The organism is Vibrio sp. Vb1729, assembly GCF_033338655.1.
Taxonomy (GTDB): Bacteria; Pseudomonadota; Gammaproteobacteria; order Enterobacterales; family Vibrionaceae; genus Vibrio; species Vibrio alginolyticus.
The window spans coordinates 57,672-173,014 of sequence record NZ_JAWOTB010000044.1 but is presented as its reverse complement, the minus strand read 5'-3'; the positions used below and the strand labels follow the sequence as shown (position 1 = coordinate 173,014).

Here is a 115,343-nt window from a genome sequence, read left to right as displayed (position 1 = left end):
CTGCCATAATCACAATGTTATCGAGCTCGTATCTTAACCCTAGAGAGAACAGATCGATCGTGTTGTTTTTTTCTGTTTCAACTAGACGGTCAATGATTGTGGTTCCGCCACCGGGAGTGGACTGCTCAATGTTAGAGAGCGTCGTTGTTTGATCATAATCGCCGTGGAGGTAGGAAAAATTCCAACGATAGCTCTCTCCGCTTAGCGTTAAGTTCATCCCTGCAGTATTGTTTGACTCAATTTCCAATTCAGTACGTTCATTGATGGTTACGTCACTATTGTCTTTAAACCCGACAAACGGCATGGCAGTAAGTACGACTTGCTCATTGAGGTCATGAATCCAGCGTGCAGATAGGCCGTTATAAGCCGTGATACCTAGAATGCTGTCATATACCTCATTCGGTGGGCGGGCTTGGGTAAAAGCGTGGCCGACATAGTTGTACTCAGACATCAAAAACAGTGGCAGTCTTAAGCGTCCTCCTCGTATTTCTATGTTTTGATAGGTATAAGCCAAATACGCCCACTCGAGCTGAGGCGAGCTCCAATGGTCTTGCGGGCGCTTTACGACTTGTGCGGATGCCCGAAATGCCTTGTGAAAATAATCGAGCTGCATGCCGAAAGTGGTATCGCAATCGAAACAAGATTCATCGCCAATAAAGCGGTTAACTAGTAACGTAGTTGGGTTATCGGATTTTGCCCACGAAGTAGAGCCAAAACCACTTAAAGAAAGTTGTTCTGTTAGTTCAATCGTGGCTGAGCTCGGAAAGGTCGCGATACTCAGCGATAACATGGTTAAATATTTTTTCATATCAATTCTCCGAGCTAACCACACATAAAACATGAGCATTACTAGGGACGCTCGATGTTGGGGCATAACCAATTCTATTGGGCTTCTCTTGCATCCATGCTATGAGGTCATCAATGCTGGAGCGTGCAATCACTTTTGGCGGTCTAGCTTTACCTGAAAAAGACAAGCTTGCCCAATGCGCGTTCATTTGCGCTAAATTTTTGTTGAGAAGATAACGATAGAACTCAGCTCTTTCTGTTGATGTCGCAGGCCAGTCAGAGAGTTCAATTCGCTGGCCTTGTAAAAGTTGCGTCTTCCCTCTGTACAACTTTCGCGCTTTATTGACAGTGAGCGGAGAGAATTCGTCATTAAATGAGAAAACGGCGTAGCTCTCTGCAGCGAGAGCTTGGCAATTTAATGAAAGAAGGGCAATCAGAATAAACAGATAGCGTTTTATGTAACGCAAAGGAAAAGCAACGCGAGAATGATTTCTACTCATAGAATCCACCTACATTGCTTGTTCAATTTGATACAACAGTTTTTCTTTGCGCACAGGCTTTGGTACGTAGGCATCCATTCCTGAATCAAAGCAGCGTTGAATATCATCATCAACGACGCTTGCTGTTAATGCGATAATGGGCGTCTTAGCTAATCCTTTACTCGCTTCATAAGCTCTAATTTGCCTAGAAGCTTCAAACCCATCCATTATGGGCATCATGCAATCCATCAAAATAACATCAAACTTTCCATCTTTTTGGAACATTTCGACTGCAATTTGTCCGTTTTCTGCGACTTCGAATTGATAGCCTGCTTTAGATAGCAATAGAGAAGCCACTTTCTGGTTCACTCTATTGTCTTCGACAAGCAAGATACGTTCGGAGCGAATAGGCGTTACCGTTGCTTCTGGTTGCTCTGAACTCGCAGGTAGTTTATGAGTTGTATCGAGAGTAGTGTTCTCTTGGTGTGGTTCAGCAGGCGTCGTGTTGGAAACACGTAACCCAATTGCCTTATCTAACTTCTCTTTAAGCAACCCTGCTTTAAACGGTTTGGGCACATAGTCATCCATTCCAACGTCAAAGCATTTTTGTATATCGTCATCGACCACACTTGCCGTTAGAGCAATAATCGGAATTCTGAAAGCGCGTTTTTCTTTTACTTCTATTTGACGAATTATTTGGGTGGCTTCAAATCCATCCATTACGGGCATCATGCAGTCCATTAAAATTAGGCTGTATTGATTCTGTTGAAATTTCTCAACCGCTTCTTGTCCGTTTACTGCGACATCAAAGTCGAAGCCAGCTTTTGTGACGTGTAGCCCCGCGATTTTTTGATTGACCGTATTGTCATCAACGACCAAAATTTTCGGCAAAGATTTAACATGTTGCGCTGAAATGCTCTCTTGTTGTGCGTGCGAGAAATTTGCCGCACAACTTTCAAGTGCTTTAATTAAGCGCTGCCCTAGTAGTGGCTGAGTGACCAAGGCGCTGATACTGCTTCTAAAGTCGAATTGTGGGCTATGAAGGTGCTTGATGAGGCAGACACGAATGTTTCGTTTACAAAGGCTTTCTATCTCATCGATATGCATCGCCGCTGCATTTGGTGATCCTTCTACATGAATAACGATAACGCGCTCGTTATCAATCCACGTTGGCAACGCACTTAAGGTATCTACTGACTGCGTTATATTGATGTTGAAAAAACTTAACTCGTTACGCAGTTTTTGTTCTAGTTGAGTACTGCTGCATACAATCCATATGTCGTTGTGATTCAGAGCGTGATAAGCGTTAAACTCTTGCGTCACAACAGGAGCAGTTAGTTCAAAGAAGAAGCGACTGCCTTTACCTTTCTCGGATTCAAGTTGAATTTCTCCACCCATTAGCTCAACTAATTGCGTGCTAATGGCAAGCCCAAGTCCAGTTCCCCCAAATTGTCGGGTAGTAGAGTTATCCTCTTGGGCAAATGGAGCAAATATTTTCTTTTGCTGCTGGGCATCAATACCAATCCCAGAATCTTTAACGGAAAACTCGATGACCGCTTCACCATTTTTTATTTCGCGGGTGATGACCGATAGCTCTACACTGCCTTGTTCGGTAAATTTTACCGCGTTAGACATGAAGTTCATGACAACTTGGCGTATACGATGGTCATCCAACATTACGTGGTAAGGCGTGTTACGGCTAATGTTGACTTGCACATCGATGCCTTTTTCCTTTGCTTTCGGTGAAATGATAGAAGCAATGTCATAGATAGACTCTCGAACACAAGTTGAATGTGGGCTAATGAGCAACATCCCAGATTCAATTTTTGAGAAGTCTAGAACGTCATTAATTAAACTCAAAAGCAGTTGGGAGGAGGTTTCAATCGTATCGACGTAATCGCGTTGTGTGGCAGTCAGGGAAGTATCGGATAAGACTTCAGAGATACCAATAACGCCATTTAGCGGCGTGCGGATCTCGTGGGACATGTTGGCCAAAAAGCTACTTTTGGCTTTACTCGCCTTAATTGCATCATCTTTTGCTTGTTCTGCATCTTCTTTAGCTTGTGTGAGCTTTAGTCTGGACAACATCCGCTCATCACTAAGCTTTTTTACCTCTCGAGCAAACTTACTCAGCTCGTCTTTACCCTTTATTAGTTGAGCAAGAGGTGAATTTTCAGTGTTACTTTGTTCATTGCTTTCGTTACTGAGAAATTTGAGGACTAGATTCAAGTTTCCAGTAACTTTTCGCACCAATCTTAGCGTTAAACTTACGACCAACAGCGTTAAAAGGCTCATCATTGCGATAAAGGTAAAGCGGTGCTGTGTCGTCGTGTTGATTGTCTTTGATATATCATCACTCAGCTGCTGTTCCATTTTGTCGTCAACACTTTGTAATAACGATAAGCGTTTGTTGAGTGCAGATAACCCCGCATCAATCTCATCCGGGGTTAATGATTTGAGTTGAGCTGGTTGCAATAAATAAGCACGAAACTCTTGGCTTTTGATAAAGACTTCACCCGTAAACGTCTCAATGAGCAGATCTACTTGTTGTTGATTGGCATTTAGCGTCACAAAACGCTCTAGAAATAGTTGTTGGTTCTGGATTAAAGATTGGATAGAAGCCTGTGTTGTGAGGTCATACTCGTTATTTTCCTCTGAAGATCGAATCAAATATTCGCTTAATCTATGCTCTTCAGTGGACCAAAACATCAACCATTCAAGTTGCATCAAAGAAGAAAGGTGAGTGTTTGTTTCATAACTCACATTTCTAAAATAGACTTTGTCTAAGCTCATGAGGATTTCTTTGAACGTATCAGCGCGCCACTCTGCCGCATCTAACTTTTCTTCTTGATTTTGCGAAGAGAGCATCGAGAGGGTTGCTTCCTCAAAGCTTGTCAACTGGTTTAGTATCTCAGCGTTTTCACCGAATACTGGTGCTGCAGTGTCGCGTAACAATTGAGATATCTGCTGAGTTTTTAGTTGCTTATCTATTACATCAGGGTTATTCGGTAGGTGATAAAGCGAAGATACGCGGTCTATGTAGACAGAGAATAACTGTGCTTTTTGTAGTTCCTGAGCCTGGATAGAAAGGCTTTGTACATGTTTACCCGCGAGGACAAGCAACAATAAAATTGGCAGCAAAACCAACCCAAATAGCTTTTGTTTTACCGACAGGTTGTTCCAAGAAAAGATTCCTACCACGCGCATTTCCATATCCAAGAAGTTGATATGAAAAGTGTAGTTTATTTATCTCAGATGTTAGATTTTAAGAGAAAATTCATATTAATGAGGTGGGGGAAGTGTGACCGATATTGCATTACGAGTACTAACGCGCTAAGCGGCAATAGTTAACAAAACGGCGTTCTAAGCAAAGTGATTGACGCTTTGAGCGCCACTCCCTCGTTGGTATTCAAATGCAATCAATTCCTCGGCAGGTACAGGTCTACCTAAGAAAAAACCTTGTACGACGTCACAGTGGAGAGACTCCATTCGTGTGAGTTGAGTTTGAGTTTCTACGCCTTCGGCTACTACTTTCATTCTTAGGTTGTGAGCCATGGATACAATCGCGCGAACTAATGAATCGTCTTGATCGCTTTTTCGGATTTGAGCGATAAATGAACGATCAATCTTGAGCCCGTTAAAAGCCATATGTTGTAGGTAGGCAAGGGCTGAATACCCCGTACCAAAGTCATCTAGCCAAACTTCCACTCCGATACTTTGTAGTTTTTTAAGCACATATTGAGCTTTCTCTGTATCATCAATAAAAAGTGACTCTGTCACTTCAACATGAATGGTTTGAGGGGCGACATCATGTCGTCGTAAATACTTAGAAAATAATTGACTTAAATCTTGGCGATAGATTTGTCTTGGGGACAAGTTTAATGCGATGTGAAAATCCGTACCGAAATGTTCTGCCCACATTGCCCGCTGAGCAATTGCCGTCTCAATGATATGTTCTCCAAGCTCCAATATTAAATCACTTTGCTCTGCGATCGGGATAAACGATTCTGGACTGATATAGCCTTTCTCGGGATGATTCCACCTAACCAATGCTTCGACCCCAATTAGGCGATAGGTTTTTAGATCAAATTGTGGTTGATACCACAGCTCGAATTGAGACAAGTCACGTACTGAACGACGCAGTTCTCGTTCTATGTATAAACGTTGTTTAATCGTTTCATCAAACGTGGAATCGTATATCGTCATAATGTCTTTACCGCGTCTTTTAGATTCCTGCGCCGCAAGAGAGGAAAGCTGTAAAAGAGACTCAGCGTTTGAACCAAATTCTGGATACACAGCAATTCCGAGGCTTGCCGTAATTTGAATATCGTTCTCTTCCAAACTAAAGGGAGAGAGTAGTTGGCGATGAATATCGTTCGCTTTTTCTCTAGCTTCATGATTGTCCGAGCACGGAAAGGCCAGTACAAATTCATCCGCACCTACTCGACTTACGATGGTAGAAAGGCGGTAAAGCGGCTTAAAATAACTCGGCAAACGGCCTTGAAGCTCTGAGGCAAGATGGCCTAGCAATTTATCCCCAATGTTATGTCCATAGTTATCGTTAATGTGCTTAAAGTCATCCAAGTCAATAAACACAACCGCGAGTGAGGGGGATTTGTGGTCAGTTATTTGCGTTTGAATATCAATGAGTAACTTTTCTCGGTTTGGCAGGGAAGTCAGAATATCGTGGTATGCCATGAACTCAACTCGGCTGGTGTATCGGTTCACTTTGTTTGACATTTTGTTGTACGCCGAAATAAGTTCTCCCACTTCATCTTTGCTTTGTATGTCGGTGACTGGCAGCGCTTGGGTATTTGACTCTGAAAATTGATCTTTTAGTTGCTTGAGTGGCTTAGTTAACGACCGCCCCAAAGCATAAGCGATGATGCTACCGAATAGAACGGATATCCCACTGATCGTTAGCAGCAAGTTAAACATCTTCTGTTTATCGTTTGAGGTAATCGCTTGGACTTGTTCAATGTTCTGTTCTTTCTCTTCCAGTAGATGTATCAAGTTAAGCTCAAGATATACCGCCCCAAGAGTAATATTTGATTGCTGAATCGGCGCTGCGATCTCCAACTGATGCTTGGAAAAGGAAACGAGAGTTCTGGATTCTTCTATTGCTTTCAAAATAAAAGGAGAGCGGTAATGGGGTTGGGCAAACATCCTTAGCTGAGTAGTGCCGTCGTGAAAGATTAGCCCTTCATTGTCAACAACATGTATTTTCGAGACATCTGGCTGGCTCAATGTTGCCTTAATTTGCTCATACGCTTGACTGATATTGTCTGTATAGAGTGGATCAAAAAGCTGTTTTGATAATAGCTCTGCATAAACCAACCCTTTTTGCTTAACGTAAGATTCGGTTTTTTCTTGAGAGTTGTTCGTGATTTGTTGAGTTAAGCTATTTGAATACGCATCGTAACCGTGCATGTATAACGCAAGATTTATCACCACAACAAACAAGACAACGAACATTGTCGAGCAAATGTATTTGGTTTCGAGTGAGAGCTTTTGAAACATCAATCCACCTTCGGTAACAAGTGAACTGACTTGCGCACTGTACTTAAGGAGGCTCGCATTTCTGGAGTAAGTGCGCTGAATTTTTTGGTGTTCTGAAACTTTTTAAGTGCGAGAGAGCCTTCGTGAGTTGTATCCATATCAAGCAGTATGGACGTGATTTTACGCTGTTGCTCTAGGCTCATGCTTGGAGAAGCGAGAATCAAATCCCTGGGTATTTCAACAGAACGAGAAAAAATCGCTAGTTTGTCTTTCATGTTCTCTGGCAAATCTTTGGGATTGTTCCAGTTGAAGTTACTGAATGCTCCTGCCGCAACTCTCTGTTTATATACCCATACAGATAGGTTGATTTCATTTGACTGAGCGAGTTGCTCATCAAGGAATAAATAACCAATACTGTCTTTGGCCGGTTTGTCATCAGGAGAGGGAAGGTATTGCAGTTTTTCTCCGTGATTCAGCAATGTAATCGCAGGTAGGTAATAGCTGCTGGTAGACGTGCGCTTTTCAAAAACAAGCGTTTTTCCGCGCAGGTCAGAAAGTGACTCAATCCCACTCTCTTTATTAGTAAAGAACACAGTATGATATTTTTGCAGGCCTTTTTTCCATCGTATAGCAAGAACTTGGCTATTAGACTCCTTTTCTAAGGTCATCGCATTAAAGGGGGTCGCCGTTGCAATTTGAACGGTGCCATTTTCAAGCGCAACCGCGAGCTGACGATAATTTTTAAATACCTTTACTGCCCCTTTTGCGTAACCATATTCAGCCATATTTTCAGTTACATACTGAGTAAGGGGCGTCGCTTTTTTGATTTTGCTTTGGGCTTTATTGGACACAATGCCAAACGTGAATGTTTTCTCAATATTTTCTTGTGCACTGACAACAAAAGGTGAACTCAGCAAAGTGAGTAATAACAGAGTGCAGGCAGGTTTCATCCGGCTTCAACTTCCTTCTGGTGCATGTCAGTAATATTTAGTATTTATCAATGTGCCGAAATCAATCTTAAAAACAGTATGATGTACAAATTTCGTTGTGTGCGCACTTTTTATAATGTGACTTGGTCACTTATTCCGTTCAAATAGTACCGAATTTGACGTTTATGTACAGGATGAATGTATCACCGTGAGTCTGAATTCACTGGATTCTTGGTCAAGCGCTGTATTGGCTGTGAGCTAATGCGCCTTATGTATCGCTATTTTGTACTAAGAAAATTTTTCCAATTGTTTTTGATACTTTTTCTCGAGAGCTTCATTGCCTGCTGCACGTTCAAGTTGAATCATGAGTTGCAAAGAGGGCTTCTTCACGCCATACATTTGATTGAATCTCATTAATCGAATTCTAGCTTCAGTATAATCACCGCTATCAATTTCTATTTTAGCGAGTTGCAAAATCGATTTTGGTCTATGAGGGTCATGATCGATAGCTCTAGTAAAGTAGTATCTCGCTTTGTCTTTATCTTGTGATTTTAGCGCACAAAAAGCTGCATTCTCATAGCTTGCTGGAATAAGGTAGTAATAAGGCTGCTCAATGGCTCGATTAAACATCTGATCGGCTTTTTCGAAGTCACCTCGCTTGCAAAGAAAAGTACCGTAGTTATTGAGCACATTTCCGTTTTTAGTGTGTTGGCGTAGAGAGCGTTTATACATCTGTTCGGCTTTAATATCTTCACCAACCGTTTCGTAGTAGTGAGCCATAGATAATTGCGCGCGATAGTATTGAGGTGCGTGGTTTAAGGCTTGTTGTAAGTTATCATGCGCGCGAATCATGTTACCGCCGTTTAAATAACCTAAGCCAAGTGCGATACGTGATTCTGCCATTGCCACAGGATCGGCTTTAACGACAGGGCTTCCATCTTCTTTCACCGTCACGCAACCCACGAGTGCAAACTGAGACAATAATATTAGTGCACCGAGCTTTGCTGTTTTCATTCTTTATCCCTACATCCCTGAATCTTTCTGCATGATATGAATTACTTAGCAAAAGCCTATTGAGGAAAAAACACTATGCGATCAGGTTTGCAAACTGTTATGAAAAAGCCGCCATATGGCGGCTTGGTTCACATATTACATTTCGGTAATGATGAGTGCTTTGTTTGCTTATTTTGAAGCTAATCGTCTTTAGTGAAAGCATCTTCACTGAAGTGATCGAGATCGTACGGTGTTTGCTGATAAACACAGTAGTTCAGCCAGTTTAAAAAGAGGAGGTGTCCATGGCTTCTCCAGCTTGCAATTGGTGGGTTATCTGGGTTGTTGTTTGGGTAATAGTTGACAGGAATAGCGGGCTCCATACCTTCGCTTAAATCTCGGATATATTCATTATGTAAGGTGTGAGAATCATACTCAGGGTGTCCTGTGACAAAGACATTGCGTTTGTCTTTTGTGGTGGCCAAGTACACACCTGCGACATCCGATGTCGCTAAAATGTCTAAGTCAGTATGCTCTTCTAGAAAGTGAGGCGAAAAATCTGCGTAACGCGAGTGAGGAGCCAAAAACGTGTCATCAAATCCGCGTAAGATAGGGTGAAACTGATGATGGATTTGATGATGATACACGCCTGAAAGTTTTTCTTTACGCGTTTTTTTAGGTAGATCGTAGAGTAGCTTTAACCCTGCTTGCGCAGCCCAGCAAACATAAAGAGTGGATGTCACATGATCTTTTGCCCACTCCATGATGGTTTTGAGATGATCCCAATAAATGACATCTTCAAATTGCACCAAACCTAATGGAGCCCCAGTAATGATCATGCCATCGAAGTTTTTATCTCGCACCATTTCAAATTGGCGATAAAACGTGTCTAAATGTTCAGTTGGCGTATTTTTACTCGGGCGGTTATCAATGCGCAGTAATTCGACGTTAACCTGTAGTGGGCTGTTTGAGAGTAGACGCAGAAACTGAGTTTCAGTCTCTATTTTTTTTGGCATCAGATTAAGGATCAGCACTCTTAAAGGACGTATTTCCTGACTCGCTGCACGCGTTTCACTCATCACGAAGATGTTTTCTGTCCTTAATACATCGGTAGCTGGTAATTGATCTGGAATTCTAATTGGCACGACTTTCTCTCCCTAAGTATAGTCAATCTAGACGTCTATACTTCTAAAGCTAACTTAATTAAGTTTAGATGTCGATACGAAATCCGACTTTTCAATCTACTCTTTACATTATGGTAAACCGTACTCGGGGTTGTCACACAATTGTGACTAAAGCAGAGTTTCTGATGAGATAGGTTTGAAACGCAGTGTGTACTATTTGCTGGTAATTATGCGATCACGTTAATATGTGAAGGTGACTTCGTATTAAGGAAGTCTCAAATTAATGAGCCATACTAAAAACAATCAGCTCACCATTTTGCATTAATGTGCATATTTGGAAACATCGTCAGTGGAGGACATTATGTTCGGTATTTTCAAGAGAAAGACAAAGATTCAGAGCATAGCTCAAGAAGTTCCTTGCGTGCTACTGCATTCGTTTGGTGATAAAGACATTTATACGCCGGAAGAGATTGATCAAGCTCTTCAAAAGCTGGGTTATGATAAGAGCAAGGATATCAGTCATTATCAGTATGCGTATGGAATGTTTGCCGATGAAGCCTCTTACGAGCTCCTAGAACTAACGAATGAGCTAGGTAATTATGGTCATTTCCAACGTGAAGTAGGTAAGATGCTACTCAATACACCTGAGCCGATTGATATGCATATCTACTTTGAAATTTCTCGTCAGCACCAAAACGTCAGCCTTTCACCTGGTCATCAAAAAGTAAGCGAAAGTGATGGTGTGTAAACATCGTTAGTGGTATTCCATCGTGAGATGAGTTGGGTATAATGCGCGGCCTAATTATCCGGACATGTTGTCGGTTACATTTCTGTTGAGCGTTAATGCCTTATGTTCAAAATGCTTGTCTCTATGCCACCAATGTTGGCGCTGTCGATAGCGATTGTATGTGAAGTGATTGCCACTTCTTATATTCCCAAAACAGAGCAATTTACGAAAGTAATGCCGAGCACAGTCGTTTTGATTGGTTACGGCATCGCTTTCTTCTTGCTTTCCGTCACAGTGCAAACAATGCCTGTCGGGGTTGTTTATGCCATATGGAGTGGTGCTGGGATCGTTTTGGTTGCGACGGTTGGTTACTTTGTTTACGGACAGCGTCTAGACTTACCAGCCCTAGTTGGTATTGGGTTTATCATCGCTGGTGTGTTGATCGTAAATTTATTATCCAAAACAGTAGGGCACGAATAACGCCACTCTACTTGTTAAGTGAATAAGAAGCCGCAGCGAGAAATTGCTGCGGCTTTTTAGTACAAATTCAATCGCTAATGGCGAGTATTGATATGACGTCTTATTGTTGTATTCATCACGGTCGCATTATGTGATTGAAAAACAGGCATTATTTAGCGCATTGAAAATACAAAGTTATGTTTCTTCAAACTTTAGGAAAGGGCAGTAGATAAATCACTCCGATAGATGTTAACGTGGCGACTCATCTTTACTGCTTTTTCATTCCCTACATATTTCTGCAAAGTTCTTATTGTGTAGTGTGTCGAAGAACCATAGAATCCGCGCGCTTTAATTTATGTTATTAGCGTTATCAATGATAAAAGTGCAGTCCATTATCATTGTTTTTATCACTTATAGATGGGCACATCTGACAATACTTACATGAACAAATACAAAAAGCCTGCATTCAAGGCCGAATTTCTTTTGCCTCGTTACTGGGGAACGTTAATTATCATTAGCGTGATGTACTTACTTAGCCTCCTTCCTTTTAAAGTTCAACTAGCTTTGGGACGCAACATTGGTCGTTTAGCTATGCGAATCATGAGAAAACGTCAAGTTACTATCAGACGCAATCTTGAGCTTTGCTTCCCTCATATGGAAGAATGCCAACGCGAAGCAATTCTAAAAGACAACATCGACAATACTGGCATCGCACTTTTTGAGACCGCAATGGCATGGTTTTGGTCAGATAAACGGGTAAACAAACACGTCACGATAAAAGGCATGGAGCATCTAGAGGCTTTAGAGAAGTCAGGCAAAGGTGCATTAATGTTGGCCGTACACTCAATGAATCTAGAGTTAGGTGCTCGAGCTTTTGGCATTAAAAAGTCTGGAACCGGTGTTTATCGCCCAAACAATAATCCGTGCTTTGATTATTTTCAGTATAAGGGACGCTCTCGCTCTAATCGTACACTGATTGATCGTAAAAACGTCAAAGCCATGCTTGAAGCACTTAAAACGGGTGAGCGGGTTTGGTATGCACCGGACCATGATTATGGTAACCGACGCTCGACATTTGCACCGTTATTTGCCGTTAAAAATGCTTGTACTACGACAGGTACAAGTTTGTTGGTTGATTCTACAGATTGCGCCATTGTGCCTTTTACGATGGTAAGAGGAAAAGACGGACACTATACCCTAACCATTAGTGCGCCCGTCGAAGGTTTCCCGAAAGAGGATCATCAACGTGCCGCCGCATTCGTGAATCAAATAGTTGAAACATCAATCATGGCAAGTCCGAGCCAGTATATGTGGCTTCATCGTCGGTTTAAAACTAGACCAGAGGGTGAGGACTGTTTGTACAAGCCTAGGCTCATCCCTAGCTTGGCATAACACATAGAGAGCCTACAAAAAGCCCAAGGAACATACGAACCTTGGGCTTTTACTTTCTATTCTTTTCGCTTTATAAGTAGCGATCTTTTAGGTGAGCTTGAAAGTGTTTAGCATTCAGTGTTTCACCCGTGGCTTGTTTTACCAACTCATCAGTGGTGAATAAGCTACCTTTACTCCAGATGTTTTCCGAGAGCCAATTGAATATCGGAGCTAAGTCGCCAGAACGAATAACCGCATCTACATCGACGGTTTGTTTCATTGCTGCCATAAATTGTGCAGCGTACATCGCACCGAGCGTGTAGGACGGGAAATAGCCAAAACTTCCGTCTGTCCAATGGATATCTTGCATACAGCCATTTTTGAAGTTTCCTTCGGTTGATAGCCCCAAGTACGCTTTCATCTTTTCGTTCCAGAGTTCTGGTACATCTGTATGTTTGATGACGCCGTTCATGAGATCTCGCTCAATTTCATATCGAAGGATAACGTGAGCAGGATATGTTAGTTCGTCAGCATCTACGCGAATAAAGCCTTTTTCTACGCGAGTGTAAATTTTGGCTAAATTGTCTTTTTCGAATTCACTACCAGAAAAATGGTTAGAAGCCAGTCGAGCGAGGTGATCGATAAACGCGCTGCTTCGTCCTATTTGCATTTCAAAGAAGAGTGATTGTGATTCATGAATACCCATAGAGCGAGCTTCTCCCGCGGGTGTTCCTGATAAATCTTTTGGTAGCCCTTGCTCGTATCGAGCATGGCCAGTTTCGTGGACAATCCCCATCAATGATTGGACAAACTCGTTTTCATTATAACGTGTCGTAATACGCACATCTGTCGGTACACCGCCACAAAATGGGTGGGTACTCTCATCAAGTCGACCGTGTTCAAAATCGAATTGAAGTAGCTTCATGACTTCCAAACCGAGCGCTTTTTGCTTTTCCGCAGGGTAGTGTGCAGTTGGCAATAAGATGTTGTCTGATTGTTGTTTTTCAAGCGCTTCATCGATCAAAGTAGGAAGCCAGGTTTTCACGTCAGCAAAAAGAATGTCTAACGACGCAGACGTTGTGCCAGGTTCATAAACATCGAGCATGGCATCATAAGGAGTCGTGCCATTTGCTTCGGCTCTAATTTGCGCTTCTTCCTGCGATAGCTTTACGACTTCAGCCCAGTTCTTTTCAAAACCAGCCCAGTCATTTTCTCCACGTTGCGTACGCCATGCATGTTCACATTTGGAGCCAGCAAGAGATTGAGCTTGAACTAATGATTCTGGTAGTAAGTTAGCTTGCTGCCACCCACGCTTCATTTCTCTTAGGATAGATTTTTCTTTTGTAGACAGCGTCTCTTCTTCTGCCTGAGCGAAAAGCTCTCCCAAGTGCGGTTGAGTCATTAAAGAATGGATATGTACATCGAGCTCTGCCGTGGCATTCGAGCGTGCTTCAGCGCCACCAGGTGGCATGACCGCCGCTTGATCCCAATCTATGATGGCTGATAGATGCTCAAAATTTGCCACTTTTTTGGAATGTTCAACGAGTTTTGTAAATGCGTTCATGTGACTACTCTTATTCTTTTGTTCTTTCCCTAAACACCCGATAACGGGTCCTTCATATGGTGTTGCACTAAGCAACCTGCGTTAATTTACTAATAATTAACAATTAACTCCAACCCATTGTCCATAAACTCACCCAGTTGTATAGCTCTCTTAAAAAAGAAGCTTGCGAATCTTGTGGATTGGCGGTATTGATGAAGGATTGACAATTAATTATCACGATAATATGGATATTTTGAATTTCGAGGCATTTATTATTGCCATTACGATTTTAACGTTAACGCCAGGTTTAGATACTGCACTTGTTATCCGTAACACTAGCCGATCGGGCCTAAAAGATGGATGTACAACCAGTCTAGGGATTTGCTTTGGCTTATTCGTACATGCTTTTTTTTCTGCGGTTGGTATCTCGGCGATTCTTGCGCAATCAGCAGAGTTGTTCCAAATCGTAAAAATGATTGGCGCAGCTTATCTTATCTGGCTTGGTTTGAGCAGTTTAAAAGCGCTAATGTCGTCGAAAGATGGATTGACCGTGACCGAGCAGATTCACGAAGTGTTTAATGGTAAGCGCTCTTTTAGAGAGGGCTTTCTTTCTAACGTCTTGAACCCGAAAACGGCGGTCTTCTATTTGGCTTTCTTGCCACAGTTTGTGAATCCAGAAGGTTCACCCTTGCTTCAATCAATGATGATGGCATCTGTACACTTTGCTATTGCGATGGTTTGGCAGTGTGGTTTAGCTGGCGCGCTTAACTCGGCTAAAAATCTACTAAAGAATGCAAGCTTTATGAAGTGGATGGAAGGCGCGACGGGCGCAGTATTAGTCGCACTTGGTGTGAAGTTATTAATTGAAAAACCCGTTTAATGCGTAATATTTATCGATTGTTGATACTACTCGCTGTATTTATTGTGGGGATAGGTGCCGCTGTTGCTTGGCATACGTGGCCACAAGTACAGTTTGCGCAACGCGGCATGATCTGGTCTTGGCACTGGGGCTACTTCGAGCCTTTTGCTAATGGAATACAACAAACGCGAACTCAAGACACTAAACAGTTATTGCTCAGGCGTGTGTATTTGCATGACGCTATTGTCGTTTTTGTTTCGACAACTATGGACAATAAATTTGAGGTTGACGTTGTAAAAGAGCAAACCTGTGAACCTAAAACGACAACTTGGGCTTCGGTCTCTGTCAATCATCAACGTGTTAGGCATGTACCTATGGTGTGCGATGCGTTTGGGCAAGGCTACTTTTATCGCTACATCGGGAAACATCTGGAATCGATTGAGGTTGGTGTCGGCGACTCGTTTGTAACAGAAGCATTTTTAGACTGGCCGCTATCAGAGTTGAAAGCGGATCAATTCAAGCAAAAAAATGCGAAGTTTTTTGAAGAACGTGGAGAAAACGTTGAGCATCAATGGTTGAGAGATTAACCATTTAACCGAAGATAAATAAAGCCCGCTAAATAATAGCGGGCTATGTGTTTTTACCATTTCTAATGTGTTTTGCTCTCTGTGACTGGTAGTTTGTGACCGCAAACCTGCCGTTTCACTAAGCTTTCACTGCTTCAACTTCACCTGATTGCGATGTTGAGCTAAAGAACAGTTTGGTTTCTGCCAGTACGACGTGACGCAGTGCGATCAAACCAATTAGGTTAGGAATTGCCATCAGACCGTTTACGATATCAGCCAGTAGCCAAATCATATCGAGGTGAAGGAATGCACCAGATGCCACCAAGCCGACGAAAATCAGTTTGTATGGAAGCACAGCTTTAGTTCCGAACAGGAACACAACGCAACGCTCACCGTAGTAGTTCCAACCAAGAATGGTGGTAAAAGCGAAGAACATCAAACCGATTGAGACGAGCATAGGGCCAAATGTATCTGCATTTAAACCCACCGCAAAAGCATGAGTCGTCATCGCGGCACCTGCAAGGTCACTTTGCCATGCACCGGTCAGGATTAGAGCAAGGCCTGTCATGGTACAAATAATGATGGTATCGAAAAAGGTACCCGTCATTGAAATTAGGCCTTGTTTAACACAAGAGTCTGTCTTCGCTGCTGCTGCTGCCATAGGCGCGCTACCCAAACCAGATTCATTTGAGAACACACCGCGAGCGATACCTGATTGGATTGCCAACATGATGCTTGCACCTAGAAAACCACCAGTCGCTGCTGTTGATGTAAAGGCTGAAACCAGCACTAATTCAACGGCATTGAACAATTGGTCTGCATTCATGATGATCACGCTTAAACACGCCAACACATAAAATACAGCCATGGTAGGAACCACTTTTCCTGCAACGTTAGCAATGGATTTGATGCCACCCAAAGTTACGAAAGCAACCAAAAGAGTTAGTACAAAGGCAGATAGCTCACGGTTAACACCAAGAGATATCTCACTTGCATCCAGAATCGCGTTTACTTGTGGAAACGTACCGATACCAAAACAAGCAACACCCAAAGCAAACACTGCAAACATGATCGCGAGAGCTTTTGAGCCAACACCGTATTGCAAGTAATACATTGGGCCACCAATCATTTGGCCTTTATCATCGACTCTTCGGTACTTAACCGCCAACAAACATTCGGCGTATTTAGTCGCCATTCCGAAAAGGGCAGCGAGCCACATCCAGAATAGAGCGCCTGGTCCACCGAGTTTGATTGCTGTGGCAACACCAACAATGTTACCAGTACCAATTGTTGCTGAGAGCGCAGTACAAAGAGCTGCAAAGCTAGAAACGTCACCTTGAGTATTAGATGACTTATCTTTACTGAATACCATCGCTAGCGCTGTTGGGAGGTGTTTAAACTGGATCAAGCCAAGGCTAAAAGTGAAGTAAACCCCTGTACCTACTAGCAAAATAAGCAGCGGTGGACCCCAGACAAAATTATCGATGGTTTGTAGTAAAGATTGTAGGTTGTTCATGATTTCCCCTTAATAAAACAACTAATAAGGAGAAGAGGGAAAGGACGAGATCAACGATCTCTAAAAGAACTAAGCTATTGGTTGTAGGCGGGAAGGCCAAGCAAAATAGTTAGGTTGTAACTTTCCACTCCTCTGTCCTTTTGCCTGAGAGTTTCACCTTGCGTGAGTGCAAGACTTGCTCCTTCGGCGACCGATTTAACGGTTCTCTCCAGAGGTTCCTCCAACTACAGTCCCCGCTACCTAGGTAGCACCTGAAATAGTTAATTCTTCGGCGAGTTATGCTAATCAAATGTTAAAATTTGATTAATAACCACTCTCCTGCAGTCTTCATCGGAACAATTACTCAATTAAATGAGTAAAGGTTAGTTAATGATGCTGGTCATCATTAACGTGTGAACTCTATCATGTTTTTGGTCCATTTCAACACCCTATGTCAATTTATTTTCAATGAAATAACCTCATCAATTTTCATGAAGGTATGTTTGCCAATCTTTTTGTGCGAGTCACGGCATAAATAAAATTTATTGGGTTAGGGAATGGAACCCAAAAACACTTCAGAACGATAAATGTGTTTCGACCGTTACGACATAAGTTATTCAATTAAGGACACAAAATTGATTAAAATCGGAGCACTTATTTTAAAATCTACGCTAAGTTGACCTTATGGTACGTATAAATGGGTTACAATGAATCTTTGTGAAACAGTCTACGGACCTAGGCAGTTTTTCATGAGTGGACAAGGAGGCGGTATGACCAGATTATTAGCCATTGCGGTGTTGATTGCAGTAGCATTTGTGCTGTTTCGTTATCGAACCAATGAAAAAGTCCAAAAAGCGACCGTTATAACATTAATTGGCGCATTTCTGATTTATACAGCATCAATTATGTTTGCGGAATTGATCCGCTAGCAAAGTAAAAGAGTCCTTGGAGTAGTATACGGTGAGTTCTCAGAACAAAATGGAAGAGCAAGACGACGTAGTTGTCATTGAAGAGCGTGACAAACGTACGCATATCTATATCGCAATCGCTGCGGTGTTAGGCTTGGCATTTGGTGGCCTTGTTGGATCGGTTGTCACTGCGAACAAGTGGGAATCGACTTACCACGTATTAGAAGAAAAGTATCAAGCACTAACGCAAGATAAAACCCAGTTGGCATCTCAAGTAAAAGTGCGTGAAGAGGCGCTTGACCAAGAGATACAAAACCAAGTTAGTGAGTTACTCGCCGCGAAAGATGAAGCTCATCAGAAAGCACTTAAGAAGTTGCAAAAGCAATTGACTGAGGTCGAGAAGGTTAACTTGTCACTAGAGTCTCAATTGAAGCAGCAGGCAGATAAGATCAACACGACGAAGTCAGAAAATGAGAAGTTGAGTCGTCAAGCGGATATGCAAGCGACTATGTTTGAGCGGTCCCGCGAAGTATTCCAGAAAGAGCTAAAAATTTCGCAAGAATTAGAGTCTCTCGAGAAAGAACGGTCGAAATTATTACCTAAGATTGAGAAACTCAAGAAAGAGTGTGACGTATTTTTAGAAGGCAAATCTTGGGACGTGAAGTCGGACGCGTGTGATAAACATGACGAAGCTAATTCACGACTAAGTCAGGTCGATCAAATGATTGAAGTCTATAAAATGGACCTCAAACAAATCAAAGCAATAACGGAAGATATCGGCCTTTAAGTCTTTTGTATCCGATTTTTGAAAAGCAAAAGGAGCTCTTTAAGAGCTCCTTTTTCGTTGTTAGCTATGACTTTAAGGCTGCTCGTATATTAGATTCGTGAGGCGTCATAGCCTGAGGCGAGCAGGAGCTCTCGTTCGTGTTTAATCAGCTGAGCTCGATCTTCAATTAGTTCATTGAGTGCTTGAGATGGCTTACCTGCTAATGCTTTGAACGAATCAAAAGATTCCGCGGTGTCGATTTTATCAATCATCTGACTGATGACATTACGAGCCTCACACGGGTTACTCGTCGTTGTAAAGTATTCTACTTGCTTTGCTGCCGATTTCATCTCAGTTAATAGCTCAAGCGGGCTACTTTCTTTGGCTACTGCCATGTAGTTATCCAGCACGCGCTTTGCATAAAGCAGTTCTTTGAGGGGGATATCTCTTCCGCTCTCGATTAGGGATTCGCTAAGGATCATACTTGAGCTCATGGGCATTCCTTCTTATTACTACGCCGCTTTTGATGTTTCCTTGAGTCTAATTTATTGAAGTCACATTGGGAATGGGTAAAAAGCATTTTTAACGCATTTTTATTCATTTATGAAAACACGAATGCGATGCTTATCTGGATCGATAGCCATAAAATTTAACCCATACACTGATGTCGCTGGTGGTTGAACAAACTCAACACCTAGGTCTTTCCAGCGCTTGTAAATGCGCTCTAGCATATGACTATTGGGCACCGATAAAGACAACTCGGTGCCACCACCTCTAATTCCGCTGTAGGGTGAAAGATTATCTCTTTGCTTGAGTGTCAACGTTAAGCCTTCGGTCAGTGGAATAGCGGCGAAGGTTGGAGACAACTGCGTGACTTTGCGTTCGAACAGTTTCGAATAAAAAACTTGGCTTATGTGGATGTCCTCAACGTAGAGAACGAATGAATTGATAGTCAGCATGGTTTGTTCCTTAATCAATTAGAAATAGTAGGGGCAATCTAACGGAAAGGAACGACAGGAGTTGTCAGTAGAACATTCTCGAAGGTAAGTGACAGAATAAGAAAAAGGAGCCGTTTAGCTCCTTTTTATCAGCGGAATCATTGGTATTAATGAGTGTGTTTGGAAGAATACCAGTTGTTTTGATACGCTTTAGATGCAAATAATGCGTTTGCTTTTGCACGCTCGATAATAGATTCGTCCACCTCTAGCGGCTTCATGGTTTGGTCTTTAAAGTCGTACGCCAGGGTCGATATCTTTTCACCAGGGGAAAGCACAACGAGATTGTCGCGCGTTAAATAACCAAAGTTTTTGTCGTATTGCATCATTGCGCGTTCATCTTCGCGAGCCAGTGGCTTCGTTAAATCACGACCAATCATCGGTGTTTTAGCATCTACCCCAATCAGAGATAACAGTGTAGGCGGCATGTCTATGTTGTTTGCTATGCGGTCATCTTTACGTGGTTGAATGCCTTTACCAAGGATCAATGCTGGAATGTGAAAGTGCTTAACTGGAACAAGGTTAGCGCCAGAAACACGTGCATCATGATCTGCAATTACAATGAAAATGGTATCATCCCAATAAGATGACTTTTTCGCCTTTTCAAAGAAAGTGCCCAAAGCGTAATCGGAATATTTAACGGCGTTGTTACGCGTCATATATTCTGAATCGTATGGCTCAATTTTGCCTTTTGGATACTCATAAGGGCTATGATTACTTGACGTAAAAACTAAGCTAAAAAAAGGTTTGTCGCTTTTTGAAAGGCGTTCAAACTCTTCGTTTGCTTTGTTATATAGATCTTCATCACTAACACCCCAAGAGCCAACAAAGCTTGGGTTGTTATAATCGTCTTCTTCTACTATTTGATCAAAACCGTTACCAAAGAAGAAAGTTTTCATGTTGTCAAAGTTGGCTTCACCGCCGTAAATAAATTGCGTGTGATAGCCTTGAGCTTTCAGTAAGTCCGCGATAGTAAAGAAACCCGTTTGGCTTTTACTCAGCTTCACTACAGCGCGAGAGGGAGATGGAGGAAAGCCCGTGGTTACGGCTTCAATTCCACGAACAGAACGAGTACCAGTGGCGTACATTTGTGTGAACTGCCAACCTTCCTTCATGAGTTCATCAAGGTTTGGTGTTAGAGGCAAACCGCCCAAAGCACCGACAAATTGGGCGCCTAAGCTTTCTTGTAGCAAAATCACTAAGTTTTTATGTTTACCCTGGTAAGTCGCGGGGTTACTGTTCATGGTTGGGAGTAATGAAGGGGTGAAGTCGGACTTTGTTGATGAAGTGCGAACTAATTCCAACATCTTTTGAGTGTCCATTTTTCCGTAGAACTGCTCAGCACTCTTTTCTGACTTCATGCTATTAACCGCAAACAACAATGAGTAAGATGAGTTCAGTGCTAAGTCGTTAAGCAGTGGATCGTTAGAAAAGGCGACCATAGCAGGATTTAGCGGGCGGTGACCTAAAGATGAGCGAGCACCTGCAACCCCAAAAAGAACAACGAAAAGTGCCAATAGTGGTCGCCATTTCCAGTTGACCTGCTGCGCCTTATCGGTCAGTTTCTTACTCCACTTCCAACCTAAAGTGATGGTTAAAACTGTACCTAACGCACCAATAAACAGTTCTAATTTGTAGCCAGTCCAGAGCATACTCAAGACTTCTTTTGGGTAGATTAAGTATTCCACAAACAGGCGGTTTGGACGTAGGTCGTATTCCTGAATGAATGGCGCTGTTGCGAGCTCCATGTATACAAGCACCCAAAGCCCTAAAACCATCCATATGCGTAATATTCGCTTCCAACACTCTCCCATCTTACCGGTTAATGGCATGAAGGTTGAAAACAGTGCTGGAAGAATAAATAACCAGCAAAGCGTTGCAATATCTACGCGCAAACCTTGACCTAGGATGTAAATTAAGTCGTTTAGAGAGTCAATACGGTCAATCTGCCAAAAAGCTAGCAAAACTCTTGAGATAGACAGAAATAGAAGCGAAAACAAAGAAAAGGCAGCAATTGGCTGCAAAGGCCCCCACACAGAGCTCCTTGATAAGTTTTTCATATTTATTCGAATAGTTTAATTGTTATGTTGTGTTGTTTTTAGCAAAGCAAGCGTGAAATAAACGTGAATTATAATGTGGGTTTATGGTCGAGTAGTGTAAGTGTTGGTATGTCTATGTAAGGGGGAGGGGCGTTTGTGTAAAAAAAGAGCCAGTTGATAACACCAACTGGCTCTAGAGGTTGATAAAGGCATGATTACATTGCGGCTTTCTTCGCTTCTTCGACCCATGCGTCGAACTTTTTCTGGTTCGCTTTGATCCAGCCATTTACATGAGACTCGATGTCCGCTGAGCTGTTCTTACCTTGGCTCATCATCATATTCTGAGCACTAACATCATTGATATTTAGTTTGATGATTTCAAACAGCTTTGCAGCAGCAGGGTTGTTTTCTGTAAACTCTTTATTAGCAACGATGCGCATAGAGTTCATCTCGAAGCCGTAGTTCTTACCGTTCTCTAGTGTCGTATCAATGTCCTTACGCTCACCAGGAAGTGAAGAGAATGGCACTTCTAACCACACAACATCTTTCCCTGGAACTAAAACGCCACTTACCCAGTACGGTGTCCAAGTGTAGTAAAGAATCGGATCGCCTTTTTTGTAACGTGAGATTGTATCAGCGATAATCGCCGCGTAGTTACCTTGGTTGTGTGTTACTGTGTCACGAAGTTTGAAAGCATCCAACTGATGTTCAACAACCATTTCACAACCCCAACCTGGGTTGCAGCCAGTTAAGTCCGCTTTGCCATCGCCGTTTGCATCGAATAGCTTCGCCAATTTTGGATCTTTTAACTGACCAATGTTCGTGATGTTATATTTTTCCGCGGTTTTCTTATCGATCAAATAACCTTGCGCAGCACCACTTACGTATTGGCCTTTACGGAAGAACTTATCATCACCGCCAGACATCGTGTACTTATCGGCGTGAAGAGGGAACCAACCAACCGCTAAGAAAGTAGCATCACCTTTAGCAATAGAGGTGTAGCCTACGTTGTAGTCCACTTCTTTGGTCGGTTTAACATCGTAACCAAGCTCTTCAAGTGCGCGGTTTACGATCAACGTTTGAAATGTTTCTTCTGCAACGGTTGATTGAACAGGCTGAACAGTGACACCTTCACCCGGTAGTTCACTTGCCACACCATAAGTTGAAAATGCGATAGTACTTAGAGCTCCAACAGAGAGCGCTTTCTTCCATGAATTATTCATTGATGTTTCTCCTAAGTTTTAGATCGTCTTGGTTCGTCTTTGTTTTCAGTTTTAATAGGTATGAAACAGGACCTGTGTGATACCAGCGAAGTTTAGTGTTGCCCGCATTAACCCCTAACACCTGGGTGATACGGTCTAACAAAATCGCAAGAATAACGATGCCTAAGCCACCAACGGCAGCAAGACCCATATCAAGTCGGCCAATACCACGAAGTACCATTTGGCCTAAGCCGCCAACAGCAATCATTGAAGCAATCACTACCATAGAAAGTGACAGCATTAAGGTTTGGTTTACACCTGCCATGATAGTTGGTAACGCCAACGGTAACTGGATGCGATAAAGCATCTGTTTTTTGTTTGCCCCGAAAGAGTGGCCAGCTTCGATAAGCTCTTCAGGTACTTGTTGAATACCCAAAATAGTCAGGCGCACAACGGGAGGCAGGGCGAAAATGATCGTTACTACTACGCCGGGAACGTTACCAATACCAAACAACATAACAATTGGCACAAGGTAAACGAACGCAGGAGTCGTTTGCATTGCATCTAATATTGGCCTAACAAATTTGGCAGCGGTTTGGCTCCTTGCCAACCATATCCCCATTGGTAGCCCTATAAGCAAACAGAAGAAAACGGCGGTTAACACCAGTGCTAGCGTTGTCATCGCTTGTGACCACGCACCAATTAGGCCGATGAAAACAAGGGATACAAGAGTAGAAAAACCAAGTTTTACATTGGAAAACTGCCACGCTAGCAAAAATAAAATGAGTACCATTATAGGCGCAGGTGTAGACACCAAAGCAGTTTCAAACGACGTTAGAATAAAGTCGATTGGAACTCGTATTGCTTGGAAAACAGGTCGACCATGTTCCACCAGCCAGTTCAAACCGGATTCTACCCAGCTATCGAGGGGTAAAACCGCATCTTGGAATGGGTTCATAATATCGAATGGCGCTTGCTCTACAGTTTCTGAGTTGAGCCAATCATTACTTGGCGCGGCCTCTGTACCTTGCGACCAAGGATCATCTTGCGCAGGAGCAGTATTTGACCAGGGATCATTGTTAGTTTGCTCTGAAGACATCGTGTTAATCCTTATCTAGTGTTTGTAGAAGACGTGATTTAGTCACGACACCAAAGTAAGTTCCTTGCTCATCTACGACAGGCACGGCATAAGGAACACCAGCAACCAGACCCAAAATGTCATTAATTGACTGATCAGGCTGAAGAGTAACTTCATCCGGTAATTGAGCACTGGCTAACGAACGGTTTTCTTTATGAGCCAAACGTAGTGAATCAAGAGATACGATGCCGGAATATCGACTAGTTTTATCGACGACAATGCCGTAATCACGGTCGTGATCCATCAGAATCTGCATCGCAGAGCCTGGACCGTCATTTTCCGATTTCTTAAAAACAGCCGCTGGCTTCTTGCGCGCGATATCTTTTGCTGTCAAGACACTTGCGATGTTTACGCCGCGGAAAAACGCTTCGACATAATCATTTGCTGGACTGTGTAATATTTCATCAGGTGTACCAACCTGAACAACCTCACCGTTTTGCATGATGGCGATACGGTCGCCAATGCGCATTGCTTCATCCAAATCATGAGAAATGAAGACAATTGTGCGTTTGTCATCGTTCTGTAGACGAATAAGCTCATCTTGCATCTCAGAACGGATCAATGGGTCTAAAGCGGAAAACGCCTCGTCCATTAATAGGATGTCTGGATCACAAGCTAACGCTCTCGCTAAACCAACGCGCTGTTTCATACCACCGGATAATTCGTCAGGGAAAGATTCTGCATAAGGGTCTAAACCCACTCTTTCTAAGGCGGAAAGGGCACTTTTCTGACGCTCATTAACGTCGATGCCGGCAAGTTCTAAACCAAAGGCGGCATTTTCAATCACCGTCATGTGTGGCATGAGTGCGAAACTTTGAAACACCATTGAGATATTATTACGACGAACTTCTCGAAGTTCATTTTCGAAGATGTGGGCGATATCTCTTCCTTTGAGATAAACACTGCCTTTAGTCGGCTCAATGAGCCGGTTAAGAAGTCGAACAAGGGTGGATTTCCCGGAGCCAGAAAGGCCCATGATTACGAAAATTTCCCCTTCATTTATGGTGAGAGATACATCGTTTACGCCGACTGTTAAACCTGTCTGTTCAAAAATACCGTCTTTATCGACGCCTTTGTCGATAAGCGAGAAGGCTCTCTCTGGGTCTTCTCCAAACACTTTATACAGTCCCTTAACTTCCAGTATGGGATCCATGTTATCTGTCCTTTTCGTGTGTTTATAACTGTTTAACGATTTGTACTCTAATTAATTTTAGTTCAACTTTCAACGAAAGGGGGTTGGTTAACTAGTTCTGCCGTGCATAGAGAATTTGTTGAGCAAGGTATGTTCAATTCTTATTTTTTATATTTAAAACAATTGCTTGAGATGTGTTTTTATTCGACATAACGTTGCCCTGACGTAGGGTTGAATTTATTTTGAATTTTTTTGTACATTTCAACTCAACTCGCTTGCATAGATATAAGCTGTGATAGCTTAGAACTCTACATATAAAAAGGTTAGAGCTCTAATTTTTGGTTAAGGCTTGGTCCTGTGAAATCGGTTAGGTACTGTTATCCTTAGATTTATTTATTGCTTGATTTCACTCAGGGTGATATTTATCGCTGTAGTTTAGGCAACGTATGGAATAAAAAATGGAAGCCGAACAGTTAGAAGTGCTCAATTTCATTAGCCAGTACCCACCTTTTGATGACCTACCTGAAGAGCAGCTTAGAAAAATTGCTCTCAATGCCGAGGTTGCATACTTTCGGCAAGGAACAAAAATCCTTAACTTCGGAGATACGATCCGCGACTTGTATATGGTGAGAAGTGGGGCGGTAGAGATTTATCGACGTAAAGGTGAACTCTATAACAGGATTGATGCTGGTGGACTGTTTGGTCAGATGGGGTTGTTGATGAACAACCGCGTACGGATGCCAGCCAAAGCGATAGAAGACACTCTCGTTTACTGTATTCCGGAAAACATCTTCAATGAACTTTGTGATGAGTTTGAAAACTTTGCGGACTACATGGAACTGGAAGATAGCGCGCGTTTGCGAAGCGCAATATCTAGCCGCTCCGAAAGCAATGACTTTACCACCGCTAAGGCACGTAAAATCTTAGCAAGAGATCCAGTAACTCTGGAGGCAACGGCTTCAATTCAGGAAGCTGCGATACTAATGGCAGAGGAAAATGTCACCTCTCTGCTCATTATTCGCCCGACAGAGGAGCTCACAGAAGAAGATGACGAACAGCTGCTTGGAATATTGACTGATCGCGATCTTTGCATTCGCGTACTAGCTCAGGGTATTGATACCAATATTCCAGTGAGTGAGGTCATGAGTTATGACGTGGTTTCATTGGATTATAACGCCTATGTGTTTGAGGCCATGTTAACCATGTTGCGTTACAACGTGCATCATTTACCAATTTTAAAAGATAAAAAGCCGATAGGAATTATTGGCATGACGGACATCGTTCGTTATGAATCTCAGAACAGCCTATTGCTAGTGAGCTCTATTTTTCAGCAAACCAGTGTCGAGGATCTCAAGCAGGTTTCTGAACAAGTAAAAGACTGTTTCGTAAGAATGGTCAATGAAGATGCCAACGCGCACATGATTGGTCGAGCCATGTCGGTTATAGGCAGTAGTTTCAAACAACGCCTCGCTGAATTAGCTGAGCAAGAGTTCGGCCCAGCGCCCATTCCTTATTGTTTAGTCGCAATGGGTTCAATGGCGAGGGATGAGCAGCTAATTGTAACGGATCAAGATAACGCGCTTATTCTCGATAACAGTTATGACGTTGAGATTCACGGAGAGTACTTTGAAAAGTTTGCTAAATTTGTTTGTGATGGTTTAGCGGCATGCGGCTATGCTTATTGTACTGGAGACATTATGGCTACCAACCCAGAATGGCGAAAAACTCGTGCAGAATGGGAAGAATGCTTTGGAAACTGGATAGACAATCCAACCCCTGAGAGATTGTTAAATAGTAATATCTTTTTTGATCTCCTCGGTGTGCATGGGCGAGTGAAATGGGCGGAGCAATTAAGCAGCTTTATTGTGAGACGAGCGAAAAGAAATAACCGCTTTCTTGCTTGTATGGCGTATAACGCAATACGTAGGACGCCTCCACTGGGCTTTTTCAAAGACTTTGTGATGGAGAAAGATGGTCGTCATCGCAACTCGATTAACTTGAAGCGAAGGGGGACGGCTCCGTTGGCCGATTTAATACGGGTGCATTCTCTGGCAATCGGTTCCCGATCGCAAAACTCTTTCGACCGTTTAGATGACATTAATGATGCTGGCATTTTACCGAAAGGTCGAGGTTTGGATTTAAGGGATGCGATGGAGCTAATCTACATGGTTCGAATTCGTCACCAAGCCCTTGATATAGAAAATGGAGAAGAGCCAGACAACAATATTGAGCCGGAGAACATGTCTGAATTTGAACGTCGAAACTTAAAAGCAGCATTTCAAATTCTAAGTAACGCTCAGAACTTCATTAAGTTTCGATACCAGAGAAGTAGCAAATAATGTGGTTCTCAAAAAATGTAGAAAAAGAACAACCGTTGTTGGATACATCCCAGACGCCAGAGTGGTCAATGTTGTTCAAACAACTCGCTAAAGAAGCGAAAGACGAGAGGCTCAAACGCTATTATTCGACACCGATGGTTAATGGGGAAACACCAATTGAACAAGTGCCATTTGTCTCGGTAGACTTTGAGACAACAGGATTGAACTCGGAAGAGGATGTCATTCTCACGATCGGACTTGTGCCGTTTACTATTGATCGTGTTCAATGTAATGGCTCTGCTCATTGGGTCGTTAACCCAAACAGAGAGTTAAACCACGAGTCTGTCATTATTCACGGTATCACTGACTCAGAGGTAAAAAACGCGCCGCAGCTGTCTCAGATCTTGGGTGAAATATTGGATGCGTTGTCAGGCAAAGTGGTACTTGTTCACTATAAGAACATTGAAAGGCAGTTCTTTAATAACGCCTTGCTAAATAGCATCGGAGAGGGGATACAGTTTCCTGTCGTTGATACGTTAGATATTGAGTATGCGATACAACGCCGTGAATGCAGAGGTTTTATCAATAAGTTGAAAGGCAAGAAACCCGGTTCTGTACGATTAGGGCACGCTCGTGAAAGATATGGCCTCCCTGCTTATCAACCTCACCATGCCCTGACGGATGCGTTAGCAACTGCGGAGCTGTTTCAAGCACAACTGCAGTATCACTTTAATCGAAACATGCCAATATCTTCGGTTTGGCAATAGGCGTTATTTATGGTGAAAACAATAAAATGCAATGAGAGATAGGGGGCTTTAAGATTATGATGGCGGATTGAGTAACCGCTTATAAGAACAATGTTTTATGAACATGTGCTTGGTAGTGATGAAGACGTTTCATTACTCGAACTCCGACGAAAGTAATTTAAACTTGGTCACGTATTTTTAAGGAGATTATCCGTGAGCACCGATAATAACGGTGGCATTCAACGCCCCGATGGAAAAGTAAACGCAATAGATACTGACTATCAAATTGGTCAGGATAACGTTGCGCTAAAGGTAGGCCCATTTGGCCTTGATATTCACAACCGTGTTTTTGCAATTTCTGGCTTAGCAATCGTCATGTTTGTTGTGATAACACTATTATTCCGAGAACAGGTAGAGCCGTTTTTTGCAGACCTACGAGCGGGTTTGTTGCACAATTTAGACTGGTTTTTTCTCGCTTCAGGTAATATTTTTGTCATTGTCTGTGTCGGATTGATCTTCACACCATTGGGCCGTGTGCGAATCGGTGGTACTGAAGCAACACCGGATTACTCCTATGCCGGATGGTTGGCAATGCTATTTGCTGCAGGTATGGGCATTGGTCTCGTGTTCTTCGGTGTATCAGAACCGATGTCCCATTTTAGTTCTGCGATTGGTGGCGTGAGCGTTGAGAATGGTGTACGTACTGACTGGGCACCGCTAGGTGGTGCAGAGGGCGATGCAACTGCAGCTTCGGCATTAGGGATGGCTGCGACGATTTACCACTGGGCACTTCATCCGTGGTCAATATACGCGCTCTTGGCTCTTGGGCTGGCTATCTTTTCATTTAACAAAGGTTTGCCACTCACCATGCGCTCAATTTTTTACCCTTTGTTTGGTGAGCGTGTATGGGGTTGGACTGGTCATATTATCGATATTCTTGCAGTGGTAGCGACGGTTTTTGGTTTAGCAACATCGCTAGGCTACGGTGCATCTCAAGCCGCAACGGGTTTGAACTTCCTGTTTGATGTCCCAATGACCAATACGACGCAGGTTATATTGATTATTGGTATTACTGCGCTCGCTTTAATCTCTGTTGTGGCTGGACTCGATAAGGGCGTGAAGATCTTATCTGAAATCAATATGGGTCTTGCAGCACTGCTATTGCTATTTGTTATTGTTGTTGGCCCGACGATTGCGATTTTAACTGGTTTCTTCGAGAACATCGTTTCCTATGTGGCTAATATCCCTGCCTTATCTATGCCATTTGGACGAGAGGATGTGAATTACTCTCAAGGCTGGACGGCGTTTTACTGGGCGTGGTGGATTTCTTGGTCACCATTTGTGGGTATGTTCATCGCACGTGTGTCTCGCGGTCGTTCGGTTCGTGAGTTTATTATTTGCGTTATTCTTATCCCATCTTCAGTTTGTGTGTTATGGATGACGGCTTTTGGCGGTAACGCAATTAGCCAATACGTTAATGATGGCTATGAGGCGGTGTTTAACGCAGAACTGCCTTTAAAACTTTTTGCCATGTTAGATGTTATGCCATTGGCTGAGATAACATCTTTTGTCGGCATTATCTTAGTCGTGGTGTTCTTCATTACCTCTTCTGACTCAGGATCACTGGTTATTGATACTATTGCTGCGGGCGGTAAGGTCGATGCACCAACGCCACAACGCGTGTTCTGGTGTACGTTTGAAGGTTTGGTTGCGATTGCATTGATGTTGGGTGGTGGTCTAGCTGCTGCTCAAGCAATGGCGGTGACGACTGGTTTACCATTTACTATTGTTTTGCTTGTTGCAACGGTATCTTTGATAAAAGGTTTGATGGATGAACCTCGTCCAAAGGCGGTTTCTAAGAAATCAAAATAACTAGTATCAGCAGTTAAATTATTGATAAAAGCGGTATGCGAAAGCATGCCGCTTTTTTTTGGATTTCTATTTTTCTCTGAGAAATGAACAGCATGGAAAATGGTCTTATTCTGGTTGTTTTTTGTACTGTGCATTTAGGTGACTATTTAATAAATTAGACCTCGAACTATTTTAACTTTTGGTTAATAGGTTTATTTTTGTGATCCATGTCACAAAAATACCGATAAAAAGGCGGATTATTTGATTTTTAGTCGCGAGGGATGCCCATAATAAAAAGGAAATTTAATTAGACCTCAAAGGATATGTATTTTCACATGATCACATCAGCACCTTGGGTCCTTTATCCAGAGATTGGAGAAGACTCAAGTAAAAAATGGATTTTTCGTGAGCCTAAAATCTCTGATGGTGACGACATTTACAGCTTGATTGCAGACTGTCCTCCATTGGACATGAACTCATCTTATTGCAATTTCCTACAGTCTACGCATTTCAGCAAAACCAGTATTTTGGTTGAGCAAAAAGGCGAAATCGCAGGTTTCATTTCCGGTTATCAGAAACCAGACGAGCAAGACGTTTTATTTGTCTGGCAAGTTGCAGTCTCACCTCGCTTTAGAGGTCATGGTTTAGCATTCCGCATGTTGAAAGAACTTCTCACCCGAGAGGAATTAGGCGGTGTTAAATCGGTAGAAACTACCATCACGGAAGATAATAAAGCCTCTTGGGCACTGTTCAAAAAGTTAGATGCGATTAACGGCAATTCTGGCCAAGTAAGCACATTTTTGGATGAAGAAGCCCACTTTAAAGGCAAACACGATACAGAATATTTGTATCGCATTCCTCTCAAATAATCCTCAAACAATAGGAATTAAAAACGGTCTCATCATGGATATTTTCAAAAAGCAGGAATCCAACGTACGCTCATATTCAAACAATTTCCCGGTCGTTTTTCGTAAAGCGAAAGGCTGCTGGCTAGAAACAGAACAAGGTGAACGATACTTAGACTTCCTTGCTGGAGCGGGATCTCTAAATTACGGCCATAACAATCCAGTACTAAAACAAGCGTTGCTTGAGTACATTGAAATGGACGGTATTACTCACGGTTTGGATATGCACTCAGAAGCGAAAGCATCGTTTCTGGAAGCGTTGGATACTTACATCCTTAAACCAAGAAACTTGGATTACAAGGTTCAGTTTACGGGCCCAACAGGCACTAATGCTGTTGAGGCGGCATTGAAGCTGGCTAAAAAAGTAAAAGGCCGCGACAGCATCGTTGCGTTTACTAACGGTTTCCATGGTTGTACTGCTGGCGCACTGGCTGCAACGGGTAACCAGCATCACAGACAAGGTAACGGCTCTAGCCTAAGTAACGTCACTCGTATTCCATTTGAAGGTTACGCTGGCGTAGATGGTCTCGCGCTGTTCGAAACCATGCTAAATGATAACTCTGCAGGTATGGATAAACCAGCCGCTGTACTTCTTGAAACTGTGCAGGGTGAAGGTGGTTTAAATGCTGCTTCAAACGAGTGGTTACAACGTTTGAGCAAAATCTGTAAAGCCAATGACATTCTTGTGATTGTCGATGACATTCAAGCAGGTTGTGGACGTACCGGTACTTTCTTTAGTTTTGAGCCGTCAGGTATCCAACCGGATATCGTGACGCTATCGAAGTCGATCGGTGGTTACGGTTTGCCGATGGCTGTCGTATTACTTAAGCCTGAGCTTGACCAGTGGAAGCCTGGCGAGCATAACGGTACGTTCCGTGGCAATAATCACGCCTTTATTACTGCTGCAAAAGCACTAGAAATTTACTGGGCAAACGATGATTTTGAAACACACATCAAGCAGTGTTCAGACAAGGTAAGTGCAGTTATTGACCGTTGTGTTCGTCGCTTTCCACAAATGTTTGTGCAGAAAAAAGGCCGCGGCATGATGGTTGGTATTGAATGTATCAATGGTGACATGGCATCTGAAATTGCGAAAAACTGTTTCGAGAATGGAATGGTGATAGAGACAGCGGGTCCAGAAGATGAAGTTGTGAAGTTCTTCTGTCCACTAACCATCAGCGAATCAGAGCTAGATCAAGGACTAAGCATCTTTGAAAATGCAGTAGAGACTATCGCTGCGAAACATTTCAAACAAGCATCTTAATAAGGATTTTAATTATGATCGTCAGAACTCTAGATGAATGCCGCAACAGCGAACGACGTGTTGTTTCAGATAACTGGGAAAGTGTCCGAATGTTGTTGAAAGACGACAACATGGGTTTCTCTTTCCACATCACAACGATTTATGAAGATACAGAAACTCATATTCACTATCAAAACCACCTTGAATCGGTGTTTTGTATGAGTGGTGAAGGTGAGATTGAAGTTGTAGGTGGAGAAACGTACCCAATCAAACCAGGTACATTATACATCCTTGATAAACACGATGAGCACTACTTGAGAGCTTATAAGAATAAAGAAATGGTAATGGCGTGTGTGTTTAACCCACCGATTACTGGCGCTGAAGTGCACGATGAAAACGGTGTTTATCCTCTCGTTGACTAAAAGATGATGGTGGGGTGCTTTGCCACCCCACACTTTACTATCTCTTCTTTTTTCTTTTTAAAGTTACCAATCAAAAAAGGCTTATCATGACATTTACCGTAGAAAAAATCGGCGGTACATCAATGACAGCATTTGATGCTGTTCTCGACAATATTATTCTTCGTCCCAAAACACCATACAATCGTATTTTTGTCGTATCTGCATACGGTGGTATGACCGATGCGCTGCTCGAGTGTAAAAAAACCAGTAAACCAGGCGTTTATCAGCTTATCGCGAAACGCGACGACAAATGGGAAGAAGCGTTAGCGTACGTTGAAAGCCGTATGTTGCTGACCAATGAAAATATTTTTGCGGACCCAATGAATCGTATCCGTGCGGATAAATTCATTCGCTCCCGCATTGCTGAAGCGAAAAACTGTATCGCGAATATTTTAGAAACCTGTCAGTACGGTCAATTTTCGTTGCGCCAGTACTTGCCTCAAATTCGAGAGTTTCTCTCGTCTATCGGTGAGGCACATAGTGCTTACAACACAGCACTAAAACTAAAAAATATGGGTATTAACGCTAAGTTCGTTGACCTGTCTGGTTGGGATAATCAAGCGCCAAGAAGCCTTGATGAGTCGATCAGTGACGCGTTTGCTGATATCGATGTATCAAAAGAACTGCCAATCGTGACAGGTTATGCTTACTGTAAAGAGGGCCTAATGCACACTTATGACCGAGGTTATAGTGAGATGACATTTAGCCGAATTGCAGCAATAACAAAAGCGGATTTAGCAGTAATTCACAAAGAGTACCACTTGAGCTCAGCAGATCCACGCGTTGTTGGCCCTGAAAAAGTATTACCAATTGGTAGTACAAACTATGACGTAGCAGACCAACTTGCCAACCTTGGCATGGAAGCGATTCACCCCAATGCCGCTGCGGGTTTACGTGAAAGTGGTATTGAGCTACAGATTAAAAATACATTCGAACCTGAACACGAAGGTACTTTGATCTCTTCAAGCTACCGCCCAGAAGAAGACAAAGTCGAGATCATCGCAGGTAAAGAAAAAGTATTTGCACTGCATTTGTTTGACCAAGCAATGGTGGGAAAAGCCGATAACGTTAGTTACGAATTGATGGAAATCATCTCAGATGCTCGTGTAAGTTTGGTTGGTAAAGAGATGAACGCTAACTCTATTACTTACTATCTAGGTGGCAGTTCTGATAGCTTAAACAAAGTATTGTATAAAGCCGAGAAACGTTATCCGAATGCCTCGATTAAAGGCCGTATGGTCGCGCTTATCTCAGCCATTGGTTCTCAAATTGATACCAACAAGACGTTGGCAAAAGGTGTACTTGCATTGATGAATAATGGCGTTACGCCAGTTGCACTGCACTCATCGTTGAGAAATGTAAATGTTCAATTTGTTGTCGGTGATAAGGAATACCAGCACGCGATTTGCGCATTGCATGATGAGTTTTTCCAAAGTAGCAGTTTAGCTAAATCGGTTAATGTGGCTTAGTTTATCCACGGTTAAAATACAAAGGAGAGCAGGTTAGCTCTCCTTTTTTGTTTTTCAGTTTGTACTCACAATGCCCGCTTTTTATAGGCTAAACAGACGATTTAAGTAAGTTCCTATGTGGCGATACACATAAGCCAGCAGAATGGTCTGCTGGCTTAATGTTACTGATTAACTAACGTTAACTTAGTTTACTTAAACTTGCTGATTTCTTGTTCAACTTTGTCTAGTTGCTGCAGCTTCTCTTGCATTTTTAGAGAGTCGTAGTTTAGTGAAGCAGGGTTCATCGCTGTGCCACGTTGCATTGGGTATTCTGGAAGTGTTTTAAAGAACTCTCCCACAACGTCTTGTACAGGTACAAATAGCCACATGTTGTCAGCCATCCAACGCAAGTACATTTGTGATTCGCTTGGGCCTTTTTCGAATGGGTCAGCGCGTAGGTGGATGATTTTAGGCCAGTTCGGAGCAAAACGAACTGCGTTACTTAGGTTCCCTTCAAGCGTTGCAAAGTGAAGTTTCCAGTCATTCCAGCGGACAGCGTTTAATTCACCATTAGACGTAAAGTAAAGCAGCGACTCACGAGGGCCTTTTTCTTCCTTACCTTCAAAGTATGGCATGAAGTTATAACCATCTAAATGTACACGCCATTCTTTGCCATTTGCTTTGTAGCCTTCTGCCAGTTTTTCTTTTACATCAGGTACGCCAGCAGCTGCCAATAATGTAGGCAACCAGTCTTGGTGCGCCATCATTTCATTGATCTTGGTTCCTGGTTTAATGACGCCTGGCCAACGAACCAGTTGAGGAACACGCATACCGCCTTCCCAAGTTGTACCTTTTTCACCATGGAATGGTGTTGCCCCACCATCTGGCCAAGTCATGGTTTCTGCGCCGTTGTCCGTTGAGTAGATAACGATAGTGTTGTCTGCAACACCTAGCTCATCCAGCTTGTCGAGTAAAACACCTACATGATCATCATGTTCCAGCATACCATCGGCATAAATGCTTACACCTGATTTACCTTGGTATTTTTCCTGCAAGCGAGTCCAAACGTGCATACGAGTGGCGTTATGCCAAATAAAGAAGGGTTTATCCGCCTTAACTGCTTTTTCCATAAATGCCAAAGAGCTCTCTAGGAACTCTTCATCTGCGTGCTCCATACGTTTTCGTGTCATCGGGCCAGTGTCTTCAATCTTACCGTCGGCATAAGACTTAATGACACCACGAGGGCCATAGTTTTTACGAAACTCTGGGTCTTTAGGGTAGTAATAAGTTTCAGGCTCTTCTTCTGCGTTTAGGTGATATAAGTTACCGAAGAATTCGTCAAAGCCGTGTTTGGTCGGTAAGTGCTTATCTTGGTCACCTAAGTGGTTTTTACCAAATTGACCCGTCATGTAACCTTGTTCTTTTAACAGGTCTGCAATGGTTGGCGCCCAATCAGGTATGCCGTGGTCAGATCCTGGCATACCAATTGTTAACAAACCCGTACGAAATGGCTCTTCACCCGTAATAAAGGCAGCGCGACCAGCAGTACAAGACTGTTGTCCGTAGTGATCTGTGAACAACGCACCTTCATTCGCGATACGGTCGATGTTTGGCGTTTTGTAACTCATCATACCTTGGTTGTATGCGCTGATATTCCAGTAGCCGATATCGTCCCCAAAAATTGCCAGAATATTCGGTTTGTCGGCTGCCATAGCAGCACTGGACGCCGCTAACAGTCCTGCGCCTACAGCGATTTTGCTCAATTGATTTGCCATAAAAACTCCAGATTGTTGAGAGTAAAGATAAGCACAAGTGAGCCTTATGCTTAGTTGCTGCATAAGTTAATGATGTATATAGAAAAAATCCTCTTATACTCGATATAACCATAAGTTATTGCTAGGTAGTAACCATTTGTTAATTAAGAAGAAATAGGGTTGTCCTGTTAGTTTGTAGAGATTCGTAAAGTAGATTTAGATCACTGAAGAGCCTTATTTTTATTGCGTAGTAGAAGAGGGGATGGAAATGAAAAACAATAGGATGCTCGCTTGTTTTACGGTCCTAAAGCAATACTAAAGTCGTTATGTATTGCTTGTAATTATTTGTATAACCAGTGATTTAGTGTCTATATTGATTTAGGTTGTACATTATAAATATAAGGATATCTATGAGTCAGTGGGCAGGCCGGTTTCGCATTTTATTGCTGGTCAACGTTGTTGTCAGTTTTATGGCTTTTTCTCAAGAGTTATTAATAGAGAAACCAAATATTCCTTCAGGCTTAAATCCGGAATATGCTGGCACACAAGCTTGTATAGATTGCCACCAAAACGAGGTAGCGGCCTGGAAAGGGTCACATCACGATATGGCCATGAAGCATGCAAGTACAACCTCTGTACGTGGTGATTTTGATAACCATGTTGTAACGCACAAAGGAATGCCTAATCGTTTCTTTAAAAAAGGCGGCGAATATTGGGTCAACATTCAAGGCTCTGACGGGCAATGGCATGACTATAAGATCAGCTATACATTTGGCTGGGAGCCACTACAGCAGTACATGGTCGAGTTTGAAGATGGCCGCGTGCAGCTTATTCCTTTTGCTTGGGACACAAGAGCTAAAGTTGAAGGGGGACAGCGTTGGTTTCATCTTTATCCAGAAACGACAACAACGGATGAATTCTATTGGACCAATACCGGGCAAAATTGGAACTTCATGTGTGCTGATTGCCATTCAACGAACCTAAAGAAGAATTACGACGCTGACAAAAACACTTACAACAGCTCATGGTCAGAGATTAATGTGGGATGCGAAGCATGCCATGGTCCCGCTAGTCAGCACATAGAACTGGCCAAGAAATACAAAAATGCTGGCACTTCTTTTGAGCATGACAGCCATTATGGCTTTGATCGAAATTTGTCTAAAGCAGTGTCGGATTGGGTGTTTGAGGAAGGCCATAGTACGTTACAGCCGAAATCAATTGAAGCAACCAATCAAGTGCAAACATGCGCTCAATGCCATAGTCGCCGAACCCAGTTAAATGAAACAGGTGATCATGTTAAAGGTTCTTTTTTTGATAAATATCGCTTAAGTCTTATAACACCTGAACTCTACTATCATGATGGACAGATTTACGACGAAGATTATGTTTATGGTTCGTTTCTTCAATCTGAAATGGCGGAGAAGGGGGTCACGTGCACTAATTGCCATGATCCACACACGGCAGAGTTAACGATCCCAGAAGAGGTAGTATGTTCGCAATGCCATATTGCATCGGAATATACACCTGAAAAGCATACCTTTCATAAGGCTGGATCTGAAGCATCGCAATGTACGACTTGTCACATGCCAGAAACGACTTACATGCAAGTCGATCCTCGTAGAGACCACAGTTGGCATATTCCACGACCGGATTTGAGCAAACATATTGGAACGCCCAATGTTTGCATGTCATGCCATGAAGATAAAAGCAATCAATGGGCCGATGAACAGATAGCAAAATGGTACCCGAATTCGAAGTATCGTAATCAGCAACATTTTGCTGTCGCATTTTATGCGGATTCAATTGGTCATCAAGGAGCAGCAAATGCGTTGGCATACTCTGCTCAGGATTCGTCGTTAAAAGACATTATTCGCGCCTCAGCCCTGGAGAGAATGGGGGGCAACACTGACCAAAATACAACAGTATCTTTGGCTAGGGCCGTTAAGAATGAGAATGAAATGGTTCGATTAGGGGCAATTTCAGGCTCGTCTGGTTATGAATTTCATGATCGGTGGCGGATTCTAGAGCCATTGCTTGGTGACCCGGTGCTTTCAGTGAGAGCGGAAGCTGCCTCGGTGCTGGTAGCGAACTACGCACAAATGACCCCTTTACAAAAAGATATCATTAAATCGCCTTTAGAAGAGTACATGGAAATTCAAGAGTTTAATGCCGATCGTGGTTTCGGAAGAACCAATTTGGCGAATGTGTACCGCAGCTTAGGTGAAATCGACAAAGCGGCCGAGCTGTATAAACAAGCGATCAGCATCGAACCCTATTTCGAAAATAGCTACGTTAACCTAGCAGATTTGTATCGTCACCTAGGTAAAGAAGAAGCTGCGCTCACGGTGCTACAACAAGGGATGAAAGCTCAACCTAAATCCAGCACGTTACCATACAGCGCAGGTCTTTCTTTGTTACGTCAAGGCAAAGCCGATGATGCGAAAAAGCTACTTAGACGCGCCGCAGAAATTGGTGAAACTAATGCTCATTATTGGTACGTGTACGGTCTAGCTCTAGAAAAAAGCGATGTTCTAGAAGCCAGTAAAGCGTTGCAAACAGCATTTGAAGTCGGTGGCAATCCACAGCACTTGTATGCTCAATGCGAGGTTCTAGCGAGAAATCATAAAAAAGGTGCTGTCGCTTTTGCTTTCGATAGGTGCATACAAGAGCTTAGTCACTATGCACCTAAACAAGCTATTGATCAGCTTAAAGCCTCTATTGTTGGGGTCAATAGGAGCTAATTACCAAAAGTGGAGCTTTTATCGCTCCACTTTTTTCTTACTTAGTTTAATCAGCGTCTTTCGCTAATCTCAGCCCCATATCGGACATGATGACTGACTGGCTAGCAAAATCGCGACGATAGTTTTCGGATTCGTCAGCATCATAGGCAAAGCTACCACCTCGTACAGACTTGTGTGCAAGGCTTTCTTTTTCATCTTTTGCGTTTACCGGATTATCACTTGGTGCCGATTTGTAATAGCCTTCATCAAAGGCATCAATAACAAACTCACCAACATTACCCGTCATATCGTATAAGCCAAGCTCATTCGGTTTTTTCTGACCTACCTTGTGTGCTTTATTGTTTGAGTTACTGGCATACCAGGCAACGTCGTTAATATCATCAGACCCCGCGTAAGTGAATCCTTGACTTAGATTCCCCCCTTTCGCAGCAAACTCCCATTCTGCTTCGGTGGGTAAACGATAGTGCTCTCCCGTTTTTTCATTCAATTTCTTTATAAAATAATTGGCTTGTTGCCAGCTAATGTTATTCACGGGCGTATTTGGGTTTCTAAAATAACTCAGAGAAGAGCCTGTAACCGATTCGAATAACTCTTGGGTTACCTCAAATTTTGCCAAATAGAAATCATCCACGCGAACGGTGCGAGCCGGGCGCTCGGATTTATTTGCTGATGGATTATCCGAGCCCATCGTAAATGGTCCACCTTCAATAAGAACCATATCTTGATCGATTTTTTGAGCAAGAGGGCTAGGTTGTGTTGTTGCACATCCAGTCATAATTAGCGAAATCGAAATAGTGGCACCAAGGTAAAGAGTATTACTTTTGGAATGCTTCATAGGGGAGCTCCATCAACATTTATGATCAAAAAATTTTATCAGGCAAGTCTATGAAAAACAGTTATACACACTATAACAAGCGCCACGAATAATTGAACATTATCATCACACTAGGCGATTAACTTAATGATTAGTCTTAACGCCGTTGGGCGCAGGCTAGCAACTAAGAAGGTGATGAATGCACATAACTCAAGGTCCGCAGTTCAATGGAAAAGCATCCAAGCGATTACATGTCATGGCGAAACCTATCGGTGCAGTGTGCAATATCGATTGCACCTATTGTTACTACCTAAGCAAACAAGATTTACTTGAGTACAAGCCAGGCTGCTCACCAGTCATGGATGAGGAAACGCTCGAGACCTATATCCGTCAATATATAGCGGGACAGAATACACCTGAAATCATTTTCTCTTGGCAGGGTGGTGAGCCGACAATGCTAGGTTTGGATTATTTCAAGACAATTGTTGAGCTACAGAATAAATACCGTCCCGATGGCATTACGATCTCCAATGATCTCCAGACTAATGGCACACTGCTTAACGATGAATGGTGTGAGTTTTTAAAGGCGAACAACTTTCTCGTCGGTTTAAGCATTGATGGCCCAGAAATGATGCATAACGCTTATCGAACAAACCGAGCTGGTAGAGGCACATTCCGGCAAGTCATGAATGCGGTTGAACTATTACATAAGCACGAAGTAAAGTTTGCTACGCTCACTTGTGTTAACAACTTGACCAGCCGTAACCCACTTGAAGTGTACCGATTCTTGCGAGATGAAGTACGCTCCCCTCAAATGCAGTTTATTCCAATAGTTGAGCAGAAAACATTCAGAACAACCGCCCCTCAAACTTGGGAGCCAAACGAGCAACTAAAGCAAGGAGATAAACGGTTGATCCCAGGTCATAAAGATGCCGTTGTTGAGCCTTTTTGCGTTGCGGATGAAGCATGGGGAAATTTTCTGATCGCGATTTTCAATGAATGGGTTTTACACGATATCGGCAACGTGTTTGTGCAGTACTTTGAAGCCAGTATCGAAACCTGGATGGGCAGAAAAAACCCACTGTGTACGTTAGGTGAAATCTGCGGGAAGGGCTTAGCAATGGAGCCTAATGGTGATGTGTTTGCGTGTGATCATTACGTGTACCCAGAATATAAGGTTGGAAACATTCATCACGAAAAGCTCGATACGCTCGCTTATAGCTCTAAGCAGCAGAAATTTGGGTTTGCTAAAAGTCGTACGCTGCCCCAACAGTGCCTTCAATGTGATTATCAATTTGCATGTTTTGGAGAATGTCCGAAAAACCGTTTTATCCGTACTAGGCAAGGTGAGCCTGGTCTTAATTATCTCTGCGCGGGTTGGAAGAAGTTTTTTACCCATGTTGATCAGTCGATGGCGTACATCTTACGAGCGACAGGTAACCCAGTGGTTCACGGTAAATACAGTGACCAGATTCTACGCCAGCAAGCTACTCAAACACAGACTGTGTTTGAAACGAAGTTTTAAGATAGTCACTACGCCTGCTACAGGCCCGGAAATGAAAGAATATAGGTTATTGAATGCAAAAAATTAAGCTGCTCTCTAAATCATTACTCGTGATCTCGATCGGCATTGCTACGAGTCAAGCCGTGGTGGCACAAGAAACAACATTGCTAGACCCAGATCAAGTATCGCCGACAACGGTTGTCACTCCACAAGAAGCTCAAATGACACCGGCGCAACGAGTCGAAAAGCTGTCTTATGATGCGCAAAATAAAAAGTTGTCTTCAGAAAAACGTATTGATGCTTTACGTGAGTTAGCCAACTATCCAAGCCAAAATGCATTGGTTGCAGTTGCGCGTGGGTTGCAGGATGAAGATGCAGGTATTCGCGAAGCTGCGATTGTGGGAGCACAGCCATATATGATTGAGCACCGTTGGCGTTTGATTTCACCATTATTGAGTGATGACGCCGCCATGGTGCGAATTACAGCAGCGATTAACCTCGTTCGAGATTACGCCAATTTGAGTTCAGAGCAACAGCAGTCACTTGAAGGGCCTGTTTCAGAGCTGACAGCACACTTGTCCAGTAAGAACGATAATGTTTCCAAGTTATTACTTGCAGACGTTTACCGTTGGCATCGTGATTGGGATAAAGCGGCGCTGATATACCCAGAGTTAACTAAGCTTGAGCCAAACAACCCTCAAGTTTGGTTAAGCTATGCAGACAACTTCCGAGCGCAACAGCTAGACCAAAAAGCTATCAACGTGCTTGACGAGGGTATCAAGCTAAATTCAGAAGATGCCTCGCTGCATTATTCTAAATCTCTCGCTTTGGTTAGATTAGACAAAAAGAAAGAAGCGGCGTTTGAAATAGACAAAGCTGCGACGATGGCAAAGACGAACAGTTACTTTTGGTATTTAAATGGTGTTCTGCAAGAAGAGTTAGACTTGAAGAAGTCTGTCAACGCTTTTGAGCAAGCGTATTTGATATCCGGTGCTCCAGAACAATTGTATGCCGTGTGTGACATCTATGTCAGATACGGCAACCCTAAAACGGATGACTGTTTAACAGAGCTAACGAAGGTCGCTCCCGACTATGTTATTGAAGAGCTCAATCAGAAAAAGGGACGTAAAAGTGCCTCTACATCAGTTGAAGCCAATGAATTTAAACTCTAATCGGTAAATTCCATGTTCCTATTTTAATAAAATAGTGGACTAGATTGGTGACATTGTCACTTTTTGGTGGCCGTTGCATATTTCAGTTCAATATGCGCCTGTTTCAATTGAACTATACTTTTGATTGGATTCGCACCTAGCACCTCAATATAAGGAATTAAGATGGCTATAAAGTTAAAGGCGATTGTCTTAGCAACAGGTTTTGCTCTGTCTAGTTACGCTGTTGCTGCTGATATGCAAGATCCACTTCCGTCATGGAACAACACTGACGCTAAGCAAGCTATTATGGCGTTTGTTACGAAAACAACGACCCAAGGTTCGGATTCCTATGTGCCTGAAGGCCAACGAATCGCGACGTTTGATAATGATGGAACACTTTGGGCAGAAAAGCCTGTTTATCTACAGTTGTTTTTTGCGATCGATAGAGTAAAAGAAATGGCCTCTGAGCATCCTGATTGGAAGACAACCGAACCCTTTGCTTCCGCATTAAAAGGTGACATGGAGGGGATTGGTAAACAAGGACTCGAAGGTGTAATGAAGCTTGTTATGGCAACCCATTCTGGAATGTCTACTGAACAGTTTCATCAAGAAGTTAAGGAATGGTTGAAAACGGCTGTCCATCCAACAACGGGTAGACCATACACTGAAATGGTATATCAACCTATGCTCGAACTGCTCGACTATTTAAGAGCGAACGACTATCAGACCTACATCGTTTCTGGAGGCGGAATTGAATTTATGCGCGTTTGGGCGCCGGAAGTATACGGCATTCCAACGCAAAACATCGTGGGAACGACGTTAAAGGCGGAATATCAAAGTGTTGATGGAAAACCTACCATCCAACGCATGCCGGAAATAGACTTTGTCAATGACAAAGCAGTAAAGCCTGTGACGATTCAAAACTTCATTGGCAAACGTCCGGTAATGGCGTTCGGTAATTCTGATGGTGATTTACAGATGTTAGAGTGGACGAAAGCAGGTTCAGGTCCAAGATTTTCTGCGATTATCCATCACACGGATGACAAGCGTGAATGGGCGTATGATAAAGATTCTCATGTTGGTAAGTTAGATAAATCGTTTAAAGTAGGTGAAGAGCAAGGTTGGCTATTTGTCGATATGAAACAAGATTGGAATCAAGTGTTTAAAGAGAGCACTAAATGATAATCTTTGTTTGACCATAACTTGCTGCAACCAAACAATTGCAACGAAATAAAAGGCCTCACAATTGAGGCCTTAGTTAATTCCACAATAGTTTCGATACCTAGGGTCTAGTTTCTAGGTTGCTGTGTCATTGTTTCTACCACTTTTTCAATACTTAACGAGCTACCTTTCGTTGCAGGGAACTCCTTAAATGTCTCTAGGAACTTACGCACGATAGCTTGAGCAGGAACGAACATCCACATTTGATCAGCGTAAAAATGTCTGACGTAAAGTGCTGCATCTGGACCGACCTCAAATGGATCCATACGAAGGTTTACAATCAAAGGCCAACTAGGTGTTTTGCGGTATGCCTCATTAATGGCACCCTCCATAATACTGAAGTGGATCTTCCAGTCTTTATAACGAACGGCGTTTAAATTACCACCAGCATCGAAGTAAAAGATTTCTTTGCGTGCGCCTTCATCAGCTTTACCAGTCAGCAGATCAAGTTGGTTGTAGCCATCTAAATGTGCTTTAAAGGTTTTGCCCGCTGCTTTATGACCCTTCAATAGTTTTTCTTTCACATCAGGTTCGCCCACAGCTGCGAGTAGAGTTGGCATCCAGTCTTCTTGTGAAAAGATATCGTTGATAACCGTTCCTGGTTTAATGTTTCCAGGCCAGCGTACCATCATCGGAACGCGGAATCCGCCTTCCCAAGTCGTACCTTTTTCGCCCTTGAACGGTGTAGTACCACCATCTGGCCAGGTAAATTTCTCAGCGCCATTATCAGTACTAAAAACAACAATGGTGTTATCTGCTACGCCTAGCTCTTCAAGTTTATCAAGCATGACACCTACTTGATCATCTAGGTCCATCATGCCATCGGCGTATAAGCCGTAACCTGACTTCCCTTGATATTCTTCACTCAAATGTGTCCAGACGTGCATACGGGTTGAGTTATGCCAAATAAAGAATGGTTTGTCTTCTTTTACTGCTTTTTCCATAAAGGCCAAGCTAGCATCCATGAACTCTCGGTCTACGTTTTCCATACGCTTACGAGTAAGGGGACCTGTGTCCTCGATTTTGCCATCCGCAGTCGCCTTCAACACGCCTCGAGGTCCGAATTTTTTACGAAACTCTGGATCTTTTGGATAAAACTCAGACTCAGGCTCTTCTTCCGCGTTTAAATGGTATAGGTTACCAAAGAACTCATCAAACCCATGGTTAGTTGGTAGGTGCTCATCTTGATCACCAAGGTGGTTTTTACCAAACTGACCAGACACATAGCCGTGATTTTTAAGTAACTCTGCGATAGTAGGATCTTTCGATTGAATACCCTCTTTTGCGCCGGGCATACCAATAGTCAATAGACCGGTACGAAACGGATGTTGACCCAGAATAAATGAGGCTCGTCCGGCAGTACAACTCTGTTGTGCGTAAGCGTCTGTGAAAATGGCACCTTCATTGGCGATTTTATCAATGTTAGGAGTCTTCCCTCCCATCATACCATTGTGATATGCACTAATGTTGTATACACCTACATCGTCACCCCAGAACACAAGGATGTTGGGCTTATCGGCAGCAAAGGCTGTGGACGCAGCTAATGTACCGACCAATGCCATTACCTTTTTAATCGAGTTTCGCATGAAAATCCTCCGCGATAAATGAATCCATTATCGTTATATAACGTTACTAATTGTGTTCATCATGGCGAAGTCGAGTGAGATGACACCAAATGAGACAATGTAGTCAGTTGAATATAGTAGAGGTTTTTTGTTGCTTCCAAGTAATCCCTGTTTTTCAAAAATGTTAACTAACATGGACTAGACTTTAGTGTGTTTTAAGTGTGATAAGACGCACTTACAGGATTGAATTTCAATGAAAGGCGACACTATGAAAAATAAACTAGCAACTATCCTGTTTCTATGTATCCCGTTAGAAGTGGTTGCGGAAGAGACACCAAATGTCGTGGTAATGTTGGTTGATAACCTTGGGTGGGGGGAACTAAGTTCCTATGGGAGTACCAGAGGTGTTGAAACTAAAAACTTAGATCAACTTGCTAGAGAAGGTGTACGCCTTACTAATTTTAATGTGGAACCGCAATGCACGCCAACTCGCTCCTCATTCATGACGGGGAGGCGAGCGCTTAGATCTGGGACAGATAAGGTTGTTTGGGGAGTGCCTTACGGTATGGTGAACTGGGAGATAACCATTGCAGAGAAGTTTAAGGAACAAGGATATAACACGAGCCTTTACGGGAAATGGCATTTGGGAGACCAAAAAGGGCGCTTTCCAACGGATCAAGGCTTTGATGAATGGTATGGCATTGCAAATACGACGGATGAGTCAGAATATAGCTCTCAACCCGGTTATAAAGCTATATTACCTAAACCTCAAATCCTTTCAGCTAGAGTAGGGCAGGATCCTAAAGGGGTCAAAGAATATAATTTGGACTCACGTAGAACGATTGACAGTGAGCTAGTTGAACATGCCACAGATTTTATAAATCGAAATGTGAAAGAGAATAAGCCATTTTTCTCTGTAATTACTTTTACTCAACCACATTTACCGACGCTACCTCATCCTGATTTTATTGGTAAAACAGGCAAAGGAAATTACTCAGATGTGTTAGCTGAGATAGATTTTCGAGCTGGGCAAGTTATTGGTGCAATAGAAAAAGCAGGAATTAAAGACAATACACTAGTGATTTGGTTTTCTGACAACGGTCCAGAGTGGCATATGCCATACCAAGGCTCTAGCGGACCATGGCGTGGTGCGTACTTTACGGCTCTTGAAGGCTCTCTCCGAACACCATTTATTGCCTCTTGGCCTAACCACATCAAACCGGGCAGAGTGAGTGATGAAATTATCCATGTTGTGGATCTATTTGCCTCACTTTCTCATGTCGGTGGATACAAATTACCAAGCGATAGAACAATAGATAGTATTGATCAGTGGGCCTTTTTAAAGGGAGATAGTGAAAAGTCTAATCGAGATGGTTTCATCGTTAACAATGGATCTGAAACCTACGCTTATAAGTGGGAAAATTACAAGATGCACTTTATTGATCAAGATATCATGCCGGAGAAAGGGCGCCCATTACAGATCCCTGAAATATACAATTTGATTGATGACCCTAAAGAGGAGTTTGATTTAAGAAATAATGCCACATGGTTATTTCCTATCATGATAGGAAAGAGAGTAAAGTTTGAATCTTCCGTTTCAACAAGCTGCGATACGATTCCTTTCCCTGCTCCATTTGGATATGAGCCCGATTGTAGCAAGGGGAATTTCAATCAATTTCCAGTGGATGGATTACGCCAGAAGTAGTTTACCCCAATGGCTCTTTCTCGCATACATGAGGTATGTTTTTGGTTCAATATCTCATTAGAGCCATTTAGGGCCATGTTTTTTCTAGTTTCATTTGAACAGTCATATTCGTCGACCATACTTAAAGTTCGTTGTTTCATATGGGGCGAATTATGCAGCCAATACTCTACATTCAAATCGGTAATGTTCTTTGGGCGGTTTTAAGTGACGGTTCTTGGATCCAAATGTTGCCCAACGAACAATTAGTTCCAGAAGTAGAGGTGGTTGTTCTTAATACTGACATTCTCGATATTGCATTTAATGAAGATACAACAAGTGAGGATGAATCGAGTTCGAATGATCTTTTAATTGCATCTCAAAACGGTATTGAATCCACTTTTAATCAGAGCGTTCGAGATTTTAGTGAGTCTTCTGGTGGGTTAAGTTTTGTTGCCTATATTCGCGCTGTTTTACCTGAGCAACTCGTTTCTAATGGCTATGTTACTAGGCCAGCAGTGCAAGAAAGAGAGAACCCAACTTCTGAGACTCAGGCTCCTGAGCGGTTGAATCCCGATGCTATATTAACGGTGGATATTCTTGATGGCGGCGATGGATACGAAAACCAGTTTGAAGTTCCTAGTGTCACGATTCAAGGTGACGCACTCAAGATAAGCGATGAGTGGCTTGTTATTATCACCATTACCGACAGCCTCAATAATTCTATTACTGTTACAACGACCGTAGAGAACGAGGCTTATACCCTATCAGGCGTTGATCTGTCTTCTCTTGCCGAAGGGCCGCTTACGGTGACTTCTGTGGTTTCTGACATTTATGGCAATAACCTGAACGCCGTCGATACGACCATTAAAGATACGCTTGCAACGGTGAACGTCAATTTTGATGGTGGAGGGGATGAGTATTTAAATCAGTACGAAATCGCGACTACTCGCCTCGAAGGGACGATTGAAAACATTGAAGATGGCCAGCGTATCCAAGTTACGGTAACCGACTCGTTAGGAGCGGTCATAAACTTAGAAACGGTGGTGACTGGTGGAAGTTGGTCTCTGGACGACGTTGACCTTTCTGGATTGTCTGAAGGTACGCTGACAGTTGTTGCTGAGAGTATTGATATAGCGGGCAACCCTACAACCAGTGAAAACACCATCATCAAAGATACGCTCGCAAGTGTGACGGTGGACGTTGACGATGGCGGAGACGGCTATTTAAACACTGAAGAGCGCCAATCTGTCACTTTGTCAGGGCAAGTCAGTGATGTTGAAAATGGTCAGACGGTTTCTGTCACGGTTCAAGACAGCTTGGGGGTGATGCTCTCGTTCAATGCCGTTGTCGTTGATGGTATGTGGCAAGTCGAAGGGGCGAACTTATCCACGTTAGCCGATGGGGCGTTAACCGTATCTGCCTCCGTGAATGATGTGGCGGGCAACCAAGCGAAAGCGATGGATGAGGCTACGACCATAGATGCCACTGCTCCCACCATTGATATCGATACGGATTTTTATATTAGCGGTGGTCTTGCCATTGATGATTTCCGTGAGGGTATAGTCACGGAAATGAGAGGGACAACCAGTGGTGTAGAGCAAGGTTTGGCAGTGACGATTCGGGTAAGTGACGGAGACAGCACGCTGAATTTTACTGGCCTCGTTGATGCATCAGGTTCGTGGACAGTAACCGGAATTGACGTAAACACTCTCAATCTAAACAACACGTGGACCATTGAAGCAGAAGTGTTGGATGCCGCCGGCAACCACGTGGTCGATACCATGCCGACAATAGTGCTACCCGGTTCAACGGTATTTTCTGAAAACATCGTTGGATTTTTTGGTGAGCAAAGCAGCTCGGCAGCCATCAACATAGAAAATGGTGTGCCAGCACTGCATGCAGAGCAACCAAGTTTGAGCGCGCTTACATCGGTCGGTCAATCTATAAATGTTGTTGTTGCAGAAGATGGGTTGAGCTTACAAGGAACATCGACTGACGACCGATTAGTTTTCTCTGCAGAGGTCAATGATGATGGTACGGTTCAAATTACTTTTTATGAAGCGATTGATCATGGTGTAGGTCAAGATGAGCTGGTGACTAACGTATTGGTTGAAAGCATTCAAAGTGATGCTGACGGCACACAAGAGGCTGTTGTGGCTCCCCTAGAAATCGCCATCCTTGATGCCGATCCAGTGATCGAAAATGAGTCATATAGTGTAACCGAAGGCCAAGTCATTTCTGGCAATGTACTGGAGAATGACATTGATATTGATGGTGACTTGTACATTCGATATGTCAGAGCCGGAGGAGAGATCCAGTCTGTCCCTGATGGTGGCTCAGTAAGTTTTAGTCTAGAGAAGGGTGAATTAACCGTATTTTCAGATGGCTCTTGGCAGTTGAATGCCAGTCGCAACTTAGATCACACGGTTGAGCAAAGTCTCGTTTTTGATTATCTCGCAGCCGATGATTCAAAAGATTACGGTGTAGCAACCGCAACTATCGACATTATAGATGGCCAAGCGGGTTATGTAGGCAGCGCTACTATAAACGCAGCAGAAGTACCTCTGGGAGAGGCATTATTAACCACCGAAGGCAGTGTTAATGTGATTGCTGGCTCTGATAACCCTGATCCGACTAGTTTGTATTTTGGTGGGGCATCCATTACTAAGTTAGAGGCATTAGGGCTTACAAGCTCAGTCTCTGATAATGAGCTTAGCTACACGTTAAGTTCCAGTGGAAAGCAAATCACAGCATTTGCCAATGGTGTCACTGTATTTACGTTAACATTGAGTGGCATTGAGTCGGGTAACGATGTACTAGCTTCAATCTCGCTTACTCTTGATCATCCTATCGATCAATTCAATAGTAGTGATACGGTCACTTTCCCGCTGACCATTGGAGGGACAGATCTAGACTCCACACCGCTTGTAGAGAACGAAATTGATTTCGTGTTGAAAGATGGTGTTGATCCTACGTTGAGCAACTTGACTGTTGTTGCAATGGAGGAGATTAATCTAGAAAGTGGGGCAATCTTTAAAACTGGGAGCCTTCAACTCGATATCGGGAGTGATTATGTTGACTCTCTTCGATTTAGCGAATTTAACCAGCCCACATTAGTGAGTAGTGAAAGTGAGTTGCTTTACCGTCTGTCTGATGACGGTACGACAATTACTGGCTATATCTTAGAAGGTGGGGTGGAAGTAAATATTTTTCAATCGAAACTATTATCCACATTACCTTTAGAGTCAAGTAGTGAAATAGAGTATTCCTTTGAATTATATCGCTCTTTCGATCTGTCAAAAGATCAAATCCTGGATATACCATTGTTAGTTAATGCAACAGATTCAGACGGTGACACCACCTCGGTAACATTGGATATTACCTTAGAGGCAATAGAAGGTTTGAACGATGATGCCTCTTTAACAGTAGATATTCTTGATGGCGGTGATGGATACGAAAACCAGTTTGAAGTTCCTAGTGTCACGATTCAAGGTGACGCACTCAAGATAAGCGATGAGTGGCTTGTTATTATCACCATTACCGACAGCCTCAATAATTCTATTACTGTTACAACGACCGTAGAGAACGAGGCTTATACCCTATCAGGCGTTGATCTGTCTTCTCTTGCCGAAGGGCCGCTTACGGTGACTTCTGTGGTTTCTGACATTTATGGCAATAACCTGAACGCCGTCGATACGACCATTAAAGATACGCTTGCAACGGTGAACGTCAATTTTGATGGTGGAGGGGATGAGTATTTAAATCAGTACGAAATCGCGACTACTCGCCTCGAAGGGACGATTGAAAACATTGAAGATGGCCAGCGTATCCAAGTTACGGTAACCGACTCGTTAGGAGCGGTCATAAACTTAGAAACGGTGGTGACTGGTGGAAGTTGGTCTCTGGACGACGTTGACCTTTCTGGATTGTCTGAAGGTACGCTGACAGTTGTTGCTGAGAGTATTGATATAGCGGGCAACCCTACAACCAGTGAAAACACCATCATCAAAGATACGCTCGCAAGTGTGACGGTGGACGTTGACGATGGCGGAGACGGCTATTTAAACACTGAAGAGCGCCAATCTGTCACTTTGTCAGGGCAAGTCAGTGATGTTGAAAATGGTCAGACGGTTTCTGTCACGGTTCAAGACAGCTTGGGGGTGATGCTCTCGTTCAATGCCGTTGTCGTTGATGGTATGTGGCAAGTCGAAGGGGCGAACTTATCCACGTTAGCCGATGGGGCGTTAACCGTATCTGCCTCCGTGAATGATGTGGCGGGCAACCAAGCGAAAGCGATGGATGAGGCTACGACCATAGATGCCACTGCTCCCACCATTGATATCGATACGGATTTTTATATTAGCGGTGGTCTTGCCATTGATGATTTCCGTGAGGGTATAGTCACGGAAATGAGAGGGACAACCAGTGGTGTAGAGCAAGGTTTGGCAGTGACGATTCGGGTAAGTGACGGAGACAGCACGCTGAATTTTACTGGCCTCGTTGATGCATCAGGTTCGTGGACAGTAACCGGAATTGACGTAAACACTCTCAATCTAAACAACACGTGGACCATTGAAGCAGAAGTGTTGGATGCCGCCGGCAACCACGTGGTCGATACCATGCCGACAATAGTGCTACCCGGTTCAACGGTATTTTCTGAAAACATCGTTGGATTTTTTGGTGAGCAAAGCAGCTCGGCAGCCATCAACATAGAAAATGGTGTGCCAGCACTGCATGCAGAGCAACCAAGTTTGAGCGCGCTTACATCGGTCGGTCAATCTATAAATGTTGTTGTTGCAGAAGATGGGTTGAGCTTACAAGGAACATCGACTGACGACCGATTAGTTTTCTCTGCAGAGGTCAATGATGATGGTACGGTTCAAATTACTTTTTATGAAGCGATTGATCATGGTGTAGGTCAAGATGAGCTGGTGACTAACGTATTGGTTGAAAGCATTCAAAGTGATGCTGACGGTACACAAGAGACGGTTGTGGCACCGTTAACGATTACTATTTATGACTCTGATCCGGTGATTAGAGATGACACATACTCAGTCGCAGAAGATCAAACAATTACGGGCAATCTACTTGAAAATGATATTGATCTTGATGGAACACTTTATGTGAAATTTGTAGAGGCTGGCGGGGAGCAGAAGTCAATTCTAGAGGGGGGATCCGTAAGTTTTAGTTTAGAAAAAGGCGAATTAACCGTATTTTCTGATGGCTCTTGGCAGTTTGATGCAGGTCGAAACCTAGATCATTCGGTCGAGCAAAGTGTTTCTTTCAGCTATTTAGCTGCAGATGACTCCCAAGACTATGGCTTGGCTAACGCGACGATTGATATTAGTGATGGACAAGCAGGTTACGTAGGCAATGCGACTATAGACGTAACAGAAGTCCCTTTGGATGGCCCGATATTGAACTCTGAAGGAACTGTTAATATTGTCGCGGGATCTGACAATCCGGATCCGAGTAGTTTGCATTTCGGTGGGTCATCTATTACTAAGTTAGAAGCATTAGGGCTTACAAGCTCAGTCTCTGATAATGAGCTTAGCTACACGTTAAGTTCCAGTGGAAAGCAAATTACAGCATTTGCGAATGGTGTCACTGTATTTACGTTAACGTTGAGTGGCGTTGAGTCGGGTAACGATGTATTAGCTTCAATTTCGCTTACTCTTGAGCACCCTATCGATCAATTCAATAGCAGTGATACGGTCACTTTCCCGTTGACCATTGGTGGCGTAGATTTAGATGCCACACCGCTTGTAGAGAATGAAATTGACTATGTTCTAAAGGATGGCGCAGACCCAACTTTAAATAATTTGAATGGGGTAGAAGTAAAAGAATCTGATCTCGCAAATGGAGGTGTGTTGAGCTCAGGGAATTTTCAAGTTGAGGTTGGCAGTGATTACCTCGAATCTTTGTCGTTCATCGTCTCTGAACAACCCTTGTTGACGAGTGGTGAACAAGTTGTGCTTTATCAAGTCTCTGCGGATGGCAAAACACTTGATGGTTATATTCTTGACGAAGATGGGCAAACTCAGATTCCCATCTTTCAAGCTATCCTCAATGCTTCTTTACCTATTGATGCAAATGGCGACATTACCTACTCCTTTGAGCTTTTTCAGGCTCTCGACCAACAAGAAAATACTGATCCAAACGTACCTCTCGTTGTTACTGCAATGGACTCAGACCAAGATAACACGTCGGTCGTTTTAGACATTAATGTGATAGATAACGACAATGGACAAGCGCTAATCAATAGTGGCAATGTCGAGTTAACCGAAACACCTGTCGATACAAACATTGCTCCTGATGGGGTTTCAGCCATAGCGAATACGGATGTGATAGTTACGTCATCATTCGATCCGATTGTGTATCTGGGTGTTGACATAAATGATGGAGATACTGTCAAAACTACGCTTGGTGATGCTGTTACTTATAACGGAGAGGCTGTCACTTGGTACGATAACAATGATGGAAGCTTTGACGCAATTTCAGACACTGGAGACGTTGTATTTAGGGTCACGTTACCTAGTGACTTCTCTTTGCCATCAAATGATACGTCTACCGTTAATGTAACTGTAGAGCTTTATCACTCGCTTGACCATGTTTTAGGTGATGGGACGCAATTGTCGATCTCTATGCCCATCGTGGCGAGAGATTCTGATGGAAGCGAGATCTCTACGGAGTCCAACATACAGGTCTATGATGGCTTGTTTCCGGAACTAGTAATTACAGAGGGAATCACAGTCAATGAAAGCGGGTTGAATGATGATTCGCTTGATTCTGGCATCGAGGGCTCGTCACCATCCATTACGCTAGTACAAGGTTCAGACTCTATCGCCAGTGTGAGCGTGAATATCGATATGTTCAATGCGCTCGGCTATAAAACAAGTAGTGGCAGCCTGGTTGCGCTTGATTCACCGGACTCGAATGGTTGGTTATATGCAAGAGATGAAAGCGAGCAAGACGTCTTTAGAATTAGATTTAATACCGATGGGACTGTCGAGTTTGATCTATACCGTGCACTTGAACACGATGAACCTGACGGTGTTCCAGCGGACGAGAACACATTAGAACTCAGTTTTTCAATTTATGCCGTTGATAAGGATGGCGACCAGTCTGAAGCTGGGATATATACCGTTAGTGTAGTGGATGATATCCCCGAAGACACAAGCTCACCAATAGAAATTGAACTTACCGAGGGGGATGAGTTTTCGGGAAACTGGTTTAGCAATAATGCCGACTTAATCAGTTCAGATGGCACGTTGATTTCAAGTTTGACCTATGCAGGTGAAACATACGATACGGCGAGTTCGGTATTTAGCAATGATGCTTGGACCATCGATTTAATCAATAGTAGTGATGGTAACTTAAAATATGGAACGCTGACTATTGCTCAAGATGGGACATTTACGCTAACTACCGAGCTTATTGTTAATACGCCTGTAGGTGGTTTGCTTGATGATCTAACGATAACTGTGACGGATGCAGACGGTGACCAAGCAAGCAGTGAAGCTCAATTAATTCTTGATGATGCTAGGGGCTTTATTCGAACCGTTAATGTAGATACGTTAGAAGATAATGGCGCGAATAATAGTGGAGACCCTACGCCAGTCGCGTTACCGATTAGAGTTTCTCCTGGGGATACGGAGAATAATGAGCGTGTTGAAGCGATAAGGATCTCTGTTGAATCTCTACAAGGAGGGGCTCTGTTTTTAGACGGAGCGCGCCTTGAAGATGATGATAATGACGGATTTATTAGTCTTTCTGGTACAGAGCTAATGGGGGTGGGTATATTCACTGTTCCAAATGGTGATCTCACTTATCAACCAGCACTAAACCTGTCGGGCAACACTATCAAAGTTTCGTTAGCAGTGTCTGCATTAATCGTATCTGATGTCGAACCAGATGGTTTTGTATTACAAGGCAATAATACGTTAAATGTTAACGTTTTACCGGTTGCAGATTTGCCAGAGTGGTCTAATGATTCGGACTTTTCTTATCAAAGTGTTGAAGATTCCGCTGAATCACTTTCACTCAATATTGTCGCTGAAAAGTTTGACCAAGACGGTTCTGAAACGCTCCACTACCAAATTTCGAATATTCCAGATGGACTTATATTAACACTTAACGGAAGTGCTATTGAGGAAGGGAAAGCGTATAGCCAATCCGAGTTAGATCAAATTGAAATCACATCTAACGAAAACTTAGCCGGAAGATTTACTTTTGATGTAACGGCAGTAACGACTGAGTCGGGTAGTGTGTTTGCCGATGAGCAAGATAAAACAGCGGAGATCACTGAGCAAGTTGTTATCGATATATCTCCAGATGCCGATGTGCCTACGCTGACCGTTAAAAACATTCAGGGGCTTGAAGACCAAGCGATTGACTTAAAAGAGTACATCTTAGGGCGGCTCACTGACACAGATGGCTCGGAGTCTCTGTCTTATCGCATAGAAGTTCAAGATGGTTGGACATTGCCTGTCGGAGCTGGGATTACGCTTATCGGTATTAATACCTACCTAGTGACCTCCAATGCTCTAGCCAATTCGGAGGCGTTACTTCAACCAAAATCGGATATCAGCTCATTTACTGAATCTCTATCCCTTCAAGTAACCGCCATTTCAACAGAGTCGACTATTGATGGCTTAGCACCTATTAATGAAACCGCCGAGAGCCAATCTGCAACCATTGACATTAAGCTAAAAGGCGTGGTCGATGAACCAATTGTTCTAGATGGTGGACAGGGGAATTGGCAATATGATCAAGCGACTAAAGTAATTAGTAATCTCTCTACGTTAGACGAAGATAACCTGATACAACTGGATTTTATCATCCAGACATCAGACGACGATCTATCAGAAGAAATTAATATCTTGCTTCAGAACATCCCTGTGGGAACACAACTGACAGATGTAAATGGTGACCCTATTGTTCTTCCAATTGCTTACGTGGACCCAATAACGGGGCCAGTTTATCAGGTCTCAAACGCTGTTCTTGAAAACACTTACCTCAAAACAGAGCAAGATTTTAGTGGAACACTGAGCATGGATGTTATCGTCGTTTCAACAGAGCCGGATGGTGATTCTGCTGAAACCCCTCTTAAAGTGGAAATGGAAATCTCACCTATTGTTGATCAAACTGACGGTCAAGAATTACAAAGCAATGGTATTGAGGACAATTTCATCACACTAAATCTTGAGCCTGTCGTTAATCAAGATATAGATTCTAGTGAGTCCTTGACAGGATACACCATTGTATCCATTCCAGATGGCTTAACACTTTACTTTGATGGTAATGCAGTAGAGGAAAGTAATTTACCGTTAGAACTCAATGAACTACTCGATGGTAGCTCGGCAACATTATCTGAGTTGTTAAACAGTGGACGAATCACTGTAAAAGCTAATGAAGACCTAAGTGGGACGTTTAGCCTGGAAGTTCAGTACGAAGTGACAGACACGTCTCCTACGCTGGAGACTGATGTAAAGGCAATCAACGGTTCTTTGAGCGTCGTGGTTTCTGGAAAAGTGGATATTGGTAATGAAGATATTGACAAAACACGTTTAGAAGGCGCGACTGAAGTATTCACAAGTACGGATGGGTCTGCTGTTGACGTGAGTGGAGGCATTACATTTACAGAAGCGGATATTGATGGTTCAGAGTATCTCGATTACATCGTTTTACAGATACCGCAGGGCCAAGACCTCATTGTTATTCATCCGAATGGTGCTTCTCAAGATGCCGATGGGAACTGGCTGATTCCAATGGAAGGAATCACAAGTGATAGCGTGTTGGAAACCGCTCAAGATTTGCTTGCTGGCGCATCGATTTATAGCCCATCTAATACAGAGATACTTGATGTGAATGTGTTAGCGTATGTTCGAGATGGAACGGATGCTCAATACATCACAGGTCAGTTCCAAATTCAAATTACTGGCCATGAAGGAGATGGAGACCAGTGTGCTGATCCTGGTGAACCGGGAAGCGTTCAAAGTGGGGATATTGTAGGTAAAGAAGGTGAAGATGTCTCAATTGGGGCGTTTTTAAACCCTGATGTGGCGAGTAGTGATGGTAACTTAGTTTCCTTCTTTGTCGCCGCAGATTCTTTACCTGAAGGAGTCGAGCTTACTGGCGAAGGTGTGATACCTGCTTATGATAATGCGGGCAATCTGTTGGGTTATTCAATTTCTAGCGCTGGATTGTCTTCCTTGACGCTTACTGGCGTGGATGAGGACTTTGCTGGTTGCATTACTTTCAATTTAGAAGTGACAGAAACGGCCCCATGCGATGGTGACTCGAAAACAACCGCTCAGACCATTACGGTACAAATCTCTCCTGTTGTCGATGATATCGCGATAGCACCAAGCCAAGTTACGGTTCAAGAAGATACTATAACCAACCTGAATCTTGCTCTTGTATTGGGCGATAGTGAAGGACCAATGCAGTCCATTACTGGAGAAGGTGACGCAGCGACTGGCCTTGAAAGTGTCAATTGGGTTTCTTTATCGGTGTCTGACGAGAATGCGCGGTTTACTGCCGTGGACCCGAGCCTACTCATTGACAACGGTGATGGAACATGGGTAGTGACAGATGTTACGCGTCTAAACGAAATTCAGTTAATCCCACCTGAAAACTACAGTGGAGAGCTTGTTATTTCCGTTGACGCAAACATTACTGATGAAGTCACGGGAAGTTGTTTAAGTACTGACAGTGCGAAAGATACTCAAACTAAATCAACAGAAGTTACCGTTACCATTGCCCCAGTGGTTGATAAAGCGGTTCTGGAAACAGAAGACGTAGTTGGTGATGAAGATAATTATATTTATTTAGGAAACTTATCTGCATCATTAGTCGATCAAGATGGTTCTGAGTCGATGTCTTTGGTCATGACAGGAGTGCCAAACGGAGCCGTGTTGGTTTGGGACAATAATGGGACGTTCGAATTACTCCCTGATAACGGTTCAACGGATGGTGAGAGCAAGGAGTGGCAGCTAACTCAAGCACAACTTGATAAGGTTTACTTTCTACCGCCACTAGATTTTAGTGGGGATATTTCATTAACACTGCAAGCTATTACCCAAGAGTCTGGATCAAACGACTATAACTATACCACTTCTCAGTTCAACGTCGGCGTAAAACCGATTGGCGATGATGTATCGTTGAATACAACCTCTAACACGTTCACTGGAGATGAAGGTGATTCCATTTCGATTGACTTTTTAGCGAGCGGTTTTGAAACAAATAGCAACGAATATATAGAAGTGTCGATGTTGATCAAAGCAAGCTCTGAACCCTCTGCATTGGAAGGCTTAGGTAGGATTCGTATCGGGACTCAATTCTCATCCTTTACCTTCGATGACGCGGGCAATGCCGTGGCGACGGTATTAGTGCGAGCAAATGAAGTGTCAGGTTTGGAGTTCGTTCCGAAGGATGCATTTGGAACGATGGATGTTGCTCTCAATGTTAGAACGTTTGATCAAGCGATAGTGTCAGAGACACTCGAAACCGATTTTGGAGATGTGCAAAGCACCGATCTAACCATTGTTGTTACCCCTGAAGCTGATGAGCCAACACTAACGGCCGATTATCAATCTATTGTGTCTGAAGCGTCTGGGAGTATTCCTTTAGGGTTGAGCATGAATTTAGTCAACCCTGCACCCGAAGAGTTTGGAAGTGTGGAGATTCGCGGATTACCAACAGATCTAGAGTTGAGTCATGGTGAAAGATTGAACGGCATTTATACTGTTGATCAAGAGGATGTCGCTGATCTTTCCATCGTTGGCGGGTTTAGCGGTGCAAGTGATTTTACGTTGTCGATAAAACCGATTGCAACACTGGGTGCTACAGTCGCAGAAGGTGCTGCTCAGACAGTCAATGTTACCTTAGTGGAAGAAGGGGGCCAAACATTACTTGCGACAGATGCTAATGATTTGCTTATTGGAGGAAGTGGCAGCGATGTATTCCAGTTTGACAGTTCAGGGCTCGGTAACGAGTTAAAGCCCTCGTACGATGTGATCAACGATTTCCAAATATCCGTTATTGGTGATGATAATGACACAATTGACATCGCCTCGATAATCACCGCTACCTCGATAACAGAAGTCGATAATAAGCTCGATTTAACAGAGAATGATGATGGCGTAACGCTTCACATAAAACCAGAAGAGACGGGGACAAAACAACAGATTCTTATGCAGGGCGTCACTCTTGATCAGCTTTACAAAGGTGACTCGACTGGCGTAGCCGAAGAAAATGTCTTACAGAAGATGATTGATGACAACAACTTGCTAGTAGGTGGTATGTCATGAAGCATCACTCATCCTCATCAAGTGAGCTGACTAACGATCCTTGGGGGCAATCGTTAACTTGGTTGATGCGTTATTTTGAGGTTAGACACCATACAAAAAAGGTGCTTTCTGGATTACCTCTTGTTGAGGGTAGATTGGATAGTGACTTATTCATCAGAGCCGCTGAGCGAGCCGATCTTGAACTCACATTAATCGATTTAAAATCCACCGCAATGTTGAGCTTTCCATTGGTGGTAATCAATAGGAAGACGTTACAACCCGCTATTATATCTGAGCGACATAACAGCGATTATCAAGTCACGTTATTTAGTGAAGATCAAGGTGAAACGCAATACGTCACGAGCGAGGAGCTGCATAATCAATTCCAGCCTCAAGCATGGCAAGTTTCTATGCGTCCAGAGTTGGACAAACGGATAAGTTCTATTCAAGCGGATTATAATGAACATTGGCTTTTCGCCGTAGTGAAAGAAATGTCTCCGTGGTATCGAGATCTTTTGATTGCCTCTTTCCTTATCAATACGCTAGCGCTAGTTATTCCGCTTTTCACTATGAACGTTTACGATCGTGTAGTGCCTAATCAAGCTTTCAGTACATTATGGGTTTTGGTCGCTGGTGTCTCCGTCATCATTATTTTTGATTGGCTATTGCGTAAAGCAAGGGGAGTTGTCACTGATACCGCGGGTAAGTACATCGATAACAAGCTTTCTTCGATACTTTTTTCTAAAGTTATGGGGATGAAACTTGAACACCGTCCTGCATCAGTCGGTGCATTCGCTCGACAACTACAAGATTTTGATAGTGTTCGCGATTTTTTTACTTCTGCATCTCTTGTGACCTTAGTTGATCTCCCATTTACGTTGTTATTTTTAGTCTTAATAGGTTGGCTAGGTGGGGCAATGATGTTCATACCTATTGCCGTCATGTTTATCCTGCTGATCCTTGGCTTTGCGGTAAAAGCAAAAATAGAACAATCACATACGGAAAGTGCTGCACTATCCATGAAGCGACAAGCTCACTTGTTTGATTCATTGTCCTCTTTAAAAGAGATTAAGCAAAATAACGCTACGGGAGAAGCACAAAAGCGTTGGGAGCAGACGGTATCCATGCTTTCTGATTGGCAAAATCAATCGCGAAACTATTCGAATATCGTTGCTTACTCCATTCAATCTAGCCAGCAGATAATTACCGTAATGTTACTTGTAACAGGCGTGTACAGAATTTCTGAGGGATTGCTCAGCATGGGGGGGCTCATTGCTATTGTCATGCTTAGCGGTCGTGCTGCAGGGGCGATTAACCAGTTAGCTATGCTGTTACTTCGCTATCAACAGACAAAAACAGCGGTTGAAGGCTTAAATTCTATCATGTCTTTACCTCAGGAGGTGCAACGCAGTCAGGTCATTACGTCTGCCGAATTTACAGGGAATATACGTTTAGAAAACGTGAGCTTCCAATACCCAGATGTTGATATGCCATGTTTGAGAGATATTAATCTTACTATCAAGCAAGGCGAACGCGTTGGCGTTATTGGTAGTGCAGGAGCAGGAAAGTCTACACTCCTTTCTATTATTACCAATCAACTCAGTGCCTTACAGGGTAGCGTTTATTTTGATGACATTGACAGTCAGCTTTGGCCCGCCGAATTGATAAGAGAGAAAACGGGTTGGGTTGGCCAAGATTCGCATCTTATATACGGCAGCATTATGGAAAACATAGTATTAGGACATCATGTTATTGATCAAGAACGTTTACGCCGTGCGATAGAATTATCGGGTTTGAACCAGTACATGAGCCGCCTTCCTCATGGTCTAGAAACGCAAGTCGGAGAAGGAGGGCGTTATTTGTCGGGGGGGCAAAGGCAAGCTGTAGCGATTTCAAGAGCGTTTTATCGAAACCCTGCAGCATTAATTTTAGACGAGCCAACCAGTTCCTTAGACCAGCCAGCTGAGAATGCGTTGTTTAATGCTCTTAAATCGTTGCCGCACTCGACGACGATGATTATTAGCTCTCATAAACATTCCTTATTATCGCTTTGTGATCGAATTGTTGTGCTTGATATAGGCACAATTTTGAGGGAAGGAGCGCCCCAAGAAATTTTTGCTAAACAACAGTCTAACGCGAAAACGAACAGAGTACGCGCAGTATCAATTGTACGCGAAGGAGGTCAATGATGAGCACAGTTCGTTGGAGTAATGCTCATTTAGCAAACCGTTCGAGAACGTTGATTTGGTTGTCTGCCGCGTTAGTGCTAAGTGTGATTATTTGGGCCTCGTGGGCGAGGTTAGACGAAGTGGTTGTCGGCGAAGGAAAGGTTGTTCCTACTTTGTCTGTTCAGACGATTCAGAGCTTAGAGGGAGGCATTCTAAAGGAGTTACTTGTCATGCCTGGTGAAAGCGTCACTAAGGGGCAAACCATCGCTATTCTGGATGATACAAGGTTTAAGTCGACCTATTCGGAGACCTCTGAACAAGTTGAATCTTTGCTCGCCAGAAAGCAGAGGCTTCAAATTGAATTAGAAACGGTAAAAGTGAATAGCCTCCAACTGGATTGGAAACAACAAGTGAGTATCGAGCCTCAGCCATTTGATATTTCGATGACCGGCCACTCTGCCTATCTAAATGCCAAAGCAAACTATCTTGAGCGGTTGAGCCAACTGGAGTCTGAGCTGGAGGAGGCTAAATTGCGAATTGAGCAACAATCGCAAGCTTATCTAGATACCTTGAATACCATTCAAACACTAAAAAGCAGTCTGGTTATTGTCTCGAAAGAGCGAGATATGTTGAGAGAGGTGGTTTCTAGTGGCGCGGTGGCTGAAGTGGAATTATTAAAACTGAATAGAGACGTTATAAAGCTCAAAGGAGACATCGCGAGTTCACAAGCTGCTGCCCAAAAGCAAAGGGCTGTGTATTCTGAATCCATCGCAGATTATCGTGGTACTGCGCTTGCTTTTAGGGCAGAGGCACAAGGGCAGCTCAATGAAGTTGTGACGCAACTAGCGCAGCTCAATGAAAGTCGTCAGGCGATTGCGGATCAGTTGAATCGAACGCAGTTACTTTCTCCGGTCGATGGAACCATCAAAGATGTTTTTGTCAGAACCATCGGAGGTGTGGTTAAGCCGGGTGAGCCTATTTTAGAAATAGTCCCTCGTAATAGCACGTTAATCGTTGAAGCGAGAATTTCTCCTCAGAATATCGCCTTCATAAGGCCTGGCCTGCCGGCAACGGTAAAGTTGTCTGCCTATGACTTTGTCATTTACGGAGGCCTAGAAGGAGAAGTGACCTACGTAAGCGCCGATGCACTTCAAAATGAAGAGGGCAATGCCTACTACCGTGCCAACGTTACTTTCAAGGTTGATGATAAGTTTACGATCATCCCGGGAATGCAGGTTGTGGTAGACATTCTTACAGGAGAAAAAACAGTACTGAATTATTGGTTAAAACCTATATTACGTGCGAAAGAGAATTCGCTCAGAGAAAGATAGACATAAGGATATAAGATGCGGCTTAAATCAACGTTATTGGTCTTGTTTGCAGTATCATCGTCGCCAAACGCTTTGACTTTAGAAGAGTCAGTTACGTTATCTCTCGATAGCTCCCCCAGTTTGCTTGCTCGCTATTCTCGCTATGAGTCGATGGTACGAGACCGAAATGCCATAAATGGTTCATTTCTTCCTCAGGTTAATTTGTATGCAGCAGCAGGGTACGAAGGTACTCGATATAACAACGGAAACTACATCGACAGTGAAGATAGAACATTAGAAAGAACGGAGATGGGCGTAAGAATCTCCCAACTGTTATTTGATGGATTTAAAACAAGTGCTGATGTTGATCGCCTATCTTACGAGGCTGAAGCTGAACGCTTGGACTTATTGGCATCTGCGGAAAATGTTGCATTAGATACTGTCAGAGCGTATGTGGATGTTTTACATGCCCGAGAGTTGATGAAACTGACAGAAAGAAACCTAAATGAACACCAAGAGATCTACCGTTTCATTCTAGATAAAAAAGAAAAAGGTTTAACCAGCAACTCCGACTTAGCGCAGGTTTCTTCGCGTGTCGCGACAACACAGTCCTCATTGATTGCCGCCCAAAACAATCTTTCCGATGCTAGAACAAGATTTGTACGTTTGGTTGGTCGAGCGCCGCAAAACTTAGTTGAGCCTGTTTACCCGCAGGAATTGCTTCCGAATAAGCTTGACGAAGCACTCAAACAAGCGGTTAGGTTGCACCCATCCATACAGTCAGCGATGAAAGATTTAGAGGCGGCTCGACATGAAGTAAAAAGAGAAAAGGGGGATTACTACCCAGAGCTCAAGCTTGAGCTGTCAGCCAACAAAACAGACAACGTGGATAATATTGAAGGCATTAACGAAGATGCAAAGGTTATGCTGACGGTCAACTACGATCTTTTTAACGGCTTTTCTACAGACTCCCGAGTGGAGTCATCTGCCTGGCGAGTAGAGGAGGCGAGGGCTATTCGAGCAAATGCAGAACTAGATGCGAATGAAGGTGTAAGGCTGGCATGGGACGCACATACATTGCTTCAACAGCAAATGGAGTTTTTAAAAGTCAACGTTGATGCGGCGAAAGTAACTGAATTAGGGTACATCCAGCAGTTCAATGTAGGGCGACGCAGTTTGTTAGATGTATTAGATGCCAAAGTTGAAACGTTTGTTGCGAGACGGAACTACACCCGAACAAAGTACGATCATTTGGTTGCCACTTACCGTTTATTCAACTCGATGGGGATTCTGACTTATGCGTTGCGAGTTGAGTATCCAGAGAACTGGAAGGAGAACAATAATGGATAAATTCGCAGTGACGAGTCTTCTAGTTTTCATGTTAGCAGGCTGTGCTGAATCACCGAATACGACGTTGACCACTTACCAGTACAACGACCTTAAAGACAATGATAGTGATGGCGTGATAAACCAACGAGATAACTGCGCAGATACGCCAAAAGGTGTGGTTGTTGACAGTGAAGGCTGTGCGAATTGGGTCAACGACTCGCAGACACACCTGATCAGCTTTTTCTTTGCGATGGATGAGCATCAGGTAACGCCATCTCATGATATGCCGCTAAGCGAGTTGAAAGCACTGCTTCAGAGTAACCCAAATGCGCAAGTCATACTGATAGGAGACACAAGCCCTGAAGCGTCACTCGAATACAACAAAGCGTTGGCAAAGAAAAGGACGGCAGCTATACGAGAATTGCTAGTGAGAAACGGCATTCAAGATAATCGAATTGAAGAGCAAGAGTTTTATCAGAATACGGCATTGACGGTACAACTAAAAAAACGGGAAAGGCGCACAATTGCTGTTGTAAACACGAAAGCTGAAAGTACTGAACAAGCGTGGACTATATTTAGTTCGGACAGCGAGTTGACACCTAATTCGAAGTTGGAGCTGAATTATGAAAATTAAAGTCTTGCCTTTCCTTGCTCTAACTTCATGTTTGATTTCACCGCTGGCATTTGCTGACTCTGAGGCTCGAACATCGATTTTTGTCGAACCAGAGATACTAGAAACGATAGAAACATTGATAGATGAGCCAAGTGTAAATGTAGCGCTTGCATCTCAGTCTGGTGGTTTTAACGACATGCTAAATGACGGAGCCTCTATTGCGATCACATCTAAGAAATGGTCAGATGAAAACATCTCCCGATTTCAACGAGAAAGAGGCCACAGGCCTACACGTTTGTTTTTAATGGCAAACGCTATTGTCGTAATCAATAGTCAAAAGAGTACGGTAGATAGTGTTTCCGTTAGTGAATTGAAACGCTGTGATGCAAATACGTATGCTTTCGGGGAGATGCGTTTAAGTAACCCAGATGTGAGCTCTAATGGTTGTCAATCATCGATTCAAATGCTTGATGAAGACCGATTGAAACGGGCTTTAAGCGACGACTTGTCAGCCAAAGCTTATATGCGATACTCCGATTTTAAATACTCAGAACAGTGGTCGAGCTACAAGGCTCTCTCTGTTCATCATAACGATGACTCATGCTCTTTGAGCACAGATTGCATCTATTCTCTTCGCTATCCATTTTCCGTGGTCTATTACGTTTATATAAATAAACAATTCGACACTAATCAGAAGATCAAAAAATCAAAGCTATTTGAACTCCTTACAACCGACAACAATACACAACAGGTACGAAATGCTGGGTTTATTCCACTACCAAAAGCGCTTATTAAAATAAATAGGGTGAAGTTAGGGCTAGATGAGCCAGTTGTTTTAAACGGGTATAAATAAACTTCATACGCCTAACTATGTGGGCTTGAGTGAACGTACCGCTCTAGGAAGTTTGCCTTGCTGCTCATTTATCTTTGGTTAACCTTTGGTCAATTGAGTTGGTTGTAAGTGGTTTTGTTGGTAATTTTTCTATCATTGTGGCAAGTTTACTTAAAACTACTTAAGTGAATTTAAGTTATGACACAAGAAGAAAGACTCGTAGCGCTCAGAGCGAAGCTGGAGCAGCAAAACAAAGTAACGTTGTCTGAAGTTTGTGAGTACTTTGGTATCTCGCGAGATTCAGCTCGCCGAGACTTAGTTAAGTTGAGTCAGCAACCTGGGTTACAAAGAATACGAGGTGGTGTCATGCTTGCGCCGATCTCTTCCCATACCGAGGCATACGCGAGTCGACCCGTGAGTGACGTTAAACATCGACTGGCTCAATCTGCCGCAGCGTTGTTGGATGAGCGCGACCATCTTGTTATTGATACCAGCACCATTTTATCTCTGCTCCCACTCTATGCAGGAAAAGCGCGTTGTGGAGAAAACAAGCTCAACGTCGTTACTAACAGCATTGATGTGCTGACCGCTGCTGAGACAAACGACACAATGGACGTTTATTTCTTAGGCGGACACTTTGACCCTTATGCCAGAGCAGTTTTAGGGGCGCAAGCAGAGCAGCAAATGCAGCATTATCACGTGAACAAAGCGTTCATTGGCGTGTGTGCGTTGTCATCCCGAGGGCTGACAACAAATAGTTTGTTAGAAGCAACAATGAAACAAGCGATGATTGCTCAAGCTCAGCAGGTCATCGTCGTTTGTGAATCCCGAAAAATTGGTAGCGACAATTTCCACCACGTATGTGATTTGTCAAAGATCGACATCATTATTACAGACCATCCCCCTCAATCAGATTTTCAACAACTCCTCGATCACAATGATATTGAATGTATTGTTGTATCACCGAAATAAGGAATCTTACAATGGCTTACGATCCCGTAAAAACCGCTGTGATTGGTTACGGATATTCAGCAAAAACGTTTCATTTACCCTTCATTAAATCGCTACCAAATTTAACGCTGAGCGCGATAAGCTCTCGTCAACAGGAGGCGGTTCAAAATGATTGGCCAGATGCTAAGTGGTTTTCTGATGCGAATACTTTACTCGATGATAGTGATGCAGAGCTCGTAATCATTACTGCGCCAAATGACGTACATTACGAACTTTCAAAGCGTGCGTTGAACAATGGGAAACACGTCATCGTCGAGAAACCGTTTGTTACTCGGATAGAAGACGGTAATGAACTTATCGCATTAGCCGAAGAGAAAGGTCTGGTGCTGAGCGTTTTTCACAATAGACGTTGGGATGGAGACTTTCTCACGGTTAAATCTCTTATCGAACAAGGTAAGTTAGGTGATATAAAGCTGTTTGAGTCACACTTTGACCGTTACCGTCCTGAAGTTCGTCAACGCTGGCGAGAGCAGGCTCAAGATGGCGGTGGTATTTTATTCGACCTTGCTCCTCATCTTCTCGATCAAGCATTGGTGTTGTTTGGCTTGCCAGATGCGATAGACGCACAATGTCGAATGATGCGCCCGGGTGCGACGACGATTGATTATTACAACTTGATACTTCATTACCCTGAGCATATTGTGCACTTGCATTCAAACTTGTATAGCCCAGAGCCGAATCTCCGCTACAAAGTATTGGGTACGGAAGCTAAATATGAAAAGTTTGGATTAGATCCTCAAGAGGGCTACTTAAAAGAAGGCCGTTTGCCGGAAAACGATGCTTGGTCGGAAGAAGATGAGGCGTTATACGGCGTCCGTTACGACGAAGACGGTGCGCAAACTATCAAAACGGAGAGAGGCGCGTACCAAGCTTACTTTGTTGGTGTGGCAGACGCCATTCGCTTGGGCACTGATAACCCGGTCCCTGCCGCTCAAGCAGTACAGAATATCGCTCTGATTGAGATGGCATTGGAAAGCAGTAAAACGGGTAAAACGATTCAGGTGAAACCATGAGTTTGACGCTTGAACTCGTGGCCCGGCAAGAGCATGAACTTCAGTCGGCGGAATTTAATCACCATATTGCGTGGTCTATCGGCCTCGCTCTAAAAGAAGAGGCTGAAGCTCGCGGCGCGGCTATTGCTATTGAGGTTTACGGCTTTGGACAAACGCTATTTCAATACGCGATGGCAGGAACCTGTGCTGATCATTTAGATTGGGTCCGTAGGAAGCGAAACTCAGTATTGAGGTATGGCCACAGCTCTTACTATCTTTCTCTGTACAACAAGCAAAAGCAACGTGATTTCGAAAATCAGCCTCATCTCGATGCTCGTGAGTACTGTGCTCATGGTGGCGCGTTCCCAATTCGGCTTTCTGGGTCTGGTTTGGTTGGGGTTGTGACGGTATCGGGTTTACCGCAGTTAGATGATCATCAGCTAGTTGTGGATATATTAAAAACGATGACAGAGACAAAACCCTCTTAAACGCCAAATATGAAAGTAGCACGGTTTCTTTATCGTGCTACTGAATTCTCTTTTTAGCTCATAAAGTGTTCTTTAATGTGAGCAAATATTAACATTGATCCCAACTTACTACCTGAAAATCAAATCAATTTCATATAACCTATACGCTCATTCATATAGAAAGCCTTCAAAGTTGGCCATTGGCAATGTCTTTTAGAAGAAAAGAAAAACTCAATCTTAGAAATCTTATTGTCACCCTATGTGTGTTCAGTGTGCTTGTCACTTTGATCAACGCATTCTACTCGATTTATCGTGTTCAAAGGGATCTCATCATCAATAACACGTTAGAATCAAACCGTGTTTACGCCCAAAAAATGTCTGAAATGACAGACTCTTTCATAGAAAGCTCAATGTCGCAGCTAAAATACAGTGCGAACGTGCTAAAAGACAAGATGCATGACGCTCAGCTTCTTGATAAAGAGGCTGAGAGATTAAGAACGCAAACCAAATCATTTAACTCTGTGGTTGTCGTTAATGCAAAAGGGGTTATTATTTCTGTATCCCCTGAAACACTTCAGGTGAAAGGTGTAAGGTTAGTGGGTGAAAGAAAACGCCAGTCTTTAAACGCTCAAGCACCGGTTGTTACTGAACCATTTATATCGCCAGCTGGAAATTACTTGTTAACCATCTCATACCCTATATTTTCTCAATCTAATGAATATTTAGGTTATATCGGCGGCACTATTTATCTAGAAAAAGAAAATATTCTTGCAGAGTTACTCAGCCAGCACGCATACAAAGATGGTTCTTTCCTTTACGTTGTCGATGAGAGTAACACTCTGATTTATCACCCAGATCAGTCGAGAGTTGGTGAAGTAATCGACGATAATGAGGCAATCAAAGCGGTGACGATGGGGCAGAGCGGTAACAAAGAAATTGTTAACTCTCGCGGCGTCGAAATGCTTGCTGGTTATGCACCAGTAAAGTCATCAGGATGGGGAATTGTTGCTCAGCGCCCGAAATCGATGACGTTATCTGTGCTAGATGAACAGATGTGGAATGTTTTCCTTAAGTCGATTCCAATTGGTTTATTAACTTTGTTACTAATTTGGTTCTTGTCCCTTCTTATTTCTAGACCACTTTGGCAGTTAGCTGGTGCTGTGCGAGGTGTCGAAGAACATTCATCATCTATCGATGACCTCAAACTGGTTAAGTCTTGGTATTTTGAGGTCTCACATTTGAAGCTTAGTTTTCTTAAAGCATTTGGTATCGTGTCAAAAACCATTGATAAGCTGCAACTGGATACATTAACAGATTCGATGACTGGATTATTGAATCGACGTGGATTAGATAAAGTTCTTGGTTTGTTTAAGCAGGAAAATACCGCGTTCTCTGTTTTGGCGCTAGATATTGACCACTTTAAGAGCGTAAACGATAACTATGGCCATGACGTGGGTGACAACTTACTTAGAGAGTTTGCGCAGTTAATGAAAGACCAAGCTCGCTCTAATGATCACCTGTGTCGTTCTGGCGGTGAAGAGTTTATGATGTTTTTGGAAAAAACAGACGTAAACCACGCTATGGATGTTGCAGAGCGTATTAGACACAACGTGGAACAACATGACTTTCAGGTGGTTGGTAAGGTCACGGTTTCGTTGGGCGTTTCTCACTGGAAAGGCAATGACACACCAATTGAAGCGGTAATGAAAGACGCCGATAATGCACTGTATAAAGCGAAACATAATGGAAGAAATAGAACGGAGTTGGGTGACGACGCACAATAGATATTGCGCTTTATGCTGAACATAAAACTAGCCAGTGACTAACCTTTGCTGTTAATCGCTGGCGTAACCGCTACCAATTGCGCGAAACGGCAAGTTTAGCTCTAACTCTGGAATTTGTTTACCCACCCAAGCCGGAAATGTATTGCTATTTGGCCCTGGAAACAGCGTATATTCTTCAGCCCAAGGGTATTGGTTAATAACACTTTGTATTTTAGGTATAAGCTGGCGGGCCTTTTCACCTTGTATGGAGAGGATCTTTTCTGGTTTTGCACCATACCAATATCGATCTGGCGTCCCAGTTTGGTACTGATATAGAGCGGGTTGTCCGCGATTCACTCTCCAGCCGACTACTTCATACACTGTATATTCGTTCGCATTTTCAGGCTTTATTGCAAACCATGTATGAACAGCAAACCAGCCTCGCCAACCAAACGCGTCTGCGGCGTAAAACTCAATCACAGCATGCTTAACATTAGAAGGGTCGGGTGCGATACCCGCAGGTTCTCTGCTAGCAGTACGCCAATCTCCTTGAGTGCATCCACCCAGCATAACCGCGATTGACATGAACCCAATTTTTACAAGGTGAGTAAAGTTGAGAAGGTCTTTCATTTATTGCTCCTAGACCAACCGATGTTGGTAACGCTCTACTGATTTTAGCTATAAAAACGTGGCAAGTCTGATTGTTGAAATCCTCTCCTTATTAAAAGAGAGAGGGAAGTTAGTGCCATAATTCCAGTTCATACGTAATAATAAGGTAAGCCGATTTGTAACATGTGGCATAGACGATGCCGTATTTCTCGAACTATTCGTCTAGTTGCGTATGAAAAAGTAAGAGGTTGTATGTATTCCTTACACGGTCTCATGAATTAAAAGCATAAAAAAACAGAGGTTTACAGTGGCCTTTGACTGGTTGAGTGAGTTTGGGACCCTCACATTGTCTCACATTTGCTTGTTTTGGACGGAATTTTCATCGCTCATCTTTTTGCGCGTTTAGAGTCAGCGTTCAGCTATGGCACAATAGGCGCTCACAGAACAAGTGCTGTTTGGTCATGCAAATAGCAGAAAAATAACTAGAAATAGAATAATTAATGTTTAAATCAAAAAGTATACTCGCATTAAGCATGTTCGCATTTAGCTGTTTTGCCAATCAAGATAGCGAACCAACGTCCGTTGTGCTGAACTATGGTGACTCCTCCATCAGTACTGATATTCAAGCCAATCGAAAATTTCATGTTGTCCGAGACAATGAAAGTGAGCACGTAGAATTTTCCGGCGGAATCACAAAGGAGTATTCCGATTACATTGTGAATATTCATATCATAAGAAAAAGCAATATACGCAGATCAAGCCGAGAGCTGAATACAACCGTATTGATGAACAGTGATCAGATTGGGAAGCCTTTAGTGATTGGCATTGAAAATAATGAGTTCACTAGTATCACTTTGCGTTAATGCTTAGTATTTATTGAATAGGAATGAGGAAATTGATGCTCTCAATACGCTGCTATCGCACCGAGGATGCCCCAACACTGTGGGCACTCTTTTACCATACTGTGCGAATCATTAATCGTCGCGATTACACGGAATCACAAGTTTCCGCTTGGGCACCATCAGATTTTGACCTCGATGTGTGGCAACGCAAAATGGACGATATTCAACCCTATGTCGCGGAGATAGAAGGGCAGGTCGTTGGCTATTGTGATTTGCAAGGTGACGGCTTGATTGATCATTTCTTTTGCCATCATGAATACCAAGGACAAGGTGTTGGTCGTGATTTGATGTCTTTTCTTTTTTCACAGGCGAAAGTACAGGGGATAAAACGACTGTATTCTGAAGTGAGTATTACCGCCCGACCTTTTTACGAGAAAATGGGTTTCACAGTTAAGTCTCGACAACGTGTTGAGGTTAGGGGAGAAACCTTAACTAACTTTATGATGGAAAAGTATATTTAACTTAAATAGTGAGCATTTAGTGAGCTTGAACACAGATATAAAATGTTTTCCAATGTGAAAGCGAGTTCATTGATCTCGCACCAATGTTTTGTTTGAAAACAGTGTACATAATCTTCTCTGGAACGCCATTACCGCATTTCGTCTCTGAAGGCTTAAAAACAGTCTGAAAGTTTTGGTTTTGCGGCGGGTAATAGCGTTCCAAACGCCAAATGTGTCTGGCTAACCATCTCAGGAAGAGAAGTAGTACTATGCGCCCTTATCTCAAATACGTTGTTCCAACATTGATACCATTGCTTGTTTGGTTAATGCCTCTCTCTGCGTTCCCATTTGATGGCATTACTATCATCCAGCAAAGAGTGATTGCAATCTTCTTGCTTGCCGCACTTTGCTGGGTATTCGAGCCAATTCCAATCTACGCCACGTCGGTTGTGATCATTGTCCTAGAGCTATTGCTTGTATCAAATAAAGGTATTGTGCTCTTTCGTTTGCAAGAAGGGCAGCCACATTTTGGTGAGCTATTACAATACAACGAGATAATGGCGACCTTCGCTAGTCCGATTATCATGCTCTTCCTCGGCGGTTTCTTTTTGGCTATGGCGGCGACAAAGTACAGGTTAGATGTCAACTTAGCCCGAGTGTTACTCAAACCATTTGGACAAAAACCAAAGTTCGTTATGCTGGGGTTGATGCTGATCACCGCTGTTTTTTCCATGTTTATGTCAAACACCGCAACAACAGCGATGATGTTGTCCATTTTAACCCCTGTGATAGCGGTTTTCGGGCCTAAAGACCCAGGTCGAATTGCATTCGCTTTGTGTATTCCTGTTGCGGCCAACATTGGTGGCATTGGTACTCCAATCGGCACGCCACCGAATGCCATCGCCCTAAAATATTTGGTTGGTGACAACTTAATTACGTTTGGTGAATGGATGGTATTTGGTGTGCCATTCGTTATCGTGATGATGGCGTTAGCCTGGTTTCTGATTGGCTTTTTGTATAAAGCCGAACAAACCACCATCGATCTGAACATTAAAAGCAAGTTTTTGAAAACACCCAAAGCAATAATGGTTTACGTCACCTTTGCCGGCACGATTATTCTTTGGTTGATGGGTTCTGCACATGGAATGAATTCTTACACAGTAGCATTAATTCCGGTCGCAGTGTTCTCATTGACGGGCATCATCAACAAAGAAGACTTGAAGAAAATCTCTTGGGATGTGCTTTGGTTGGTGTCAGGCGGTATTGCTCTGGGTCTTGCTCTAGATAAAACCGGGCTTGCGAAGCTGGTGGTACACAGCATTCCGTTTGATCAGTTCTCGCCATATGTTGTCTTGTTTGGTGCGGCTTTCTTGTGCTTGTTAATGGCAAACTTTATGTCGCATACAGCCACCGCAAACTTGCTGATGCCGATTATGGCTGCGCTGGGTACTTCTATGGCTTCGCTAACGCCTCTCGGCGGTGAAGTTACTCTGATCTTGGTCGTGACATTTGCCGCTTCACTCGGTATGTCGTTACCAATCAGTACGCCACCAAACGCGTTAGCTCATGCAACAGGGCATGTCGAGAGCGGCCAAATGGCTCGTATCGGTGCCGTGCTAGGCGTGATTGGCGTATTACTCAGCTTTGTGATGGTGTGGATTTTACATACTGTTGGGCATATTGGATAACCCACCATGTACGAAACGAAGTTAGACGCGTTAGTACAACGCTATTTTAATCACCTTGAACGCCGATTAACAGTTTTATCCGGGTCGGTGCTTATTGAGCAAGCTGGCTACAACGATCGCTTGTACTATGTGCTGTCGGGAGAACTGGCGGGCTATTACGCGGAAGATGACAAGAAACCGATTCAGGTATTTTCTGCATCTCAAGGTGCGTTTATTGGCGTACATAGTTTCTTTTCTGGTACGTGGACTGCCTCTTCGACAGTGATTGCTCAAACCGATGTTGAATTGGCTTGGATACAGCGCGATACGCCCGCCGTGGAAGAAGCGACATACGGACCATTGACGACACAATTTATGCCTGTGATGGTTAACGAATTATCTCGTCGTCAACGGCGCGCAATGCAAGAGGCATTGGCTAAAGAAAAAGCACTACAAAAGCTTCATACCGCAGAGCAAATGACAACGTTGGGGCAGCTTGCAGCGGGTATTGCTCATGAGTTGAACAATGCGATAGGCGTTGTAAGCAGTAAATCAGAACGACTAGAGACAGTTATCATGGAACTGCTTGAAGAAGTTCATCCGGAAGCGAGTCAATTTTTTGATTTTGGTTTAATGCAAGGGCAGAAAGTCTCTTCTAGCGAAGCGAGAAAGCGGGGGCGCCACTTCGAAAAATACTACGGTTTAACCAAGGAGGTTGCTCGTGATCTTGCACGTGCCGTTCCAAATAATTTCCTTTCGGAACATTGGCTAAAAAGACCAGAAGAAGCGATACGTTTCTGGCAAATGGGACGAGATCTCCATGACTTACGCATCGCCTCTAAACATACCGTTGGCATTGTACGATCCGTAAAACAATTGGGGCGCACGGATATCGACTTGGATGAAGCGATTAACATCAATGATTCAATCAATCGCGCCTTGGCTCTATTGCAAAGTGACTTAAGACGAGTGAGTGTTCGTTTTAGCCCTGCGGATTTACCTGCTTTTATTGGTTCTCAAACCGAACTCGTCCAAGTTTGGGTAAATATATTAAAGAATGCGTGCGATGCACTTGGTGAAACGGAGAAACCCGGTATCGAAATACATACTCGGGAGAGTAAGGGTAAAATTTTGGTCACGTTTGCTAACAACGGACCAGAAATTGATGAAGCGACACGTAGAAAAATTTTCCGGCCAAACTTCACCACTAAAAAGGGGGGCTTGTCGTTTGGTTTAGGGTTAGGTCTGTCGATTGTAAAGCGCATTATCGCCGGATATAACGGCTCTATTGTGGTAAAGAGCGACAGTGAAAAAACGATTTTTAGAATCAAGTTACCAGTAGAGGGTGAACATGGAGAAGCTTAATGTAATTTGCGTTGATGACCAACGAGAGGTACTAAGCGCGGTTCTACAAGATTTAGAGCCGTTAAATCAATGGTTGAATGTCGAAGACTGCGAATCAGCAGGTGAGGCTCTAGAACTGATGGATGAATTTGATGCAGAAGGCGAGATGATCGCATTGATTATTTCCGATCATGTGATGCCAGGTAAAACGGGAGTAGAACTGCTGACCGATGTATCAAAAGACGGTCGTTTTGGCTTTACGAGGAAAGTGCTTCTTACCGGGCAAGCGACGCACACCGATACGATTAATGCGATCAACTCCGCAGGCATTGACCGCTACTTTGAAAAACCATGGCAAGCAAGCCAATTAATAGAGTGCGTTAGAAACTTGGTGACCCAATATATCTTTGATGTGGGCTTAGATTACACTCAGTATCACGAGCATTTAGATCAGAGTGTGGTGTTTGAACGTCTACGTTAATCGGGGGACATTAAGCTTGTTTTCGTCACGGCCAGTTAGTGTCTGAAATCTATAGTGAATAGTTCAACATGTTTAACGTGGCCGTGCGGAATATTGCTATAGTATGCTTAACTCAACGAATAGCGGCTTGCACTGGCAACAGAAAGTGGCTTAGAGAACCAATAACCTTGCAGATAATCGACGCCCATTTCGGTAAAAAATTCACACATTTTGGCGTCTTCAATTCCCTCAATCACTACTTCAATATTATTTTCCTGGCACATAGTGATAAGAAACTTCAGATATTCTTGTGAAGAGCGGTTGGTTAGTGTTTTCCACGCCATCGACCTATCAATTTTGATTTGTGTCATCGGGAGGTCGAAGAAGCTATTTAATGAACTGTAACCCGATCCAAAGTCATCCAGAGAGAGTGCAAATCCTAGTTCCCTGAGGGTATTCAGAGGGGCAATGGCTGTCTGATTATTATCCAAAATAAACGTTTCTGTTAGTTCCAAAACAATAGACTCAGGATCGACACCAACCTCATCCGCCATGGCTTTAATTCGCGCAGGGAATTCACTGTTCATTAACTGAAGTACTGAAACATTCACGTTGACACGAACTTGGTTTTGGTAACGCTCACGGTAGTTTTTGATAAATTCACACGCTTTGGCAAAGACTTGATATCCGAGTTCGACAATCAAACCTTTGTTCTCTGCCACGGGGATGAATTCGTCTGGATAAATTTCGCCAAACTCTTTGCTACGCCAGCGAACCAGAGATTCGAAGCTCACCACTTTTGAGCTTTTGGCGTCAATAATTGGCTGAAACTTAACGCTTAATGTCTGTTTTTCTAGTGCACTTTTTAGACCTTGCTCAATAAAGAAATAACGGTCTACGGCATGCTGAGTTTTCTCACTGTAAACCGCAACACGGTCTTTATTCTGCTCGCTTGCGTACTGACAAGTTCGTGCTGCTTTACGTAATATTTCCTCTGCTGAGTGACTTGGATCTATGCAAGGATACAAACCAATACTAATGTTACTTCCTAAGTATTGGCCCTCTTCAATCACTGCCTCGTGGTAGGTTTCCTTTAAACTTTCGGCATAACTTTGCAGCGTTTCTACCGAGCATTCATCGTGAATCAAAATCGCAAAGTCATCATCATGTACGCGATATACAGAACTATTTGGAGAAGGTAGGTGACTGAGAGTTTGTAGCAATTTTTCCACTAACCCATCGACCAACTCGCTGCCATATTGATTTAAGTAAGATTTAATCTCTTCTATCTGAATGTAACAGATAGATGCACAAGAATCAGTGGCTCGCACACTATCTTCAATATCCAGCAAGAGATGGGCGCGATTAGCCATACCTGACGCATTGTCATGAAATGCGACTTGATGAATATAGCTTTCCATCAGCTTGCGTTCAGAAATATCACGGTGGCTACCAACCATATAATGACCATGTTCTGTTTCTTTGGTCATGGCTACGCCTTCAATCCAGACGTACTGTCCATTGGGTTTACGCACGCGGTAGGTCGTTGTGACCCTCGTGTTGTTGGTAATGATGTGAGCATCGACCCGAGTGGAGAGTCTTTCTCGATCGAGAGGGTGAACAAGGTCTAACCATTGCTCTAAGCTGATTCGACCAGCGTTGATACCAAGCTGCTCATAAAAGCCCTTGTTATAAAATACCATGGTGCCAAACTCATCCATGTAAAAGAGGCCTTCGTTAAATACATCGAAGATATGAATGAATCGTTCTTCGACGATTTTTAGGAACTCTCGGTCACTATCTGAGACTTGTTGGTCAAATATGGTGGTCAAGATATTTCCTCCTCGAGCCTTTTAGCATCAGAGATGAGTGTTGGGGTTGATAACATAGAGTTGATCTGCTGGCGTACATTACAATCACAAAAGTGTCAGTTCAAATTGTTTGGCTATCATTTTATGCGCTACTAGGTTAATAACATACTAAGATTAGGCGGCTAATCATCGACATTTATAAAAAATAGTCAACAGTAAAAATCATTTATAAAATACAGTTATTGATGCCGTCCGCAATCTATAAATATTTATGAATAATTATCCTAAAGTTATTTTCAGTTGTGTCGGTATCAATGTGTTGTTTTCTAACGTCATTTGTATATATGTTATCTTGGATAAAACCATAATAACAAAAAGGACTTAATGAGCGCGACCGATTATTAATTGACAGGATGCTCATTAATTGTAATCAATTCAAATTTATTATCACGCCAAGTAATCAAATCTCTTATAATGCGGACGTTAATATCGAGTAAGCCTTCTTTATATGCAGTACGATCCGAAAAATTCAATCAAAATTGCGCTCGCTGATATCGGCGTTGGTATGTTTGTTACCGCGATAGAGCACAACAAGCGCGTCAATTTAGCCAATGCAGGGCGGATATCTAGCCCTGAAGGCATTAAGAAGCTTGCTACAAGTGGCGTAAAGTATGTTTGGGTAGATCAAACATTATCTTCGCAGCAGTGTGTCTTCAAGCCTGTAGATGAATCAACTGATGCCACTAAAGAGACGAGAGAGCAGAAACACTCAGATTTTAAGAGGGGTCAACGAACTTATCGTTCGAGAGACATCCAACACAAGCGAGCCAAAAAGCTGATCGCCGAAGCAAAAGATTTGGCGCAGAAACTATTGAATCAAACTTTTGAAGGAAAAATCATTGAAGTTGATGAAGTAGAAGCTTGGGCTGACGATGTCATTGAAAGTGTTTTGATTGACTCAGATGCGTTGCAGTGTGTCTCTGCACTCCGAAAAAAAGACTCTTACTTATTGGAACACTCCGTCAATGTCGCTTGTCTTTTAGTGTCATTCGGTAAGTACTTGGGCTTGGATAAGCCAACGCTAAAACAGCTTGCTGTAGGTGGCATTATTCATGATGTAGGTAAAATTAAAGTCGATGATAAGATCTTGCACAAGCCAGCGAAGCTAACGCCTGAAGAATTTGAACATATGAAGCTACATCAAGTGTTCGCAGGTGAGATTATCCTTCACGTAAAAGGACTTAGTGACGTAAGCCGTGATGTTTGTTTGATGCACCACGAGAAGTTAGATGGCAATGGTTATCCTAGAGGCTTGAAGGGGGAGGAGATTCCAATTCACGGCCGTATGAGCTGTATTGTAGATATCTACGATGCGCTAACGGCTGATCGCTGTTACAAAAAAGGCATGAGTTCTGCCGAAGCGTTTAAAATCTTGTTGAGTCTAACGCCATTTCATTTAGACGCCGACTTAGTTTACAAATTCATTAATTGCATTGGGATGTACCCCGTAGGCTCTATTGTCGAGTTGAACGATGGGCGTGTTGGTATTGTTTGGTCTTCAAATGAATCTCAAGCATTAAAGCCAGAAGTGAAATGTTTCTACTCCCGCAAGTATAAACGATACATTGATGTCACGATGGTGGATTTAAAAACGAGTGCGTACAAAATTGAAAGAGCGATAGCGCCTTCATCGTTAGAGATCGATCCTAAGCCTTTTTATGATTAAGAGAAATAGATAAGCTTATACAACAGGCTTTACATCCTTGCATGTAGGTCGTATTTTATTTGCATAACTATCTATTAATTTTTTCTAAGTTATTTAGATGTAAGATGGTTATTAAGACCTCGGCTTCATGGATAGAAACCGGGCGATAAAATAGTTCTATACACAATGGGCTATAAACCTCATTTTTCTGGAAGGGATGCCAATGCAAATAGATACATGGATTTTTTACACTCTTGCCATTCTCGTGCTCACTGCTTCACCAGGACCAAGCTCACTGTTGTGTTTGAGTAAAGGAGTGAGTAGTGGGTTTCGTATTGCTTTCATGACTGCACTTGGCAGTTTGTCTGCGATTACGATCATCCTTACGCTCTCATTTACCGGGCTGGGAGTTGTCATTGCTTCATCTGAGTTAGTTTTTAATATTATCAAATGGTGTGGTGCCGCTTATTTAATCTGGTTAGGTATTCAAGCGTTGCGCTCATCTCAGACAGATTTTAATAAAACGGCAACGACTCAAAGTTCCGCGACAGCGTTCAGCGCGTTCACTAGTGGTTTCATTGTTGGCGCTAGTAACCCCAAAGCGATAGTCTTTTTCACCGCTTTGTTTCCTCAATTCATTGAACCTTCCGCACCGCTACTGGCTCAATACGCGATTTTCGCGTCTACATTTGTGGTTTTTGAGCTTAGCTGGCTAACATTTTATGCATTGTTAGGGGTAAAAGCCTCTGATTGGTTGTTTGTCGCTGGAAGAGCGAAGTTGTTCAATCGTTTGACTGGTGGAGTATTTATTGGTGCTGGCGTGATGTTGTCGACGGCAAACCGATAAATAAGACAGACTTCGGTACGCAGTTAGGTTTTCCCATATAGTAAGTTGGAATGCGCTAATTTAGCTTTGTCTTATTTCCAGAATGGAAATAGACGTTTTGTTTATTTTCATTAGTGGCAACAGCCAAGCAGGAGTAAAATCACGTTACTCTTTAGGGGTAGAGCTCGTATTTTGTCTTGTGGGCTTGTGGTTACTTTGTAGGAATATCTTAGATGACAAGCCTTTCTAAACTACAACAACGTTTTCTAGATATCGCGACCGACGTCCGTCTTTCTCCAAAACAGAAGTCGAGCTTTTTAGCTTTAGAGGCCGAAGCGTGCATTCCTTACATGACCGTATCTCCATCACTGAGACAAGCAATGGATGAAGGCATCATCTGCGATATGTTTGAAGGTCATGCACCGTTTAAACCTCGCTATGTGTTGCCTGATTACGCTAAATTTCTATCGCAAGGCTCGGACTATTTAGAGTTGTCTCCGGCTGATGATTTCGATGATGCGCTGAATATGCTTACCATCATTTACCATCATGTTCCTTCGGTAACGAACATTCCGGTTTACTTAGGTCAGTTAGATGATGTCTTGTTGCCTTACATAGGCGACCTAACAGAGAGCCAGATTTACAAAAAGTTAAAACATTTTTGGGTCATGCTGGATCGCACATTGCCAGATGCGTTTATGCATGTGAATGTCGGACCGACAGACAACATTATTTGTCGCACTGTTTTAAAAGTAGATGCGGAGCTCAAGCAGATCGCACCGAATCTCACCTTTATGTACGACGAGACAGTTACACCTGATGATTTACTTCGTCAAGCGACACAGAACATTTGTGAATGCAGTAAACCGCATATCGCCAATTACCCAATGCACGCGAAAGCCTACAACGGCTCACGCTTTGGTATTGTAAGTTGCTACAACTCGCTTCCATTAGCAGGTGGATCGAACACATTGGTGCGAATGAATTTAAAAGAAGTTGCAAAACGAGCATCAGACTGTAACGACTTCTTAAACAGTGCGTTGCCTTCTTACCATCGATTAATGGTCGAGCTCATAAACGCAAGAAGCACGCACTTGCATGAAAAATCGAACTTCTTTCAAGGCTTTTTGACGCAAGAAGGGTTGATAAAAGAGTCCTATTTCGCGCCAATGTATGGCGTGTACGGCATGGCCGAAGCGGTAAACCTTCTATTTGAAAAAGAAGGGCAAATAGGGCGATACGGAAAAAATGATCGAGCAAATACTTTTGCTCATGATGTTTCAGCAACACTGGCTAAACTGGTAGACTCAACCCCGGTGAAATATGGTTTAGATGGCAAAGCGCTCTTACATGCACAAGGCGGCATTAGCTTAGATCATGATGCTACGCCAGGTGTACGTCTGCCTTATGGTGCAGAGCCAGACCCTGTCACTTATGTACAAGCAACGGCGAAGCATCATCAGTATTATCGTGCGGGTATCAGCGATATTTTGACGATTGATGAAACGGTGAAATCTAACCCAGAAGCGATGTTCAATTTATGTAAAGGGGCACTAAATGCTGGTTATCGTGAGTTTACCGCGAATGTCACTTCAAATGACTTAATTCGCGTGACAGGCTACATGATCAAACTTTCAGATGTCGCGAAATATGATAAAGAAGGTTCGAGAACCAACACGACGTTTCTAGGTGCGGAAGCAGCAAAAAATACCAAAATTTTAGAACGCTCACCACGTGTGGTGAGTCATGAAGTAACACCGACTTACACGCAGGCATAAGTTCGGTTTAGGAAAGAACAAGATGTCTAGACGAAGTGGAAGCCTTTTGGCAAAAGTCACTCATATCCTTCCTTTCTCTTGTGTTGATGGGCCAGGAAATCGTCTAGTCATCTTTCTACAGGGTTGTAACTATCAGTGTTTGAACTGCCACAATCCTCACACGATAAACCATTGTAATCATTGTGGTGAGTGTGTGAGTGAATGTTCAGCAGGCGCATTGAAGTTCGACGAAAACAACAACGTTGTTTGGCTTAAAGAGGAGTGCACCCACTGCGATCATTGTATAGAGATATGTCAGAACCAATCTAATCCAAAAATTACTGACTACTCTGTAGTAACAATGCTCGATTTGATACGCAAACATCGCTTTTTCATCAGTGGTGTTACTGTATCCGGTGGGGAATCTACCTTACAACTTCCTTTCATTATTGAGCTGTTTAAAGGGATAAAACAAGATCCTGAATTACGGCACCTCTCTTGTTTCATCGACAGTAACGGTTCTTTAGCGGTTGCTGGTTGGCAGCGTATTCTCCCTTTTCTGGATGGCGCAATGATCGACTTGAAAGCGTGGCAGACGGAGACGCATCAGTGGCTAACTGGGCGTGATAATCATCGTGTATTTAAAACCCTTCATTACCTAGCTGAACACGAAAAATTGTACGAGGTCCGCTTACTGCATATTCCCCAAAAAAGTGATTTAGATATAGAAATCGTAGCAATTGGACGTTACTTGAGTACTCTTCCTGAATCGGTGCTTATCCGTTTAAATGCCTTTCAGCATCACGGAGTAATGGGGGAGGCGTTAACTTGGGATATGTGCTCTCATCATGATATCGAACGCTTAAAATCAGAGCTTCGATGCTACGTGAGTAACCCTATCACCGTGCCGACAGTACTCACGTAGTACCGTTGTTTATCTATGCTTACGCATCACAGGCATCTAAATCTAACATGGCGCAAGCGTCGAGTAATTGTTGCTGTAACCATTTTAAAGCGGGATCGTTTAAGCTCGCTTTGTTCCAAACGAGGCTGTAGGCTACTTGCCCGTAATCGAATGGAAGAGCTTGCTCAACCAAACCTTTTGCTTGCATTGCCGCTCTTGCCCAAAGCTTGGAGCATGTGAACAAGTAATCCGAGTGCTGACACATCACCGCAGCTGAACCAAAGTCGGCTACACGCATGGCCAAGTTTCGCTTTGAATGCCTTTGGGTGAGATTTTGCTCAAAATAAGGTTGTGACAGATCTTTATCATGAATACCGATGTGTCTTGCACAAAGGTAACTTTCAACAGATAAGGGTTGCTCAGCGAGTGGGTTCGATGCTCTCATTAAGCAAACCATTTCGTCTTTCAAAATGGTTTTCCATACCAAGTCTTTATTTTGTGTGGGTGGTTGGCTGAGATCGTGAGGAAGCAACAAAAAATCCACTTGACCTCTTGCTAATGCATCGAAACTCATTTCCTCTTTCGCATGGACATTCAAGTGCGCGTGATTGCTCAGTTGTTGGGACAAGTGCTGTAGAACTGGCGCAAAGAGCTCAAACGAACTTTCACGCATTGCTAATGAAAAACTACCTTGATAGTAAGCCGGATTAAAAGAGCCTTGATGTAATAACCCATTCATACTGGAGAGTATGCCATGGATTGATGGGCCTATATGCAGCGCAAATGCTGTCGGCACTAAGCGAGTGCCATCACGGTAAAAAAGGTCATCCTTTAGCGTTTCGCGCAACTGTCCGAGCGTTTTACTGACGCTCGATGGTGTTACACACAAGCGTTCTGCCGCAAGTGTGACGCTGTGAGTGGTTAACAACATATGTAAAACAGTTAGATGTTTAAGGCTTATACGCGAAAGAGCAATGTAGTCCATAAATAGCATGGTTTCTTATGATTTTTGGCAGTATATCAGCATGAAACAAATTTTTACTATTGTTTATCTCGGAAATACGCCTGTTTCTCTTTGAGCTCAATGCATTTGATGGGTTGCATAAGGATTGATGGTGCTTATAAGTCTAGAAATTTATCTTAGTTTTGTTGGACTTTAATGCTTTCATTTATTCAATTCTAAAGCTTCTATGTAATTTTAATCAATTTGGAGGAGTTGATTGATTTGTACACGAATTAAACTTGTTCCTTGTTAATTAAAATAGATATTGTTTTGTTGATTGTTTGGTGATTTACTCATGATCCCTCAGTAACAAAGGTATAAATAATTAATGGACGACCCCTTTAGTCGACAAAACCCTTCACCATATGTCTTCTTATTATTGGAGACATGCTCATGCTAGAACTTTTTATGCAACCAGAAGCTTGGGCTATTTTCGCCACTTTGTTTGCGCTTGAAGTTGTCTTAGGCGTTGATAACGTCGTTTTTATCTCTGTCTTATGTGAAAGACTGCCGCTGCACCAACGTAAGCTGGCAAGAAACCTTGGTATTGGTCTTGCTGTTATTGCTCGTATTGGTTTAGTGTTTTCAATCTCTTGGATCATGCAACTGACTCAACCACTATTTTCTTTGGCGAAACAATCGTTTACCGGAAGAGACATCATCATGATTGCGGGTGGTGCATTCCTCTTGGCTAAAAGCCTGAAAGAGTTGTGGAGTTGGTTAAATCACAACGAGTCTGCTCACTCAACTCACGCCCGTACTGGTTTAGCGGTAGTTCTGTTGCAGATTGTTGCCGTGGATGCTGTATTCTCGATGGACTCGGTGATAACCGCCGTTGGTTTGACAAGTGATGTCCCACTTATGGTCGCAGCGATTGTTTCGTCAGCTATCGTGATGGTCATGACAGCCGAAAAAATAAATAACCTGGTGTCGTGTTACCCTGGTTTTAAGACACTTGCTTTGTTATTCCTCGTTTTGTTAGGTGGTTTATTGATGGCAGAAGGCTTCGAAATTCATATCAACAAAGGTTATGTGTACTTTGCGATGGCATTCGGCTTAATTCTGGAACTTTGTCATATCCAGTTAAAAAACAAACAACGCCCGACTATTAAACGTCTTAGTCCGTTGCGAGTTCATCCAACGAGATTAGAAGCTCGTCAATAATAAAAGATATTGCCGCTCATATGAGCGGCATTTTTATATTCGTCATCACCTATTTTTGCTCTCTTTTTATTTTGTTGTCGTTTCGACAAAAAATCGCATTTGTTGTGAGGTTGAAGATTTTTTATATAGACCGCCCAACTAATATGAGTGAACGACAATAATGGATAAAATGATCGATGCGTTAGCAACCCATGGCTACTACATCTGGGATGATTTTCTTTCTGAACAAGAAGTGGCTCAATTACGAGACTGCATTCCAAGTAACTGGAAAAAAGCGCGTATTGGTCGTAATGACGATGTGACTCGTATTGAGTCAATTCGAAGTGACAAAATTCAATGGTTATCGCCCAATATGGGGCACGCGGTTACTTCTTACTTAGATAAGATGGAAGAAATACGCCAAGAAGTGAACCGTCACTTGTTTCTAGGACTTTTTGAGTATGAAGCTCACTTTGCCAAGTACGAGGAAGGGGATTTCTACCAAAAGCATCTAGATTGTTTTAAAGGTAATGAAAACCGTCGATTGACAACCGTTTTTTACATGAACGAATCTTGGACGGAAAAGGATGCAGGTGAATTGGTGGTTTACGATCTAAATGATAATAAGATAGCAACCATCCCTCCTCAATCAGGACGCTTACTTTTATTCTTATCTGAGCAATTCCCGCATGAGGTTTTACCGACCAATGCTGAGCGTTTCAGTATTGCAGGTTGGTTCAGAATCAATGGTGTGCGAGACAATGTACTTGATATTGCAAAATGATTGGTTTGCAACCTGCACAAAATCAGCAAAGGGCGTAGATACGCCCTTTATCGATTAAACATTAGTTGATAGCTCGTAACACTCGGTCATGTTTCGCTCTAGCACTGCATAGACGTCAGAACAAAGTTCTTGTTTAGCGACTTGCTCGCCCATAATCGCGGCGATTTGTGCTTGCGCCATTCGTCCTCGGTAGGGACGGTCCTGAGACAGAGCTTGAAAAACATCGGCAACCGCGACAATACGCGAAGGTACATCGAGTTCGTCTCCTGTTTTATGATAAGGATAGCCAGAACCGTCCAAACGCTCGTGATGATTAGAGGCCCACTCCGCTATTTTAGCGTTGGGAAACACTTTGTGTAATGCGAGCTGAGTATCAATTGTATGGCGTTTAATGCGCGTATACTCTTGTTTATTAAGAGAGCCTTCTTTATGAAGAATCTCATCTGGTGTTTTTAACTTTCCGATATCATGCACCAACCCAGTAATAAATAACATCTCTTGGTCGTGCTCACAGAACCCAAGCTTGATGGCTAGATACCGAGATAACTCCGCCACTTTTTGCGAATGTTGATAAGTAAATGGGCTTTTTGCGTCAACAATTCGAGCGATAAACATTCCCAAACTATTCATATCTTGGATGGTGAGCTGTTTTTGAAGCCAATCAATGCTTTTAAAGTTTAATCCGATGGTTTCTATATTTTCAGACTCCATCGCGAACCAAAATGCGTCGGTCATAACGAGCTTAACCATTGCCTTAGCCATGTCTGGATTAAACAAAGTTCCAGCGTTTGCCATGATGCATTCTGCAATTAGTTCTTCATGAAGTGTGACAATGTCACAGTGGCAGTTCATGACGTATTTGGAACGCATAAAATCGAGACGGTCGGCTAAATAGAGTAGGGCAGCGACCTCTTTTTCAAAAGGCGGTAAATCAAGATATTTTAGTTCACTCCAATGTGTATGGTGGTAAAGAACAGGTGTAGCAAACTGACGCAACAAACGACACTGCTTGAGGCTTCGGTATCCTCTTAAGCAATGTGTTTTTACATCTTGTGGCACCAACTCCTCAAGTAACATTTTATGTTCTTGTGTTTCGGAGACCCCACAATCGTGGATCATCCCTGCGAAGTAGCAAAACTCCGCTTTTTCTGGTTCCCAGTTCATGACCCGAGCACATTGGTAAGCGATGTAAGCGACACGATGGCTATGGTGCGTATCATCAACACCTACATAGTCGAGTGCTCGAGCAACCCAGATAAGTGCTTGTTTCAGATCGACTTCAAAGCCCATGTCCGTATGGGAATGGCAAGAATGATTCATGGTTTATACCGACATTGCTAATTAGCCCACGCTAAACCCAAATCAGAAGGTGATAGGAAAAATTGGGTACGACAGCGAATAGACCCCAAAAAGGTGGGCGTTTAGACATAGTTTTGATTATGGGCGGGATAATAATCCTAGTTGCATAATAATATCACCTGAAGCTCATGGTTAAGAGTCAGATATTTGAACTAAGTATAAGTTTTGAAAGATTATTGTTGCTCTTGTTGACTTATTTGAAAACGACAATAAATCATGATGTAACGCATTCTTATTTTTATTTTTGTAAATCGTGTTCGGGCTCAACCAGAGACACACGGTATTGATGTGTGATTAACAGAATTTATATTGTTGTTCTTGAAGGCAAAAAATAAGAAGACTTCTTCGAGGCTTGCTCTGTAACTAACAGAGTATTAGGTAAAGCAGCTTGTTAACAACATGACAATAGAGCGTCGTTGAAAATATTTTCTCTGTAGCTCATGTTGTTGAGGAAAGATAATAAAATGGTACGGCTTCCCAGCGATGTTAGCCTTTTTGGTGAGATAAGTTTATTGAAAATGTGTGATTGCAAAGTAAGCATAGGTGGTAAAAGTAGCTAGAATGATAGCTCTAAATGAAAAGGATTTCGTATGTTGAAGCATCGTTTATATCGGACTTACACCGCAGGGTTAAAAATAGCAGCCCTTATCCTTCCTATGCCGAGACCAACCTTGTTTTCCGGCCCTGGTTCGATGAATGAGCTATTAGAATCGATGGCCGAGCTGGGATTTAAACGCGTTTTGTTAGTTACCGACGAAGGGTTGGTCCAAGTCGGTATTGTAGATAAGGTGCTTGAGGCAGCAGCACAACTCGATTTACAGTTAGATGTTTTCTCGCAAGTTAAGCCCGATCCTACCTATGATCAGGTAGAGAGTGGTCTAGAGGCTTATCATCGTTTTCATTGTGAGGGCATATTAGCTTTGGGTGGCGGCTCTGCAATGGATTGTGCAAAAGTTATCGCTGCGAAAGTTACCAATAAACGGCCAATAAAAAAATTAGCTGGACTATTGAAAGTATGGCGAATGCCAGCGCCGCTTTTTGCTATTCCAACAACGGCTGGAACCGGAAGTGAAGTTACTATCGCTGCGGTCGTGTCAGATCCCTCCTCACACATTAAAACCCCTTTAATGGATCCAAAGTTGGTGCCACTAATGGCAGCTTTAGATGCGAATTTAATGATTGGTTTACCTCCTAAGATCACGGCTGATACTGGCGTTGATGCATTAACCCACGCTATTGAGGCCTATGTATCGAAAAACGCTACTCAAGAAACGATGGCTTATTCGGTTGCCGCTATTAAACTCATTTTTAAATATCTTCCTAGGGCTGTGATGCAAGGGGATGATGTCGAAGCTCGTCATAAAATGGCTATGGCATCCTATTACGCGGGTTTAGCATTTACCAAAGCGAGTTTGGGTTATGTTCATGCCTTTGCTCACACATTCGGTGCGAGATATGGAATACCTCATGGTATGGCAAACGGATTAGCCTTGTTGCCTGTGCTGCGCTTTTCATTATCAGAGATTGAGCCTCAACTAAGAAAGCTCGATGAGTTGACGGCCGAGGGGCAGTTAGGTAACGCAAGTGCTCAGCATTTTTTGGCGAATCTGGAGTCCTTGTTTTCAACTATTGATATTGAGCAAACCAGTGCGCTCATTCAACGTGAAGATGCTGATGCGCTTGTTGATTTAATTCTGAAAGAGGCGCACTGGAATTACCCTGTTCCCAAGTTCATGAACAGGGAAGAATGCACACAGTTATTGTTAAATATCAGCAGGGCGTAAATTATAGTTTACATGTGTGGTTTTTTATCCTTACACTTTGCTTGATCTTCTGCTAAAGATCCTACAATATCGACGGCAATACAAATATGGTGTTGGTTTCGGTCCGCCGTTGCCCGATCTAATACTGATAATTTCTAATAAAGTGTAAAGATTAATATACAATGAGTCGTTCTAAAGTATTCGGTAGTACGCTAATTATTGCGGGCACTACAATAGGCGCTGGTATGCTAGCGCTTCCACTTGCCTCTGCCGGCATTGGTTTTTCAACTTCAATTATCATCATGCTAGGTTTATGGGCTCTGATGGCTTTCACTGCCTTGCTTATGCTTGAGCTTCATCAACATGCGGAGAGTAGTGCTACACTTCATACTTTGGCGAAACAGATCCTAGGTCTAAAAGGCAAGTGGGTGGCAAGTTTTGCGATGTTGTTTCTTTTCTACTCATTATGTGCAGCGTATATCGCTGGCGGTGGTGCTCAGTTCGGAGACCGCCTTGCACAATGGTTTGACCTCGATATTTCAGGGCCTACATCAACGATAATCTTTACCTTGATTGTGACTTTAGTTGTGACAGTGGGTACCGGTACGGTCGATAAAGTAAACCGAGTTCTGTTCGCGATGAAGCTCATTGCGATGGTTGCGGTGCTTTCTTTTCTTGCTCCAAACGTTACGGAATCTTACTTGTTAAGTATGCCAATCGAACAAGGCCTTGTTGTAGCAGCGATTCCGGTGATCTTTACTTCGTTTGGTTTCCACGGAAGTATACCTGCAATTGTGAATTACTTAGACGGTGACACTTCTTCTTTACGCAAAGCCGTTATTATTGGTTCGACGATTCCACTCGTTATTTATATCTTTTGGCAAATCGTGACGTTGGGTGTGGTTAGCCAAAGTACGCTTGTTGAGAACGGAGGGTTGAGCGCACTGATTGGTCAACTATCTCAGACAGTACACCAATCAAATTTGGGTAGCATTGTTGGTGTGTTTGCTGACTTGGCATTGTTGACATCGTTCCTTGGCGTGAGTTTGGGTCTATTCGAATTTTTGGGTGATACCATCAAAGGAAGTAACGATAAGCCTAATCGTTTGATTGCGGCACTAGTGACGTTTACTCCACCGCTAGGCTTCGCACTTTTCTATCCTCAAGGCTTTATTATGGCTTTGGGCTATGCAGCGATTGCCTTAGCGATTTTAGCCATCTTTTTGCCTTTGGTTATGGTGATCAAGGTTCGTAAATCGGATGATTTTACTGGGGAGTACCGCGTCGCTGGTGGTCAAGGTGCGCTAGTGATAACGGGCATTGCTGGCACTGGTATCGTATTAGCTCAGGTGTTAATTACGCTAGGTGTGCTTCCTGCTCTAGGCTAGTTGTTTAGAACGTTCTTTGAATAACCTCTAGTTACTGAATCCATCGTAATCAATCAGTATTGTTAGGCCAACGAGTTTTGCTCGTTGGCTTTTTTAATCTGGATCAAATTACCGTAAGATATCCGGTGAAAAAATTGGTAGAAATGTGCTTTTATTTCGTACACTTAAGTTGTGGTATATCGATAATTTAAGTGGAGAAAACCGCTCAAAATACCATTGAATTTGCAACACAATGAGCTTTTCTTGTTTCTCTGCTTTGGTGTGGAGGTGAAGCATGGCGCACCGGAGTTTTTACCCGTTTGCAAAACCGCTTAACGAGCAACTGCAAACGCTAAAAGGCAGGATGCAGGCGCACTTGCCATGTATTGATAGGGTGTCATTTGCAAAATATCACCCAGACCAAGATGTGCTCAAATCATTTGCAGAAAGTGAGTTTGACACTTGGTGTTTAGCCCATCACGAATCAGCATTCCGTAAACTCCACCACCTCAATATTGCCTCTAAAAACGCGGTTCCTCGTATCGTCGAAGACCTTCATGATATTAATCACTGTCCTCGGGTTCAAATTTTACTCAAACACGGATATCAGTCGTCGGCTGCTATTCCTTGTTATGACAATAAAGCTTTTACTGGTTTTGTATTTTTGAACTCCACTCAACGTGATGCGTTTAGTTTAGAAGCGCTGAATGGTCTTAAACCTTATTTCGAAATGATTCGATTTGCGGTTGAATCAGAGACTCAAGTAGTCAATGCGATAGAAACGCTAGCGAACCGAATGCAATGTATGATGCCAGGCTATTCACCTGAGTATTACGCGCATACCAAACGCATGAAGTACTACAGTCAAATTATCGCAACGCAGTTAGCGGATCGTTATCACCTGAATGACGAAATGGTCGAAGATATTGGTATTTTTGCTCAGTTCCATGCGCTCGGTGATAGTCAGCTGCCAGTTGAAATTGCTAGCCGCCGAACAAATTACTCTCAAGAACAAGAGGCGATATTGATTCAACATATTGAGCGTTGTATCGATTCAGCGGATGACATAGTTGCCCGTATCGGAAATCCGGTTCACCCGAGTGTGACTTTGTTTTTGCAGATGGTTACTTATCAGTACGAAAACTTAAATGGCACTGGTTATCCTTATGGTTTAACCAATGATGATATACCAATCGCCGCGCAAATTACGGCTGTCGCAAATGCCTTTGATTTTATGACGACGCACCATCCGTATAGACAAGCGTGGTCCATCCCATACGCATTGTTAGAACTTGAAAAATGGGTATATCAGGGATGGTTATCTCGAGAATGTGTTGATGCTCTGCGAGAGCATCAAGGTTATATAAAGCAAATCATCCACAAATATCCCGAGCACTATACAGGCTTGGGGTTAATGTGAAGAGCAGTAACAAAGTTGAAATGTTGACGAGGAGGAATATTTAAACAATACTGTTTTTATATACAGTAATAAGTTTGGAGGTGAAGTATGTTGTGGGAAACCCTTGAAAGAGTAAACCGCTTACGCCAACAAGCACTTGCAAATCCTGAGTTTGTTGAGTCAGCAAAAGAGCACGAACAAGCACTTCAGGAGCAAGAATACCATTATCAAACTAAGAAAAAGCGTTCAGCCAAAGACAAACAAGGTAAAAAGTCGCTGGCCGATATCTATAAAGAAGTAGAGTTTGGCGCTGACGCTCGTCATTAATGTATTCACTGCGGCATTTTTCATTTCTTCATACGCTGCAGTATTCGTTCAAATTTATGCGAGAGCAGTGGGAGACCGCTGCTCTCGTTGACCTGCCTATAATTTACTAATGAAGTTCAGCAGAGCAAATTATCACTAACACTTAGCAATTCTCTCAATGATCTTGTTGATGTAATGATAATGACAACGGTTTGCATTTGTATCTTTGTTGTTATATAAAACCTCCCTTATTAATCGTTCTGTTGAATAAGAACGGCAAACGTGATCAACGAATGAGAGCTCTGAATAACTGTTATTCGTAAATGGCTATTAGGTGAAGTAGGGATGTTGGAAGCTAAAGCACTCCAGTTTGAGATTGAAGGCAAGTCATTGCTAAAAGCGTTTGATGTGACATTTGAACCCGGAAAAACATACGCTCTTGTTGGACACAATGGTTCAGGAAAATCCACATTGTTAAAGTTGCTGGCACAGCAACAGCCATACACCGCTGGTGACGTGGTTCTGCATGGAACGAGCATTAACGATCTCTCAGCGAAAAAATTCGCCCAACACATTGCCTACTTGCCTCAGCATCTTCCAGTGACCGACAGTATTTTAGGTCGAGATTTAGTCGGTTTTGGTCGTTATCCATGGCATGGTTTACTTGGACGTTTGAGTAAGAAAGATCACGACATTGTTGAAGAAGCAATGGCGATGACAGGCACACTAAAATACGCAGATCGCTTAGTGGACACGTTATCTGGAGGAGAGCGTCAACGTGTGTGGCTAGCTATGCTGTTAGCCCAAAAAACCGAGTATTTGCTTCTTGATGAGCCTTTGTCTGCGCTAGATATCAGCCATCAAGTCGATATGTTGAAGCTTATCTCTAAACTCAGTCAAGAACTGGGCTTGGGCGTTATTATCGTATTACACGACATCAACTTGGCTGCACGATTTTGCGACTACATCGTTGCATTACATCAAGGTGATTTGATTGCACAAGGCAATGTTGAACAGGTGTTTACTGAACCTAAGTTGAGGGACATATATGGGATAGAGATGATGATCTCTGACCACCCTGCGGGTTACCCGGTGGCGATGCCAAGCTAAAGGTTGGAATAATGAGCAGTACAAACACTCGACTTAAACATTTCTCTTTCGCTCTCTCACTTAGTGCGCTTTTGGTCAGTTCTTTTCAAGCACTAGCTGACGCATCACCTCGGGTGATGTCGGTTGATTGGACACAAACTGAAACGATGTTGGCGTTAGGGGTTGTGCCCGTAGGCGTCGCTCAAGGGCAAGATTACGATGCTTGGGTAAAATCGCCACCGTTACCACCTCAAACTAAGGATGTAGGGTTAAGAACTCAACCCAATATAGAGCGTATTTACGAGCTCAGACCTGACCGTATTTTTATTGCCCCGTACTTCTCCTCAATGAAGCATCGTTTAGTCGATATTGCCCCCGTTACCACGATTGACTTATATGAAAGCGGGATCACAGATTGGTCGGTACTTACTCGTTTCACTCGGAGGTTTGGTGAAGAGCTGGGAAGAGAAGCGGAAGCAGAGGCGCTTATCCAACAATATGAAAAACGTTTCTCTTTATTAAAACAGCGCATAAACAAAGACCAGCCGCCGCTTTTAATGATTCAGTTTATGGATACGAAGCACGTTCGTGTTTTTGGTCAAAATAGTCTTTACTCTCAGGCTATCGAAAAGATTGGGCTGAGTAATGCATGGAATGAAAAGACGAATAGCTGGGGCTTTAGCCTAGTTGGCATCGACAAGTTAGCTGGCATAAAAGCTCAAATTGTTATCGTAGAGCCATTACCTTACGGTGGAGCGGAGCAGCTCTCTCAAGACCCATTTTGGCAATATGTTGTTCAACAATCTGGTGAAAAGGTCATGCAAGTCGCACCCGTTTGGAGTTTTGGTTCTATGCCTTCAGCTCTCCGTTTCGCAGAGTTAGTTACGGCGAGTAAGGTCGAGGAGTTAACACAATGAAAACGATGCCTTTAAGCTTTGTGGTGTTACTTTCGGCATTTACCTTTTCTATTGGTGCTTTCCAATTGTACCAAGTAAGCTCATTTTCGTTGGCTCTAATCAGTTTATGGGAGCCTAACTTTCAATCTATCGATTCTGTTTTACTTCACTTTAGCTGGTGGCCTCGAGTCTTCACCACGATTATATCTGGTGCTGGATTAGCGGTTGCTGGGGTATTGATGCAGCAAGTGCTGCGTAACCCTCTCGCTTCACCCACGACACTTGGTGTGGCGAGCGGTTCAAGTTTTGCTTTGATGTTAGCTACGCTATTCGCACCTTGGATGTTGGATATCGCGCCTAATTTGGTTGCTCTCATCGGCGGTGTGATATCGATGGGGTTGGTGATGCTGTTGTCATGGCGACGAGCGTTATCTCCAACGGTTGTCGTCGTTTCTGGGTTAGTGATAAACCTGTACTTTGCATCATTAAGTACGGTTATTCTGATGATGAATACCGAAAAGCTGAATGGGTTAATGATATGGGGAGCGGGTTCGCTTGTTCAGAGTGGATGGGGAGATTTCTCGTATCTTGCCCCTCGAATCGCACTTGCTACGATCATTGCATTTGTGATTGCAAAGCCGTTAAGTCTGTTGGAACTCTCCGAGCAAGGTGCCAAGAGTTTAGGTGTCTCGTTAGCTAAGTTGCGTTTTGTCTGTCTTGGGCTTGCGGTGTTAATCACTTCTTGGGTGGTTTCTGCGGTAGGAATCATCGGTTTCATCGGGTTAGCGGCGCCAGCGATTACTCGATTGATAGGTATCAATAAAATCCAGCATAAGCTTTGGGTATCAATGCTGATTGGTGCCATGTTATTGACTTTAACCGATTTGGTTATTCAGCAACTGCCAGGGCTAATGGCGAGTTTTATACCAACGGGAGCTGCAACCGCTGCACTGGGCGCTCCGCTACTGTTATGGCTGTTACCTCGCTTATCACAAAAGACGCAGGGCCATACTCAAACAGTGTTAACTCGACATCGTGAACATGTTTACAAGCTAAACCCTAAAGCGATCTCATTGGCGTTGATCGGCACGTTAATTTCTGTTGTTCTTTTTGCCACGGTTGCTGTGCAAAATGAAGGGTGGGCAAACTTATTTGCTAGCCAAAATTGGATTTTTTTGGAGTGGCGCGCACCTAGATTATTTGCAGCAGCAATTGCGGGGGCAATGTTAGCGATTGCTGGAACCATGATTCAACGCCTAAGTGGAAACCCAATGGCAAGTCCTGAAGTGATCGGTATCAGTTCAGGGACAGCAATGGGATTGATCATCGCGATCTTTACTGGGTTTGGTTCGTCAATTTTCACTCTTTCTCTAGGCGGGCTCGTAGGTGCATTAGCGACGGTATCAGTCATTGTGCTGCTAAACCGTAAGTCAGGCTTTCAGCCGGAGCGTATTTTGTTGACTGGTATTGCGATTACCGCACTGATGAATGCAATACAGAGCTTTATTCTAGCCACTGGTGACCCAAGAAGTTATCAAGCATTGGCTTGGTTGTCTGGGTCTACCTACTATGTCTCGGTTGAAACGTTACTCCCATTGTCTTTATCTGCGCTTGTCTTTATAGGGTTGAGTTTTCTCTGCGTAAGATGGCTAGATATTCTTCCTGTCGGTGCCGCTTCCTCTAAAGCACTTGGAATTCGAGTTGATCGTTCACGCGCAATACTGCTTCTTTTAGTTGCTTGTCTCACGGTCAGTGCGACATTGGTTGTTGGCCCGATTAGCTTTGTTGGGTTGTTGGCTCCGCATTTAGCTCGCTTATTTGGTTTTAACAAAGCGTCACAACACATGTTATGCGCCGCGATACTGGGGGCAGGGGTGATGTTGTTGGCTGACTGGTTGGGACGACAGGTCCTTTACCCGCAAGAAATACCAACAGGGCTTATGGCGTCTCTCATTGGCGGTTTGTATTTAATGTGGGGTTTACGCCGCTTATAGAAATGAGCTAAGCCTCAACCAAGAAAGTACTTATACAAATAAGCACTCGTAGTGGCATTCGTAACCTATGCGAGTGCTTTATGCAAAACCTCTGGTTTGTCTTTTACGGAAACAACTGGCGATGCCGTAACTCGCTTTTCTTTCAGCGGTCGCTGAAGTCATGAAGGGTTGGTTTGGCTGCCGACAAAAAGGAGAAGAATATGACTCGGCAGTTTATGCTGACACCAACGTCGATGGCGGTTGTATTAGCTTTATCAACGCCAAATGTCTTGGCTCAGGAAGATGAAAATATAGTTGTGATTGGACAGCAGCAAGACAGTGCAGTTGGTCCTGATTTTAGTTATCTTGGAGCGAAGAGTCGGGCAGCGACGAAAACTGATATTGCCATCAATGAGACTCCAAGAGCGGTGTCTGTTGTTACGCGAGAGCAAATGGATGATCGTGCCTCTATTAGCATTTCTGACGCGCTACAGTACACACCAAGCATTCAAACTAACTATTTTGGCGAAGATAACAAGCAAGATTGGTTTATTGTTCGTGGTTTTAAACAGGCGAACAGCGGGTTGTATCAAGATGGTACCCGTTTATATTCTTCTGGCTTCTATAGTTGGCAAATAGATCCGTTTGCGTTAGAGAGGGTTGAAGTTTTACGTGGTGCAGCGTCTGTTCTTTATGGGCAAAACCCTCCAGGTGGGGTTATCAATGTTGTCAGTAAGCGACCTCAATTTGATGGGGGGTCAGGACTTGTATCTTTGGAGTACGGTTCTGAAGACCGTAAACAACTTTCTCTTGACGTAAACTCTGAGGTGAGTGAGCAGCTAGCTTTCCGCTTTCAAGGGTTAGCGAGAAAAAATGGGACGAGAATTAGTGGGGTAGAAGCAGAGCGCATTCTTCTCTCTCCATCGATGACGTACAAATTTAATGAGACGTCTGAAATTACCTTTCTAACGAGCTATCAAAAAGACGACTCAGATCCTTATCTGCAATTTTTGCCAGTTGAAGGAACGTTAACGCCAAACAAAAATGGAAAGATCAGTGATAGTTTAGCGATAGGCAATCCTAACTGGGAGACGTTTGAGCGTGAGCAGGTGTCTTTAGGCTATGAGTTTTCTCATGCATTTAATGATACCACTTCATTTGTTCAAGCAGCTCGTTACAGCGAAATGGATGTTAAGCTAAGACAAATGTATTCGTACGTTTACTCGGCTGACGTGCCTGCGTTGGGGCCGGCTTTGGACCCATCAAATGAACGCAAAACCATACTTCGGGGTGCTTCAACAGAAGATGGCTCATCTGATGCTTTTAATATCGATAATCGTTTGATGCACCAAGTAAATTGGGGAAGTGTTGAGCATAACTTGATGTTGGGCATAGATTTTCAAATGATCAGTATCGATGGTAAAGATTTTGCCAATGACCCTATCGTTGCTAATGGTAATGCATTATTAAACACACCAATGGGAGCTTTGCCCGATCCTAGGTTTAATGTATTTAATCCTACTTATTCGGATAACATAATGTTACTCGATCCGAATACGCTACAACCATTGAGCGAAACCGATAAGCAAAGAACGAAAATCGATAATCAGCAGCTCGGCGTCTACTTTCAAGATCATATGCTGATCAACGATAAATGGGCGATGTTATTGGGCGCACGTTACGACGATACAAGTAATGAAGTACATAATGTTACCACGGGTGCTCGCACGAAAGTCGATAATGGAGAGTGGACGTTTAGCGTGGGAACGGCTTATATTTCTGATTCTGGCTTCACGCCATACTTTAGTTACTCTCAGTACTTTGATCCAATTATTCAAGAAGACAGCAATGGTAAGCCAGCGAAGCCTGAAAGCGGTGATCAATTTGAAATCGGTATGAAATACCAACCGGATTCATTTGATGGCTATTTCAATATTGCAACGTATCGGGCAACAAAAGAAAACTTGGCTCGTATCTACTTGAGTGAATTAACGCAAATAGGAAAAATAGAAAATAACGGCGTTGAGTTTGAAGCTGTAGCTAATGTGACACCATCCTTAACATTGATCGGGAACATTGCGTACGTTGATGCAGAGATAAAAGAAGACATCAATAAGGCATGGGTTGGCAAAACACCTTCCCAAGTGGCGAATACCGTATCATCAGCTTGGGCACATTATCGTTTCTTTGATGGACCTCTTGATGGCTTTGCTGTTGGCTTAGGCGCGCGCTATACAGGTGAGTCATACGGAGACAATGAAGAGAGACTAAAAGTACCAAGTTATTTCTTAATGGATGCGACGGTCAGTTATCGAATCGGCGATTACAAGCTACAAGTCGCAGCTAAAAACATCGCGGATAAAAAGTACATAGCGACATGTGATGGCTTTTGTTGGTATGGCGACCGACAAAATGTTATTGCAAGTTTAACTTACGACTGGTGAGTTAACGTATAAATAAACACCCCTCACTTTAGGGGTGTTTATTTAGAAATCGGCTTTACGGACAAAGTGCGGGTTTTTGTACTTTTTCTGCGGGCCAAACGATGATACGACAAGTTTGTTCCATAACGTTTTGTCAAACTCACCCTTTGGAATCGAAGGGTAGAGGGTTTCCTCTTCTTCTCTTGCAAAGTTCATATATTGTTTCTTTTTAATTTGATTGTACTTTTTGGCGATCTGGTTATGTTTTCTTACCCACTCCAGCTTGTAATTGTGGAGCACTTTTTCACCTTCTTCGAGAGCCATTCGAGATAGGAACAGTCGCTTGTATGAGACCTTTCTGTCCAGCATTGTGCGCATAACGGTTTGGATATATTTACCGTGATGCGTAATGGTAATGTCGTTTTCATCAATAGGAGTGACACACCAGCCTTTAGGTAAAAAGTCTGGCTTCTTAAATTGCTTATTACGCTCCATTAGCGCCTGATGTAAAACTAAATCAGAGGTGCCGCGGAACGTCTTTTGCCATTTACCGATACGAATTTGAATCGAACCAGGCAAGCGATAGATGTTAGTAAACTTATCTTTGTCCATGGACTTGTGTCATGAGATTAATGTGCATAATTAGAAAGCGGAATTCAGCCCAATGCCACAGGCAGTAGACTTAAGTACCGTACGATTTTACAACGACCTTGCGTGATATAGCGAGGGGTTATGTCAATAATAGGTAAGAAATAGAAAATTAGTTCACATTATGAAGAAATTGGAAGCTTACAAGGCTAAATTTTGAAGTTACACCAATTATGCCCATGCCGACTAAATAAAAGAAGGCACGGGCATAAAATCACACCGCTTCTTCGAGTTGCTTGGTGTCTTCTTCAATCTGTTGTAGGTGTCGGTTTGCTTGCTGTAACTGATACATTTGAGCATAACGACCATTTTGCGTTAAGAGTGCTTTGTGTGTGCCTTTCTCGACTAACTCCCCATGATGAAGAACAATGATTTGGTCTGCATCTAGGATAGTTGACAGCCGATGAGCAATAACAACGAGCGTCATGTCTTGTCTGAGTACCGCCAAGCTCTTTTGGATTAAAGCCTCTGTTCCTGAGTCAATATTTGCGGTTGCTTCATCTAATATCAATATCTTAGGTTTTACCACAAGCACACGTGCTAACGCCAAAAGCTGTTTCTGACCCGCAGATAAATTAGTTTCGCCTTGACCTAACTGCGTGTCTAGCCCGTTAGGGTAACGATGAATTTGTTCTGCCAAACCTACCTTGTCTAACGCATCCCATATTTGATTGTCATCAACCGCCCGACTGAGAGAGATGTTTTCTCTGACTGAAGCAGGGAGAATATGTGGATCTTGTTGGACCATTGCCACATCTTTGCGAAGTACGTCTTTCCCTAATGTTTTAAGTGGACGACCATCTATGAGCAGTTCGCCACATTGCGTTGGATAAAAGCCCATTAACAGTGACGCTAATGTGCTTTTACCGCTTCCTGTATGCCCGACAAGCGCGATAAAGTCTTGGTGGTTGGCCTTCAACGAAATGTCTTTTAGGACGTCCTGTTTACCATCGTAGCTAAATGTGAGATCTCTAAGTTCGATAGCACCTGACCTTAATGGTTGATGATTGTCCCCGTAAGTTTGTTCTTTCGCGTCAATTAATTCAAAAACACGTTCGCTTGATACTAACGCTTGCTGAAGTAGAGCAAGTTGCTGAGTCATCTCAATTAGTGGTTCAGTAACTCGCGCAAGATAACTGATAAATGCATACAGTACCCCCACACCAATCAACTCAATACCATTAAAACCAAAGATCGCAACCAAGCAAAGCAACGCAAGACCAGCGAGTAAGTCCATTAATGGTCTTAGCAGATAGCCGTTTAGCCGAATCACTCGTTTAGATGCCACCAGATGCTCTGCGGTTAGCTCGTTGAACTGTTTATTAAAACGCTCTTCTTGTTGCATTAATTGAATGACACTCATCCCTTGAATGGATTCACTCAGATTCGCATTTATATCGGTCAATAGGTCACGCATCTTTCGGTAGCTTTCTGTACTTAGCTGCTTAAACAAGTACATAAAGCCGATGACGATCGGCAGCAATACAAGCACAACGAGTGTGAGCTTCCAGCTCATGAAAAACATAACGCCAAGCATTACGACAATCATGACCACGTTTTTCACCACGGTCGCGATCAAAAGCTCATAAAATTGCTGTAAAGATTCCGTATCGTTGGTGATTCGCGACACCAATTTTCCAGCAGGAGTGTAATCAAACGCAGATAACGGCTGCTTAATCACGCCAGAAAATACTTGCTTACGAATCGCTTTGATCGTGTTAGCCGCGACAATGCTAAATTGCAATGACTGAAAATACTGGAATGTTGCCGATACGATCTGAAGAGCTATATAACCTACTGCTAGCGAAATCAGAACATTTTGTGAATAGTCACCTTTAGCGATGTGCTCATCAATGAAATATTGAATCAACCAAGGGCCGCCGGCGCTAGCTAACGCTGCAATAAACAGCAAGGCGAGTCCTTTAGTCATTGGCTTTGGTTGAGATAATGGGTAAGACATTAACCGTTTAAACGTGCTGGTCTGGTTCATTCATTATTCCTCCATCGCCTGTTCTAGTTTTTGGTACTCGAACATTTCGGCGTACCATCCCTGATGCGCTAATAAAGCGCTATGTTGCCCACGTTCAGTAATGTGGCCGTGATTCAAGACAATGATCTCGTCTGCTGCTTCCAATGCGGTGAGGCGGTGTGCAATAACGATTAGGGCTTGATCACGGTAGTGTGTTTCCAAATTCTTAAGGATTTGATGTTCGGTCCGTCCATCAACAGCGGATAGGGCATCGTCCAATACCAACACTTGGGCATTAAGCAGCATGGCGCGAGCAATGGCGATACGTTGTTTCTGACCTCCAGAAAGGGTGATGCCTTTTTCGCCCACTTCTGTTTGATAGCCTTCAGGAAACTTCTCAATATCGTCGTGGATACAAGCCAGTTTCGCCGCTCGATAAACGTCTTCTTTTGATGCGCTAGGGTTGCCCAGAGCGATATTGTCGAAGATAGATTTAGAGAACAAAAACGGGCTTTGATTAACAACAGCAAAACGGTCTCGCCACTCTGGCAGGACAGTGTCCTTGATTTTGACATCACCAAACTGAATCGTACCGTTATCCATATCGTGTTGGCGAAGCAGTAAGGTGAGTAAGGTTGATTTACCACTGCCAACTGGGCCTGCAATGCCGAGCATTTTTCCTGGCTCAAGGGTGATGTGAACATCAGTTAGTGCTGGTGGCAGATCTTTAGACCAGTGGAACTCGTCAATTTTGATCTGCAAAGGCAAAGGTTGAGTGCCCAATGACGTTTCACCACTGACGATCTCAGGCTTTTCATCGAAGATTTCTTGCAGACGGTTCCATGCAGCAGAGCCTCTTTCCAAGATGTTAAATAGGAACGCGAATGCCAGCATAGGCCAGATCATAAGACCCAAATACATAGTAAATGCGGTCAAATCCCCGAGTGTGATATCACCTTGGTCAACTAAATAGGCACCAGAAGCAACACTCAAAAAGAAAGACATACCAATAGTCAGCTGAATGGCTGGATCAAAGCGCGCATCGACACGGGCAACGGCAATGTTCTTCTCGCCTGTATCATCCACAACCTCTTCAAAACGTTGCTGCTCTTGGTTTTCTAACCCGAAAGCACGCAGCATACGTACGCCATTTAGTGACTCTTGAGTCATGTCTGACATCGTAGAAAAGGCTTCTTGTGCGATTTTGAATCGTTTATGCAAAATACGAACGATGAAGAAGATGATGATGGCAAGAAACGGCATCGGCAATAATGCCATTGCAGTCAGCTTCCAACTGATTTGCGTCACCATGATGATCAGTACCGCGATGCCTGTGATCAGAGAATCGGCCGCAGTTAACACGCCTTCACCTGCGGTCATAACAATGTTGCGAACATCGTTCGTACCACGCGCCATCAGGTCGCCAGTTTTGTAGCGTTCAAAGAATCGAGGGGGCTGAGTAGAGACATGACGATAAAGGCGATTACGCAAAATGGTGCCTAGTTCCCAACTTGCGCCAAATAACCAGATCCGCCACAGTATTCGACAGCCATATATCGCAAAAAACAGCACAATAAGACCCAATAACCACATAACTAAGGTACTGGTTTCGAGGGTATTATCGACCACGCCATCGACAATGATACCGACCGCTTTGGGAGGAACAAGCTGAAGGGCGGAAATGACGGCAAATAGCAGGATGGACCCCACATATTGTTTCCACTTAAGTTGGAAATACCAACGCAGCTGCCAGAATATTCTCATTTCGCCTCCTGCTTAAATTATTGAATTTGTTATGGAACCATTATTGAGCGAATTGATGAGTTTACAAGCATAATTTTTGAGCGAAATGAAAAACAACACAATGTGTCGATTTTATAGAGGCTCGATGAATAGCCGCCTTATGTATTGCTGAAAGGGGAGGATGTAACAAGATATTGTGAATTTAATGTTAATTGTAGTTTTGAGGGGTTCCGTCTCAAACAGAAAGAAAAGCTTCAAAAGTATCACTCTTGAAGCTTATTTTTACCGGTTTTAGCAGTCTCTGGTTTGAATTCCGTACTTTATTTGACCACCTGCTGTTTTCGGATAATAGACTTCTACGTAGCAAAGGTTGAAGATGTCGACAGGCTTATTAGCAAAGCCAATTAAGAAATAGGGTTCATCTTCATCGTCCACTCCGTACCAACGATTGATAGTCAGTTTTGGGTCAAACCCAGCGAGCTCTTTTGCTGGAATCACATTCTTGATATATCCGTAGTAGCCAATCAGATCGTTGACGCCATCGTTATTCAAATCAATGTTCATCAGTTCACCAGCGTCGACGTTCTCTTGCGATTGGAGCACCGCTTTTGCATAGACTTGATTGTTGGCTGTCATCAGCGCCTCACGAGCACCATACAAGACAGCAATGCGGGCATCCTTCTGGATACCAAGAAACTTTGGGAGCGCAACGACACTTACCACCCCAAGAATGATGATACAAACCACCAATTCTATCAGTGTAAAACCTTTGGTATTACGCACAGCCAACCTCCGAATATGTATTTTTATAGTCTGCTATTCTGGAGCAAAATTATGGCTGGAAAGGTATTGAAAAAGAATGAAGTTATGCGATGAATGATTCGGTTCTAATATATAAAACAAGTTGCTTAAAATTGCGTTCGGAATTTATTCAATATCACACAAAAAGTAAGTGTAATCTCAATAAGAAAAAGCCCCAATCCTATAAAGATATGGGGCTTTAAATCATCGCTTTATGAGGTGCTTGTGGCTGCGTGTGAGCCTTGTTTGAAAACAAAACGCCAAATGAAAAGAACCACGGCTATGTAAGCTAGACCAACGCCAAGTGCTTGCCAGTGCATGCCGCTATACATCGCGATTGGCATCAAAGAGATGATGAAGATGTCAGTGATTGAGCCAGGGACATAAGCGATGGCGTAATCATCAAGCACCTTGCTACGCATTTTTGGATCAACAATACGAAGCAACGCAATACCCATGGCAACCGTACCGGTTAACCAACCCCAAGAGAAGATGCCTTTCTCGAACCAATCTTCTCCCATGATACGTGGGGCAACCCAGAAGATTAGCCATAGTGTGAAGGCGATACCGCCGATTGCAAGCACTACCATCGGCATTAAATACTGGGCTAGGACGGTAATCTTGATGGCTGAGATACCAAAGATAATCAAATAATCGGTACTGATGCCCGCAGCGTGTTTGAATGCACCGTCACAAAGATAGCGTGAAGCTTTCGTTTGTTTCGCGACGATTCGCACGAGCATGCCGCCAAGGAAGCCAGTTACAAACGTAGGGATTTGTACCTTATCGTGGAAAGAAGATAAGTAGTTAGCCGCTACATACGAGAAAGCTGTTACCACTACAACCAACGCCGCGTGAATCGCAAAAGAATCAACCGACAGGGAAGACATGGTGTCTTTCATTACCGGCTCTTGATCATCAGGCTTAACGAGCCCCTTGCGTTCGTGTTCATCCATGCTATCGAATGTCGTAAAGCTACGAATCCAACCCATCTTCAATGCGAATTGCAGCATGAGCATGCCGACAGAAATTGAAATGAAAATACCCACGGTTGCGAACGTTAAGCCAAGTGTGAAGCCATCTTCCCAGCCAAGCCCCGTGAAGATTTCACCAACAACAGAGGCAGACCCGTGACCACCCATAAAGCCCGCAGACATTGTCACACCAAAGCCGGGATTAATCTCTGGCCAGAAGAAGGTTGTGAGAACTAGACCAAACATTGCCGCAAACAACCACTGAGAAACAGAAGCGATTTGGTTAAACGCCCACAATGAGCCAGCACGCTGTGCGACGGTTTTAGGTGATGGAACATCCGTTGCCAGACCTAACGCAGAAAAAAGTGCAGCAGTTAATAGGCTTGCGTTAGCGGTAAACGTATCGGTCCAAGGCAGTACGTCTAACAGGGCTGGTCCAAAAATTAGACCGAATAATCCTGCGAGAACCGCCGATGGAATGTACATACGCTGTAGTAATGGCGCGTGAACGCGAATGACTTTTGCCAAAATCAATAGTAAGCCAGCGATGGCTAAGTCAGTCAGCATTAGACCTTTAGGCATCTTATCCTCCAGTAAATGCAGTCAAGGGGTAGCGTCCTTGTGACCTACCTTGAATAAAAATCTCTCTCAAGCCAAAAAGTCACATACGTGACTAAAAGCGTTGAGAAATCAATGTCGTTTTCATAAGCAAAGGAATGTGCTTATGCAATTTGAAATGAGTGTAAATGTTGTGATTGCACACGAACAGGAAGAGAAATTAGATTAAATTTCTCGATATTTTTTGATAGTTCACCCAGGAAAGGCGGCAATCCTAGTCACTTTGTCAGAGCAATGCAATTGGTGTGAATCAATAAATTATGCCTAGTTAATGGGTGTCTCTGACTAACAACATGAAAAATAAAGACAATTAACAAGTAATAATATTTGTCATATCGACAATAAAAGTTAATTAAATGGTTAAATTGTCGCCGCTTTATGGGGTGGCGTTATGGATTCACATGAGAAAGAATAAAATCGACCAAGGTACGGTTTTTAAGGGAAAGCTGTTTTGAACGGTAAAGCAGGTGGATAGGTTTTGGCTTGGGAGCATGTTGCTGGAGAATTTCTACCAAGGCATCAGATTGGATTTCCTGTTCAACTAAGATCTTTGGTTGCAGAAGAACACCAGAGCCTTTTAACGCGGCAAACTTAAGTACATCGCCATTATTAGACGTTAATCGGGTGTTGCTGTTTCCAAAGGTATTAGATGGCATGTTCACCACTTGTTGGCTTTCTCCTTGGTGATACTGAAACCCCAAACAATGATGATGTTCAAGGTCATCAAGCGATTGGATAGGGGCATGTTGCTCAAGGTAAGAGGGTGAGGCGCAATAAGTCATGTGGTATTCACCCAATTTTCTCGCGACTAACGACGAATCGACCAATTCACCGATTCGAATAATCACGTCAGCTTCACTTCGGTATGGGTCAATCAAACTGTTATCCAACATCAGCTCGACGTTCAGTTCGGGAAATTCTGCTAAGAAGTCAGCCACGATGGGCGCGATCACCTTTTTGCCATACGTGACAGGGCAATTAATTTTCACTGTTCCGGTTGGACGGTTAATCAGCGTCTGGATCAGGTTCTCTGCGTTGGTGATGTCTTCAATAATGCGGTGGCACTCTTGGTAGTAGAGTCTGCCAGCTTCGGTCAGGGACTGTTTACGCGTGGTGCGATGAATCAGCTGTGTACCTAAGCTTTGCTCAAGAAAGCTCACGTGCTTGCCAACCATAGTCGGTGAAAGATCAAAGTGGTGTGCAGCATTACGAAAGCTGCCGTGTTCGACCACGTAAGCGAAAACTTTCATGCTTGTTAATTTATCCATTGCACACCCAGAGTTGATAAAGAAATAACTAAAGCAGAGTTTATCAATCAAACGAGGTTAATTACAGTGGGCGTATGATTAAGAATGGAGAAAGAGATCCATCATGAATGATACGATTTTTGTTACCGCCGAACTGAAAATGAATGCCGATAAGCCAAGACAACAAGTAGTTGAAGCCATTGAACAATTTTGCCTTGATATGCAAAGCGAAGCGAGGTGCTTGCAAGCGAATGCGACCTACGATTCTAAAGATCCACAACGTGTGATTCTTTGGGAGCGATATGAAAACCGCGCCGCGATTGAAGCGCATTTTGCTATGCCGCATACACAAGCGTTTATAGCGGCTGAAATGGCAGAGTTAGTTCAAGCATTCGAAACCCAAGCTCAATAGGAGACGTGAACATGAAATGGGGCATTTTAGGCACAAGCTTTATCTCAGGAGTCATGGCTGAGGCAATCCAAGGCGATGACAAGAGTGAACTGTACGCGGTTGCTGGGCGTTCGGAGCAGAACTTACAGGCATTCGCTGAGCAATATGGCATCGAGAATACGTTCAACGATTACGATGCGTTGATTGCTGATGAGCAAGTCGACATTATTTATATCGCATTGCCAAATCACCTTCATCATGACTTTATCGTCAAAGCGGCTGAGCAGGGCAAAGCGATCCTGTGTGAAAAGTCACTTTCGGTAGATATGGAAAAAACCGAGCTGGCACTTCAAGCAGTAGAAGCGCACAAGGTATTCTTTGCTGAAGGCTTAATGTATTTACATCACCCGTTGATCCGCGAGTTGGTTTCGGTGCTGAAATCGGGAGAGATTGGTGAGCTTCGCTCGATCCATACTTCTTATATCGCGTCGATTGCGCAGTTTGTTAATCCAGACAGTAAAGGTGCTTTGTATAATTTAGGTTGTTACCCAATGTCATTGGTGCATTTGGTGGTGAAAACCATGTTGGGTCAACAAGCCTTTGGAAACCGCTCTATGACGGCGATTGGTCGAAGAGGCCATGACGGTAATATCTGTGAATCGAGCTTGATGATGCAATTCGGTGAGCAACAAACGGCGAGCGTACACACTGCCGAAGATCACGGATTGAAACACCAATTCACCATTCTGGGTAGCAAAGGCTGTATTACGTTAGATTCAAACCCATGGCTACCAACGCAAGAAAACCAGTTTAGTATGGAAATTTACGAGACGTCGAAGCGTGAAGTGTGTGTTCCGGCAGCCGGGGACGCTTTTTTCTATCAAGTGCGCAATATTCGCCAAGCGGTTGAAGCAGGGCGTACCTCGTTAGAAAACCCTTGTGCAACATGGGACGATTCTCATCGTATTATGCAGCTACTGACTGAGTGGGAATCACTGGCTTCAAAGTAAGTGTGTACTTGAACCAATGAACATAAAAACGGCGCACTAAATACAATATTTGGTGCGCCGTTTTTTATTTTGTGTTCAGTCTGGATTAAATGCGATTATCGCCGGTGCTGAACGCAATGATTTGGCTGATCTCAGACAGGCTTCGACCACTTTCTTGTTGCCATTGAACAAACGCTTTGTTGGCTGCATCGAGCGATTTTTTCGTATCTTTGCCACCTTCAATGATTTTGCAATTGCGCAGGTAAGCCTCGACGTCACTAGACAAGATAAAGGTATCAACGCCCATTTGGCGAAGTGTGTAAGGACCGGTATTGCCACCTAGGCGATTACCGCGTTTCTTCAAATATGCCCATAGGTCGGTGATTTTCTCTTGCGGCCAATCGGCAACCATTTTGCCAAACGAACCGTATTCGATTTTTGCTTCGTGGATCATACGAGCATTAGCAGGAATCGACATGACTTTAGTGAGGTGGCGAATGATGCGTTTGTCGGTTGCTTTGGTTTCCCATTGCTCGTCTGACAGCATCAACAGCGGCTCAATCTTAAATCCGAAGAACACTTCTTCGAAGTTCGGCCATTTGTTGCGAACCACGCTCCACGAAATCCCACTTTGGAATACCTTCATCGAAAAAGCGGCCAGCCAACGGTCGTCGGGAATCGCTGCCAATTCCTCTTTGCTTAGTGGATGAGATAAAAGCGCTTCAAGTTGATCTTCACCACCTTTACGCTCGGCAGCGCGCTGATAAATCGCGTCAAATTTTTCGATACTCATAAAAGAAGTTAGTCCTAGTTTATGTCGATATTTGCGAAACATACTACGCTTAAGTGGCTGAATCGTAAATTGATGGAGTGTCACAAATGAAGAAGGTCACATTAACGTTTGTCGGGGAAGGTTCGGATCGTATTGCGGAAAAATTCTATGCGTGGATGACGGACGGTGGGTTAGAAGACAGCATGATTGAGAATTTATCTGACCGTGAAATCTCAGTGGTCGGCATCAGTGATATGGATAATGAAACGCGTGATGTGGTAATCAATACGGAAATGAACTAACGAGTCGACTATCGTCAGCTATTAGAACCAGATAAAACAAAGCCCTTCACGAGAAGGGCTTTGTTGCTTTTATGAGCATGGGAGCTTAGTTATTTACCAGCGTCAGGCCGCTTGGGAGTGCATCACCGAAGATACGCTTCGATTCGCTCTCAGATAGCTCTTTGACTTCTTCAACCAGTGATACCCAAGATTCAGGTACCTTACTTTGCTTCAACTTAGCCAGTACCTGTTCACGGTAGTCGTCTGAGATATCGAATAGGCGGTCGCCCGTCTTACGACAAATCATCACGGCTGCGAACGCGATCATTGGTTCTTTCTGCCAGTTCTGCTCTAACAGCTTAGGCAACCATTGTTCCGCTTGTTCACGAGGAACGACGTTATGCTGACTGCCATACAAAGGCGTACGTGATGCCAAGCGACCCATTGCCCACCAGTGTGCTTGTTCGAACTGGTTATGGTTGATGGCTTTACTCAAGAACCACGTAGCCAATAGAACTTTGTCTTCGACTTCTAGATGCTCTAGAGAGGCAGACAAGCGAACCATCGACTCGTAACCCATGTCTTGCGCTGCTTTGGCGGATTGTGGGTTTTTCATCGCGCCAGGGTGTAGGTATTTCGCGATGTCCGCCAAGATAGTCTCTTGTTGCTCTTGGCTTAGACCGCCTGCGATACGACGCCAGAATACCCACCAGTCAGTCCAACCTTGATGGTTCTTAAACTGAATGTTTTGCTGGTAGAGACCCCAAACTTGTTCAATGCGCCATGAGTCGGTTGGATCGCCAAAGCCCGGACGCAGTGCAAAACCTGCCAAACGAAGCCAGTTTTTCTCGTGTTGTTCAGAACGACGGCGACGCTTACGACCTTGTGCAAAGGTATCGAACAGTTGACGTAGGGTAGTGAAATCCCATTCATCACGTTTGCCCAGTTTCTTCTCAAGATCTTTGGCTAAGGTTTTGATCTCTTTACTTTCCGCGCTTTTCTTATTACCGCTGTAAAGGCGAGCGACCAGCTCCTTACATTCGTTCAGTTTAGGGTGAAGCTTAACTTGCTCGCTGTCATCGGTTTGCTTGTTACGAACTTCGAATTCTAGCTCCCAACGTTTGCTATCGTCTTCTGCGCTGACACATTCCATCTTAAGTGTGCCGACTTCAGTCAACTGACATGCCAGTTGTACTTCTACACGCTCTTTCTGGTTGGCTTGCAGTTCGGCACCTCCACCTTCAAGGGTGGTGATATAAGGCGGCAAAGGAGCAAACAAGTCCGGATCAACGTCAACCATCACACCGTTTTGAATGGCGGTGTTATTGGTTAAGGTGTCGTGGGTAGAAGTCAGCAGGTTAAAGCGAACGGGCTCACCTAGGGTAAGCGAGAAACGACGACCACTTAAGCGGATTTCGTGACCTTCTTCTGTACCTTTTGCAAGCAAACAAAGCGCTTTGCCCATCTTGTTTTTCTCTTGAAGGTGCAAGAAGTAAGAACGCGCTGCACCACCACCAATTTTTAGCTGTGCACCACGACGTGCTTTACCAAACGCAACAGCACCTAGTGCAACAGACCAATCTGGATGTGGGTTGTCTAATACCGTAACCGGAGCGCCGCGCCAATCGGACAGTAGGGTAGTGACACGCTCAGTCACAAGTTCACTATTGAACACACCACCGTTAAGTAGCAAACCTACCGGAATTGCATTTTGTTTGTCGTCTTCAATGCCAAGAGCGGCACGAGCAACTTGTTGGTGCTGAGTTAAGAACTCGGCAACGTGCTTGCTCACTGCTGGGTCAGCAACGTATGGAAGACCAAACTCGACAACCGCGCTGCGGCGTTTGTCTGGTACTTCACTGAAATCAGAAAGTGGGAAGAAGCCATCCAAAGCGATTTGGTGCACTTCTTGTTTGCTCAGCCCAATACTCTTTGTTCCGCCAAGAAGTTTTGAGCCACTGCCTAGCATGGTGATTTTTACTCCTTCAGGTGCACTCGCTGAAAGTAGGTTTTCTTTCGCCTTGCGAGTTTGCTGAATCAACTTAGTCAGGCTTGCGGCAGTGAGCTTCTTACTTTGGTTGAAGCGGCTTTCTGCAAGGTGTGCTAATGCTAAATCGAGGTTATCACCACCAAGCATCAAGTGCTCGCCAACACCAATACGATCAAGGGCTAGTTCATCTTGAGAAGAGAAACTGGCTTCAATCAAGCTCAAGTCGGTGGTACCACCACCCACATCGCACACTAGGATCAGTGGCAACTCTTTGAGCTCATCAGCTGCGGTTTGCTGGTGACGCGCGTACCAGTCGTAGCATACGGCTTGTGGCTCTTCTAGCAGGACGATTTTCTTTAAACCAGCCAGCTGTGCAGCTTCAAGCGTGAGTTTACGAGCGGTTTCATCGAACGACGCTGGAACGGTCACAACCACATCTTGGTCTTCTAACTTATTGCTAGGATGACGGTAGTTCCATGCTTGGCGAATGTGGTTGAGGTAGCTTGCGCTGGCAATGACGGGAGATACTTTATCTACATCTTGTGCACCAGCCCAAGGAAGAATGTCTGAGCTACGATCCACTGCTTGGTGCGATAGCCAGCTTTTAGCACTGGATACCTGACGTCCTTCCACCTTAGCGCCTAATTCACGAGCCCATTCACCCACGATCACATTACTAATGTCGCCAGATACAGGTTCGTTTTCCCAAGGAAGTGTTAGGTCAGAAGGGGAGATTTGACCAACCGCTGGGTGATAGCGAAAAGAGGGCAGCAATGGTTTACGAACCACTTCACCCGGACCAATCAATTGGTCGATGTCGAATAGGGATACTTCGGATTGTTCAAGGTTGTCGGTGATTTCACAATACGCCACCACAGTGTTTGTGGTGCCAAGGTCAATACCAACAAGAAAACGAGGAGATGCCATACAAACCTTCGTGTATTTAAAAACGGCACCCGATTGGATGCCGTTTGATTTCTATTTATTCTTCTTCGTTTGAGTTGCTTTTCGCGTCTTCGCGCACATCGAACTCAACATGCCATTTTTGACCGTTATCAGCGGCAATGGCTTCTAAGTAAAGCGTACCAAGCTCTGTGACGCGAGAGGCTAGGGTTACTGGAACCACTTCACCTTCACGACGACCTTCAGATACAGGCAGCGTTACTTGGATTTCTGGAAGCTCTTCAAGCTCTTCTGGTGCCCAGTAGTCTAGGTGAGTACCTGCTAGGTCATCACGACGAACGGTTGAGCCGAAGAATTGGAAGTTAACCGGTTGACCAATGATCAAACCAAACTCTTGGCTTGGTACGTCAACGCTTGAACCTTCTTCCATACCAAATGGTGCAACACAAAGTGCTTCCATTGGAGGCGCCATGCCCGGAATCGCTGGCATCGCACTTTCGATACCCACATAGTACGCCGAAGCAATACCACCACGGATACGAACGCCTTGTCCACGACGTACAGAGCCGTAGTAAGCCGCACCGCTAGCAACCGCAAGGTCTAGATCTACACCTGTTAGGCGTTTTGCCATTTCAGCATCTGCTTCAATTAGCCATTCGTTGATCGTGTCTTCTAGACGAGTTGCTAGAAGTTTCGATTTCAGAACACCACCGTTGAATAGGATTGCGGTTGGCTTGATGAAGTCAGCTGATTGCGCTGCATCCGCACCTGGCATACCAGGCATGTTAGCGAATGGATTGAAATCTTGAGCTGCTGCTTCTGCGCCATTTCCTGAAGCAGAAAGGGCATTAGCTTGCTTAGACAAGAATGCAGCAATGTGACGAGTGATGCCTGCATCTTGTGCGTAAGGCAGACCCATTTGCGTTAGTGCACCACGGTTACGTTGAACAGGGTGGTCAGTAATCGCAACTTGAGGGAAGAAGCCGTCAACCAGTGTTTGTTGTACTTCTTCTTGAGTCAGTTCTGTTTTCAGCGTTGCGCCAAGCAGTTTAGAACCACGGCTTGGTACTACGATTGGCACTGACTGAAGTTCGCTGTCGTTCAATAGCGCTTCTTTCGCGTCACGACATGCGTGCGTCATCGCCTGAACTTGCCATGGCTGTAGCTCTTTGCCTTCTTGCGCTAGCTTCATCTTCAAGCGGTACGCAAGTGCAAGATCCATGTTGTCACCGCCAAGTAGGATGTGTTCACCTACCGCGATGCGGTTCAGAGTTAGGTTGCCATTGTCTTCAGTTACTTCAACCAAAGAAAGGTCGGTTGTACCACCACCGATATCGACCACAAGCACGATGTCGCCAACTTCAACTTCGTCGCGCCATTTGTCGTCGCTGTTATCGATCCAGTTGTAAAGCGCAGCTTGTGGCTCTTCTAGAAGCGTTAGGTGCACAAAACCAACGTTGCGTGCTGCTTCTGCTGTTAGATCGCGAGCAGCAGGGTCAAAAGAAGCAGGAACTGTAATAGTTACGTCTTGATCGGCAAGGTTGTGATTTGGATTGGTGTGATTCCAAGCGTCTTTTAGGTGCTCTAGGTAAAGCTCTGTCGCACGAAGAGGGGATACTTTTTCCACTTCTTCTGGGCTACCTGCTGGTAGGAAAGCATCACGACGGTTAACACCAGCGTGGCAAAGCCAAGATTTCGCACTTGCAACAAGGCGAATCGGTGTTTTTGAACCTAGGTTACGTGCAATAGCACCAACTAGAGCTTTTGGCTCGCTCGACCACGGAAGAACGCGTGATTGCGGGTTCATTTCGTGTTCGTGTGGTTGGTAAAGGAAAGAGCCTAATTGGCTACGAGTCTCTACCGTACCCGGCGCAGTTAACTGCGGGATTGGCATCACTTCAACGCGAGCGTCTTCGTTGTGTGTATCAACAAAAGACATGACACAGTGTGTTGTACCTAAGTCGATACCAACACTGAATTTAGGTGTCTGTTGAGTTTCAACAGACGCTTCTTGAGAATGGTTTTCTTGGTTCATGTGTTCCATTACAGCTCAACCTCAGCTGGAGCGATCACAGAAGCATCGTAGTTCTCAGCCAGTTTAGGCAACGTCATTGATGTTGCTTTCCAGCCTTTGTGAACTAGCGTGCCGTTGAATGGCGCGCTGCCTGTTACGTTGCCAGTTAGGCGGATTTCTTGTGGGTTGAAGCCTTCTTCAACCGTAATGCGAGTTTCTTCGTCTTCGTTACGAACGTGCGCTAGCGTCACGTAGTCGTTCAGTACTTTCTGACCGCCAGTGTGGATTACGCGAGCGGCTGCGCCTACTTCTTCATCAGAGAATGACGTTAGGTCTTCTTTTAGGAAGTCAATCAGGCGAGCTTCTTGTTGCATGATAGAAAGCAGCTGCATTGCAGAGTCTGTTGATGCGGTTGCAAGTTTTGATTCAACTTCTACAACACGCTCTACGACTTTCTCTACTTCCACTACTTTTTCTACTTCAACGATCTTCTCAACTGGTTTCTCAACCTCGACGATTTTCTCGACTGGTTTTTCTACCACTTTCTCGACCACTTTTGATTTGCGCGACACTGCAACTAGAAGAAGCAAAACGCTCGATGCGGTTAGGCCAGCGTGAAGCATATCGAACGTTTGAGGAATTAGGTTCAAATCAATGTTCATGACGTTTTTTCTCTTTCTATTGATTTATTGGTGCTCAGTATTGGCTCATATTTGTTCACTAAAACGATCGTCTTTGCGATCTTGCACCAAGTTTAGACATTAAAATGATGACGGATGGTAGCATATTCAAGGCTTAAGGCTGTAATAATTCGTGACTATACCGTACGAACAGCGTGAAAAATCGACGATCAGACTCCCCAATATAGGTTGTTGCTTGATGTTTGTGCATTGCTAACGCAGTATTTCAATAGATCCCGAAGTTTAACTTACGGAAGTATCAAAAATTACGATATGACACAAAGCACCGCTCATAAGAGCTTTATAAAACGACATTCAGACTCTATTTTAGCTTTTTTGGCGACTTTATGTGTCACTGCTGGTGTAGTTGGTGCTGCTTATACAATGCAGCAACGGTATACACAGACGACGTTTGATACTTTAGCCGACCGACAAGCAGAATCACTTAAAGCAAACGTCGAGAATGATCTAAAGTTCATTGGTGCGGGCGCAAACTTTTTCCATTCGATTGAGCGAAGCTATTGGCCATCGTTTCCGATGTATGCGGAACAAGTGATTAACAGCTCGCGAAGTCTCATTGGACTTCAATGGATGCAAAAGGTCGAATTTGAAGATCTTGATGAACATATTTTAAAGACCCGTCAAAAATTTCCAAACTTCCAACCGTTTACCGTCCCTAAAGATGGTCCCAAAACCTACGGGTACATTTTTGAACACAATGAGCCAATTTTCATCGCGTCGGATATCTACCCAAGAACACCGGAAAACCTTTCTCTATTGGGTTTCTATTTTTCGCGCAAACGCTTCGATTTAATCTTGGATGATATTTCCGAAAATGGGCGAGCGAATGTCTCGGATAAAGTTCGCTTACTGCAAGATGGTTATGACAAGTCCATACCTAAGACTGGGTTGCTGGTGTTCCATCCAGTGTTCGACTTCGAGAACAAATATTTATTAGGAGTAGTGACCGGTGTTATCCGAAGTACGGTTTACTTTGAGGATTTGATTACGAAAACCGCGACGGAGCTCGATATGTCGGTGCGCGTAGAAGATTTGGGATTCGACGCAGCAGATGACCCTGTTCTCTTTCAAAGTGCGAGCTGGGACAACATTCGAGGAACGGTTATAAGCCGGACCATTCAACTGCCTAACCGTGAATGGCGTATTGACTTTAAGCTTTCTGACGCAGTCTCAGCTTGGGAACGTTCTATTTTAGCGGGCACGACACTAGCCGGATTGGTAATCGCCTTTTTGATCAGTTGGATTGTGAATTTACAGTCTCGAGAAAAAGAGCGCTTAGCGGTCATGTTGGAGCTCAAAACCGTTGAATTAAAAAGAATGGCAGAGCGAGACCCTCTAACTCAACTACTGAATCGCCGAGCATTCAACGATCATTTGCTTAATCAGATAAACAAAGGTGTTAACTTCGCCTTGGTTGGTTTTGATATCGACCACTTCAAAGTGATTAATGACAAACACGGCCATTTAGGTGGAGATGAAGCGTTACAACATGTCACTAAGCTGGTCAGTGCTAATTTAAAACCGGGAGATAAGTTTTACCGAGCTGGTGGTGACGAGTTTTGTATTATTTCTAAAGTCATTGATAGAGCAGTGCTAGAAGCTTACCTAGAAAAATTACGGAGTGTTGTGGCAAGTACGGCTTTTGATTATGGTGATGCGTTAATCATCTGTACGTTGAGTATCGGTGCGGTTATCCATAAAGAAGAAGATCCTGAGAGCTTGTATCACAAAATGGATAGTCAACTCTATTTGAGTAAAAAAAACGGCCGTAATAATGTGTCGATCGGCGATTAAATGGGCGCACAAATTCGAGTTTTACGCCGTGTTACGATAGAATCGCACGCTTTAAATTTTTATGTTAGGAACCAAGGCAAACTATGAACCATAACCGTATTGTATGCTTCGATTTAGAAATGTGTTGCTGGAACGAAAATGGCGTCGGCAGCACGGGTGAAATTATCGAAGTGGGGTTAGCTGAAATAGATTTGTCTAAAGGTGAGATAGTCAAGCGTGCTCAATACTACGTGAAACCAGAACACGATGAAGTCTCTCTATTTTGCGCTGAGTTAACGGGCATCACACCACGTAAGATTGAAAAACAAGGACGCCCACTAGAAGAAGTGCTTAAATCCATGGTTAAGAACTTCGGTGGTCGCAACAAAATCTTTGCATCTTGGGGGC

85 protein-coding genes and 1 riboswitch (2 of these 86 cut by a window edge) are annotated in these 115,343 nt (G+C 43.4%); of the genes, 53 read left to right on the top strand and 32 right to left on the bottom strand.

Annotated elements, in window-relative coordinates; all coding sequences use genetic code 11:
• The 7 genes from R7E29_RS17440 to metA form a co-directional block, all read right to left on the bottom strand.
• Positions 1-808 carry the 5' portion of a hypothetical protein gene (locus tag R7E29_RS17440; RefSeq protein ID WP_025766727.1) on the bottom strand. Its footprint begins 284 nt before the window's first position, so 808 of the gene's 1,092 nt are visible here — the first part of the coding sequence; the start codon lies at positions 806-808; its stop codon lies beyond the left edge, outside the window.
• Position 809: 1 nt separating this feature from the next.
• Entirely contained in the window at positions 810-1,286 is a 477-nt protein-coding gene (locus R7E29_RS17435) for a hypothetical protein (RefSeq protein ID WP_017633987.1), read from the bottom strand.
• A gap of 9 nt (positions 1,287-1,295) precedes the next feature.
• Complete coding sequence (locus tag R7E29_RS17430) at positions 1,296-4,472, bottom strand: response regulator (protein WP_080773706.1); 3,177 nt, start codon at positions 4,470-4,472, stop codon at positions 1,296-1,298.
• A gap of 156 nt (positions 4,473-4,628) precedes the next feature.
• Positions 4,629-6,785, bottom strand: coding sequence for a GGDEF domain-containing phosphodiesterase (locus R7E29_RS17425; RefSeq protein WP_206949100.1), 2,157 nt, complete (start codon positions 6,783-6,785; stop codon positions 4,629-4,631).
• Entirely contained in the window at positions 6,785-7,714 is a 930-nt protein-coding gene (locus tag R7E29_RS17420) for a phosphate/phosphite/phosphonate ABC transporter substrate-binding protein (RefSeq protein WP_005385723.1), read from the bottom strand. The genes R7E29_RS17425 and R7E29_RS17420 overlap by 1 nt, the downstream gene beginning before the upstream one ends.
• 267 nt (positions 7,715-7,981) lie before the next feature.
• Positions 7,982-8,707, bottom strand: coding sequence for a type IV pilus biogenesis/stability protein PilW (pilW, locus tag R7E29_RS17415; protein ID WP_025766722.1), 726 nt, complete (start codon positions 8,705-8,707; stop codon positions 7,982-7,984).
• A 179-nt stretch (positions 8,708-8,886) separates the two neighbouring features.
• Positions 8,887-9,828: a homoserine O-acetyltransferase MetA gene (metA, locus tag R7E29_RS17410; RefSeq protein ID WP_005377792.1), complete on the bottom strand. Its 942-nt coding sequence runs from the start codon at positions 9,826-9,828 to the stop codon at positions 8,887-8,889.
• Positions 9,829-10,168: 340 nt separating this feature from the next.
• Here metA and R7E29_RS17405 point away from each other — a divergent pair, with 340 nt between their 5' ends.
• The 3 genes from R7E29_RS17405 (at position 10,169) to R7E29_RS17395 (ending at position 12,385) form a co-directional block, all read left to right on the top strand.
• The gene (locus R7E29_RS17405; RefSeq protein ID WP_054576466.1) at positions 10,169-10,555 is read left to right on the top strand and encodes a DUF6559 family protein; all 387 of its coding nucleotides are present in this window, start codon (positions 10,169-10,171) and stop codon (positions 10,553-10,555) included.
• A 123-nt stretch (positions 10,556-10,678) separates the two neighbouring features.
• A complete protein-coding gene (locus R7E29_RS17400) occupies positions 10,679-11,014 on the top strand; it encodes a DMT family transporter (RefSeq protein ID WP_069593657.1) in 336 nt (111 codons plus the stop codon).
• Positions 11,015-11,434: 420 nt separating this feature from the next.
• Positions 11,435-12,385 (top strand): LpxL/LpxP family Kdo(2)-lipid IV(A) lauroyl/palmitoleoyl acyltransferase, encoded by a 951-nt coding sequence (locus R7E29_RS17395; protein ID WP_054576479.1) that lies wholly within the window; start codon positions 11,435-11,437, stop codon positions 12,383-12,385.
• 70 nt (positions 12,386-12,455) lie between these two features.
• On the opposite strand, the gene R7E29_RS17390 is transcribed toward R7E29_RS17395, so the two are convergent.
• Positions 12,456-13,928 (bottom strand): carboxypeptidase M32, encoded by a 1,473-nt coding sequence (locus R7E29_RS17390; protein ID WP_005377788.1) that lies wholly within the window; start codon positions 13,926-13,928, stop codon positions 12,456-12,458.
• Positions 13,929-14,151: 223 nt separating this feature from the next.
• On the opposite strand from R7E29_RS17390, the gene R7E29_RS17385 reads away from it, so the two are divergent.
• Together R7E29_RS17385 and R7E29_RS17380 are read left to right on the top strand one after the other, a co-directional pair.
• On the top strand, positions 14,152-14,787 hold the full coding sequence (locus tag R7E29_RS17385) for a LysE family translocator (protein ID WP_017820932.1): 636 nt from the start codon (positions 14,152-14,154) through the stop codon (positions 14,785-14,787).
• A complete protein-coding gene (locus R7E29_RS17380; RefSeq protein WP_005385713.1) occupies positions 14,787-15,353 on the top strand; it encodes a hypothetical protein in 567 nt (188 codons plus the stop codon). Before R7E29_RS17385 ends, R7E29_RS17380 begins: the two co-directional genes overlap by 1 nt.
• A 118-nt stretch (positions 15,354-15,471) precedes the next feature.
• Here the strand turns inward: R7E29_RS17380 and R7E29_RS17375 are convergent, their stop codons facing one another.
• Positions 15,472-16,848 carry an alanine/glycine:cation symporter family protein gene (locus R7E29_RS17375; RefSeq protein WP_005377785.1) on the bottom strand — a complete coding sequence of 459 codons (1,377 nt, stop codon included), beginning with the start codon at positions 16,846-16,848 and terminating at the stop codon, positions 15,472-15,474.
• A 122-nt stretch (positions 16,849-16,970) separates the two neighbouring features.
• A riboswitch (glycine riboswitch) is annotated at positions 16,971-17,070 on the bottom strand.
• 527 nt (positions 17,071-17,597) lie between these two features.
• Between R7E29_RS17375 and R7E29_RS17370 the strand changes: the two genes are divergently transcribed.
• The gene (locus R7E29_RS17370; RefSeq protein WP_005377784.1) at positions 17,598-17,756 is read left to right on the top strand and encodes a hypothetical protein; all 159 of its coding nucleotides are present in this window, start codon (positions 17,598-17,600) and stop codon (positions 17,754-17,756) included.
• Between the two features lie 31 nt (positions 17,757-17,787).
• On the top strand, positions 17,788-18,522 hold the full coding sequence (locus tag R7E29_RS17365) for a chromosome segregation ATPase (RefSeq protein ID WP_017820934.1): 735 nt from the start codon (positions 17,788-17,790) through the stop codon (positions 18,520-18,522).
• Between the two features lie 89 nt (positions 18,523-18,611).
• Here R7E29_RS17365 and R7E29_RS17360 read toward each other — a convergent pair whose 3' ends face one another.
• From R7E29_RS17360 to proV, 6 genes are all read right to left on the bottom strand, one after another.
• Positions 18,612-18,995 carry a hypothetical protein gene (locus tag R7E29_RS17360; RefSeq protein ID WP_054576467.1) on the bottom strand — a complete coding sequence of 128 codons (384 nt, stop codon included), beginning with the start codon at positions 18,993-18,995 and terminating at the stop codon, positions 18,612-18,614.
• A 99-nt stretch (positions 18,996-19,094) separates the two neighbouring features.
• Complete coding sequence (locus R7E29_RS17355) at positions 19,095-19,460, bottom strand: VOC family protein (RefSeq protein WP_005377781.1); 366 nt, start codon at positions 19,458-19,460, stop codon at positions 19,095-19,097.
• Between the two features lie 146 nt (positions 19,461-19,606).
• Entirely contained in the window at positions 19,607-21,556 is a 1,950-nt protein-coding gene (locus R7E29_RS17350; protein ID WP_054576468.1) for an LTA synthase family protein, read from the bottom strand.
• A gap of 194 nt (positions 21,557-21,750) precedes the next feature.
• The gene (gene proX, locus R7E29_RS17345; protein ID WP_005385703.1) at positions 21,751-22,758 is read right to left on the bottom strand and encodes a glycine betaine/L-proline ABC transporter substrate-binding protein ProX; all 1,008 of its coding nucleotides are present in this window, start codon (positions 22,756-22,758) and stop codon (positions 21,751-21,753) included.
• Positions 22,751-23,836, bottom strand: a complete 1,086-nt coding sequence (gene proW, locus R7E29_RS17340) for a glycine betaine/L-proline ABC transporter permease ProW (RefSeq protein ID WP_005377778.1) — start codon at positions 23,834-23,836, stop codon at positions 22,751-22,753. Before proW ends, proX begins: the two co-directional genes overlap by 8 nt.
• A 4-nt stretch (positions 23,837-23,840) precedes the next feature.
• Complete coding sequence (gene proV, locus R7E29_RS17335) at positions 23,841-25,028, bottom strand: glycine betaine/L-proline ABC transporter ATP-binding protein ProV (RefSeq protein WP_054576469.1); 1,188 nt, start codon at positions 25,026-25,028, stop codon at positions 23,841-23,843.
• 437 nt (positions 25,029-25,465) lie between these two features.
• Here proV and R7E29_RS17330 point away from each other — a divergent pair, with 437 nt between their 5' ends.
• The 7 genes from R7E29_RS17330 to R7E29_RS17300 all read left to right on the top strand — a co-directional run bounded on the left by R7E29_RS17330 (position 25,466) and on the right by R7E29_RS17300 (position 34,000).
• The gene (locus R7E29_RS17330; RefSeq protein ID WP_005377775.1) at positions 25,466-27,346 is read left to right on the top strand and encodes a DUF294 nucleotidyltransferase-like domain-containing protein; all 1,881 of its coding nucleotides are present in this window, start codon (positions 25,466-25,468) and stop codon (positions 27,344-27,346) included.
• A complete protein-coding gene (locus R7E29_RS17325) occupies positions 27,346-28,092 on the top strand; it encodes a 3'-5' exonuclease (protein ID WP_196363362.1) in 747 nt (248 codons plus the stop codon). Before R7E29_RS17330 ends, R7E29_RS17325 begins: the two co-directional genes overlap by 1 nt.
• A 192-nt stretch (positions 28,093-28,284) precedes the next feature.
• The gene (locus tag R7E29_RS17320) at positions 28,285-29,943 is read left to right on the top strand and encodes a BCCT family transporter (protein WP_005377772.1); all 1,659 of its coding nucleotides are present in this window, start codon (positions 28,285-28,287) and stop codon (positions 29,941-29,943) included.
• A 314-nt stretch (positions 29,944-30,257) separates the two neighbouring features.
• Positions 30,258-30,791: a diaminobutyrate acetyltransferase gene (gene ectA / locus R7E29_RS17315; protein WP_047100663.1), complete on the top strand. Its 534-nt coding sequence runs from the start codon at positions 30,258-30,260 to the stop codon at positions 30,789-30,791.
• A 34-nt stretch (positions 30,792-30,825) separates the two neighbouring features.
• Positions 30,826-32,091, top strand: coding sequence for a diaminobutyrate--2-oxoglutarate transaminase (ectB, locus tag R7E29_RS17310; protein ID WP_054576470.1), 1,266 nt, complete (start codon positions 30,826-30,828; stop codon positions 32,089-32,091).
• 14 nt (positions 32,092-32,105) lie between these two features.
• Positions 32,106-32,492 (top strand): ectoine synthase, encoded by a 387-nt coding sequence (locus tag R7E29_RS17305; protein ID WP_005377769.1) that lies wholly within the window; start codon positions 32,106-32,108, stop codon positions 32,490-32,492.
• Positions 32,493-32,578: 86 nt separating this feature from the next.
• A complete protein-coding gene (locus R7E29_RS17300) occupies positions 32,579-34,000 on the top strand; it encodes an aspartate kinase (protein ID WP_047100661.1) in 1,422 nt (473 codons plus the stop codon).
• Positions 34,001-34,188: 188 nt separating this feature from the next.
• Here the strand turns inward: R7E29_RS17300 and R7E29_RS17295 are convergent, their stop codons facing one another.
• Complete coding sequence (locus R7E29_RS17295; RefSeq protein ID WP_005377767.1) at positions 34,189-35,754, bottom strand: arylsulfatase; 1,566 nt, start codon at positions 35,752-35,754, stop codon at positions 34,189-34,191.
• A 389-nt stretch (positions 35,755-36,143) separates the two neighbouring features.
• Here R7E29_RS17295 and R7E29_RS17290 point away from each other — a divergent pair, with 389 nt between their 5' ends.
• On the top strand, positions 36,144-38,474 hold the full coding sequence (locus R7E29_RS17290; protein ID WP_054576471.1) for a tetratricopeptide repeat protein: 2,331 nt from the start codon (positions 36,144-36,146) through the stop codon (positions 38,472-38,474).
• A 46-nt stretch (positions 38,475-38,520) separates the two neighbouring features.
• Here R7E29_RS17290 and R7E29_RS17285 read toward each other — a convergent pair whose 3' ends face one another.
• Positions 38,521-39,249, bottom strand: a complete 729-nt coding sequence (locus R7E29_RS17285) for a formylglycine-generating enzyme family protein (protein WP_373921196.1) — start codon at positions 39,247-39,249, stop codon at positions 38,521-38,523.
• A 238-nt stretch (positions 39,250-39,487) separates the two neighbouring features.
• On the opposite strand from R7E29_RS17285, the gene R7E29_RS17280 reads away from it, so the two are divergent.
• The 3 genes from R7E29_RS17280 to R7E29_RS17270 all read left to right on the top strand — a co-directional run bounded on the left by R7E29_RS17280 (position 39,488) and on the right by R7E29_RS17270 (position 43,125).
• Complete coding sequence (locus tag R7E29_RS17280) at positions 39,488-40,813, top strand: anaerobic sulfatase maturase (protein WP_033905217.1); 1,326 nt, start codon at positions 39,488-39,490, stop codon at positions 40,811-40,813.
• Positions 40,814-40,866: 53 nt separating this feature from the next.
• A complete protein-coding gene (locus R7E29_RS17275) occupies positions 40,867-41,964 on the top strand; it encodes a hypothetical protein (RefSeq protein WP_017634003.1) in 1,098 nt (365 codons plus the stop codon).
• Between the two features lie 162 nt (positions 41,965-42,126).
• A complete protein-coding gene (locus R7E29_RS17270) occupies positions 42,127-43,125 on the top strand; it encodes an HAD family hydrolase (protein WP_054576472.1) in 999 nt (332 codons plus the stop codon).
• 107 nt (positions 43,126-43,232) lie between these two features.
• On the opposite strand, the gene R7E29_RS17265 is transcribed toward R7E29_RS17270, so the two are convergent.
• Complete coding sequence (locus R7E29_RS17265) at positions 43,233-44,750, bottom strand: arylsulfatase (RefSeq protein WP_005377761.1); 1,518 nt, start codon at positions 44,748-44,750, stop codon at positions 43,233-43,235.
• 247 nt (positions 44,751-44,997) lie between these two features.
• Between R7E29_RS17265 and R7E29_RS17260 the strand changes: the two genes are divergently transcribed.
• From R7E29_RS17260 to R7E29_RS17210, 11 genes are all read left to right on the top strand, one after another.
• Positions 44,998-46,434 (top strand): arylsulfatase, encoded by a 1,437-nt coding sequence (locus tag R7E29_RS17260; RefSeq protein ID WP_250158448.1) that lies wholly within the window; start codon positions 44,998-45,000, stop codon positions 46,432-46,434.
• A 152-nt stretch (positions 46,435-46,586) separates the two neighbouring features.
• Complete coding sequence (locus R7E29_RS17255; RefSeq protein ID WP_318082764.1) at positions 46,587-58,727, top strand: Ig-like domain-containing protein; 12,141 nt, start codon at positions 46,587-46,589, stop codon at positions 58,725-58,727.
• Positions 58,724-60,895 carry a type I secretion system permease/ATPase gene (locus tag R7E29_RS17250; protein ID WP_213904936.1) on the top strand — a complete coding sequence of 724 codons (2,172 nt, stop codon included), beginning with the start codon at positions 58,724-58,726 and terminating at the stop codon, positions 60,893-60,895. The genes R7E29_RS17255 and R7E29_RS17250 overlap by 4 nt, the downstream gene beginning before the upstream one ends.
• Positions 60,892-62,205 (top strand): HlyD family type I secretion periplasmic adaptor subunit, encoded by a 1,314-nt coding sequence (locus R7E29_RS17245; protein WP_021033865.1) that lies wholly within the window; start codon positions 60,892-60,894, stop codon positions 62,203-62,205. Before R7E29_RS17250 ends, R7E29_RS17245 begins: the two co-directional genes overlap by 4 nt.
• 15 nt (positions 62,206-62,220) lie before the next feature.
• Positions 62,221-63,534 (top strand): TolC family outer membrane protein, encoded by a 1,314-nt coding sequence (locus R7E29_RS17240; RefSeq protein WP_005377756.1) that lies wholly within the window; start codon positions 62,221-62,223, stop codon positions 63,532-63,534.
• The gene (locus tag R7E29_RS17235) at positions 63,527-64,147 is read left to right on the top strand and encodes an OmpA family protein (protein ID WP_053303115.1); all 621 of its coding nucleotides are present in this window, start codon (positions 63,527-63,529) and stop codon (positions 64,145-64,147) included. Before R7E29_RS17240 ends, R7E29_RS17235 begins: the two co-directional genes overlap by 8 nt.
• Positions 64,137-64,979, top strand: a complete 843-nt coding sequence (locus R7E29_RS17230) for a phosphate ABC transporter substrate-binding protein (RefSeq protein ID WP_213896343.1) — start codon at positions 64,137-64,139, stop codon at positions 64,977-64,979. Before R7E29_RS17235 ends, R7E29_RS17230 begins: the two co-directional genes overlap by 11 nt.
• 177 nt (positions 64,980-65,156) lie before the next feature.
• Positions 65,157-65,930 (top strand): DeoR/GlpR family DNA-binding transcription regulator, encoded by a 774-nt coding sequence (locus R7E29_RS17225; RefSeq protein ID WP_053306490.1) that lies wholly within the window; start codon positions 65,157-65,159, stop codon positions 65,928-65,930.
• Between the two features lie 11 nt (positions 65,931-65,941).
• Complete coding sequence (locus R7E29_RS17220; RefSeq protein ID WP_054576921.1) at positions 65,942-66,982, top strand: oxidoreductase; 1,041 nt, start codon at positions 65,942-65,944, stop codon at positions 66,980-66,982.
• Complete coding sequence (locus R7E29_RS17215) at positions 66,979-67,449, top strand: heme-degrading domain-containing protein (RefSeq protein WP_213904935.1); 471 nt, start codon at positions 66,979-66,981, stop codon at positions 67,447-67,449. The genes R7E29_RS17220 and R7E29_RS17215 overlap by 4 nt, the downstream gene beginning before the upstream one ends.
• Before the next feature lie 185 nt (positions 67,450-67,634).
• Positions 67,635-69,212, top strand: a complete 1,578-nt coding sequence (locus R7E29_RS17210; RefSeq protein WP_005389121.1) for a sensor domain-containing diguanylate cyclase — start codon at positions 67,635-67,637, stop codon at positions 69,210-69,212.
• A gap of 51 nt (positions 69,213-69,263) precedes the next feature.
• Here R7E29_RS17210 and R7E29_RS17205 read toward each other — a convergent pair whose 3' ends face one another.
• Positions 69,264-69,821, bottom strand: coding sequence for a DUF3750 domain-containing protein (locus R7E29_RS17205; RefSeq protein WP_054574115.1), 558 nt, complete (start codon positions 69,819-69,821; stop codon positions 69,264-69,266).
• 479 nt (positions 69,822-70,300) lie between these two features.
• Between R7E29_RS17205 and R7E29_RS17200 the strand changes: the two genes are divergently transcribed.
• The 5 genes from R7E29_RS17200 (at position 70,301) to R7E29_RS17180 (ending at position 74,634) form a co-directional block, all read left to right on the top strand.
• Entirely contained in the window at positions 70,301-70,663 is a 363-nt protein-coding gene (locus tag R7E29_RS17200; protein ID WP_054576919.1) for a hypothetical protein, read from the top strand.
• 35 nt (positions 70,664-70,698) lie between these two features.
• Positions 70,699-71,163, top strand: coding sequence for a GNAT family N-acetyltransferase (locus tag R7E29_RS17195; RefSeq protein ID WP_017820619.1), 465 nt, complete (start codon positions 70,699-70,701; stop codon positions 71,161-71,163).
• A gap of 248 nt (positions 71,164-71,411) precedes the next feature.
• Positions 71,412-72,830 carry an SLC13 family permease gene (locus R7E29_RS17190; RefSeq protein ID WP_054576918.1) on the top strand — a complete coding sequence of 473 codons (1,419 nt, stop codon included), beginning with the start codon at positions 71,412-71,414 and terminating at the stop codon, positions 72,828-72,830.
• Between the two features lie 6 nt (positions 72,831-72,836).
• Entirely contained in the window at positions 72,837-74,174 is a 1,338-nt protein-coding gene (locus tag R7E29_RS17185) for an ATP-binding protein (protein WP_054576917.1), read from the top strand.
• The gene (locus R7E29_RS17180) at positions 74,161-74,634 is read left to right on the top strand and encodes a response regulator (RefSeq protein WP_005377744.1); all 474 of its coding nucleotides are present in this window, start codon (positions 74,161-74,163) and stop codon (positions 74,632-74,634) included. Before R7E29_RS17185 ends, R7E29_RS17180 begins: the two co-directional genes overlap by 14 nt.
• Positions 74,635-74,741: 107 nt before the next feature.
• Here R7E29_RS17180 and R7E29_RS17175 read toward each other — a convergent pair whose 3' ends face one another.
• Positions 74,742-76,445 carry a putative bifunctional diguanylate cyclase/phosphodiesterase gene (locus R7E29_RS17175; RefSeq protein ID WP_005377743.1) on the bottom strand — a complete coding sequence of 568 codons (1,704 nt, stop codon included), beginning with the start codon at positions 76,443-76,445 and terminating at the stop codon, positions 74,742-74,744.
• A 487-nt stretch (positions 76,446-76,932) separates the two neighbouring features.
• On the opposite strand from R7E29_RS17175, the gene R7E29_RS17170 reads away from it, so the two are divergent.
• From R7E29_RS17170 to R7E29_RS17155, 4 genes are all read left to right on the top strand, one after another.
• Entirely contained in the window at positions 76,933-78,150 is a 1,218-nt protein-coding gene (locus R7E29_RS17170; RefSeq protein ID WP_025766705.1) for an HD-GYP domain-containing protein, read from the top strand.
• A gap of 202 nt (positions 78,151-78,352) precedes the next feature.
• Positions 78,353-78,976 carry a LysE family translocator gene (locus tag R7E29_RS17165; protein WP_005377741.1) on the top strand — a complete coding sequence of 208 codons (624 nt, stop codon included), beginning with the start codon at positions 78,353-78,355 and terminating at the stop codon, positions 78,974-78,976.
• Positions 78,977-79,188: 212 nt separating this feature from the next.
• Positions 79,189-80,733, top strand: a complete 1,545-nt coding sequence (locus R7E29_RS17160; RefSeq protein ID WP_054576916.1) for a YjjI family glycine radical enzyme — start codon at positions 79,189-79,191, stop codon at positions 80,731-80,733.
• A 22-nt stretch (positions 80,734-80,755) separates the two neighbouring features.
• Entirely contained in the window at positions 80,756-81,637 is an 882-nt protein-coding gene (locus R7E29_RS17155) for a YjjW family glycine radical enzyme activase (protein ID WP_042522877.1), read from the top strand.
• Between the two features lie 19 nt (positions 81,638-81,656).
• On the opposite strand, the gene R7E29_RS17150 is transcribed toward R7E29_RS17155, so the two are convergent.
• A complete protein-coding gene (locus tag R7E29_RS17150; RefSeq protein ID WP_042522879.1) occupies positions 81,657-82,601 on the bottom strand; it encodes a LysR family transcriptional regulator in 945 nt (314 codons plus the stop codon).
• Positions 82,602-83,012: 411 nt separating this feature from the next.
• On the opposite strand from R7E29_RS17150, the gene R7E29_RS17145 reads away from it, so the two are divergent.
• Together R7E29_RS17145 and R7E29_RS17140 are read left to right on the top strand one after the other, a co-directional pair.
• On the top strand, positions 83,013-83,783 hold the full coding sequence (locus tag R7E29_RS17145) for a TerC family protein (RefSeq protein WP_042522881.1): 771 nt from the start codon (positions 83,013-83,015) through the stop codon (positions 83,781-83,783).
• A 160-nt stretch (positions 83,784-83,943) separates the two neighbouring features.
• Entirely contained in the window at positions 83,944-84,546 is a 603-nt protein-coding gene (locus R7E29_RS17140) for a 2OG-Fe(II) oxygenase (protein WP_005377733.1), read from the top strand.
• Positions 84,547-84,600: 54 nt separating this feature from the next.
• Here R7E29_RS17140 and R7E29_RS17135 read toward each other — a convergent pair whose 3' ends face one another.
• Positions 84,601-85,866 carry an HD domain-containing phosphohydrolase gene (locus R7E29_RS17135; RefSeq protein ID WP_054576915.1) on the bottom strand — a complete coding sequence of 422 codons (1,266 nt, stop codon included), beginning with the start codon at positions 85,864-85,866 and terminating at the stop codon, positions 84,601-84,603.
• A gap of 629 nt (positions 85,867-86,495) precedes the next feature.
• On the opposite strand from R7E29_RS17135, the gene R7E29_RS17130 reads away from it, so the two are divergent.
• From R7E29_RS17130 to R7E29_RS17095, 8 genes are all read left to right on the top strand, one after another.
• Positions 86,496-87,689 (top strand): iron-containing alcohol dehydrogenase, encoded by a 1,194-nt coding sequence (locus R7E29_RS17130; RefSeq protein ID WP_213906456.1) that lies wholly within the window; start codon positions 86,496-86,498, stop codon positions 87,687-87,689.
• 161 nt (positions 87,690-87,850) lie between these two features.
• On the top strand, positions 87,851-89,056 hold the full coding sequence (locus tag R7E29_RS17125) for an aromatic amino acid transport family protein (protein ID WP_054576914.1): 1,206 nt from the start codon (positions 87,851-87,853) through the stop codon (positions 89,054-89,056).
• 274 nt (positions 89,057-89,330) lie between these two features.
• The gene (locus R7E29_RS17120) at positions 89,331-90,455 is read left to right on the top strand and encodes an HD-GYP domain-containing protein (protein ID WP_054574122.1); all 1,125 of its coding nucleotides are present in this window, start codon (positions 89,331-89,333) and stop codon (positions 90,453-90,455) included.
• Positions 90,456-90,542: 87 nt separating this feature from the next.
• Complete coding sequence (locus tag R7E29_RS17115; protein WP_005377723.1) at positions 90,543-90,761, top strand: hypothetical protein; 219 nt, start codon at positions 90,543-90,545, stop codon at positions 90,759-90,761.
• 324 nt (positions 90,762-91,085) lie between these two features.
• Positions 91,086-91,850 (top strand): ABC transporter ATP-binding protein, encoded by a 765-nt coding sequence (locus tag R7E29_RS17110; RefSeq protein ID WP_005377721.1) that lies wholly within the window; start codon positions 91,086-91,088, stop codon positions 91,848-91,850.
• 11 nt (positions 91,851-91,861) lie between these two features.
• Positions 91,862-92,746 carry an iron-siderophore ABC transporter substrate-binding protein gene (locus R7E29_RS17105; protein WP_054574124.1) on the top strand — a complete coding sequence of 295 codons (885 nt, stop codon included), beginning with the start codon at positions 91,862-91,864 and terminating at the stop codon, positions 92,744-92,746.
• Positions 92,743-94,719 (top strand): Fe(3+)-hydroxamate ABC transporter permease FhuB, encoded by a 1,977-nt coding sequence (fhuB, locus tag R7E29_RS17100; protein WP_085569859.1) that lies wholly within the window; start codon positions 92,743-92,745, stop codon positions 94,717-94,719. The genes R7E29_RS17105 and fhuB overlap by 4 nt, the downstream gene beginning before the upstream one ends.
• Positions 94,720-94,919: 200 nt before the next feature.
• Positions 94,920-97,142, top strand: a complete 2,223-nt coding sequence (locus tag R7E29_RS17095; protein ID WP_085569860.1) for a TonB-dependent siderophore receptor — start codon at positions 94,920-94,922, stop codon at positions 97,140-97,142.
• A 42-nt stretch (positions 97,143-97,184) separates the two neighbouring features.
• Here the strand turns inward: R7E29_RS17095 and R7E29_RS17090 are convergent, their stop codons facing one another.
• The 6 genes from R7E29_RS17090 to R7E29_RS17065 all read right to left on the bottom strand — a co-directional run bounded on the left by R7E29_RS17090 (position 97,185) and on the right by R7E29_RS17065 (position 105,142).
• Entirely contained in the window at positions 97,185-97,733 is a 549-nt protein-coding gene (locus R7E29_RS17090; RefSeq protein ID WP_085569861.1) for a hypothetical protein, read from the bottom strand.
• Positions 97,734-97,983: 250 nt separating this feature from the next.
• On the bottom strand, positions 97,984-99,759 hold the full coding sequence (locus tag R7E29_RS17085; protein WP_085569862.1) for an ABC transporter transmembrane domain-containing protein: 1,776 nt from the start codon (positions 99,757-99,759) through the stop codon (positions 97,984-97,986).
• A gap of 3 nt (positions 99,760-99,762) precedes the next feature.
• Positions 99,763-101,502, bottom strand: a complete 1,740-nt coding sequence (locus tag R7E29_RS17080) for an ABC transporter transmembrane domain-containing protein (RefSeq protein WP_213906453.1) — start codon at positions 101,500-101,502, stop codon at positions 99,763-99,765.
• 270 nt (positions 101,503-101,772) lie between these two features.
• Positions 101,773-102,264, bottom strand: coding sequence for a prepilin-type N-terminal cleavage/methylation domain-containing protein (locus R7E29_RS17075; RefSeq protein WP_033006768.1), 492 nt, complete (start codon positions 102,262-102,264; stop codon positions 101,773-101,775).
• A gap of 230 nt (positions 102,265-102,494) precedes the next feature.
• Positions 102,495-103,838 carry a sodium/glutamate symporter gene (locus tag R7E29_RS17070; RefSeq protein ID WP_053303097.1) on the bottom strand — a complete coding sequence of 448 codons (1,344 nt, stop codon included), beginning with the start codon at positions 103,836-103,838 and terminating at the stop codon, positions 102,495-102,497.
• A gap of 425 nt (positions 103,839-104,263) precedes the next feature.
• The gene (locus tag R7E29_RS17065; RefSeq protein WP_053303096.1) at positions 104,264-105,142 is read right to left on the bottom strand and encodes a LysR family transcriptional regulator; all 879 of its coding nucleotides are present in this window, start codon (positions 105,140-105,142) and stop codon (positions 104,264-104,266) included.
• A 103-nt stretch (positions 105,143-105,245) separates the two neighbouring features.
• Between R7E29_RS17065 and R7E29_RS17060 the strand changes: the two genes are divergently transcribed.
• Together R7E29_RS17060 and R7E29_RS17055 are read left to right on the top strand one after the other, a co-directional pair.
• Positions 105,246-105,533, top strand: a complete 288-nt coding sequence (locus tag R7E29_RS17060; protein WP_053303095.1) for a putative quinol monooxygenase — start codon at positions 105,246-105,248, stop codon at positions 105,531-105,533.
• A gap of 11 nt (positions 105,534-105,544) precedes the next feature.
• Complete coding sequence (locus tag R7E29_RS17055; RefSeq protein WP_054576908.1) at positions 105,545-106,522, top strand: Gfo/Idh/MocA family protein; 978 nt, start codon at positions 105,545-105,547, stop codon at positions 106,520-106,522.
• Positions 106,523-106,607: 85 nt separating this feature from the next.
• Here the strand turns inward: R7E29_RS17055 and R7E29_RS17050 are convergent, their stop codons facing one another.
• Positions 106,608-107,294 (bottom strand): DNA-3-methyladenine glycosylase I, encoded by a 687-nt coding sequence (locus R7E29_RS17050; RefSeq protein ID WP_039842930.1) that lies wholly within the window; start codon positions 107,292-107,294, stop codon positions 106,608-106,610.
• An 86-nt stretch (positions 107,295-107,380) separates the two neighbouring features.
• On the opposite strand from R7E29_RS17050, the gene R7E29_RS17045 reads away from it, so the two are divergent.
• Positions 107,381-107,575, top strand: a complete 195-nt coding sequence (locus R7E29_RS17045; protein WP_005377692.1) for a hypothetical protein — start codon at positions 107,381-107,383, stop codon at positions 107,573-107,575.
• Between the two features lie 85 nt (positions 107,576-107,660).
• Here the strand turns inward: R7E29_RS17045 and R7E29_RS17040 are convergent, their stop codons facing one another.
• The 3 genes from R7E29_RS17040 to R7E29_RS17030 are packed head-to-tail and all read right to left on the bottom strand — an operon-like array spanning position 107,661 to position 113,123.
• Positions 107,661-110,471: an Hsp70 family protein gene (locus R7E29_RS17040; protein ID WP_053303093.1), complete on the bottom strand. Its 2,811-nt coding sequence runs from the start codon at positions 110,469-110,471 to the stop codon at positions 107,661-107,663.
• 55 nt (positions 110,472-110,526) lie between these two features.
• Complete coding sequence (locus R7E29_RS17035) at positions 110,527-112,491, bottom strand: Hsp70 family protein (RefSeq protein WP_213906452.1); 1,965 nt, start codon at positions 112,489-112,491, stop codon at positions 110,527-110,529.
• Positions 112,491-113,123, bottom strand: coding sequence for a DUF2760 domain-containing protein (locus tag R7E29_RS17030; protein ID WP_017634945.1), 633 nt, complete (start codon positions 113,121-113,123; stop codon positions 112,491-112,493). The genes R7E29_RS17035 and R7E29_RS17030 overlap by 1 nt, the downstream gene beginning before the upstream one ends.
• Before the next feature lie 291 nt (positions 113,124-113,414).
• Here R7E29_RS17030 and R7E29_RS17025 point away from each other — a divergent pair, with 291 nt between their 5' ends.
• Positions 113,415-114,956: a sensor domain-containing diguanylate cyclase gene (locus R7E29_RS17025; protein WP_213893829.1), complete on the top strand. Its 1,542-nt coding sequence runs from the start codon at positions 113,415-113,417 to the stop codon at positions 114,954-114,956.
• Between the two features lie 83 nt (positions 114,957-115,039).
• A protein-coding gene (locus R7E29_RS17020) for a 3'-5' exonuclease (RefSeq protein ID WP_005377684.1) crosses the window boundary here: on the top strand, positions 115,040-115,343 show its 5' portion. The gene runs 227 nt beyond the window's last position; only the first 304 of its 531 coding nucleotides appear in the window; it begins with the start codon at positions 115,040-115,042; the stop codon falls past the right edge of the window.

Bases quoted from the DNA above. Each gene is read 5' to 3' on its own strand.
- R7E29_RS17110 (WP_005377721.1), top strand. From the start codon at position 91,086: ATGTTGGAAGCTAAAGCACTCCAGTTTGAGATTGAAGGCAAGTCATTG.
- R7E29_RS17270 (WP_054576472.1), top strand. From the start codon at position 42,127: ATGGCTATAAAGTTAAAGGCGATTGTCTTAGCAACAGGTTTTGCTCTG.
- R7E29_RS17325 (WP_196363362.1), top strand. From the start codon at position 27,346: ATGTGGTTCTCAAAAAATGTAGAAAAAGAACAACCGTTGTTGGATACA.
- R7E29_RS17425 (WP_206949100.1), bottom strand. From the start codon at position 6,785: ATGTTTCAAAAGCTCTCACTCGAAACCAAATACATTTGCTCGACAATG.
- R7E29_RS17370 (WP_005377784.1), top strand. From the start codon at position 17,598: ATGACCAGATTATTAGCCATTGCGGTGTTGATTGCAGTAGCATTTGTG.
- R7E29_RS17070 (WP_053303097.1), bottom strand. From the start codon at position 103,838: ATGCCTAAAGGTCTAATGCTGACTGACTTAGCCATCGCTGGCTTACTA.
- R7E29_RS17115 (WP_005377723.1), top strand. From the start codon at position 90,543: ATGTTGTGGGAAACCCTTGAAAGAGTAAACCGCTTACGCCAACAAGCA.
- R7E29_RS17385 (WP_017820932.1), top strand. From the start codon at position 14,152: ATGGATATTTTGAATTTCGAGGCATTTATTATTGCCATTACGATTTTA.
- R7E29_RS17190 (WP_054576918.1), top strand. From the start codon at position 71,412: ATGCGCCCTTATCTCAAATACGTTGTTCCAACATTGATACCATTGCTT.
- R7E29_RS17240 (WP_005377756.1), top strand. From the start codon at position 62,221: ATGCGGCTTAAATCAACGTTATTGGTCTTGTTTGCAGTATCATCGTCG.
- R7E29_RS17360 (WP_054576467.1), bottom strand. From the start codon at position 18,995: ATGAGCTCAAGTATGATCCTTAGCGAATCCCTAATCGAGAGCGGAAGA.
- R7E29_RS17235 (WP_053303115.1), top strand. From the start codon at position 63,527: ATGGATAAATTCGCAGTGACGAGTCTTCTAGTTTTCATGTTAGCAGGC.
- R7E29_RS17295 (WP_005377767.1), bottom strand. From the start codon at position 35,754: ATGGCAAATCAATTGAGCAAAATCGCTGTAGGCGCAGGACTGTTAGCG.
- R7E29_RS17185 (WP_054576917.1), top strand. From the start codon at position 72,837: ATGTACGAAACGAAGTTAGACGCGTTAGTACAACGCTATTTTAATCAC.
- R7E29_RS17255 (WP_318082764.1), top strand. From the start codon at position 46,587: ATGCAGCCAATACTCTACATTCAAATCGGTAATGTTCTTTGGGCGGTT.
- R7E29_RS17245 (WP_021033865.1), top strand. From the start codon at position 60,892: ATGATGAGCACAGTTCGTTGGAGTAATGCTCATTTAGCAAACCGTTCG.
- R7E29_RS17140 (WP_005377733.1), top strand. From the start codon at position 83,944: ATGGATAAAATGATCGATGCGTTAGCAACCCATGGCTACTACATCTGG.
- R7E29_RS17050 (WP_039842930.1), bottom strand. From the start codon at position 107,294: ATGAGTATCGAAAAATTTGACGCGATTTATCAGCGCGCTGCCGAGCGT.
- R7E29_RS17430 (WP_080773706.1), bottom strand. From the start codon at position 4,472: ATGCGCGTGGTAGGAATCTTTTCTTGGAACAACCTGTCGGTAAAACAA.
- R7E29_RS17030 (WP_017634945.1), bottom strand. From the start codon at position 113,123: ATGAACATTGATTTGAACCTAATTCCTCAAACGTTCGATATGCTTCAC.
- R7E29_RS17125 (WP_054576914.1), top strand. From the start codon at position 87,851: ATGAGTCGTTCTAAAGTATTCGGTAGTACGCTAATTATTGCGGGCACT.
- R7E29_RS17170 (WP_025766705.1), top strand. From the start codon at position 76,933: ATGCAGTACGATCCGAAAAATTCAATCAAAATTGCGCTCGCTGATATC.
- R7E29_RS17275 (WP_017634003.1), top strand. From the start codon at position 40,867: ATGCAAAAAATTAAGCTGCTCTCTAAATCATTACTCGTGATCTCGATC.
- R7E29_RS17305 (WP_005377769.1), top strand. From the start codon at position 32,106: ATGATCGTCAGAACTCTAGATGAATGCCGCAACAGCGAACGACGTGTT.
- R7E29_RS17090 (WP_085569861.1), bottom strand. From the start codon at position 97,733: ATGGACAAAGATAAGTTTACTAACATCTATCGCTTGCCTGGTTCGATT.
- R7E29_RS17130 (WP_213906456.1), top strand. From the start codon at position 86,496: ATGTTGAAGCATCGTTTATATCGGACTTACACCGCAGGGTTAAAAATA.
- R7E29_RS17355 (WP_005377781.1), bottom strand. From the start codon at position 19,460: ATGCTGACTATCAATTCATTCGTTCTCTACGTTGAGGACATCCACATA.
- R7E29_RS17150 (WP_042522879.1), bottom strand. From the start codon at position 82,601: ATGGACTACATTGCTCTTTCGCGTATAAGCCTTAAACATCTAACTGTT.
- proX (WP_005385703.1), bottom strand. From the start codon at position 22,758: ATGAATAATTCATGGAAGAAAGCGCTCTCTGTTGGAGCTCTAAGTACT.
- R7E29_RS17035 (WP_213906452.1), bottom strand. From the start codon at position 112,491: ATGGAACACATGAACCAAGAAAACCATTCTCAAGAAGCGTCTGTTGAA.
- R7E29_RS17080 (WP_213906453.1), bottom strand. From the start codon at position 101,502: ATGAGAATATTCTGGCAGCTGCGTTGGTATTTCCAACTTAAGTGGAAA.
- R7E29_RS17205 (WP_054574115.1), bottom strand. From the start codon at position 69,821: ATGAAAGACCTTCTCAACTTTACTCACCTTGTAAAAATTGGGTTCATG.
- fhuB (WP_085569859.1), top strand. From the start codon at position 92,743: ATGAAAACGATGCCTTTAAGCTTTGTGGTGTTACTTTCGGCATTTACC.
- R7E29_RS17120 (WP_054574122.1), top strand. From the start codon at position 89,331: ATGGCGCACCGGAGTTTTTACCCGTTTGCAAAACCGCTTAACGAGCAA.
- R7E29_RS17220 (WP_054576921.1), top strand. From the start codon at position 65,942: ATGGCTTACGATCCCGTAAAAACCGCTGTGATTGGTTACGGATATTCA.
- R7E29_RS17395 (WP_054576479.1), top strand. From the start codon at position 11,435: ATGAACAAATACAAAAAGCCTGCATTCAAGGCCGAATTTCTTTTGCCT.
- R7E29_RS17145 (WP_042522881.1), top strand. From the start codon at position 83,013: ATGCTAGAACTTTTTATGCAACCAGAAGCTTGGGCTATTTTCGCCACT.
- R7E29_RS17155 (WP_042522877.1), top strand. From the start codon at position 80,756: ATGTCTAGACGAAGTGGAAGCCTTTTGGCAAAAGTCACTCATATCCTT.
- proV (WP_054576469.1), bottom strand. From the start codon at position 25,028: ATGGATCCCATACTGGAAGTTAAGGGACTGTATAAAGTGTTTGGAGAA.
- R7E29_RS17260 (WP_250158448.1), top strand. From the start codon at position 44,998: ATGAAAAATAAACTAGCAACTATCCTGTTTCTATGTATCCCGTTAGAA.
- R7E29_RS17210 (WP_005389121.1), top strand. From the start codon at position 67,635: ATGTCTTTTAGAAGAAAAGAAAAACTCAATCTTAGAAATCTTATTGTC.
- pilW (WP_025766722.1), bottom strand. From the start codon at position 8,707: ATGAAAACAGCAAAGCTCGGTGCACTAATATTATTGTCTCAGTTTGCA.
- R7E29_RS17025 (WP_213893829.1), top strand. From the start codon at position 113,415: ATGACACAAAGCACCGCTCATAAGAGCTTTATAAAACGACATTCAGAC.
- R7E29_RS17180 (WP_005377744.1), top strand. From the start codon at position 74,161: ATGGAGAAGCTTAATGTAATTTGCGTTGATGACCAACGAGAGGTACTA.
- R7E29_RS17165 (WP_005377741.1), top strand. From the start codon at position 78,353: ATGCAAATAGATACATGGATTTTTTACACTCTTGCCATTCTCGTGCTC.
- ectA (WP_047100663.1), top strand. From the start codon at position 30,258: ATGATCACATCAGCACCTTGGGTCCTTTATCCAGAGATTGGAGAAGAC.
- R7E29_RS17160 (WP_054576916.1), top strand. From the start codon at position 79,189: ATGACAAGCCTTTCTAAACTACAACAACGTTTTCTAGATATCGCGACC.
- R7E29_RS17040 (WP_053303093.1), bottom strand. From the start codon at position 110,471: ATGGCATCTCCTCGTTTTCTTGTTGGTATTGACCTTGGCACCACAAAC.
- R7E29_RS17290 (WP_054576471.1), top strand. From the start codon at position 36,144: ATGAGTCAGTGGGCAGGCCGGTTTCGCATTTTATTGCTGGTCAACGTT.
- R7E29_RS17200 (WP_054576919.1), top strand. From the start codon at position 70,301: ATGTTTAAATCAAAAAGTATACTCGCATTAAGCATGTTCGCATTTAGC.
- ectB (WP_054576470.1), top strand. From the start codon at position 30,826: ATGGATATTTTCAAAAAGCAGGAATCCAACGTACGCTCATATTCAAAC.
- R7E29_RS17390 (WP_005377788.1), bottom strand. From the start codon at position 13,928: ATGAACGCATTTACAAAACTCGTTGAACATTCCAAAAAAGTGGCAAAT.
- R7E29_RS17285 (WP_373921196.1), bottom strand. From the start codon at position 39,249: ATGACTGGATGTGCAACAACACAACCTAGCCCTCTTGCTCAAAAAATC.
- R7E29_RS17060 (WP_053303095.1), top strand. From the start codon at position 105,246: ATGAATGATACGATTTTTGTTACCGCCGAACTGAAAATGAATGCCGAT.
- R7E29_RS17055 (WP_054576908.1), top strand. From the start codon at position 105,545: ATGAAATGGGGCATTTTAGGCACAAGCTTTATCTCAGGAGTCATGGCT.
- R7E29_RS17215 (WP_213904935.1), top strand. From the start codon at position 66,979: ATGAGTTTGACGCTTGAACTCGTGGCCCGGCAAGAGCATGAACTTCAG.
- R7E29_RS17265 (WP_005377761.1), bottom strand. From the start codon at position 44,750: ATGCGAAACTCGATTAAAAAGGTAATGGCATTGGTCGGTACATTAGCT.
- R7E29_RS17230 (WP_213896343.1), top strand. From the start codon at position 64,137: ATGAAAATTAAAGTCTTGCCTTTCCTTGCTCTAACTTCATGTTTGATT.
- R7E29_RS17045 (WP_005377692.1), top strand. From the start codon at position 107,381: ATGAAGAAGGTCACATTAACGTTTGTCGGGGAAGGTTCGGATCGTATT.
- R7E29_RS17375 (WP_005377785.1), bottom strand. From the start codon at position 16,848: ATGAACAACCTACAATCTTTACTACAAACCATCGATAATTTTGTCTGG.
- R7E29_RS17280 (WP_033905217.1), top strand. From the start codon at position 39,488: ATGCACATAACTCAAGGTCCGCAGTTCAATGGAAAAGCATCCAAGCGA.
- R7E29_RS17065 (WP_053303096.1), bottom strand. From the start codon at position 105,142: ATGGATAAATTAACAAGCATGAAAGTTTTCGCTTACGTGGTCGAACAC.
- proW (WP_005377778.1), bottom strand. From the start codon at position 23,836: ATGTCTTCAGAGCAAACTAACAATGATCCCTGGTCAAATACTGCTCCT.
- R7E29_RS17405 (WP_054576466.1), top strand. From the start codon at position 10,169: ATGTTCGGTATTTTCAAGAGAAAGACAAAGATTCAGAGCATAGCTCAA.
- R7E29_RS17380 (WP_005385713.1), top strand. From the start codon at position 14,787: ATGCGTAATATTTATCGATTGTTGATACTACTCGCTGTATTTATTGTG.
- R7E29_RS17330 (WP_005377775.1), top strand. From the start codon at position 25,466: ATGGAAGCCGAACAGTTAGAAGTGCTCAATTTCATTAGCCAGTACCCA.
- R7E29_RS17225 (WP_053306490.1), top strand. From the start codon at position 65,157: ATGACACAAGAAGAAAGACTCGTAGCGCTCAGAGCGAAGCTGGAGCAG.
- R7E29_RS17435 (WP_017633987.1), bottom strand. From the start codon at position 1,286: ATGAGTAGAAATCATTCTCGCGTTGCTTTTCCTTTGCGTTACATAAAA.
- R7E29_RS17195 (WP_017820619.1), top strand. From the start codon at position 70,699: ATGCTCTCAATACGCTGCTATCGCACCGAGGATGCCCCAACACTGTGG.
- R7E29_RS17135 (WP_054576915.1), bottom strand. From the start codon at position 85,866: ATGAATCATTCTTGCCATTCCCATACGGACATGGGCTTTGAAGTCGAT.
- R7E29_RS17350 (WP_054576468.1), bottom strand. From the start codon at position 21,556: ATGAAAAACTTATCAAGGAGCTCTGTGTGGGGGCCTTTGCAGCCAATT.
- R7E29_RS17420 (WP_005385723.1), bottom strand. From the start codon at position 7,714: ATGAAACCTGCCTGCACTCTGTTATTACTCACTTTGCTGAGTTCACCT.
- R7E29_RS17250 (WP_213904936.1), top strand. From the start codon at position 58,724: ATGAAGCATCACTCATCCTCATCAAGTGAGCTGACTAACGATCCTTGG.
- R7E29_RS17300 (WP_047100661.1), top strand. From the start codon at position 32,579: ATGACATTTACCGTAGAAAAAATCGGCGGTACATCAATGACAGCATTT.
- R7E29_RS17095 (WP_085569860.1), top strand. From the start codon at position 94,920: ATGACTCGGCAGTTTATGCTGACACCAACGTCGATGGCGGTTGTATTA.
- R7E29_RS17105 (WP_054574124.1), top strand. From the start codon at position 91,862: ATGAGCAGTACAAACACTCGACTTAAACATTTCTCTTTCGCTCTCTCA.
- R7E29_RS17085 (WP_085569862.1), bottom strand. From the start codon at position 99,759: ATGAACCAGACCAGCACGTTTAAACGGTTAATGTCTTACCCATTATCT.
- R7E29_RS17400 (WP_069593657.1), top strand. From the start codon at position 10,679: ATGCCACCAATGTTGGCGCTGTCGATAGCGATTGTATGTGAAGTGATT.